A 115,343-nucleotide genomic window follows, 5' to 3' on the forward strand; every position below is an offset into this window, starting at 1 on the left:
GCTGAGTAAGCACTTTTGTGGATCACTTTGTAGTCGGCGTCTGAAGTATAAAATTAGCTAAGGGTGGATCACTTTTACTCCGTTGTTTTTAGGACAAAAGTGGATCAGTTTTCACCCGTTGTTGACACCGTCTATCACTTCGACTCCAGCAGGAGCTAATAATTGCTGTATCCAGCCTATGGAGCTTCCTCGTTCAACACACTGTGAGAAAAATGCACGCTGCTTTGCCCTCGTAAACGCAACAAAAAAGGTGTTTAGTTCTTCATCTCGTTGCGGCGTGAGACTCCACCAAGTTTGATTATCGAGTCCGTAAAATATCATGGTATGAAATTCAAGCCCTTTGCTTTTATGGACGGTCATCAGAGCAACTTGACCAATGCCCTCAAACTCATCCAGAGCTTCCGTCCAGCTACTACTATGTTCTGCACACTCTTTCAAAAGTGTGACAAACCCCCTCCAGACCCTCTCAAAATCTCTTTCTCGCTGATATGCCGGATACGATTGTCTTAGCGTGGCAGAACCGATAAATTCAAGAAGCATGCCGGCAATTGCTTCAGCCGAATCCGCTGCAGGTTGGCTACGTGCTACCTCTGCCCTTAACTGGCCGACGAACGCTTCAAGCTTAAAAAGTAATCGTTCCTGCGAGATATCACTATCGGGGTCAGGAGCCTCCAGAAACATATAGCTCTGCTGAGCGAGCGCCCAATTGTCTGGGCTTCGGTATGTCGCTCCCAAGCGAAGTAAAGGAACGAATATCTTGGTTAGCTCTTCCCCAAGCAGATCCTGTATTTGAATTTCACCAATTGACCGCGCAGCATTTCTGATCCGAAGGCCTCGAGCTGTAAAAGCAGGAGCTATCTCATCCTCCACCTGATCTGCTCGCATTCTGACAAGAATCGCAACATCATGTGCTTCAACACGCCCTGACTGCACCTCACGGCTCACCCATTCTGCGAGATAATTGTTCTCTTCATCTATGCTCCGAAATTGCCAGATTGCAGAAATATCTCCTTCGATCTCGCGAGTCCCTTGTGCCCGCGCCTGTTCTACATGGCCATCTATCCGCCGGGCTATCTCATGCTGAATACGAACCAAGTCCTCGTGTGACCGCCAGTTAGAAAGTAAGGTAATACGCCTAGCTTCAAAATCGTTTTCAAACTGGTCGAAAGCATCGTTCATGGCTCCTGCCCACCCCATGATACGCTGCTTATCATCGCCAACTGCTGTGAAAACAGAATCGCTACCATCAAATGCCGTAAGCAGCATATCGTACTGGGCATAAGTAGTATCTTGGTATTCATCAAGAAAGACTATGGGATAGGTTGCCTGTAAGGCTCGGCGGATATATGAGTTTTCTTGCAACAGCAGCTTTACAAGTCTGTTGATCATCGGGAAAGACAGAGATATCTCATCATCCCCGAAAAGTTGTTCTTGCCAGTAATTTGCTAATGCACGATTTATTTCCGAACCACTTGAGATGTCAACTGGTAGGTCTGCCAGAGGTATTGCTTTTTCTAGTTGCTGAGCGCTCACTCTGTGATAGCTATGACGCTCGATAAAATCCTCGTAATCTCTACGAAACGGAGTAACGATCTGATAGGTGCCAGGTGCATTGAAGGGCTCTGGTAACGCAGGACGGAACCGATCCAGAAGTCCTTTGGTAAAAGCATCAAAAGTCATTGAATCAAAACGCCGCGCCTGATCTTTAGGACAACGTTTCGCAACCCTCTCTGTAAGGTTACGTGCTGCATCTTTTTTAAAGCTAATTGCTAGAATTCGTTTGGGGGCCGGACAAATTCCTGTTTGAAGAAGATAGGTCGCCTTTTGTGCTAAAAACTCGGTTTTTCCAGCACCAGCGCCAGCGGTAACGAGGACGCTGATGTCATTCTGCCGTAAAGCTTCCCATGCTCGGTTCTCCAGATCCCCAACGCCCTGGGGGACCCAATCCTCCGTGCTTACGCGAGTCATTGATCTACTCCTGGCAGACGGAGCTTATCCTTAACATATTGAATAAGAGCTCTGAGCTCAGTCGGGGCGGAGGTAGCCAAAGTACCAGTTGTAATACGGGAAAATGCCGCCAAATGAGTTTCAGGCTTACTGCGGCTCAGGAAAAGATAAGGGTACCATTTAAATGCATCATCATATTCCTCGCTATACAAGGCAAGATTACCACCTGACTTTAGTGTGCTAACTTTTTTGTTCTGAATAGCCGAGGCACTACTCTGAGGTCCTTGTCCCCCTGGATTGGTAACCTGATAAGCAGTTGGGAATGCACGTAACATGGAAAAGTCGAGATCGAGAGGATATGAAAAGAAAATGCCTTCATCTCCAAACGCTCTGCACCAAGCCCCCTGTATTCCTTCATTATAAATTTGCTGGTCAGTGACCGTAGCAACATTAATTAAATTGCGATTTCCAAAATCATTGCCCACATTAGCCAGATTTTGAATGCAATCGCTCATTACTTTGGCCCCACCATGCCTACGCCCCAAATCAAGATCTAGCAATGTAGCATGTGGAATCTCAAGGTCATTAAGCAGCCGCCAGAAATGGGTTACAAAACGTCCCCCAAGTGGCACGATAGGGACGAATGACGGGTCAAGTGGCACCCCCATCTCTTCGGCTATTTTTGGAATGACTATACGTTCCGAGTCACCTTCTCCCAAAATTACAAATCGCGCAAAATAAAGTTCGGGGTAAGCCTTAACAGCAAGCCTGACGTAAACACAAGCCTCGTGTCCATTTTCTGGTAAAGTCAGTTTTCGTATCGATGAGCTTTTAGTCCCAAGATCCATACGAACATATCTGACTTCTTCGGGCTCTATGCGACTTAGAATTGCCGGTGAATGACTGGATATAAGAACTTGTGCAGATGACAGACCGCCTACCTCTCTCGCCTGCGCGATGATACGAGACAAAAAAAAGGGTGAAAGGCTGTTTTCAGGTTCCTCAATAGCTAAAATCGTTAGATGAACACGACGTAATTTATCATGCTCAAATGAACTATCCTCAGCGGGCAAAGTGAAAGCTTCCCGCTCGGTTTCAAGCGTCGCTGCGGTAAGAGCGATATGGAAAAGAGAACGTTGACCGTCACTCAGTTCGGATAACCTTCGCTCCTGACCTTCTTCATCAGGCGCAAAGGTAAATTCGGCTTTTCGAACAAGCTCTTCAAAACGATTTTCAATCAACCTTAAACGGGGTTGGCTATCGGTATCGGCTTCATGCACCTGTTGCCATCGTTGTGATAAACGCCTTAACAGAACTCTTAACGGAACTTCTTGTTCGAAATCGGTTTGGATCTGACTCGCATTTTCAGAACTTGCGCCTCTAAATGCCGTCGACCATTTTGCAGCCTGCCATAAACGTCCTTTCAGAAGAGCGGTCACCTGTGTTGTCGCATCGCGATTGGCTGGTAAATAGATTAGTTGAATAGACGAGCGCTCTACTGCTTGGACTCTAGAACAATCATCCCACTCAAAATTATCATCCAAGGCTCGTATCCAGCGAAGGTCCTCTTCAATTGCTCCCTCTGGAGTGCCGTCATCGGTCCAAATTGCTTGTAGTCTTATTCGAGCTTTGAGCGGCTCCCCCTGCGCTGATGCGGCCATCTGATTGAAGAATTCTGGAACCGCATCAAGAGGGGTGCCGTTTTGTTCTGCAAGCTCAGGAAAAGCAAGTATCGCTTCAATATACAGGCTGTCGCCAGACTGAAGCTCCTGCCGGTCAGGAAGTACGTGAAAATCCCTACGCTTTACCGTTCGCTCAGCTGGCGATGTACCAAACAACCGTGACACTGCTTGTAGCACTGCCGTTTTTCCAGAACCATTTCCTCCGACAAGCGCCGTCAGCACTTTCTCAAAATTGAGCTCGACAGCCTGATTTCCAAAACAACGAAAATTCTGTAGTCTTATCTTTTCGATTTTCATCCGTGGAAGCCTTTTTAAGAAAGTTATCGCTAGGTTAAGATTCAAAGATCCAGCCTACCTCGTAACGATGCCATCTTTATCAATGACAACCCGTTATGTACATCAAAGGCGTAACTTCGTATCACAATAAGCAGAGCCAACAGATATTTCAATCTAGTTGTCCGAAAATGATTCTAAATCACGCTCCGTAATCCTATCTTCTATCCACTCAACCACCTCGTTTTCAACCCATGCGCTTGCTCGGCCAATTAGCGTGACCGCCTTGGGAAACTTCCCTTCCGACATCAACTTATAAACCGATGAGCGGCCAAGCCCTGTCATATCCTTGACTTGTGGCAATCTAATTAATCGCATGACGTTTCTCTTGTCTTAGTTCGTCATGCGATGGCCCAGGTCTGTAATTAATTATGTGTCCGTCACCGTCTACTTACGCCGAAAGCGGCACTTACATGCAAGTTGAAGTTCCATCTGCGGCTCAGCTTTCAGGTGGAGACATAATTTCACGCTGAGCATGATTTCGGGTTCTACAAGAACTTTTTCAATTTTCTGAACTCAGAACGTACAGTCCAATTCGGAGATTCTGCTATGGCTTGTCGACGTTCAAAACGATTGAAAAAATTACTTCGCGCAGCAAGTCGGAGAGGAATCATGCCGAGTCTGATGGCGACAACGCGAGCAAATAAACCAGCCCGAGTCCTCAACCGAGGACAAGCTGGATTCATGGATGGTTGTCATCAACCTAGTTCGAATATCAGATGGGCTACGTCTAAGTAGATTCTATGCAATGTTAGAAGTGAAACCTACAGTAAAACCATAGGTTATTCTATATTCTGAATCTGCTCCCGCATCTGCTCAATCAACACCTTCAACTCAACCGCGGCGGCAGTGATATCCGCATTAATCGACTTCGAGCCCAAGGTATTCGCTTCGCGGTTAAACTCTTGCATCATAAAGTCTAAACGGCGGCCGCAGGCGCCACCTTTGCGCAGAATTTTGCGGGTTTCAACAACGTGGGCGTTTAAGCGGTCTAGCTCTTCGGCTACGTCCACTTTCTGCGCCAGCATCACCATTTCAGCTTCAAGGCGGGCTGGATCAAGCTCTACTTTCGCTTCTTCGAAGCGTGCGAACAGCTTGTCGCGCTGCCATTGCAGTACTTCTGGCATGTGGCCGCGCACGAACGTAACTTGCTCAGAAATGCCCTCTAGGCGCGTTGCAATCATGCCTTCTAGCGCCTTGCCTTCGCTGCCACGGTTGGCAATAAATTCTTGTAGGCAGGCTTCAAACGCGCTCAAAATGTCGGCTTGAATGGTGTCCATGTCTTCTTCTTGCTGGGCAACCACGCCAGGCCAGCGTAATACGTCTAACGGGTTCAGCTGGGCGCTTGAGCTTTGGTTGGCCACCCAATTAGCCGATGAAATAACGCTGCGCGCCAGCTCTTCATTTAAGCTCAGCCCGCCTTCGGCTTTTTGTTCAATGTGTAAGCGCAGGTTGCACTCCACTTTGCCGCGTTGCAGTTGCTTGCGCAGCCTGTCGCGCAAGCTGTTTTCCATAGAACGAATTTGTTCTGGCAAGCGAAAGTACGTTTCTAAAAAGCGTTGGTTTACCGAGCGCATTTCCCACGTTGCTGTGCCCCATTCGGCTTTTAGTTCGTGGCGCGCGTAGCCGGTCATTGATTGAATCATTGGTATTCCTTGTAAGCTTTATATGGTCATAGTTTAACACTGTTCGTTACGTCGTACAGTACGACTATTTCGCACACTCAATTACGTTCGCCTAAAGGCTAGGTAGATGCTCAAATAATCTTGCTTAAATTGATTATCATCTGGTGATATTTATATGGATATAGATTATACTATCGCGGCGCTGCTGAAGGCATATATGAAGGAGACTCACTGATGGCTATTTTGCACATTGGCGTAAAACCGCAATCTGAAATTCGTGCGCGCCTTATTGCTATTGCTAAAGGCGAGGTGAAGCCAACTGAAAACGAGCCAAAAGTTTGGTTTCCGTCTATTCGATCACTGGCAGAAGTGCTATCGGACCAGAACCGCGAATTATTAAAACTCATTGCTGAGAAAGAACCGCAATCACTGAAAGAATTAGCAGAAATTTCTGGACGAGCACCGAGTAATTTATCGCGTTCATTGAAAACGATGTCACATTATGGACTCGTCAAACTAGAACGACACAACCGAGGTGTTAAACCTGTAGCGGTAGCGACAGAATTTCATGTGCATTTCTGATATACTCCTGCGCTATTAATTTTTCAGATAAACCTGCTTCGAAGGAGCCAACCATGCGTCCAAGTGGTCGTACTGCCCAACAGATTCGTCCAGTAACTATTACTCGGAATTACACGCGCCACGCCGAAGGTTCGGTGCTTATTGAGTTTGGTGACACCAAAGTGTTGTGTACCGCCAGTGTGGATAAAAGTGTGCCGCGCTTTTTAAAAGGCAAAGGGCAAGGCTGGGTCACTGCTGAATACGGCATGCTGCCACGTTCTACCCATTCGCGCATGGACCGAGAAGCGGCGCGCGGCAAGCAAGGTGGCCGTACTGTTGAAATTCAGCGCTTAATTGGTCGCTCGCTGCGTGCCTGTGTCGACATGGCCGCATTGGGCGAGAACACCATCACCATCGACTGTGACGTGTTGCAAGCTGACGGCGGCACGCGTACTGCGTCAATTACTGGCGCATGTGTTGCACTGGTGGATGCGCTGAACTGGATGCGCAAGCAAGGCATTGTTAAAACCAACCCGTTGAAAGGTTTGGTGGCTGCGGTTTCTGTGGGCATGTACAACGGTCACGCAGTGGCTGATTTGGACTACCCAGAAGACTCTAAAGCGCAAACCGACATGAACGTGGTGATGACTGAAGCAGGCAAGTTTATTGAAGTGCAGGGCACCGCAGAAGGCGAACCTTTCTCAAGCGAAGACATGACCGAAATGCTGGACTTGGCCAAGCACGCCATCCGCGAGCTCATGGACTTGCAAAAGCAAGCCCTTGCATAACGAATAACGAAGCGGACGAACAGCGCAGCGCACGAATAACGAGAAACGTACTTATGAAAGCTTATCAAAAAGAATTTATTGAATTCGCCATTGAACGTGGCGTACTGAAATTTGGTGAATTTACGCTGAAGTCGGGCCGTACCAGCCCGTATTTCTTTAATGCGGGGCTGTTTAATCAAGGCTCTGACTTAGCCCGCCTTGGGCGGTTTTATGCTGCCGCGCTGCAAGACAGTGGCGTGCAGTATGACCTGCTGTTTGGCCCAGCTTACAAAGGCATTCCAATTGCCACCGCAGCGGCAATTGCCTTGTATGACACCTACCAGAAAGACGTGCCGTATTGTTTTAATCGCAAAGAGAAAAAAGACCACGGTGAAGGCGGCAACTTGGTGGGTTCACCACTGAAAGGCCGCGTGATGTTGGTTGACGATGTGATAACGGCCGGTACCGCAATTCGTGAGTCGATGGAAATTGTGCAAGCCAATGGTGCCCAGCTAGCGGGCGTATTGATTGCGCTCGACCGGCAAGAAAAAGGCCAAGGTGAGTTGAGTGCCATTCAGGAGGTTGAGCGTGACTACAATGCCACGGTTATTAGTATCGTGAAGCTCAATGACGTGATTGCTTACTTACAAAATTCAGCTGACTTTTCTGAATATTTGGACGCGGTAACTGCGTACCGCGCCCAATATGGTGTTGCATAGCTTAGTAAGCTTTAGGCTTACCAGGTTTCGGGTTGCCAAGACACGCCGATGCGCGCATCGGTTACTTGGCATTCCCCGCCCGCTTTTTGGCGCTTGGTGCTCTCGTCACCCACCACCATCAAGCGAAATTCGTTTTGTACCAAGTTAAAGCTGTCGCGTTTTTGGCACAGCAACCGCAGTGAGTCGACCATGCCGCGATTGTTTAAGAAGCGCGTGGTTGGTTGTTCTTGCACTACCCCTTCACCTTCGGCAAGCTTAATGTTGCGCACGCTGTTGTCGGTCATTTGGCCCGACGCGCCGCCCACTAAATAATGGAAGGTTGCGGCAACTGCGGTTTCGGTTTGTTGGGCACCGATACCAAAGAATACCCCGCGCTCACCCAGCACCTTAAAGTTCCCGTTCAACACATTTACGGCTAACGCTGTGCGCGTATCAATGCCCACTGCCAGTTGGGTATTGGTAGTTGCTGCAACGCGCAGCAAACGGCCGTGGCGGCCTAATTCTGCGAATTGTCCATCAAGCGTGGCCTGGCTCAATAAGCCCACGCCGCCAAGAGGGTGATAAGTGGTGCTTTCGGCATTCATGTTGCGCGGGCAGCTGTCGTCTTTATTACAGGCAAACGGCGGTGCTTCGCCGGCAATCGCGCCGGCACGTAGCGCTTCAGCACTGGTGCCGCTGGCTACCATGGACCTTGCCGTCATGGCGTTCATGGCGTCACTGGTTGCGCCCACCACCAATTTGTTGGCCCGCATTTTCAGATAAATGCTAGTCATTAAATCCGTGGGTTGGCTCAGCGGGTCTAAAAAGGCTTTACGCACTAGGTTGGGTTCGTTACCAACAATCAGTACAGCGTCTGCCCAGTCTATAATTTTTGCACCTTGCAGTGGTGCTTTGCAGAACTCAAGTTGCTGTTTATGTTGATTCGGAAATACCCGCGCTCGCTTCCAGGTGCCAAGTTCTTCTTCACGAATCTCATCCAGATCGTCGCACTTACCGGTGCGCTGCGCGGTATTTACCGCTGCGTCTATCGGCAACCAACGCACTTCTGCGCCTAAGCTGACAAAGGCACTGATAAACGGCTCAGCCGCAGTAATAGGGTCACGAGCGCCAGCAGCGGCAATGGCAATGCGCGGCATGTCATCCCCACTGCGCACTTGGTCGGCTTGCACCAACATGGCCTGCAAAATATCGCGCTTGGCGCGCACTTTGGTCAGGTTAATGCGTGCGGTGTCATGCTTGCCTTTGGGCGCTGGCATTTCTAAATGATCAACAATGAGGTTCCACTCACGCTCTGACAAGCTGTCGTACAAATGGCGTGTGGCGCGGCGGGTAAATTCTTCTTGAAAGCTTCGCTCAGGCACTACTTCAGAGCGCATGCGTTCGTACAGTATCTCTATCGCCATTTTCACATCGTCACGGGTTTCGTGGCGATGCGCTGGCCAGAGGTCATCATCAAGCATGGGCTTTACGTAGTTATCGCTTAAGTTAATGTAGCGATCGGTACGCATGCTGTCGCCGTCGAGCCAATCGGTGTCGTTACAATGGGTCCAGGCCATGCTTGAGCACAGCGCCATTTCGTCGCCCATTAAAAACAATTGGTATTCTGGCCCGCTCGCTTTGGCAGGTTCTGATTCCTGTGTTTGCGCCTGCGCTGAATTGGCAATAACGGCGCCACCCACTATGAGTGCAGCAAAAATGGAAGCTTTCATTGTTTACTCCTACAACTTAAGGCGCTCAACCTAACGGCATTAGCCGCTACAGTCAATTCTAGTTTAGTTTCATAAGTTGTATGACCTGATATACTGCTAAAGGTTTAAAGCGGAAGGAAAGTTGTATTGCGTGACCTTATAAAACACATTGTTTATATGCTTATGGTGCTGATTACAGTCGGTACCTCGATGCCTGTACAAGCGCAGTCTTCGCCTAACAGTGCCACCGACCAAGAAACCACCCTGACCTTCCGCGAGCCTGACGCAGGCCCAGTTGTTTACGCGGTACAAGAAATTCTTGAAGAAGCCTATGCGGCGCTGGGCATTACCCTGCGCTACGTTGATATGCCACGTAACCGTAGCTTGGTAGAAGCCAACAACGGGCGTATTGCAGGCGAGCTAGGCCGCTATGGCGAGCTCGATGATGCCTTCCAAAACCTCAAACGCGTTCCGTTTCCGTTATTTGCATTTGAAATTGTATTGGTGGCCGACCGCCGTAACTGCGGTTTGTGCGGGATTAACGACGTTGAAAATCTAGCGTTTATCAGCGGCATGCAAACTGTCATGCAACTGCTACAAGACAACAATTTCACCCGCCCAACGGTGCAAGCACTCGATATTCAGCAGCTGAATCTCATGTTCACCAATAACCGCGTAAATGCTGTACTGATGAATGACTTTGAGGCCCGCCAACTGGGTTATTACGACAACCCGCATCTGATTATTACGCCCATGTTGTCGCTAATTGGCTACCATTATTTGCATGATAACTATGCGCATTTAATTCCAAAGTTAAACGCAGAACTTGAACGCATGCATGCAGAAGGCCGGGTAACCACGATTTATCGTGAGCACAACGTGGCCTTTGAGCGCATGAGTCTGTTTGAACAGACCCCGTTTTATCCCACGGTTTCCGTCACTGCCGGGCTGATGCGCGATCGCACCCATGTGGACGGCAGCGGCAGTTACTGGGACTTGATGAAACGTGTGTTTGAGCCAGTTACCGATAAACTGGAATTGCATACCAACAGTTATCAAAGGGCCGTATTGGGTTTAAATGAGAACCGCTTTGACGTGTTAGTTGGCGGTACCCAAACACAGTCATCCATTAAGGGCGTCGCGTCATACACGCACTTTGATTACGACCGTGATGTGCATGCGTTTACGTTGACACAACAAGCCATGGATGAGCTGTTAACGGCACGCTTAGAACGGCCCGTTTGTTTTGTTGCAGGGTATGAGTACGACACCTTTTTTGAAGCGGGGCTCACTTACTACCGTGCCAACAACACACTCGACTGCTTTGCCATGTTGGATATGAAACGGGTGGGTGCGGTAATTACTTTTAATGACAATACGCCGGACTGGAACACCACGCCATACGTAGAACATAAGTTGCGTGAAGCCTACCCGATTCACGTCATGTTTCACGACACCCCGCGCGGTCGCGAATTGCGCGACTGGTTCGATAAACGCATGCGTGAACTGGTGCACAGCGGTGAAATTCGAGAACTATTCGACGAGACAATGCTGCAGCGTTCGTACCTTTATCGCAGTTTACCTGCCAGTCCAAACTAGCCGTTACAGCGGCTCAGCAGCAAAGTTCTGCTGACGCCACGCTTCATAACTCACCAACGCCACGGCGTTGGATAAATTCAGTGAACGGTTATTTGGCATCATGGGAATCAGCAGGCGCTGACCGGGTTCTATTTGTGCCATCACATCGGGGTCGAGCCCACTCGTTTCAGAACCAAACAACAACACATCGTCCGGTTGAAACTCAACGGAAGCGTAACTGCGCGTGCCTTTGGTGGTAATGGCATAAATTGTCCGTTCGCCCATGGCTTGCTTGAAGGCGTCAAAATTTGGATAGCGTTGCACGCGGCTTAGGTCATGATAATCCAACCCTGCACGCCGTAACTTCTTTTCTTCAAAATCAAAGCCCAATGGTTCAATTAAATGCAACACACAGCCGTTATTTGCACACAAACGAATGATGTTGCCGGTATTTGCGGGCATCACTGGATTGAACAGCGCTATATGAAACATCCAATTTCTCCATCGGTTATAAAGGGTGTATTCTATCTCATTAACACAGCGAATACAGAGCGAAATCAAGGGTAGGTATGTCGACCTCACAGCAAGCAAAACAAGAAAATTATGCGTTTTGGGTAAAGCTGGCGACGCGCGCGTCGGTGACTGTTGCGTTCGTATTAATCACTGTGAAAGCTGCAGCCTGGCTGATGACAGATTCTGCCAGTATGATGGCCTCGCTCACCGACTCCATGCTCGACAGCCTGGCCAGTTTGTTTACCTTTTTTGCTGTGCGTTATGCCATACAACCGGCCGACAACGAACACCGTTTTGGTCATGGTAAGGCCGAGTCACTTGCCGCTATGGTGCAATCTGCATTAATCACCGGTTCCGCCATGTTGTTGGTCACCCACAGCGTGCAGCAATGGATACAAGGCACACCAGTACGTCAGGCTGAAATTGGGGTATACGTGTCGCTCCTTGCCGTTGCGCTCACCTTAGCGCTTGTGATTTTGCAACGCATTGCCATACGCAAGACGGGTTCGCAGGCAATTGCCGCCGATGCACTGCACTTTTCTTCAGACTTGTTACTTAACAGCGCGGTGATTGTGGCGCTGATTTTAAGTGCCTATGGCATGCTGTGGGCCGACAGTGTGTTTGCAATATTAATAGCAATCTTCTTAGCCCAAGGTGCCATTCGTATTGGTTGGGATGCGTTTCAAAGTTTAATGGACCGCGAGTTGCCGGATGCTGAAAAGCAATTGGTGATTACCACCATAAAGGAAGTGCCGGGCGTGCGTGGCTTGCACGGGTTACGCACCCGCTCTGCTGGCCCCATGCGCTTTGTGCAAGCGCACATTGAGCTTGATGATTATTTAAACCTGCGCGAAGCACATGACATTGCCGACATGGTTGAAGTACGGGTTGCAGGTTTATTCGACCATACCGATGTGATCATTCACATGGACCCACTCTCGGTGGTGCCGCAAGAACTTCCTACTGAGACGCGTCCGGCTGAAACCAGCGCAATACCGCATCAAGAGCCGGCTGACGATAACGATCAGACTCCATAAATAGTTCGTGGCGTGCCCCATCAATGCACTTTATCTGGCTGCGTTGGTCTTGCAGACGCGCCACGAAACGCTGATGGCTATGATTATCCACCACGCTATCTGCGCCTGACTGCAACACCAATACCGGTATCTCAATTTTGTCAGCCTGCTGCTGCGCTGCGCGCATTGCTGCGAAAGCCTGTGCCAGCCAATTAAACGTTGGCCCACCCAATTGCACTTCAGGGTTTTGTTCATAGGCGTCACGAAACATTTGGTAGCGGGCTTCGCTGTGCGTCAGTTCATTTTCATCAAAAGGCACGTACCGATAGTCCGTCATACCGAAGAAATACCATGGCTTGCGCGGGCTGAATATACGGTTCAGCAGCGCTCCGCCAATCACCATAGTTTGCGCAAACCACTTGGGCTTATTACCAGTCAGCACACCCAACATGGGCGACGACAAAACGGCTTTTTCAATGCGGTGTTCATGTTGCGCTAAATATAACGCAGCAATGGCGCCTCCCATGGAGTGGGCAAGAAGGTATTGGGGCACTTTCGGGTAATAGTTGGTTACTTGCTGCACCACGGCCTCAAGATCATCGACAAAGTCTTGAAACTGGTCAATGTGACCATGATGCGGATTATTACTGAGCCTATCTGAGAAGCCTTGCCCGCGATGATCAACCACCGCAACAGCGTAATTGGACTGCGCCAATTGCCAGACTAATTCTTGGTATTTCAGTGCGGCTTCAATACGGCCAGGACAGATCAGTACCAACCCTTGCGGATGCACGGGGCGGTGCAAGTACCAATGCAATAATACGCCGTCGGGGCGCTCTAACTGATGCGACTCAACGTGGTCGCGCCAAAAGGGTTCAATTTGTTGGGTGTAAAAACGAATCCACTGCGGATCATCATCCGTGTACATCTAAGCGGGCTCCTGTTGCTCCTGCTGCAACGTGTCGATGGCCACAACTGGCAGGTGTATGGATACCTCGAGCCCTCCCTCAGGATGATTGCGCGCTGTAACCGAACCGCCAAGTACGTTTGCTGCCCTTAAGCTTAATGCCATACCTAACCCAACGCCAGCTTTGTGATGCCGCGAAGGGTCACCACGGAAGAATGGTTCAAACAATTGCACCAACTGGTTTTCTGGCACGCCGTCGCCATGGTCACGCACAATAATGGTGAAATTGGTGTCGTCGTGGCGCTCACAACTGAGCTCGATAATGCCGGCGGTATACTGCAGTGCATTGCGCACTAAGTTTTCCATGACCAGTCGCAATAATTCTTCATCGGTACCTGTCACCACCCAACCACCGTCCATAACAATTACCCGTTCGCCATGCTTGGCGTCGGCATAGGCTAAATCGGCCGCGAGTGTTTTGGCAAGAGCATGGGTATCAACCGGCTGCGGATTCATTTTCACCAAGCCATTTTCCAACCGCGACAACGACAAAATGCGTTCTATGATGGTACCGAGGCGGTCCACGTCACGGCTCATTTGCACCAAGTGCGGATTGCCATCAAGGTTATCTTCATCTTGGCTGAGCATTAACGCAACTTGCATACGGGCAAGCGGTGAGCGCAGCTCATGTGACACGTCGCTTAAGAGTCGGCGCTGGGCGTCGCGGGATACTTTTAAGTCATGCGCTGCGGTTTCTAATGCTCGGGCCAACTCACCGAGTTCATCGGTGCGGCGCGGTAAGCGTTTCAGGTGCAAATGATCAGCACCCGCGGCAATTTCGCGCGTTGCTCCAATCAAACGTTTTAAGGGTAACACCAACCAAAAACCGAGCAGTACCGCAATCAGCAACGAGCCAAACAAAAGCGTCATGGTTTGCGCTTTATCGGACTGTTTCTGCAAAACGATTTGCTGCTGGCGTTCTTCGTCGCTTAACGGACGAATGAGCAGAATACGCTGCTCGCCCAGCACGAACGGGCCGAGCAACATGCCGTTGGGCATGCGCAATTGTTCGGGCTGTTCGGCGTCGAGCTGACGCATCAGCTCGCGTCGGTGGGTATTGGCTAAGTTGGGTTCTAGCTGCAATCGGCTGGGCCCTTCTTCGGGGGTAACCGCCGCCGCAACGCGATAATTACCCGCCAGCAAACGCCCGGGGGTTAACGAACTGAAGGTAATTTGATCTGAAAGCAGCGGCGTGAGCGTTTCACGCACGTCTTCAGAAAGTGGTTCAGCTGTTTCCGGTTGTGCGTACCAAATCGCCAATAGGAAACCGCTGCTGGCCACTGCAAAAAGCAGCGCCCAAAACAGCAGCAACAGACGAAGCGTTAGCGAATGGTACCAGCGGATTTGCATGCATCCCTCAAGCTAACTGAAGTAGGCGATAACCTCGACCGCGCACGGTTTGAATACGCTCTGGATTATGATCGATCTTTTTGCGGATGTTACTAATGTGCACGTCTAAACTGCGATCAAATGGTGCTAACTGGCGGCCAAGAGCTGCCACGGAGAGCTGATCTTTGCTGACCACCTGACCTTTGCCTTGCACCAGAGAGCGCAGAATATCGAATTCAGTTGGGGTAAGTTCCAATACCTGCTCGTCACAGCGTACTTCGTTTTGCAACGGATCAACGTGGAAGCCGGCAAATTCTAGTGGTTCTGGACGTACTGAGGTATTCGGGGTGCGGCGCAATAGAGCGCGTACGCGCGCAACCAGTTCACGTGGATTAAACGGTTTTGGCAAATAGTCATCAGCGCCTAGCTCAAGACCTTGCACCCTGTCTTCGTCATCGCCACGCGCAGTTAGCATTAATACTGGTGTGCTGCGAGCTTGTTGGCGGAGGCGTTGCAACAGCTGGAAGCCGTCAATACCTGGTAACATCACGTCAAGTAGAATCAAATCAAACGAGCCGCTTAACGCGCGTTGTAAGCCAATTTCACCATCCGGCGCCAAGGTAAGTTGGTAGCCTTCTTTGGTAAGAATTTGTTCCAGCATACTGCTTAGTTCTGCGTCATCATCTACAAGTAAAAGCTTGGTCATTTGGATGTTGTCCTGCGTCATTCGTTACAGCTTATATTAGGTGGTCTTGATTATGTAAAGATCCGCTGCGGCTGCATACCCTGTTTACTGAACTTTTACTTGAAGTTAGTCACTTGAAATTAGTTACTTAGATTCGTTCAGTTTTCGGGCGAGGGTATTGCGTCCCCAACCTAATAATTCGGCTGCTTTTTGTTTATGCCCGTCGGTATGCTCTAAGGCAATATCAAGGGCTAAATGTTCAATGGTGGGTAACAGGTTATCTAAGATGTGGGTATCGCCTGCTTCGCACCGACTTTTAAGTTCGTTACGTAACAGTGTATACCATTGGGCGGAATTTGCTTGGGTATTTTTTACCTCGTCGTTTGATAAATCGTGAGGTAAATCAGCAACATCGATAGTTTGCCCCGGCGCCATAACAGTCAGCCAGCGGCACGTGTTTTCAAGTTGTCGGACGTTCCCCGGCCAAGCCGCGTTCACCAGTATCTGCTCCGCGGCAGGGGTAAGTCGCTTGGGGCTGCCGCCAAGTTCTTGCGCGGCGCTTTGTAAAAAGTGCTGCGCCAATTGCGGAATGTCTTCACGGCGCTCTGCCAACGTTGGCAGTTGCAACCGTATCACGTTCAGTCGGTGGAACAGGTCTTCACGAAAGTCGCCTTGGCTTACCCGTTGTTCAAGATGCTGGTGGGTGGCGGCAATAATACGCACATCAACTTTCACCGGCTGGTAGCTGCCTACTGGATAGAACTGCCCTTCGGCCAATACCCTGAGTAAGCGTGTCTGTACCGCTAAAGGCATGTCGCCAATTTCATCTAAGAATAAGGTGCCGCCGTGAGCTTGCTCGAAGCGGCCTTGGCGCTTTTGGGTCGCGCCGGTAAAGGCGCCTTTTTCGTGGCCAAACAGTTCTGACTCAATCAGGTCGGCAGGAATTGCCGCCATGTTCAGTGCAATAAATGGCTTCTTTGCGCGCGGGCTATGTTGGTGCAAGGCTCGGGCAACCAATTCTTTGCCGCTGCCGGATGCGCCGGTGATTAACACGGTTACGCTGGAATGCGACAAGCGGCCGATGGCGCGAAACACGTCCTGCATAGCGGGCGCATTGCCGATTATTTCTTGCACGTCGTTGGCTTGCTCAGCGGCATCAGCCGGGCTAGCTGTGTGTTCGGTTTCACGCGCGAGTGCGCGGCTTACCGTATGCACCACTTCGTCAATATCGAACGGCTTGGCCAAGTACTCGAACGCACCACCTTGAAAGGCACTTACGGCGGAGTCCAAATCGGAATGGGCGGTCATCACAATCACGGCAATCTGCGGGTAATCGTGATTCAGTTTGCGTAGCACTGCCAGGCCGTCGTCGCCCGGCATACGAATGTCTGTCAGCAACACTTTGGGTTGCGCTTCGGCCAGCGCAGCATAGAGGCTTTGGGCATCCGCGAAACTGGTGCAGCTTAACCCAGCTCGCGCCAAGGCGCGTTCCAGCACCCAACGAATCGAGCTGTCATCGTCCAGAATCCAAATCGAGTTCATGCTTTGTCACCGTTTGCTTTATCCCCGTTTGCTTTGTCACCGCAAAGGGTTTCACTATAAGGCAGGTACACGCAAAATTCGGTGTGGCCTGGTTCAGATTGCACTTCAATTTTACCGGCATGTTGGTGCACCAAGTTTTGCACAATCGACAGCCCTAAACCTGTGCCGCCAGCGCGGCCACTTACCATTGGATAAAACAAAGTGTCACGCAATGCTGCTGGAATGCCGGGGCCATTGTCCTGAATAACCACCACCGCGCACTGACGGTAGCGCTTGCCATGAATGGTCTGCTGGTGGGCGATGCGCGTGCGCACCGTGACGGTTGGCTTGCTGATATTTTCGCTCTCCAGAAGCGCATCACAAGCGTTCATCACTAAATTCAAAAACACCTGCTCCAATTGTTCAGGGGCCATAGTCAGTTCGGGCAGGCTTGGGTCGTAGTCACGTAACCACTCGATACCCGTACCGGCACCTAAACGGGCCACCTTGATCACTTGCTCAAGCAGCGCGTGCAGGTTGGCTTCTTTGCGCTGTGGCAATTGATGCGAGCCGAGCATTCTGTCCACCAAGGTGCTCAGGCGGTCAGCTTGGCGAATGATTAAGTCGGTGTACTCTTGCAAGGCGCTGTCGTTCAATTCACCAGCCAGCAATTGTGCTGCACCGCGCAAACCGCCCAGCGGATTCTTAATTTCATGAGCCAGCCCGCGCACCATACTTTGTGCAGCTTGCAGCTGTTGCTGCTGAGTTGTTTCCTGATTAATACGGCGAATTTGGTCAATTTGGCGCAGCTCAAGCAGAATACTCAAACGCCCGTCCGGTTGGCGCAGCGGCTGTGCGATAAACTCAATGGTAATGCGTTGGCTATCATGCAACACCAGCGTCACGTCGCTGTCGGAAACCGACTGCTCATCGCGTAGCGCGTGTTGTATCACCATGGGGTCAAGACTGCTGAAATGGAATAAACTGAAAAATGGCTGCAACTGAAAACGCCGCAGGCTGCCATCTAAAATAGCTTCAGCCGCAGCGTTCATATATTGAATTCGAAGTTGGTCGTCTAGCAGCACGACCGCAGTAAGCAACTGGTCAAGATGCGGTTGCACCAAGTTGGTGCAATCGCTGGGTGACGTTAGTTCGCGATCAGGCTCCGCCGCCATTGCCACCGCTACCTGCGCCTGCACCATTGATGGCGACACGCAATACAAACACGACCACGGTATCCGAGCGCGCAACTTGATTGCCTTGTGCATCAACAATACGCACATAAATACGCCGCTCGCCGCGACTAATTTCTGCCAAAGTTACCTGATTGCTATCGCTGCCACGCCATGCTGGTTGTCCGTCAACGAACAACTCATACACGTAACCTTCTGGCAGGCGTTCAGGATCAGACTGCCACAACACATCGAACTGGCCGTTGTTGGCCCGAATCGGCTGTTGCTGCTCAGGCGAAGTAATCGCTACCGAAAACTCAGTGGGAATCGCCTCAGCTTCGGCGGCACTGTCACCGCCAGTCGCTGAAACTTCAGGTTCATCCGGCTGTGTGGCCACAGCCGGCTTCGCAAACTCAGTCACCGGCGCCTGCTCAATCTCTACCTGTTCAGCGCCTTCCAGCGGCTTGTCCGTGTAGGTGATTGAGCCATCGGCATTCCGCTTCTTGTAAACTTGCGCATCGCTCGGTTCAACGTGCAACGCCGTGCCTACCAAAAAGATTAATAAAATTGCCAATAACGCCAGTGGTTTCATCGTTGCTCCAAACCTTACACGCTGTAGTACAAGTCAAACTCAATTGGGTGCGTGGTCATTTTCAACTTCATCACTTCCTGGTGCTTCAGTTTAATGTACGCATCAATCATCGCGTCAGTCATCACGCCGCCCGCAGTCAAGAACTCACGGTCTTTGTCCAACGCTTCCAACGCCATTTCTAACGAGTGACATACCGTCGGAATTTCTTTCGCTTCTTCCGCTGGCAAGTCATACAAGTCTTTGTCCATTGCATCGCCAGGGTGAATCTTGTTTTTAATACCGTCAAGACCAGCCATCAACAACGCCGCGAAACACAAGTACGGGTTTGCCGCCGGGTCAGGGAAACGCACTTCAATACGACGTGCTTTTGCACTTGCAACAACCGGAATACGAATTGACGCAGAACGGTTACGCGCCGAGTAGGCCAACATAACTGGCGCTTCATAACCTGGCACCAAACGCTTATACGAGTTGGTGGTTGGGTTACAGAACGCATTCAACGCACGTGCGTGCTTGATGATACCGCCAATGTAGTACAACGCCATTTCGCTCAAGCCACCGTATTGGTCGCCAGCAAACAGGTTCTTACCGTCTTTGCTAATCGACATATGCACGTGCATGCCTGAACCGTTATCGCCAACAATTGGCTTCGGCATAAAGGTAGCCGTCATACCGTATGAATGCGCTACGTTGTGCACAACATACTTATAAATTTGGATTTCATCCGCTTTTTTCACCAAGGTGTTAAAGCGTGTTGCCACTTCGTTTTGACCCGCAGTTGCAACTTCATGGTGATGCGCTTCAACAACTAAGCCCATGTCTTCCATAACCGTGCTCATGGTGCTACGAATGTCGTGCGCCGAGTCAACTGGTGGCACTGGGAAGTAACCGCCTTTCACACCTGGACGGTGCGCCAAGTTACCTTCTTTATATTCTTTGCCCGAGTTCCATTTCGCTTCGTCAGCTTCGATTTTGTAGAACGAGCCGCTCATATCAGTATGGAAACGCACATCGTTAAACAAGAAGAACTCTGGCTCTGGGCCGAAAAACGCCGAGTCACCAATGTTCATGCTTTGCAGATACTCTTCCGCACGACGCGCAATTGAACGCGGGTCACGGTCATAACCTTGCATGGTGTCTGGCTCAAGGATGTCACACACCACGTTCATGGTGATTTCATCCGTGAACGGGTCTAAAACCACAGAGTCACAATCCGGCATAAGCACCATGTCTGACTCGTTGATGCCTTTCCAGCCGCCGATGGAAGAACCATCAAACATTTTGCCTTCTTCGAAAAACTCTTCGTTGATTTGCGAAACCGGGATGGTCACATGCTGTTCTTTACCTTTAGTGTCGGTAAAGCGTAAATCCACGAATTTGACATCGTGTTCTTCAATGTAAGCCATAACGTCTTGTGGTGTTGCCATGTGATCCTCCGCGATCGTGCATGTACTAGGTTCAGAATGAGTATAGCAAGCATCGAATGAAGTGCTTGCTTCTTTGCACCAAATTAAAGCAAAAACGATGCCAGTATTGGATTTTGCTCATTTTTCAATGGGTTAACGTTGTTCTGGTACGGCTAGGGTGCTGTGCATTGGCTATATTTGCACCATTGTAGTGCAAATTCATGCACCACGGAAGTGCAAAGGATCTAAAAGCGTTGTTCGTGCTTCGTGCGCTACGCTGTTCGTCCGCTGCGCTCTTCGAACAGGGCGAAGCCCGGACGAACAGTGAGCGCTAGCGAACGGACGAATAACGATTAACGCTCTTTAGTAATTCGGCGGCGCAGAAGTGACGCGTACAACAACGGAATAACCACCAGCGTCAACGCCGTGGAAACCGCGATACCGAAAATCAGACTGACAGCAAGGCCATTAAAAATGGGGTCGTCGAGTATAAAAAACGCACCCATCATAGCGGCAATTGCGGTTAGGGTAATCGGCTTGGCGCGCACCACTGCAGCTTCGATCACGGCGGTATTGAGATCTTTGCCAGCAGCGACTTCTTCACGAATAAAGTCCACCAGCAAAATCGAGTTACGCACGATAATCCCTGCCAGCGCTATCATGCCGATCATTGAGGTGGCGGTGAACTGCGCTCCCAATAATGCATGGCCCGGCATGATGCCGATTAGGGTCAGTGGTATCGGCGCCATGATCACCAAGGGCGTCATGTAGCTGCCGAAGTGGCCCACCACGAGCACGTAAATCAGCAACAATCCGACCGCATAGGCGAGGCCCATGTCGCGGAATGTTTCGTAGGTGATTTGCCATTCGCCGTCCCACTTCAGCGCCGTTTGATCCCAAATATCGGGTTGCGCAATAAAGGTTTGTGGAATGTCGATCTGACCCGCGGCGTCGAACAAGCCGTAAAGCGGGCTGTCGAGTTCACCGGCCATGTCGGCGGTTACGTACACCACAGGCCGTAGGTCTTTGTGATATACCGGCTGCGCATAGGCCAGCTCTTCGCGTTCAATCAGTTCGGCAATTGGAATCGCTTCACCGGTGGTTTGGCTGGTCACCGACAGGCTTTCTAATTGCGCCAACTGCCCTTGCCAATCGGCTGGCAAGCGCAATTTTACCGGCACTGGTTGGGTTTGTCCGGGCGTTGCCAAAAAGGTGACATCCATGCCAGCCAGTGCTGTTTGTAAAACCTGCACCACTTGTCCGGCGGAAACGCCAAGTTGTGCCGCACGTTCGCGGTTGACTTGCCAAATTTCTTGGGTGGCATCAGCGACGAGGGTGCTGTCAATGTCCACCACGCCTTCTGTAGCGCGCAGCTGCGCAAGCACGTCGCGGGCACCCTGTTCGCGGGCATTGGCCGATGGGCCATAGAGCTCGGCGACAATTGGTGCCAGCACGGGCGGACCCGGTGGTACTTCAACCAGCTTCAATGATGCACCTACGGCATCCGCAATAGGTGTCAGCATGGGGCGAAGGGCCAAGGCAATTTCATGGCTGGCCCGGTCACGATCACCAAGGTCAGCAAGAGTGACTTGTATGTCGCCCATATTGGCGCCTTCACGCAAGTAATACTGACGTACTAAGCCATTGAAACCTATTGGCGATGCTGTGCCGGCGTAAATGTGGGTGGCGACAACTTCGTCCACTTCATCCAGCTTCTGTGCTAATTGCATTAATACTGCATTGGTGTCTTCTAAGGTGCTGCCCTCTGGCATATCCAGCATCAATTTAATCTCGCTTTTGTTATCAAATGGCAGCATTTTCATGACCACCGCTTGCACCACGGCCAGCCCCATCATCAAGACAATCAGGGCGATTAAGCCAAAGCCCATAAAGTAGCGACGCTTGCGGTGGGTTAGCAGTGGCTGCATGATTTTTTCAAAGAAGTTATGCAGCTTGCCGCTATGCGCTTCACCTTCGTGCTGTTCGTCTTTCAATAAATGACGGGCCAGCCACGGTGTAACGGTTAAAGCAATAATCAGCGAGAGCAACATACCCAACGAAGCATTAATCGGGATTGGGCTCATGTAAGGGCCCATTAGCCCGCTGACGAAGGCCATCGGTAGCAATGCGGCAATAACGGTGAAGGTGGCCAAAATCGTCGGCCCACCCACTTCGTCAACGGCAGCTGGAATTGCTGTTTTTAGTGACTTCCCTAAGCCGAGGTGGCGATGTATGTTTTCCACCACCACGATGGCGTCATCAACCAAAATGCCGATTGAAAATATCAGCGCAAATAACGACACGCGGTTCAGGGTAAAACCCCAAGCCCAGGATGCAAACAGTGTCATGGCCAAGGTGAGTACCACGGCACTACCAACCACCACAGCTTCACGCTTGCCCAGCGTTAACAGCACCAAGGCGACCACCGAAATGGTTGCAAAAATGAGCTTTTGAATCAGCTTGGAAGCTTTATCATCCGCGGTTTGACCGTAGTTCCGGGTCACGTCGATAGTGATCTCAGGGGGCAGCCACTGCTGCTTGAGGGTGTCTAATCGGGCTAGCACTTCTTGGGCCACCACAACAGCGTTTTCGCCAGCTTTTTTGGTCACCGCCAAGGTTACTGCCGGTTCTGCTTCTCTGCCTGCGGGACGCGACCACACATAGCGCGACGGCACCACTGCGCTGTCACTTATTTCAGCAACTTGCTCCAAGCGCACGGGCTTACCGTCAACGTTCGCAACAATCAAGTTACGCAAGGTGTAAACGCTGTCGATGAAGCTACTGGCTTGCACCGGAATTTGTTGCCCGTCTTGCAAGCGATAACCGGCCTGAGCGCTTTGGTTTTGCCCTGCAAGCGCTTGGCTTACGGCATTAAAATCGAGGCCAATACGGCTTAAGGCCGTGTTATCGAGGGTGACATTAATCTGTTCTGGCTCGGCACCAATTACGGTCACCTCACGCACGCCGCTCACATTCTGGAGCGGTTCAATTAAGGTGTCAGCGACCGACTTTAAATCAAGCCCATCTGAGGTGATGGTTAACCCAAGTATAGGAACATCGTCAATGCCACGGGCTTTAACCAGGGGCTGAGAAAAACTGGGGTGGCGTACTTGCCAGCTCGATAAACTGTCGAACAGTTCAACCAGCGCTTTTTCGCGCGGCACACCCACTTCAAACTGGACAGTTACCAGTGCCTGACCCGATTGCGATACCGAGTAAATGTGTTCAATGCCCTGCATGCGGGCAAAATGCTGCTCTAACGGGGTAGCCAGCTGCGCTTCAACTTGGCTTACATCGGCGCCGGGAAACACCACCATGACATCCGCCATGGTTACATCAATTTGCGGTTCTTCTTCACGCGGGGTGATTAATGCGGCCATGATGCCGAGCAATAGACCAAAGATAGCGAGCAGCGGGGTGAGCTGCGAGCGTTCACCCCACGCCGCAATTTTACCTGCGATGCCGAGGGGTTTGTTACTCATAGCTGATCACCTCACCCGCCTGCAAGCCACTTACGATTTCGATGTGTCCGTCTTGCTCCAAGCCCAAACGCACTGCGCGCCAGCTGTTATCTTTCATTCGTACCATGGTCAACTCACCTTGATGGTACACCGCAGCTAACGGCACTTGTACACCTTGATGCTCACCGACTTTTACTAATACTGGCTGCCATTGCCCTGGCATTAGCCCACTGTCATGGGGCAATATCAAGCGCATACGCACGGTGCTGGACTGACTGTGTACGGTTGGAAAAACTTGCTGCGAGGTTGGCTCCAAGCCATTAATACGGGCCCACTGATAGTCTTTTGCCGCTTGGGCATAGCTAGCAGGAAGGTCGACATGCAAACGCAGTTCGCTTGGGTCAAAGCCTGATAGTAACGGGGTACCAGGTTGCACTAACTCGCCCGGCTCAACCAGACGCGCGCTGACAATACCGGCATAAGGCGCTTTCACTTCAGTGTATGACAACTGCTCTTCAGCACGTTCGACGGCAGCTTCAGCCGAACGCCGTTGGGCTTTCGCATTGTCGAGCCGTGCTTTGGCGCGATCGCGCTCAGCAACCGGCACCAAGTCACGTTCAACCAGGCTGATAATACGATCATACTCTTGCTGCTCCGCAACCAAGGTGGCTTGCGCCGCAGCAACCTGCGCTTGCGCTTGGGTCAGCATTTGGTATTGCTCAACTGAGGTGATAGTCAGCAGGGTTGCGCCGGCTGACACTTCATCACCTACATCTACCAGCACACGCTCAACGCGGCCAGATACCTGCGCCGATACGGTAGCGCTATTGGTTGATTCCACCAAGCCTTGCAAGCGCAAGTATTCTGCAATCGTTGATTGCTTCAGCGACAATTCGGCGGCAGTAGCGCTTGCCACTCCAACGATACAAATAACGAGTAGATAGACCCATTTGTAGACAGACATCATCATCTCCAGACTTATCGTTGCCAAACTTCAATACGGTATTTATTGAAATTATAGAGCAAAAAATAAGTCTGTTAATGATTTATTTCGTATTTATCTAAAATAACGTTTTAAATGCCAAAGTCATCGTAACGAATGTGCTCTTGCGGAACCCCTATTGCGCGCAGCATGGATTGCGTTGCAGCTAACATAGCGGGCGGACCGCAAACGTAAACATCGAGCGATTGCACATCTTGTGTTTGAATCCAAGCTTGTGCAATTTCGTGCACAAAACCGCTCAGACCCCGCCAATGATCATCTTGCTCAGATAAAACTGGATGATATTGCAAGCGTTCTTCGCTTTGCAAAGCCATAAAATCGTCGTAATAACACAGCTCAGATTTATTACGTGCGCCGTAGAAGAACTGAATTGAACGATTTGACTGTGCCGATTCCAATTCCGCCTGGATAAGTGCACGCAATGGTGCAATACCCGCGCCACCGCCGATAAACACCTGTCGCCGCTCATTTGCCGCTTCATTGTTGAGCAAGAAATCGCCCATTGGCCCTATAGCATCTATCGTATCGCCAGTTTTCATGCTGCATAAATAGGTCGAACCGAGTCCAGGCTCACAACTGGTATTCGGTGCTGGCATTTTACGAACTGTAAACGTCAGTTCCGGTTGTCCTGGTGCGGTTGCGAACGAATAGTTTCGATGCAACACCACGGCGTCATTACCGGTTCTGCACGGGATAAGAAACTGCATAAACTGTCCCGCTTGATAGTTGAAGTCCGATTCTGTTTGAGGCAGAAACGTCAGTTCATGAATGCTCGGGGTTAATACGCGATTATGCACGAGCTTAAGTTTAATCTGACGCGCGTCGGTGGCAGCAATATCAACCTCATGACCCTTGCTGACACGATGTTGACAGCTTAAGCGCAGTCCATCATTCAGATCGGATTCCGTCAGCATGGCGCGATCGTTTTTCGTTGGGCTCGGCACTAAGCCGCGAAAACGCACTTTGCACAATCCGCACGTTCCGCCCCCGCCGCAGGCGCTAGCAATTGGCTGCTGCTGCGCTTGGTAAAATTCTAGGTAAGTTTGCTTACGCCGAGGGTTCATATCACCGCGGGCAAGGTTACGCCCTAACAAGATCAAACCTGATAAGGTAAACCAGAGTGTTACAACACCGGCACTGACAATAAGTAGATGGTTAAAATTACGCTCACCGCTGTAGTCCATAAAGTGCAACTTGAACGCCCAGTCGGCTAATAACCATGGGGTATTGCGATGTTCAATCACTGTGCCCGAAGCGGCGTCAACATAAATCCGTGTATTTAAATCGTCGCGGATATCAACGCGATACCCCGGCTCACGCCAGCCGTTAACTTCGCTGCTTCCTTCGGTAAGCGGTGTGACGCTTTCAATCGCCCCAGGGCCTGAATAGGTTGCTAGTGCCAAGCTAGCCGCCATGGCTTCTGAAGTTGACCACAGCTCACCTGTAGTTGCATTAAGATAGCTAACGCCATCATCGTGCGTCACCACGTATTGTGGAACCTCACCTACGGTACGCAAATCAACACCGCTGATACCAGAAAATTGGTTCGCTATCTGCGGCCAGTCAAGTGCCCGCGAAGAAGCTAGCGGTGCGTGACTATGGTCCATTTGGTGATATTGATGACCCGACATCTCATGATGGCCGGATAATGAAAAATAGAAGCCGCTGATTATCCACAACAACACTTGGATAATAATAATGAGGCTCGTCCACCGGTGAAGCCATTGTAAAAAGCGCATCATGCTGAACCCTCCGTGGTGGTTTTCAGTGACGGCTTAGGCTTACGCAAGGTGTAAACCAACAGTACTGCACCGGTTATTAAGAAAATAAAATTGGCAATAATAAACCCGCGCAGCAACCAACTCTCAATATCCACACGCTCTTCGTAATCCATAATGTGCAACATCCACATAATATCGAAACCACGCCAAAACGTGTGACGCTTGGTTACTAGTTCGCCGGTTGATGGCGAAAAGTAAAGGCTGGTGCTACCAAAGTCATCGAAATCGACCCGCCACACAGGCAAGTGATCAGGGTTAAGCTCACTTGGAGGGTTTTCGGTTAACCATTGCACTTGGCTTGCTGGCTGCTCACCCAATGCATAAATTTTTTCCGCAATAGCTTGTACGTCTGACTGGCTAAGCTCAACCACTGCTAAACTTTGCGCGTCAACGATCTCAGCCATACCATGATGGCTAATACGATACACAGGTTGCCACTGATGATTTAACCACTGTGATGTAAGTTGAATCTGCGACGCTTCCGGATACGCCTTTAAGACATCATTGAATGGTGCCACATGGTTCGCATGTTGAATAACAGCATCATGTTGATGAACCAAGTGATCACCGTGAATAAATGGTAACTTAAAGAAAACCATGTATGCGCCGCTGATACTCCAAACTACCATTTGTAAGCCGACAATCAACGCCAACCAGCGATGCCAAACACGCCAGCGGCTACTGGCTATTTTTACAGCCATAAAACTCTCCACAAAATTCTATAAAAAACTGCGGGAGAGCCTAAGCCCTCCCGCAATTAAACGTCCAGGGTTAGAACGTATAACGCATTTTAACGAACAACTGACGTCCCAAAAGGTTGTAAGTCATGGTATCCGTGTTCGCATCAGTCCAGCTTTGTATAAATGGAGGTTTCTTATCAAAGACGTTGTTAATACCACCCACTAAGCTCATATTTGAATTCACAAAATAAGTGCCTTGTACGTTGTGGTAGAACACACTTGGCGCATGGTCACCTACATCGCCTGGTGCCGCATTGATATCATCTGCGCCGCCAATATACTGAACGCTCCAATGTGCCTGCCAGTGGTCATGGTCGACCGTTACCGAAGCATTTGAGCGCCAGTTGGTGTAACTACCGCTGCCACCGGTGATTTTCCCAGCATATGCGATAGGTGTTCCGCCAGCGAATGGCGTCACGGTGTATTCATCTAAATAGCTAACTGTCCAGTTCATGGTTGTTGCAAAACCAGAAAGATCGGTTTTATAGAATACGGCCGCATCGACGCCCGACACTTCTTCCGTTGCTGCATTCGTTGGCTGTGCCGAGAGAAAGTCAATCTCGCCCGTTAAACTGTCCCGGGTGAACTGACTGTCATCACAGAACGGATGCAATAGGTTTTCTGAGTTGTAACATACCGATAACTTGGTTGACCCAGGAATACGCTGAATCGCGTTCTCGATGTCAATTTTGTAATAATCGACGGTGAACTGCAGATTATCTGCAAATGGCGCATCCCATACCACCCCAGCGGTAAAGGTTTTGGCATCTTCCGGTTCAAGGTTTGGATTACCGCCAACCGTTGTCAATACGGTTGAGCCTAATTGGGTGTAACCAGATGGCACGCCAGCCGCCTGGCAGTTTGCCGCTACTACTGGATCTTTTCCAGGTTGATCCCAGCCGTCGCACGGGTCAGTTGTGGTTAAGTTACCTTCAGCCACGCCACCAAATAATTCTGGAATATTCGGAACACGAAACGCTGTAGAACGCGTTGCTCGCAACTTCAATGAGTCATTTAGTTGCCAGTGCAGGCTGGCTTTATAGTTACCGTCGCTACCAAAGGTATCGTAATCACTGTAACGGTATGCCAGCTCTAAGTTAACTTCCTTAGCAAAGGCCTTATCGGATAACAACGGTAGCGCAGTTTCGACATACACCTCGTCGACGCTATAGCTGCCATCAATTGGGTCGGCCTGGTTGGTATTCATAACGCCAGCAACAACTGCTGAATCTGGATTACGCCAGCCTTTCTCTTTTCGATGCTCAATACCAAACGCAACTGGCACGTAACCAGAAGGCAATTCAAACAAATCGCCCGTAATGCTCGCTGTTATTGAGCGCTGCTCATTGCCGCCCTCGGAATCAGTACGGAACATAATATAATCAACCGCATCTTGGCCAAAGCCGCCAAAACCGAGTAAATCGAGGCATGGAATGCCTGCCTGTCCACATTGGTCAGGGTCAATAGCACGATTCAGTCGCTCCATATTGGCAATATTAGTAGCACCATCAATACCTGAAGTACGGCCGAAGTTGTAAGCAACTTCCCAGTTCCAATTCGCAGCCAGTGTGCCATTTAAGCCACCAACAAAACGCCACGTGTTCACGTCTTGGAAGAACTCACGAGGTCCAGCTTCAAGCAAGCGACGACTATCAAGACGAATCGCCTCGCCAGTCGGATTATCTGGGTGATCACTTGCATACTCAATGCCACCAACTGTTCCTGAAGTTGCTAGCTGGTTTGAGCGACGGTTGTTGTAAAGGACTTCGACAAATCCGTAGGTATCGCCTGTTAGACGATAGTCTGCAAATGTCGAGAAATTCCAGTTGGTAATTGGGTTAACTGAGTTCAGTTGAGAAAAGAAATCAAAGTTATGCTTGGCTGGGTCGTACGGTTCATAGAAATCGCTATCACCACCCGGCTCTTGATTGAAGTTGATACGGCTGCCCGCATCAGGTCCGGTCAATACTGTTGCGCGGCCGCCAATGGTGCTTGAACTACCGAAGCAACCCAGTTCGCCTGGAGAAACTTCGGCTAATGCACAACCAGCTTGCTCTTGCATATTGTAGGCATCACTTGAACGGTAGCCCACGGTACCCACAATTCGGGCACGATTCGTACTTGCACCAAATACCGTATTAATCGCTCTTTCTTCGGCATCACCGCTGTCTGTGGCACCAACGCGGGCGTCAACTGAAAAGCCTTCATAGCTTTTGCGCGTAATAATATTCACCACGCCAGCAACAGCGTCGGCACCATAAATAGCTGATGCACCATCTTTAAGTACTTCAATGCGCTCAATCATCTCAACAGGAATCATATTCAGGTCAACACTACTGTTGGCACCGGTACCGCCGTTGACAACACGGCGGCCATTAAGAAGAACCAGCGTGCGGTTAATACCTAAACCACGTAAGTTGACCTGCGCGGTTCCCCAGCCATTACTGGTCCAGTAAGCGTTGCTTTGGCCACCAGCCGCGCCTGCCGAAGCTGACATGCGCTGTAAAATAACTTCTAACGAGTTCACGCCTGAGTTCTCAAGATCTTCCGCAGTGAAAACTTGAACCGGCGCAGCACTTTCAGCTTCGGTGCGCTGCAATCGAGAACCGGTTACCGTAACGCGCTCTACTTTTTCTTCTTCAACTTGTTGTTGGGTGTCTTGAGCTATAGTTTGAGTGGGTAATAGCAACGCAGTTAGTGCAGTTGCCACACCTGATAAGGCGAATTTTTTCATAGTGTCCCCTGAATATATTTTCATTGTTATTTCGTGTGGTAGTTATTGACCAACCCTACAGCCCAACTGAGTTGTCTATACAGCTACAACATAGCTAGTTTTAGCAGGCTGTAAAGTGGAAAATCTCGCAAGTTGTCTATTTTTAAGGCTTATAGCGTGGTTGTATAGTCAACTCTGCATATGATGGATGGCAGTTTAACTTGTTATTTTCTGCGAAAATTTCGCGAGGTTGGGAGGGCATGAAAAAAAAGTTGTCGAACTATCCATTAAATAGCGATGAATAGAACCAATAAATAAGTGAATAGTTATTCACGCTAACGTTAACGTAAACTCGGTTCTGCCGAAAATCATTACGTTGTTATTGTGAAATCGGCGACTCTTTGCGAGAATTCAGCATCGAAATAACCATTTGTGAGCCTCATGTTTTTATTAATTGTCTTTGCATTTATTGCTGTAGGCATCTCGTTTATCTGCTCCATTCTTGAAGCCGCTTTACTGTCTATTACGCCAAGCTATATCGCGCAGCTTCGAGAGCAGCGCCCTAAGTTGCACGCCAAGCTGGCTAAGCTCAAACACAATATCGACCGCCCACTGGCTGCAATTTTAACGCTCAATACCGTAGCGCACACCGCCGGCGCGGCTGGTGTGGGTGCGCAAGTTGGTGTGGTGTTTGGTGACGGTTATTTGGCTGTAGCGTCTGCGGTTATGACCGTGCTTATTTTGGTACTCTCAGAAATTCTACCGAAAACCATTGGCGCGAAATTCTGGCGCCAGCTAGCACCTTTATTGCCTGGAACTTTGAATTTCCTAATCAATAGCTTGCGCCCGTTTATCTGGCTTTCTGATCAAATTACCAAACGCATTGGCGGTGAAGAAAACATTGATGTGCGCTCAGAAATTAAAGCGTTGGCAATTCTCGGGCATGAACAAAAGTTAATCGACACCGACGAGCGTCGTGTGATTGGTAATATTCTCGACTTGCACACCATTCGTGTTCGCGACGTGATGACGCCACGTACGGTATGTGAATCGGTGCGCCCCGACGAAACCATCAGCGAGTTCCTGTACCGCGCCAAAACAATGCCCTATTCACGCTTCCCGGTGATTGATGCCGACGAAGTGCCGCACGGAATTATCTTACGTAACGAGGCTTTAGAAGCGGAAACCGATAAAACCGTCAACCAATTGAGCCGCAACGTTGAAGTGGTGAGCGAAACCGTGAACGTTGAAAAGCTCATGACGCTGCTGATTCAGAAACGTCAGCACATGGCCTTGGTATTCGACGAACATGGCACATGGATGGGTTTGGTAACGCTTGAGGACATTATTGAAACCATATTGGGGCAGCCAATTATGGATGAAACAGATACGATTCCGAGTCTGCGCCGTTACGCGCAGCAGCGCTGGGACAAGCGTCTCAAGCAAGAAGAGCCCCCAGAGGACGCCCAATAAAGCGTTACCTAAGCCCTCTCTCAGGTTACTCCACGTAAAAAAGCTAGCGTGTGAGGGCCTGCACGCGTATAATACGCCGCTATTTTAACCAATGGTGGAACACCACCCGCGGTGCTCTACTTTTGGGTACACACCTCGCGTTTTTACAGGCTTTATCAATGACAATTCAAGCAACAGAACTTTCCAAGCTGCGTAATATTGCAATTATTGCGCACGTTGACCATGGCAAAACAACCCTGGTTGATACCCTTCTGCAGCAATCGGGCACGCTCGAAAGCCGCGGTGGCGCTGAAGAGCGCGTCATGGACTCCAACGATCTTGAGAAAGAGCGTGGCATTACCATTTTGGCGAAAAACACAGCGGTAAACTACAACGACTACCGTATCAACATTCTGGACACTCCAGGTCACGCCGATTTCGGCGGTGAAGTTGAGCGTGTTATGTCAATGGCTGACTCAGTATTGTTGGTTGTTGACGCGGTTGACGGCCCAATGCCACAAACCCGCTTCGTAACCCAAAAAGCGTTTTCTCACGGCTTGAAGCCAATTGTTGTTGTGAACAAAATTGACCGTCCGGGCGCACGCCCTGATTGGGTTGTTGACCAAGTATTCGATTTATTCGACAACTTAGGTGCAACTGACGAACAGCTCGACTTCCCTGTGGTTTATGCATCAGCGTTAAACGGCTGGGCGACTCTTGATTACAACAACGTAACCGACAACATGACCGCCTTGTTCGAAACCATTTTGGACAAAGTGTCACCACCTGATGCTGACCGTGACGGTGCGTTACAGATGCAAATTTCACAGCTTGATTATTCAAGCTACGTGGGCATCATCGGTATCGGTCGTATTAAGCGCGGTACCTTGAAGCTTAACCAGCAGGTCACCATTGTGGGTGCTGATGGCTCGAAACGTAACGGCAAAGTAGGCCAGATCTTTGGTTACTTGGGCCTTGACCGCATTGACACCGACCAAGCAAGTGCTGGTGACATTGTTGCGGTAACCGGCTTGGGTGAATTGAAAATTTCTGACACCGTGTGTGCCGCAGGTGCTGTAGAAGCATTGCCAGCGCTAACCGTTGACGAGCCAACCGTAACCATGACCTTCCAGGTAAACACCTCACCGTTTGCAGGTAAAGAAGGTAAGTTCGTAACTTCGCGCCAAATTCTTGAGCGCTTGCAACAAGAATTGAGGCACAACGTTGCGTTGCGCGTTGAAGAAACTGACAACCCTGATCGCTTCCGTGTTTCAGGCCGTGGTGAACTGCACTTGGGCGTGTTGATTGAAAACATGCGTCGTCAAGGTTTCGAATTAGCGGTGTCACGTCCAGAAGTAATTTTGAAAGAAGAAAACGGTGTAACGCTTGAGCCGTTTGAAAACTTGACCATTGATATCGAAGAGCAGCATCAAGGCTCAGTCATGGAAAAACTCGGCATCCGTAAAGCGGAAATGACCGACATGACCCCAGATGGTAAAGGCCGTGTGCGTATCGACTTTACCGTTCCAAGCCGTGGCTTGATTGGGTTCCAAACTGAATTTATGACGCTCACTTCAGGTTCTGGCTTAATGTATAAGACCTTTGACCATTACGGCCCGCATAAAGGCGGCAAAATTGGTCAACGTGTCAACGGTGTCTTAATTTCAAATGCCACTGGTAAAGCATTAACCTATGCACTTTTCAACTTGCAAGAACGTGGTAAGTTGATGACTGCTCACGGTGATGAAGTCTACGAAGGACAAATCATTGGCGTACATAACCGCGGTAATGACTTAACCGTGAACTGTCTGAAAGGCAAGCAGCTAACCAACGTGCGAGCTTCAGGAACGGATGATGCCTTGACCTTGTCACCGCCGATTCGCTTAACGCTTGAGCAAGCACTTGAGTTTATCGATGACGATGAGCTGGTAGAAATCACGCCGAAATCGATTCGTATTCGCAAGCGTTTACTCACTGAGAACGACCGCAAGCGCGCTGGCCGTAGCAGCAAAGAAGACTAATTTTTGCTGAGCCTTAGCTCAATCTTACGTATCAAAAAAAGAGCACCTTTTCAGGTGCTCTTTTCATATTAGTCGCTTCTATTTTTCTTTTCGCGACGTTTTTCTTTTAGCGTCTTCTGTGGTTTTTTCTTCTGCTTCTCTTTACTCATGACTACTTCCCTCATCAGTTGAGTGCGATTAAGCACCAGTGGCTTTCACTGGCACGAACAGTAACTGTGAATACCGCGCCCAAGGGCACCGAAAGCAGTGCCAAACCCATAGGGGAAAGGTAAGAAACTTTTCCTTGTGTGGGGTTGGCACTGCTTGGCTCGACCAGGGTAAAACGCAAAATGGCGGGCGTGTTATCACAGTGGGTTTGGCGAATCACCACCGACGAACCTACGCGCACGCGTAAGCTCATGTTCGAGCGGGGTAATTCGGCACGTTCTAGGCGTTGAAAAAGCTCCGCCAAGACCAAGGGATCGTGTAAAACACGATACTGCTGACATTGGAAAATACGATGGTTAAAACATTGCGATGAGTCACAATGACCCAATACACGCGCAAGCACGGCTTTTCTCCTACCGAACTAAAACACGAAAATTAAAATATGGTTTTTGGGAATACAGACATGTGCCGATTGCAGGAATGCAATCGGCTTAATTTGGAAAGGTGAGCGCGGTACTCAAAATTGAATAATCGTACTTAAACATGGTGGTCCTCTTAATCTGGAGGCAACCATAGCCCTTCGCTATCGGAAAGGCAAGCTGAATAAGCTAGGGAGAATTTTAGAGCATCTGCGGTTGCGGCAACACGAAATAAAACACTGAAAGGAAGTGTAGAACGCTGCCAACCAACACGAATAGATGCCAAATGGCATGGTGAAAGCGCAGCGATTTCCATACATAAAACACAACACCGAAGGTGTAGGCCAGGCCGCCAGCCAGGAGCAACCACAAACCGCCGGCTGCGACGTTCTCTAGCATCGGCTTAATCACGATAAGTGCCATCCAGCCTAAGCCCAGATAAAGGCTCAGCGACAGCCACTTTTTACGCTCCGCAATGGCCAGCTCAAGCACCACACCAATAATCGCGATGCCCCACACCACGCCGAGCAATGACCAGCCCCAAACACCACGCAAACTGACCAGTGCAAATGGGGTGTAAGTACCTGCTATGAGTACGTAAATGGCCGCGTGGTCCATTTGCTGGAAGAAAGCTTTAATGCGCGGCCACGGAAACGCGTGATAAAAGGTGGATGAGGTATACAGTAGAATCAGGCTGGCACCATAGATGCTGGCACTGACCACGTGGTAAGTGTCGCCATAGCTAACCGCCCACACCAACATGAACACCAAGCCAACAATGGCAGCTATCGCCCCAACACCATGGGTAAGCGCATGCGCCACTTCTTCTGCTACGCTGTAGCCTTCTGCATTACTCACAATTCATTCCTACCTATTCTTCGCCACGCTCTGGGGTGTAATGCCCCTTACTGATGTTCTCAAGCGCTTTCATAAAGTTTTCAAACTGACGCTCATTGTCGTAGTCCAAATGGTACTTGTTGTGAAACTCGAGCCGCATTTTTACGCCTTGCCCTTCAAGGTACACCGTATAACCGTCAAAATCGGTATAACCAGTAATGCCCTCTAGAGTGCGACGCCCTTCGTCGTCCGCTTTGCCGTACTCATGGATGGTTTCAAAAGCATCAAGCACGAGCCGTTGGTCAATATCATTTTTCATGGTCGACCTCCTTCCTAAGTAAGAGACTTCTACAGCATAACATCGTTTATTCGTGTATTTGTTGATCTTTCTTCAAACAAACATACATACATGCATGTTTGTTTAATTTCGATTATAATACAACCACTACTACGTAATGAGGTGACTTGTGGTTCGTCGTACAAAAGAAGATGCTTTAACAACGCGTGGAGAGCTGCTTGATGCGGCCGAGCGCTTGTTTAGTGAAAAAGGTGTGTCTAACACATCGATGAACCAAGTTGCGGAAGCCGCTGGGGTAACACGTGGTGCCATTTATCACCATTTTCAAAACAAGCTCGACTTAATCGACGCGCTGATGGAGCGCGTGCGCTTGCCCGTTGATGAAATGCGCGATGAACTGGCACAAACCTATCAAGGCGACCCAATTTCGTTGCTCCGCGCACGTTGCCTGCACATTATTGGTCAAGTACAAGATGATCCGCACACCCAAGCACTTGTGAATATATTGCTGCACAAGTGCGAATACGTCGACGATGCCTTACCGATTCATTTGCGCCATTTAGGTGGCCGTAATGCGTGTATTACGGAATGCATTTTGTTAGCTGACAAAGCTAAAACACAAGGGCTAGTGGACGAAAAATACGATTCTAAAGCGGCCGTAATTGGACTATTTAGTTTAGTCGACGGTTTGCTGTACAACTGGCTGCTTGATCAAGATTACTTTGACCTTTCCCAAACAGCCACTCAAGCTATTGATACCTACCTAGCAGGGCTAAAACCGCGCGGCGCTTAAGCTTCGTGGCGGTTAATCACCCTGGCGCAAAAACGCGCGAATCTGTTCTTCGTCCAAGTTGTTAATGGCTTGTGCGCTGGCCTGTGGACAACTTAAAAACATTGGCGCCACCCAGCTTTGTACAGCACCCATAACCACCATCAAATGGGTCATGGCACGCATGGCACCGAGCCGCCCCGGCGAAGCGCCCGCCAGCAACACATTTTTACCAACCCAGGGGTTTTGTTCTAAGCGCGTGGTCCAGTCGATGGCATTTTTTAACAGTGCTGGAATCGAACTGTTGTATTCCGGTGTCACAATGACAATTTTAGTGGCATCGGAAATTGCGGTTGCCAGTTTTTGCGTGTTAGACGGCACGCCGTTTTCTTGTTCATCGTCGCCGTTATAAATTGGCGCATCCAACTCTTCTGCGGCATACACATAACATGCGCGGCCGTCAGCTTCTGCCACATCAGCTATGCGTTGCTGCAATTTTCGATTGAGTGATTCGGTACGGCTGCTTCCTGCTAAAATAAGTACACTCACTGCGATCCCTCCTGCATGGATTCAATAAAGGCATTGGATTCTTGAATTGCGGTTTCCATTTCACGAATCAATAAGTCAACATCGTTGCTTAAACTGCGGTATTCACCGCGAATGGCATCCACAGCTTTAGCATTTAGGTTGTGCTTTAAGTACAGCACATTATCTTGCAGTTTCGACAACACGGGGTCCATGGTGGCAGCAGCACGTTCCATGCTTTGCAATAAGCTGGTGTAACGGCGCTCAGTTGCACGCAGTGAACGCTCACTTTCGCGGCGCATTGTGTCATTACTGTACAATTCCAGTTCATCTTGCCATTCATCAAACAGTGCTTGGGCAACGTCGTCAATGGCTTCAATGCGATCATAAACGCGTTCAGCCGCACTTTTGCTGCTTTCGTAGTCGTCATTGAGCGCGTTGTAGCGCGCCTCCAATTCGCCGCCATCGAACTGCAACAGCTCATCTAAACGCTGCAGAGCTGACTTAAACTCTTCCTGAGCGTCGGATTGTGCATCGCGCGCATCATCAACGCGATCAACGAGAATATCGCGTTTGTGCACGCCTACTTTTTCCATGGCACCGTAGTAAGCACTTTGACAGCCAGTAAGTACCATGGCGATTGCAAGTGCCCACACTAAGGTTAATAGCTTTCGCATAACCGCTCCTTTGCTAATTTTGCAGGCACATGCCTGAGCTCATCTGCGGTCAGTATAGCTTAATAGGGTAAAGCCGAACCATCCCAATGCCAAAATCCGCCTGAATTTTCAGCAGTTAGGTTGTGAATGACCGCTGCAATGCGTGCTGCCGACTGCTCAGGCGTATACAACTTCCCTGCTGGCAAACGTTGTTGAAATGGTTTCGATAGCTGGGTGTCGGTGGTGCCAGGATGGATTGCCGCAATGCATAACTGCTTATGGGTTCGCTTTAATTCAATTGAGGCTGTTTTAAGCAGCATATTCAATGCGGCTTTACTGGCGCGGTAGCTGTACCAACCGCCCAAGTAATTGTCGGTGGTGCTGCCAACTTTTGCGCTAAGTTGCGCCCAAACACAAGGCGCTTTATTCGGTAACACTGGCAATAGCTGTTGCAGCAGTAGAATAGGTAGTACCGCGTTAACATGAAAGGTTTGCTCTAACTGCTCGAGGTTAACGTCAGCAAGCCGTTTTTCTGGCATAAACCCGTTGGTGTGCAAGATGCCAAGCGTACTAATCACCACATCAGGTTGCTGCAATTGCGGGCGAATGGCTTGCAAGCTTTCCAAGCTGTAATCGGCCAGGGTAAACCATTGGCCGGGCTGATCGCTCATGTGCTGCCGACTTAAAGCCTGCACCGTGGCGCCCTGGTTTGCGTAATAACGCACCAGAGCCTGACCCAAACCACCGCCGGCACCAATCACTAATACCTGCATGACACGTCTCCTAAAGGGTGTTGCTGACGCAATCCTTTATTGGCTAACAAATTAGAACAAGGTATGTTGTTTACGCAATCTACAGGGTTTGGGATTATAGTGGTGGCATAGGTTGCACCAAAATGAGGATACGATGACCGACGAATCTGCGGAACAGTCAGCACAAGAGCGCTGGTTAGAGCGCGCTCGCAAGGCTTGGCGCTTTTTAAAATATTACGGCAAACGCTGCTTGGATGACCGTGTAACCATTGTTGCCGGGCATTTGACCTTTGTTAGCATGCTGGCATTGGTACCGTTGCTGGTCGTGATGTTCTCGGTATTTTCTGCGTTTCCTATGTTTGAGCAACTCAAAGAAGAGCTCGAAAAATTATTGTTTGCCAATTTACTGCCTACCTCAGGCGAAGTGATTAGCGAATACCTTGATCAGTTTGTCACCAATGTTTCGAAAATGACCACTGTTGGGGTGATTTTTGTAATTGTGGTGGCGGTGAACTTAATTAGCACCATTGATGCCACCATGAACCGCATCTGGCGTAATCACAAGCGCCGCCGCATGGTGGTGGCGCTGGCTGTATATTGGATGATTCTAACCCTTGGCCCACTGTTAATGGGCTCAGGCATGGCGGTTACGTCTTACGTGATTTCATTAACAGCAGTGGCCGAAGAATACGTGTCAGGTTTGCGCACCACGTTATTAAGCATTGTGCCCCTGCTGACCTCGTTGGTTGCCTTTATGCTGTTGTACATCATGATGCCAAACCGTATAGTGCGCGCCAAACATGCCTTTTGGGGTGCATTGCTGGCGGCAATTCTGTTTGAACTCAGCAAAAGTGGTTTTGCCGCATACGTTACGGCGTTCCCAAGTTATCAAGCCATTTATGGTGCTTTGTCGGTTATTCCAATTTTGCTACTGTGGATTTTTGTGTCTTGGAATATCGTATTACTTGGTGCCGAATTAACCGCCAGCATTGAAGAATTTTTTGACCCGCCAGAAACGGGCGAAGAACAAATAAAAGAAGGCACTGAATGAAAGCATTGATTCAACGCGTTAGCGAAGCATCGGTGACAATTGCTGGTAAGCGCGTGGGTGAAATACAGCAGGGGCTATTGGTTTTATTGGGCATTGAACGCGACGACGGTTTAGACGATGTAACCAAGCTGGCAAAGAAAGTTGCAAGCTACCGTGTGTTTGCCGATGCCGATGACAAAATGAATTTAAGCGTGCACGATATTGCCGGTGGCGTATTGGTCGTGTCGCAATTTACCTTAGCCGCGGATACTAATTCGGGGCGTCGTCCAAGCTTTTCGTCAGCCGCGCCACCAGACCAAGCAGAACCACTTTATCGTGCGTTTGTGAACGCACTGCAACAACAGGGAATAACGACCGCAACCGGCGAATTTGGTGCTGATATGGCGGTCGCGCTGGTTAACGACGGACCCGTCACCTTTATGTTGCATTCAACTAACAAGGGCTAAGCATGTATCGTGTTATCGCGCCGGAAACGCCGGAACAGTTTGCAACCTATTATGATTTACGCTGGCGTGTGCTACGCGAGCCGTTTCAGCGCCCTCGCGGCTCAGAGCAAGACGAGTATGACCAGGTAGGCATTCATCGCATGGTGGTCAACAGTGCGGGGCAAGCTGTTGCGGTAGGGCGTTTGCACTTTAACAGCCCTGATGAAGGCCAGATTCGGTTTATGGCCTCAGCGCCCGAACACCGTGGCGAAGGCCATGGTGTGGCGATTGTTTATGAATTGGAAAAAGTTGCGCGCGCAGAAGGCGCTAAACATATTGTTATTAACTCACGCGACAACACCTTAGGGTTCTATATCAAGTGCGGTTATGAAGTGGTGGAAGAAGGCGATCGCGTTAAAAACCCACAAGCAGAACACCAACTGCGTAAAACGCTGACCGAATTTAACCGTATTATTTATCGGCCCAGCTGGTGTGCTGAACTGCAAAAAACTTGGCACGAAGAAATTCCAATTTCTGAAACCATGGGCATTCGCATTACCCAATACACCGGGCGTGATTTTGAAACAACAGCCACGTTGTCGCGCAATATCAATGTGCACGGCACCATGTTTGCTGGCAGTATTTATTCGCTTGCCACCTTGACGTGCTGGGGGTTACTGCATTTACAATTGCGCGAACGGGAGCTTGAAGGCGCCGTGGTGTTAGCCGATGGGCAAATTCACTACCATAAACCGGTAAGCCGTGAACCACGCGCAGTAGCGCGCTTGTCCGCAATGACCGGTGATTTGTCGGCACTAACGATGGGGAAAAATGCACGGGTTACCCTAAAGTCACAAGTATTTGACGGAGATAAACCAGTCGCCGAATTTACCGGCCAGTTTGTTGTGCTAGCCAAAAACGAAAAATAAGAAGGACGTTAACATGAGTGATTCTTTATCCGCCCAGCAGTTGTTACGTATTCGCAGTAAACTTGAAACCATCGTGACGGAGCAAGCCGGCACTCGTCGCGCCGACCATTGCGAAGCCGCTTTGCAACGCATGCGCAGTGGTGAATATGGCTATTGCGTAGAATGCGGCGAAGAAATCTCCGCCGCACGTTTGGCCGCAAAACCTGAAGTGGCTTTATGTGTTGACTGCCAAGCATTGAAAGACGAAGAAGAGGACGCTTAAGCGTCCTCCAGCACTGCCCCTTCCTGCACTAAATTGTGCAAGCTACCTTGCTCAATCAAATCAGCTATCGCTTTGATATCCGGCGCAAAATAACGGTCTTGATCGTAAAAGCTTACTTGCGCGCGCACGCGCACATGCGCTTCTTCAATAGCCGCCGCTGCAGTTAGAGGACGACGGAAGTCGAGCGCTTGTGAAGCTTCTAATAGCTCAATAGCAACAATGTCGCGAATATTGCATGCAATGTCGGTCAACCGACGCGCCGCAAAGGTTGCCATCGACACGTGGTCTTCCTGATTTGCCGAGGTAGGTAAGCTATCCACAGACGCAGGGTGGGCTAAGGTTTTATTCTCTGAGGCAAGTGCTGCTGCGGTAACTTGCGCCAACATAAAGCCTGAATTCACACCACCGTCGTTCACCAAAAATGGTGGCAAGTTACTCAAGTGGTGATCAATAAGCAGCGCACTGCGGCGCTCAGACAACGCACCAATTTCACTGGCTGCAATGGCCAAAATATCGGCCGCCATGGCTACCGGTTCAGCGTGGAAGTTACCGCCTGAAATGATGTCGCCGTTGTCACTGAATACCAACGGGTTATCAGTCACGCCATTGGCTTCACGCACCAATATTTTGCTGGCGTGCTGCATCTGATCAAACACCGCGCCCATTACTTGTGGCTGACAACGCAGTGAGTATGGGTCTTGTACCTTTTCACAGTTTTCATGATTAGCGCCGATCTCTGAGCTGTCACCCAACAGACTACGGAAGGTTTGTGCTACAGCGATCTGACCGGGCTGTCCGCGCACCGCATGAATGCGCGCGTCGAACGGTGACCGCGAGCCCATGGCGGCTTCTACAGCCATCGCGCCAGTCACTAGGGCGGCATTAAACACCCGCTCAATTTGAAACAAGCCGTGCAGCGCTAATGCGGTGGAGGCTTGCGTGCCATTGAGCAGCGCTAAGCCCTCTTTTGGCGCTAAAGCTCCGAGCGGTTTCAACCCGGCTTTGGCCATGCCTTCTACGGCCGGATAAACTTTACCGCCAACGCGCACTTCGCCCTCGCCAAGCAGTGGCAACACCATGTGTGCAAGTGGTGCTAAATCGCCTGACGCACCAACTGAGCCTTTACTTGGCACGCAGGGGTACACTTCATGGTTAAGTAGGTTGGTAAGCGCATCGATAACTTCGCGTCGTACACCGGAGAAACCACGGCTAAGCGAGTTAATTTTCAGTAGTAGCATCAGCCGTACTACGGTATCGCTCATGAGTTCTTGTACGCCCGCGGCATGCGATAACACAATGCGTCGCTGCAAGTCTTCGAGTTTTTCTGGCGGAATACGGGTGTTTGCCAGCAAGCCAAAACCGGTATTAATGCCATACACCACTTTGCCCGTGGCAAGCACGTTCGCAACAGTTTGCTGAGAGCGGGTAATCACTGCATCGGCGTCGGTGTGCAAGCTCAACTGGTAGGGCTGGTGCCACCATTGGCGAAGTTGGCCAAGTGACAATGTACCGGGTTGTAATTCAAATGCGTTGCTCATGACTTGCCCTCCAACATTGGTAAGTCTAGACCTTGTTCGCGTGCACAGTTTTGTGCAATTTCGTAACCAGCGTCGGCATGCCGCATTACGCCAGTACCTGGGTCATTCCAAAGCACTCGGCTTAGCCGCTGGTCGGCAGCGTCTGTGCCATCGGCAACAATCACCACGCCTGAATGCTGCGAGTAGCCCATGCCAACGCCACCACCATGGTGCAAACTTACCCACGTAGCGCCGCCCGCAGTATTTAGCAGCGCGTTTAATAATGGCCAATCAGAAACTGCGTCAGAACCGTCCAACATGCTTTCGGTTTCGCGGTTCGGGCTGGCAACAGAACCCGAATCAAGGTGATCACGACCAATGACGATGGGCGCTTTAAGTTCGCCGTTTTTAACCATCTGGTTGAAGGCGCGTGCAATGCGCGCGCGGTCTTTTAAACCAATCCAGCAAATACGTGCCGGTAATCCCTGAAAGCTAATACGCTCGCGCGCCATGTCCAGCCAGTTATGCAAATGTGGGTCATCGGGAATCAGTTCTTTTACTTTGGCATCGGTTTTATAGATGTCTTCCGGGTCACCGGATAGCGCCACCCAACGAAACGGTCCAATGCCTTCACAGAACAACGGACGAATATAAGCGGGTACGAAACCTGGGAAGTCAAAGGCATTGTCGACACCCACATCTTTCGCCATTTGACGAATGTTGTTGCCATAATCCAGGGTGGCTGCGCCGCGCTCTTGCAGAGTTAACATAGCGCGCACTTGTACGGCCATCGACTCTTTTGCTGCCTGTACCGTTGCTGTTGCATCGGTTTCTTGACGTGCTTGATAATCAGCAAGGCTCCAACCTTGCGGCAGGTAGCCGTGCAGCGGGTCATGTGCTGAGGTTTGGTCGGTTACAACATCTGGGGTTACACCCCGTTTAACCAGTTCTGCAAACACATCAGCGGCGTTACCAAGTAACCCAACTGAAATGGCACGACCATCACTGCGAGCTTGCTCGAGCAATTCCAGTGCTTGGTCCAATGAGGTTGCTTTGTAATCAAGGTAGCGAGTACGTAAACGAAAATCGATGCGTGTTTCGTCCACTTCCACGGCCAACATACTGTAGCCAGCCATAGTGGCTGCTAATGGCTGCGCACCACCCATGCCGCCTAAGCCACCGGTGACAATCCAACGGCCTTTGGTGGTGCCATTGAAATGCTGGCGCGCCACCGACACAAAGGTTTCATAAGTACCCTGCACAATGCCTTGCGAGCCAATGTATATCCATGAACCCGCTGTCATTTGGCCATACATCATCAGGCCTTGCTTATCGAGCTCGTTAAAATGTTCCCAGTTTGCCCACTGTGGCACAAGGTTTGAATTTGCTATCAGTACTCGCGGCGCGTCTTCATGCGTTGGGAATACCCCCACCGGCTTACCCGACTGCACCAACAGCGTTTCGGTCGGTTTCAGGCGCTCTAATACTTCAACAATCTTGTCATAGGCTTCCCAGCTGCGCGCTGCCCGGCCAATGCCGCCGTACACAACCAATGCTTGTGGGTGCTCAGCAACTTCATCGTCGAGGTTGTTCATAAGCATGCGCTTTGCAGCTTCAATCTGCCAATTGGCAGTCGTGAGCTTGCTGCCGTGATCGGCACGAATTTTTCGACTTTTATCTAAACGAGTAAAACTCATAACCTTTTCCATCCTTACTGCTTATGGCTTAAATGTTAAATGCCCGCCCAGCACAAAGCGTGAGCCTGGGTGGGTGAGAATTGCGTAGGTCACCACGCCCGCGTCACTCCAGGTACGGCGAATAATTCGCAAACATGGTTCGGGCTTGGCTAAGTCCAGCCATTCACAAACTTGAGCGCTCGGCGTGACCGCTTCAATTTGATGACTCGCTTCGGTAAGTGGTGCCGAAGCACTTAAGTATTCATGGGGGGTAATATAGGTAAAATCTTGGCGCAAATAATCGGCAGCCACGGCTGGGTTCACATAACGCTCTTCAACCTGCACCGCCAAGTCATTTTCAAAATGGGTTATTACCGAATAAAACACCGGACTTTCGGGCTCCAGTGCCAATTGTTCGGCAATCTGTAAACTGGCTGGCACTTGTTTCAACACATGCACATGGGCAACGTAATCATGGTTACGGGCACGAATTTCGTCTGCAATATTGCGAATCGCCATGAACGAGGTTTGTGATTTAAGCGGCGCAACATAAGTGCCAGAACCCTTGCTACGAATCACTAGCCCTTCATCGGCGAGTTCTTGCAACGCGCGGCGAGCCGTCATGCGACTTACTTTAAATTGCGTTGCTAGAGCATTCTCAGAGCTTACCGGATGATTTTCCGGCCATTCCCCGGTCGCAATTTTGCTATAAAGATGCTGCTTTATTTTGGAAAATTTCATGGAAATCCTCACTGCAAGTGGCGCTGTCGAGTACTTACTGTCGAGAGTTATTAGATTGTGCTAAAGTGTAGGCATATTGAATTGTATATACAAGTAGTCGCGGGGAAATTTTTATGACAACGCCTTTACAGCGCATTCACAACGTGCGCCTCGCTACCATGACAGACGCCGGTTACGGGCTCATTGACGATGGTGTGGTGGTTTTTGATCAAAGCCAAATTCTTTACGCGGGAGCACGTAGTAAAGCGCCCGAATACCCACAGGCAGAACAGATTGATGGGTACGGTGGGTTGCTGACCCCAGGCTTGATTGATTGCCACACGCACTTAGTCTGGGCTGGCTCGCGTGCCGATGAATTTGCTCAACGTTTGCATGGTGTCAGTTATGCCGATATTGCCGCTCAAGGCGGTGGCATCGCGGCAACTGTCCGCGCAACGCGTGCAGCCACAGAGCAACAATTAGTAGCGGTGACCGAGCCGCGACTAAAAGCCCTGATGCGCGAAGGCGTAACGACCGTTGAAATAAAATCAGGCTACGGTCTTAGTCTTGCTGACGAGCGCAAACAGCTGCGTGCAGCACGGCAACTTGCGGTGCAACACCCAGTAAGCGTTGCAACCACGCTGTTAGCAGCCCATGCCGTTCCCCCCGAGTTCAAAGACCGCGCTGATGCGTACATTGATGAGGTGGTAAATTGCATCATTCCAACGCTTGCCAATGAAGGCTTAGCGGATGCTGTTGATGCATTTTGTGAATCGGTCGGGTTCAGCCCTGCACAAACAGAGCGTGTATTCCAAGCAGCAAAAGCCGCCAATCTGCCCGTTAAGTTGCATGCTGAACAATTAAGTAACCAGCACGGCAGCGCTCTTGCAGCAAGCTATCAGGCGCTTTCGTGTGATCATTTAGAGTACCTTGATGAAGCTGGCGTAAAAGCAATGGCTGCTGCAGGCACAGTGGCTGTTTTGTTACCTGGCGCGTTTTATTTCTTACGTGAAACCAAGCAGCCGCCGCTTGCGCTTTTGCGCGAACACGGTGTACCTATTGCAGTTTCGACAGATGCAAACCCAGGCACGTCGCCAATTCTAAGCCTGCAGTTAATGTTGCAGATGGCCGCAACGTTGTTCCGAATGACACCAGAAGAATGTTTGCGTGGCGTAACCGTGAACGCAGCAAAGGCCCTTGGGCTGAATGACCGCGGCCAGTTACGCGAAGGCTTACGCGCTGATTTGTGTTTATGGAATGTGGATGACCCGGCTGCGCTTACCTATCAGTTTGGAACCAATCCATTGGCGGCATGCTGGCATCAAGGTGCGCGGCGCTGAAATCCATGCAGATAAGCAAGTACTAACTCACTCAGCAATTGAGCGCACGCCATATCGCCGGCTTCACGGCCGGCCGGGTGCAAGCTCGGTGCAGCTTCGGCCAAATGCAGATAGCGGGTGCGCGGCAGACTCGCGAGTTTCTCGACCAAGCTATAAGCATTTGCCACCGGTAATCCATTGAAGTTTATCGCACTAGCAGGAACACCGTGCAGCGCGTCTACGTCAATTTCAACGCCTAGTGGTACGTGCCAAGCTTCGGCTTTTGCCGCCGTTGCCTCAAGCTCTAGAGTCCAATCAGTGCAATAGAGTTCGTGCACGCTGCGATAGGTAAACTCTGCATCAACCAGTTGCTTTAAACTTTCGGCGTTATTTTTCCCTTCATGCAAGCCCACCACGTGATAGTGCGCCAAGGCGCCATCCATATAGGCATAGCTAAAGCCGTTTCCGCTATGGCGACCTTCGCGAGCACGAAAATCAGCATGTGGGTCAAGATTCACCGCTCCAACCGGTTCGCCGGATGCTTGTTGCAAAGCAGTAAGCAACGGGTATGCATTGTTATGCCCGCCACCAATAAGTATCACATCAAAACCGCCTTCAAACAGCGGCAATAGAACTTGACTAACACGCTGGTCTAAACGTTCACAAAGCTCGCGTAGCAGCGCTAACTCGCCGCTGTCCGTGTTACGAAGTGCGTCGCCCTGCTGTTGCAAATCATCGCACTGCACCTGGCCTACCATCAACAATTCATGGTCAGCAATCATCGGATTCGATTGCAACGCCAATAACCCTTTTAGAGCGGCAGAAAACGCATGTTCAGCGCCGCCACGGCCTAAGTTTGCACGTGGCCCAATGGATTCGGGCACGCCGACGATGGCAATGCGTTGACCATTTTCCCACGCCTGCTGGATAGCCTGATGATAGGCATGAACATCAGCAATTTCAGGTAGGCAATTAACGGTTTGACCGAGGCGAACCTCGCCGCTACGTGGTGTTACCCACGCAGCGGAATCTATCGGAGTTAGAAACATAACAGGTTATTCAATATCAAGCGGCTCTGGGGAAATAATGATACCAGTACTGTCCGCATACAAATGGTCTTCGGGTAGGAAGGTTACACCGCCAAAGTTTACCGCAAGGTCCGCTTCACCGACGCCGTCGTTGGCTGCACCAACCGGAATTGAAGCAATCGCCATAACGCCCAAATCGAGCTCGTCGATCGCATCAACGTCACGCACGGCGCCGTAACAAATGATGCCTTCCCAGTCGTTTTCAAACGCTAAGTCAGCTACCGCAATATCAACCAACGCACGACGGGTTGAACCGCCACCATCGATTAACAATACTTTGCCGGTACCTTGCTGCTGCACCACTTCTTCAATGATGCCTTTGTCTTCGAAGCACTTCACGGTGACTAACTGACCGCCGAACGAAACCCGACCGCCGTAATGAATGAACATAGGTTCAACCACATCGACCATGTCAGGGTATAAGTCGCAAAGTTCTGACGTGTTGTATTCCATTGCCGTACTCCATACTGTGACTTAACGTCTTGAATGTTAAGCCACAGTATAGCCCCTTATGCGCAACTGCAAAAGCGACGCGGAGCAAGCGATTACAAAATAAACCGACTTAGGTCTTCGTCTTGTGCAAGTTCGCCTAAATAACGGTCCACATAGGCGCCGTCAATTTCTATCTGTTGGCCTTGTAAGTCACTGGCATTAAATGAAATTTCTTCCATCAGTCGTTCAAGCACTGTGTGTAAACGACGCGCACCAATGTTTTCGGTGGTTTCATTTACCTGAAACGCTATTTCTGCAATTCGTTCAATTCCGTCACGGGTAAAATCTACGCCAACCCCTTCAGTGTCCATTAACGCCTTATATTGGGTGGTCAATGACGCATTCGGTTCGGTCAGAATGCGCACGAAGTCGCCGCTGGTTAGCGCTTGAAGTTCGACGCGTATCGGCAATCGCCCTTGCAATTCCGGAATCAAATCAGAAGGCTTTGACATCTGAAATGCGCCCGAAGCAATAAACAAGATATGGTCGGTTTTTACCATGCCGTGCTTGGTTGAAACTGTGGTGCCTTCAACCAATGGCAGCAAGTCACGTTGCACACCTTCGCGCGATACATCAGGGCCTGACACATCGCCACGCTTACAAATTTTGTCAATTTCATCCAGGAACACGATGCCGTTTTGCTCAACCGAATGCAGCGCTTGTTCCTTGATGTCTTCTGGGTTCAGCATTTTGCCCGCTTCTTCTTCAATCAAGTGCTTAAATGCATCTTTGATTTTCATTTTCTTCGGTTTCGATTTGCCGCTACCGAGGTTCTGGAACATGCTCTGTAATTGCGAGGTCATTTCTTCCATGCCCGGCGGCGCCATAATCTCCACACCCATTTGGGCGGCACTAATTTCTATTTCAATTTCTTTGTCGTCCAACTGCCCTTCGCGCAGTTTCTTGCGAAACACTTGGCGGGTATTCGACTGTTCACGCGGCTGATCCTGCTCGTCTGCCCAACCCGCTTTCTGAGCGGGTGGTAACAAGGCATCCAAAATACGTTCTTCGGCTGCATCTTCGGCACGATGACGTACTTTTTGCATCATTTGCTCACGAGTTTGCTTTACCGCGGTGTCGGTCAGATCACGAATTATCGACTCAATTTCTTTACCAACATAGCCAACTTCTGTGAATTTCGTGGCTTCTACTTTAATGAATGGCGCGTTTGCTAGTTTCGCTAGGCGGCGTGCGATTTCCGTTTTACCCACACCAGTCGGGCCAATCATCAAGATGTTTTTTGGCGTTACTTCCTGGCGTAACTCATCATTCAATTGCATTCTGCGCCAGCGATTGCGCAATGCAACAGCAACGGCTTTTTTGGCATCGTTCTGGCCAATAATGTGGCGATTCAGTTCATCAACAATTTCACGGGGGGTCATATCAGACATTGCTTACTGACTCCTGTTCTTCAATAGTTTGGAAACTGTTGGTGTAGACACAAATGTCACCTGCAATGGTCAGGGCTTTTTCAACAATCTCACGTGCGCTTAAATCGGTGTTTTCCAGTAAAGCCGTTGCCGCTGACTGGGCATACGGGCCACCCGAGCCAATCGCGATCAGGTCGTGCTCAGGCTGCACCACGTCGCCATTACCGGTAATAATTAGGGAAGTGTGTTTATCTGCCACGGCTAATAACGCCTCAAGCCGACGCAAAGCGCGGTCAGTGCGCCAGTCTTTGGCTAATTCGACCGCAGCACGCATTAAGTTGCCTTGGTGTGCTTCAAGTTTCTTTTCAAAGCGTTCGAATAAGGTGAAGGCATCCGCAGTACCACCGGCAAACCCGGCCAATACTTGGTTGTTATATAGGCGTCGCACCTTGCGTGCATTGCCTTTCATGACAGTGTTGCCAAGTGAAACTTGGCCATCGCCACCGATGACAACTTTGTCACCGCGACGGACAGATACGATAGTAGTCACAAATACGTCCTCTTGGTTGCTATGCTCCAGTTATGAGGCCGTATTTGTGAAATTCAATGGGGGCAGGGTTAATTCCAGTTCCAAATTTGGCAACCATGAATGTTGCCGCGCTCAAGCTTATGGCGATCGCGCTCGGCTTCGCGTTTGGTTACATAGGGGCCTAATACGACACGGTGCCAGACGCCGTTACCGCCATCAGTAGTGCGAATTAATGACTCAAGCCCAATCATGGCAATCATTGCACGCATTTGTTCCGCATCACTTAAGTTACGGAACGAGCCGCACTGCATCAGTTTAGGCGGACCAATTTCGCGCTCAGGCACATCCACAATCACTTCCTGATTTTCCAGCACGTCTGGGTATTGGTAACGCTCTTCTGGCATATCGGGTATGGGTTTAATTTCTTGCTGCAGCTGCTTTTCTGGCACATCCGTGACGACTGGCGCCGGATCAGTTTGATTGGATTTACCGGAAATAGTCACCAGAAACCAAACAAACCCTGCAACCAAAGCTACAGCCAACAGCACAACCCACCACGATACTGCGGGCTTTGCGGCTTTCTTGCTCTGTTTTTTAGGCGGTGTACGTTTTGGTGGACGTTTCCGATTTGCGTAATCCATGCTTACATCTTCTCGAGCGTTGGAATGCCTAATAAATCAAGACCTTGGCGCAATGTCTTCGCGGTAAGTGCAGCGAGCTTCAAGCGGCTTTGGCGTAAGTGTTCATCTTCGGTTTGCAGAATCGGGCACGCTTCGTAAAAGCTTGAGAACGCGCCAGCAACATCATACAGGTAACCACACAAAAAGTGTGGCATGGCTTTATCGGACACGTTATGTATCACTTCGTTAAAGCGCACAAGAATATTCGCCAGCGCGATTTCACGCTCGTCATTCAAACTAAATTCACCGCTGATATTATCTGGGTTTACCCCAGCTTTACCAAAAATACTGTTCACACGTGTAAACGCATAGAGCAGATAAGGCGCGGTGTTGCCTTCAAAGCTGAGCATGGTGTCCCAGTCAAAAATGTAATCACTGGTGCGGTTCTTAGATAGGTCAGCATACTTCACTGAGCTAATACCAACCACCTTTGCCACATGGGCCTGCTCTTCGGCACTCAGTGATGTGTTCTTACGTTGCACTTGTTCCAGCGCGCGTTTTTCTGCTTCATCGAGTAAGTCGGCAAGCTTGGTTACGCCGCCGTCACGGCTCTTGTACGGCCGCCCGTCTTTGCCCATCACCGTGCCAAAACCATAATGGTCCATTTGCAAATCTTCACGGGCAAAGCCTGCTTTTTTGGCGAGCGTGAAAATCTGCTGGAAATGCAACCCTTGACGCTGATCGACAAAGTAAATCAAATGGTCGCCTTTAAGTACGTTCTGGCGATAACGCACTGCGGCTAAATCGGTCGTGGCATACAAATAACCACCGCCAGACTTTTGCACGATAACCGGCAATGACTCACCATCTTTATTCTTAAATTCATCTAAAAATACGCACTGTGCACCTTGATCTTCAACCAAGAGGCCTTGTGTCTTTAAGTCTTCAACCACTTGCGCTAAGTCATCGTTATAAGCGCTCTCGGCCATAACATCTGCACGTGTCAGTTTCACTCCAAGGCGATCGTACACTTCCTGACAATGGCTCAGGGACACATCAATAAACTGTTGCCATAGCGCCCGGCACTTCGGTTCGCCGGATTGCAGCGCAACCACAAGCTCACGCGCTCGCTTTGCAAACTCTTCGCTTTCATCAAAACGTTTTTTTGCGGCTTTATAGAAGGTTTCTAAGTTACTCAACTCCATGTCCAGTTCGGCATTGTCGAGTTCTTCCATATGCGCCAGCAACATACCAAACTGCGTACCCCAGTCACCCACGTGATTCTGGCGAATCACCTTGTGGCCAAGCAGTTCTTTAACGCGGGCAACCGCATCGCCAATAATGGCTGAGCGCAAATGGCCCACGTGCATTTCTTTGGCAAGGTTGGGTGACGAATAGTCGATAACCACAGTTTGAGTTTCGGCAGCTGGCTGCACGCCCACATGGGCATCGGTGTAGGCATGTTCAAGCTGATCAATCAGCTGTTGCTGACTGATCGTGAAATTGATAAAGCCCGGCCCGGCAATTTCTGTTTTGGCCACAAGGCTGTTTGCAGGCAACGCACCGATTAACGCTTCTGCCAACGCGCGTGGATTCATTTTGGCGGGCTTAGCCAGCATTAACGCGAGGTTGGTGGCAAAATCGCCATGGCTTTTATCGCGGGGGCGGTCTAGCTGAATCCGAGCGTGCACGTCATTCGGCAACGTGCCTTGTTGTTGCAGGGTGGCCACGGCGGTGGCAAGTAAGGATTCCAGCTGTTCTTTCATTGAGTTTTAAACCTTAAAGCGATATTAGCTATTGGATACTAGTAAGGGCGCTGCAGTCATTTTAGCTAATATCTGATAGCTAACGGCTGATAGCGCATTTGCTCGTTATTTTATCTGTTTTTTCGGACTAACTGAAGTCTTGTGGGTCGATGTCTAGCGACCAACGTACTTTTCGTAACTCCGGTAGCTTTTCTAAGTGGGGCAATACGTAGCGCAATAATTGCGCGCGTAAGCCGCGTTGCTCGGTTTGTAGCAGCAATTGATAACGGTAGCGCCCGGCGCGACGTTCCATCACCGCAGGTATTGGGCCGAGTACAATCACATCATCACGCACAGGAAATAGCTTTGCAATGCTTTCTAAAGCGGCAATAACCGCTTCGCTATTATTTGCTTCAGCGCGAAATAAAGCATGCTGACTGAATGGCGGCAAGTGCGTTAGTTGCCGCTCCCGCAATGCCGTTTCTGCAAAGTGGCTGTAGCCGTTGTTAATCAAATCTTGAATCAATTCATGTTCAGGGTGGTGCGTTTGCAGCACGACAGTACCCGGTTTACTTGCACGCCCAGCACGGCCCGCAACTTGAGTGAACATTTGTCCGAGTCGCTCCGCCGCACGAAAATCAGCACTGTAAAGCGCCCCATCGACATCAAGTAACGCGGCCAAGGTGACATCAGGAAAGTGGTGCCCTTTGGCCAGCATCTGGGTGCCCACCAAAATCGGATATTTATTATCCCGCGCGTCTTCCAGGTGCTGTTGCAAGCTTCCTTTCTTGCGGGTGCTGTCGCGGTCGATACGCAATACTGGATAGTCAGGAAACTTCTCGTGCAGGGTTTGTTCCAACTGCTCGGTGCCAACACCGCGACCAATGAGCTGGGTCGAACCGCAGTCATGGCACTGTCTTGGAATTGGCTGCTGCGCGCCGCAATGATGACATTGTAATTGGCGCTTGCCTTGATGCACCGTGTAATAAGCATCACAGCGTCGACACTGCGCCAACCAACCGCATTCATGACACAACAGAGCGGGCGCAAAACCGCGCCGATTTAAAAACAATAAAACCTGCTGACCGGCCTTGAGATGCTCACCCATCAGTTGAATCAATGGCTGTGACAGCCCCGCTTTTAGCGGCAGATTTTTAATATCCATCAGCACATGCTTGGCGGCGATTGCTTGCCCAGCGCGCTGGCTCAATTGCAGGTGCGCATAACGCTTATTCAATGCATTATTCAGGCTTTCTAGCGACGGCGTAGCTGTACCTAAAATTACTGGCACTTGTTCTTCATGACCGCGCATTACAGCAATGTCTCTGGCGTGATAGCGAAAGCCATCTTGCTGCTTAAGCGAGCCATCATGCTCTTCATCGACAATAATCATGCCCAACGCTTTGCAGGGTGTGAATATTGCCGAACGCGTACCAATAATAATGGCCGCACTGCCAGCGCGCGCATCAAGCCATGCGTCAAGGCGTTCGCGATCGCTCAGGGCCGAGTGCAACATCACTACAGGCACTGCAAATCGCTTTTGGAAGCGACGCAATGTTTGTGGCGTCAGACCAATTTCCGGCACCAACACCAACACTTGTTTGCCGCGGCGCAGAACGTCTGCCATGGCTTGCAAATAAACTTCGGTTTTTCCGCTGCCGGTTACCCCTTGCAGTAAATACGTTTGCGCCTGCTTGGCCGCGCCGATTGCTGCCACTGCAAGCGCTTGCTCAGGGTTCAACTGCAACGGTTCAGCTGCAATTTCAAACTGCCAACTTTGTGCTGCAGCGGGAATGTGCTCAACCGCTTCAACCCAGCCTTTTTCTTGCAGCGCTTTGAGTGCCGACGGCGAGTACTCTTGCATGCGAATATCGCGACTCAGCAATGCGCTTTGTTGCAATGCCGCCAACAAACGCTGTTGCTGCACCGCGCGTTTTAAATCATTCAGCGCAACTGCAGCACCCTGCTCTGTGACTTGGTAACGGGTTGTGGCTTGGTAACTGGCGCGCTCGCCTTGGCGTAACAATACGGGTAAGGCATTTTGAATCACGTCGCCCAAGGAGTGATGATAATAGTCAGACGCCCAATTCAAGAGTTGCCACATGGGTGCCGGCCATACGGCATGCTCATCGATAACTTCAATAACGGCTTTGCGCTGGTAGCTATCATCAGGCGCACTGGCCTCACCCACGCAAACGCCAACCAGCTCACGTTTGCCAAACGGCACACGCACACGAGCCCCCACCGCAGGTAGGGTCTCACTGTCATAGTCAAAGAGGCGCGGCAATGGAACGGGCAGCGCGATTTGGATAATAAATGCCATGCGCCAGAGTTTACCGCGTTAATCGCTGATCGTTAATCGTTAATCGTTATTCGTTATTGGTTACTAACGAAGAACGGCGTTAATCCTTCATATAATTTTTGGGTAACGCGATGCGGGCGGCGCCAGAAGCTACTGCGGCTTCCGCTACTGCGCGTGAAACGCGCGTACGCAAACGCGGGTCAAGTGGTTTTGGGATGATGTATTCAGTGCCAAATTCCAGTTTATCGACGCCTGCAGCTTTCAAAACCGCCTCTGGAACAGGTTCTTTTGCCAAGGTGCGAATTGCTTCAACAGCGGCAAGTTTCATCTCGTCGTTAATGGCTTTTGCACGAACATCCAGCGCACCGCGGAAAATAAACGGGAAGCACAATACGTTATTCACTTGGTTTGGATAATCTGAACGGCCGGTTGCCATGATTAAATCGTCGCGTACCGCCAGGGCAAGCTCTGGTTTAATTTCCGGATCAGGGTTCGAGCAGGCGAAAACAATTGGCTTCGCGGCCATCAGTTTTAACGCATCTGGTGACAACAGGTTAGGCCCCGACACACCAACAAACACATCGGCTTCTGTGATCACTTCTTCAAGTGTGCGCTTATCGGTGTTGTTGGCAAATAATGCTTTGTATTCGTTCAGGTCTTCCCGGCGAGTATGAATCACGCCTTTGGAATCCAGCATATAAATATGTTCGCGTTGCGCACCGCATTTAATCAGCAATTCCATGCATGCAATTGCCGCAGCGCCAGCACCTAGACAAACGATTTGAGCTTTGCGTAAATCTTTGCCCTGAATCTCCAACGCATTCAAAAGGCCAGCCGCAGTTACGATGGCAGTACCATGTTGATCGTCATGGAAAATTGGCACTTCGCAACGCTCAATCAGCGCTTGTTCAATTTCAAAACATTCAGGGGCTTTAATGTCTTCGAGGTTTACACCCCCGAAACTGTCCGCAATGTTGGCCACGGTATTAATAAAGTCTTGGGTAGTGCGATGGGTTACTTCGATATCAATCGAATCAAGCCCCGCAAAGCGCTTAAACAGTAACGCCTTGCCTTCCATAACGGGCTTGGAGGCCATGGGGCCGAGATTACCTAATCCGAGTATCGCCGTACCGTTAGAGATAACCGCGACCATATTGCCTTTAGCGGTGTACTTATAAACATCGTCAGGGTTTTCGGCAATGGCTCGAACCGGCTCAGCTACGCCCGGACTATACGCTAACGCCAAGTCTTTGCTGGTTTCAGCTGGCTTGGTCAATTCAATACTGATTTTTCCAGGGGTTGGATACGCGTGATAATCCAAAGCTTGCTTGCGAAAGTCGGTCATAATATGAGCATACCTATTTTAGATATAGAGAAAACAGGAATAGAGAAAATAACGTCTATGAATACTCCACATTGTAGAGGGAATCCACTCAATAAGACATCTTACCTGATAATAGCTTATTAAAAGCTTTGAAGATTTTGGATTGTATAAATTGACACCATCGGTTTTTTCAATGAAACCGCTGGCTAGAGGGAAAGTTGGAAATAAAAAAGGCGCCTTCTGGCGCCTTTCTTGTAAATCTGTGCAGAAACGTCTGAATTAAGACTCTTTCTTGCCACCCAACACTGCGAAACGCTTGTTGAATTTTTCGATACGACCGCCAGTATCCATAATACGCTGCTTACCAGTGTAGAATGGGTGACACTCTGAACATACGTCCAAGTGCAACTCGCCGCCTTTGGTTGAATTGGTCACAAAAGAATGACCACAAGAGCATGATACGCTCAGCTCAACATATTCTGGATGAATACCTGCTTTCATGGGATTACCTCGTTAGGCTGCATCGCCATCCGATCTATTGCCGGATACCATACAAATTGTGTTTAAAAAATGCGTTGCTTTATTAATCAACGCAGCAAATTAGGGCGCGAATTATAAGCGCCAAGGGCTTTAAGATCAAGAGCGTTGATCGTTATTCGTGCGCTTCGCTGTTCGTCCGTTCGGCTGCGCCTCACTATTCGTTAATCATTTACGAACAGCGCGAAGCGCGCACGAACAGCGAAGCGCACGAAACACGAACAACGAATTATGTATTTTTATTCTTGTTTTATGAATTTATATGCACTATTATTCAGCCAAGTTATTTCTTAAATGGTTGAGTGAGTTTTTTAGTGGAGCACAGCAATACAATACCGTGTGCAGTATTTGGCGCAAGTGGCTACAGTGGCGTTGAGCTAGTGTGGCTGCTGCATAACCATCCACAATTCACACTTATCCATGCATTTTCTTCTAGCGCACGTGAAGAAGCAGAGCCTATTGCTAGTTTGTATCCCCAGTTAACGGGACAGCTTGATGTCATTCTGCAACCTTGGCACTCGGATTTGCTGAGCCAACTCGCTCAGCAAGTTCGAGTGGTTTTTTTAGCGCTGCCCCATGAAGCAAGCGCACAGCTTGCCCCCCAATTAATTAAAGCTGGATTGGTTGTATTTGATCTTTCCGGTGCTTTTCGCTTAAACGATAACGCTGTGCATGAACAGGCCTACGGCTTTAAGCGCGCACCCGACACGCCCAAACATATACCTTATGGTTTAGCGGAATGGACTCAGTTGCAGGGCTCCGAACAGCTCATTGCGGTGCCCGGCTGCTACCCAACGGTTGCCGCACTTGCGTTAAAACCGGTGATGGAATTTATCCAAGGTACGCCCATTGTGAATGCCGTTAGTGGGGTTTCGGGTGCCGGACGAAAAGCCGCGGCTCACACCAGTTTTTGTGAGGTGAGTCTGGCTGCCTACGCCGTTGCACAACACCGGCATCAACCTGAAATTGCACAAAGCATTGGGAGTGATGTGCTATTCGTGCCCCATCTAGGCAATTTTAAGCGGGGTATTTTAGCCACCATTTATGCACAGTTAGCAACCGATGTAACCGAGCAGATGGTTGAGCAAGCTTTGCGAACCGCCTATGCGGCGCATCCGCTCGTGCGCCTACGGCAGCAACCACCGGCTATTAATGACGTTGTGGGCACCGCATTTTGTGACATTCATGCCGTTGTTCATGGCCAGCAGCTTATTCTGTGCGCCGCTATTGATAACTTGCTCAAAGGCGCCGCAGCACAGGCGGTTCAGCTGGCCAACAATTATTTTAAATTACCAGCAACCTTAGGCCTGACCTCGCGCGGGGGTGTGGTATGAACACGCTCGTGCTCAAACTAGGTGGGCGTGTGCTGCAAAACGCGAAGAATCTTTCGGCATTGCTCAGCACAGTGCAGCAACTTGCCCAATTGCGCCCGCTGGTACTGGTGCACGGTGGTGGCGACCAAGTTGAACAGTTGTTGCTGCAGTTGGGGCATACCAGCTTAAAAGTTGACGGACAACGCATCACACCTGCTGCGCAGATGCCAATTGTTGCGGGTGTTCTGGCGGGTGATATTAACTCGCAGTTGGTTTCGCTTGCACAACAGCACCAATTGAGTGCGGTAGGCCTTACCTTAGCCGACGGACAATCTGTACGCTGTGATATTGATAGTAGCCGCGGTGCGGTCGGCGTGCCCTACCCAAACAATGCGACATTGCTGACGCTGCTATTAGCTCATAACTATGTACCCATTTTGAGTTCTATCGGCGTATCGGCTGACGGCCAGCGCCTTAACGTCAATGCAGACCTTGCTGCAGCTGCTGTCGCACAATTGCTGGACGCTGACTTAGTGTTACTCACCGATGTACCCGGAATTTTGGATAAACACGGTGCGCTCATTAACAGTATCTCTATCGATCAAGCCGACGCACTGATTGCCGACGGCACAGTGCGCGATGGCATGCTGGTCAAACTCAACGCTGCGGTTCAAGCCGCGCAAGCATCGCGACGAAGCATCGCGGTGGCCGGCTGGCAAAATGCCAAAGCGCTAACCCGATTGGCACAGGGTAAAGCAGCCGGAACCCGCATCCACCTCTAAGTAGCCGCTGATTACCATTTTCTTTTATTAGGTTATTAAACAGATGAACGATTTACTTCAATTGCAGGATCTTAATCCGCAACAAGCTACAGATTTATTGCAGCGGGCGCAGTCTATGAAACAACGTCCAGCCGCTTGGTCTACTTATTTGCAAGGCAAAAGTATTGCCCTGCTGTTCGAAAAGCCATCGCTACGCACTCGCGCCAGCTTTGCTGCAGGCATTAATCGGCTTGGCGGCCACAGTATTTATCTTGATGCCCAGCATTTGATTGGCGAACGCGAGCCCGCGAGTGACGTTGGTGCGAACCTAGCGCTGTGGCATGACGCCATTGTGGCGCGGGTTTATTCGCAAGACACACTGACAGAGTTGGCGCAGGCTTCGAATAAACCTGTGATTAACGCACTGAGTGATCGCTGTCACCCTTGCCAGGCTTTAGCTGACTTGCTCACCCTGCAAGAGCAATTTGACGACTTAAGCAAGGTGCATTTAACTTACATTGGTGATGGTAACAATGTGTGCCAGGCCTTAATAGCCGGCGCTGCGCTAGTGGGTATGTCACTGCAGGTTGTAACGCCGCCGGGTTATGAGCCGGATGCCGAGAAATTGCAGGCAGCACAGCAATTAGCGCAACAAACGGGGGCGCAGATCACGGTGTTGCATAACTTAGCCGAATTGCAACCAACCGATGCCATTTACACCGATACCTGGTTCTCCATGGGGCAAACGCGAGACAACAATGCGGTGATGCATGACTTTGCGCCCTATCAAGTGAACAACGATTTAATGCAACGCCTTGGTGCTAAATTCTTTATGCATTGCTTGCCGGCTTCGCGTGGGCGGGAAGTTACCACTGAAGTGATTGATGGTGCCGGTAGCTTAGTGCTGCACCAAGCAGAAAATAGGCTACACGCCCAAAACGCTATTTTAGTTACTTTATTTGAAGGAGATCACGCATGAGTAAGTCGGTTAACAAAGTTGTTTTAGCTTACTCAGGTGGCTTGGACACCTCAGCTATCGTGCCGTGGCTGAAAGAAAATTACGACTGTGAAGTGGTTGCGTTTGTGGCGGATGTCGGCCAAGGCGATGATGAACTGATTGGGGTTGAAGAAAAAGCCATAGCCTCGGGCGCCAGCAGTTGCCATATCGTTGACTTGAAAGATAAGTTTGCCCGCGAGGTAATTTACCCAACGCTAAAAACCGGCGCAATTTATGAGGGGCAATACCTACTAGGAACAGCGCTAGCACGCCCTATTATTGCTGAAGCTCAAGTTGCGGTAGCCCGTCAAGTGGGTGCTGATGCACTGGCACATGGCTGTACCGGTAAGGGTAACGATCAAGTTCGCTTCGAGTCTGCCTTTGCTGCCTTAGCCCCTGAACTTACGGTGATAGCCCCATGGCGCGAATGGCACATGCGCTCACGCCCGCAACTCTTGGCTTATTTGGCCGAGCGCAATATTCCTTGCAGTGCATCGGCGACCAAAATTTACAGTCGCGATGCCAACCTTTGGCATATTTCTACCGAAGGCGGTGAATTGGAAGACCCATGGAACGAGCCAACCGAACAGGTATGGACGTGGACCGTTGCACCTGAGCAAGCACCAGACCAGGCGGAATACCTCAAACTTTCTTTTGTACGAGGCGAGTTGACCCTAATTAATGATAAGCCGTTTGAGCCGGTTGACGCTATTTTGCACCTAAACCAGATAGCTGGCGCGCATGGTGTCGGTCGATTAGATATGGTGGAAAATCGTTTGGTTGGCATGAAGTCGCGGGGCTGTTATGAAACGCCTGCCGGTGAAGTGCTCTATGCAGCCTTGCAAGGTTTAGAAAGCTTGGTGCTTGATCGCACCACGCAAGATTATCGCATTCGTTTAGGCAATGAGTTCGCCCAACTGATGTATGACGGTCGCTGGTTTACACCGCTCAAAGACATCATGCTGGCTGCTGCAACCAAAGCTGCCGAACCTCTGACTGGTGACATTGTGGTGAAGCTTTACAAAGGGTGCGTTACTGTCACTCAAAAGCGCTCACCAAACAGTCTATACTCCAATGCATTCGCAACTTTTGACGAAGATGACGTGTACAACCAGCAACATGCTGAAGGCTTTATTCGCCTCTACAGCTTGGCCAGCCGCATCCGTGCTTTGCATGCGCATACTGACGGCGGCAAGGAGTAAACCATGAGTTTATGGGGTGGACGGTTCAGTCAGCCGAGCGCTGCTGAATTTAAACAATTTAACGACTCACTGCGGTTCGACTATGTGCTGGCGCCGTTTGATATTCAGGCGTCAAAAGCTTGGGCCGGCGCGCTACAAACTGCCGGGCTCATTTCAACGGAGGAAAACCAACAGTTGCAGCAAGCCCTGAGCGCGTTGGCCAAGGCCGTTGCTGCGGAACCGGAATTACCGTTGCAAACAGACGCGGAAGACATTCACAGCTGGGTAGAATCACAACTGATTGCAAGCATAGGTACTACAGCCAAAAAGCTGCATACCGGACGCAGTCGCAACGATCTTGTGGCAACCGATTTACGCCTGTTCTGTAAACAGTTTGCTGAGCACCTGATCAAGGCAAATTTGGCCGCCATTGAAAACTTGCTCATCTTTGCTGAGCAGCATACGGATGCCATGTTACCCGGGTACACCCATCTACAGCGGGCACAGCCGATTGTGGCGGGACACTGGGCCATGGCCTACGTCAGCATGTTTCAGCGTGATGTGAGTCGGCTGCGTGAAGCAGTGCGCCGCATGGATGTTAGCCCTCTGGGCAGTGGGGCGTTAGCGGGTACTACCGCAGCGATTAATCGCGAAACCCTCGCCCATGAACTCGGGTTTCGGTATGCCAGTGAAAACAGCCTCGACGGGGTGTCGGATCGTGACTTCGTGCTCGACCTCTTGAACGCTGCCAGCACTGGTATGATTCATTTATCACGCCTGGCTGAAGACGTTATTTTTTATTGCTCCGGTGAATCTGGCTGCTTCAGCATGAGTGATCGCATCAGTAGCGGCTCATCGTTGATGCCGCAAAAGAAAAACCCCGACTTGTTTGAGTTGCTGCGCGGTAAAACAGGCCGTGTACTCGGCCATCAACATGCCATGCAAGTAACCCTAAAAGGCCTGCCGCTGGCCTATAACAAAGACATGCAAGAAGACAAAGAGGGCCTATTTGATGCCCTGCACAGTTACTTGCAATGCCTGCAAATGCTCGCATTCGCGGTGCCAGAACTCACCGTGAACCGTGAGCATGCTGCACTGCAGGCAGCTTTGGGCTACAGCAACGCCACCGAATTGGCCGATTACTTGGTTAGCAAGGGCGTTGCTTTTCGCGACGCACATCATATGACCGGTACCTTGGTGGTGAACGCGCAACAACTTGGTATCGCCCTGGAGCAGCTTACGCTGGAGCAGTTTCAACAGGTGTGCCCGGCTATCGATGCGGACGTGTATGCCAGCTTGGATTTGCAGTATGGATTAAATCAACGCCAAGCCATGGGCGGCACGGCACCTAAGGCCGTAAAAGTTGCCGTAAAGCACGCGCAAGACTGGTTGCACGCGGCCGAAGCCGCCAGTAAACATGTACGCCAAGCGCGTTTAAGTGATGCAGATAAAATTTGCGAACTGATTGCGTACTGGGCTGATCAAGGCGAAAACCTGCCGCGTGATAAAGCCGATGTGCTGCAAGCTATTCAAAGTTTTGCCGTGGCCGAAATCAATGACGAGGTAGTCGGCTGTGCGGCATTGTATGTGTACAGCACTGGCTTGGCTGAAATTCGCAGTCTTGGCTTATTTAAGAATGCTCAAGGCAAAGGTTTAGGCGCTGAACTGGTGGCATTTTTGCTTTGGAAAGCACGTGAACTGGGCATTGCCCGGACTATTGTACTGACCCGGGTACCGGAGTTTTTTGGCAAATTGAACTTCCGCATTACGCTGAAAGAAAAGCTGCCCGAGAAAGTCATGAAGGACTGTGAATTGTGCCCACGTAAGGACAACTGCGACGAAACGGCACTGGAATATCTGCTGTAGGGTTTCCTACAGCAGTGTTTTACTTATTCGGCCTCGTCGAACTCAGCGTCGTCTGGAATCGGCAGGCCACGGCGCGTTAACTCTTCGCGCACGGCTTTGGGGATTTTGTTGGGGTTGTCTTTACGCAAGTCATCATCGGTTGGCAGCGGCTGCCCGGTGAACGCATGCAAAAAAGCTTCACAAAGCAATTCGCTATTGGTTGCATGGCGTAAGTTTTTAATTTGCCGACGGGTGCGCTCGTCGGTCAGCACCTTAAGCACGCGTGTTGGAATCGACACGGTTATTTTTTTCACGTGCTCACTTTTTTTACCGTGTTCCACATACGGGTAGATGTAATCGCCGTCCCATTCCATACTGCGCCCCTTTACTTGCTAAGTGTTGCTGCGTAACTAAAAAACCCTGCACAATGTGGTGAATTGTACTGCCGAATTTGGCGCAGTCAACTTTATACGCATAGCTGTCTATACGTCTTTTTGTGCTAACCTTGCGTAATGGCGCTTTATTGGCACAAAAACGCACCGTATAATCAACCTATTAATTACGTTTCTTACAGGAGAACGCACGCGCATCATGACGGTTGAGGTTCAAGTTACCCCAGAGCAAATCCAAGCCGTGGCCGATACGGTTCAGGTTCACAAATTTGGTGGCAGCAGCTTGGCTGATGCTTATTGTTACCGTCGTGTGGCACGTATCGTTACCGAATATGCCGGCGCCAGCGATCTGGTCGTAGTTTCGGCAGCGGGTGACACCACCAACCGTATTCTTGCGATTATTGACGCGAAAGCAGACGACAAGGGTGTTGCTGAGGTTCTGCTAAAACAACTCGAAAAGTATCAGCAAGGCCTGATTCATGAACTGCTCAACGGTGACGTGCAAGCGCGTGTGTTGCAACAATCGCAAGCCGACTTTAAGCGTTGGTACGCGTGGTTAAACGATCAGGAAGAAATTAAACGTCGCCCAGAATTGCTCTCGTATGGCGAATTATGGAGTGCACGTTTATTATCCGCGTTGCTCGAGCAGCAAGGCGTAACTGCAGACTACATTGATGCCCGCACGTTTTTAGTTGCCGATGACGCCCCTGAACCACACATTCGCGTTGACGTATCCCGCGCCGGTTTACTCAACCGCATTGCGCCACACCCTGGCACACGCTTCATTGTTACTGGTTTCATTTGTGCCGACCCTGACGGTAATTCACTTATTCTAGGCCGCAACGGCAGTGACTACTCCGCCACCCTGGTTGGCAGCCTGATTGACTCGAAGCAAGTGACCATTTGGAAAGACGTTGCCGGCGTTTACTCCGCTGACCCACGTAAAGTTGAACGGGTGGTCAGCTTACCAACCATTGATTGGCAAGAAGCCGAAGAACTGGCGCGCTTGGGTAGCCCCGTTTTACACCCGCGAACCTTCCAACCGGTTAACCGCGAGCGCATGGTAATTGCCGTGCGCTCCAGTTTGAAAGTCGAAAATCAGCAAACACGCATTGGCCAATACGAAGACTCCGAGCCGAAAGGCAAAGTACTCACATCACTTGCGGATGTGGTGCTGTTTCGGGTCGATTTGGGTGATCCACAATTGGTTGAGCAGTTTGAGAACCTCGAGCTAACGCCGTTGATCAGCTGGAATGAAGTCGCCCAGCACCACGCCTACTATGCCTACCACCAAAACCATTTAGAATTTATGGAGCGGTGGCTGGAGCAAGTCGATAAAGCGGACCATGTGGTGCAAATGGCAGGGTACTCGATGATTGCGCTGGTTGGCGCACGCATTCAGGAAACCGACCAATACGGAACCTTTAAAACCGAACTGAGCGCGCAGAATTTACGCCGCTTGGCTTTTTCGCCCGACAGCAACTCGGTTATTGCGATTTTGGAGCAAAAGCTCGATAACCGCTTATTGAACCGTTTACACAGTCAGCTCTTTAATTATCGCCGTAGCTTGGGCGTGTTGGTGGTTGGCCGCGGTAACATTGGTAGCGCTTGGCTTTCGCTGTACCGTCGCTTACGTGAGCGGATTAACGAGCAAATGGACGTGCGCATTATTGGCATCTTGAACTCAACCCGTATGTGGCTCGACTACAACGGCGTTGAATTGGATGACTGGGAGGCCAGTTTTGATAAATTTGCACGCCCGTATGAGCTAAGCCAACTGATTCCAGAGCTACCGAACGCGCCGTATGATGAGTTGGTGATGCTTGATTTAACCGACTCCGTTGGGGTTGCTCAGCTGTATCCGAGCTTCTTTGCCAACGGATTACATATTATCAGCGCCAACAAACGCGCAGGTGCATCCGGTGAATCGCAATATCAGGAAATACGCACTATCCAGCGCGAGTACGAACGCGAGTGGTATTACAACACCACGGTAGGCGCCGGTTTGCCGTTAAATTATGCGTTGAATGACTTGCGCAACTCAGGCGACACCATTCGCAGTATTTCCGGTATTTTCTCGGGCACCATGAGTTGGCTGTTTGAAAACTTTAACGCTGACGTAAAATTCAGTGACTTGGTGCGCGAAGCGAAAATGCGAGGCTTAAGCGAACCTGATCCGCGTGAAGATTTAACCTGCCAGGATATTGTGCGTAAGTTGCTTATTTTGGCACGCGAAATTGGCTTAAAGCTGGACTGGAAAGACATTGACGTTGAGAGTCTGCTGCCCGAGCAGCTTGAAGATATTCCGCTGGAGCAGTTTATGCAGCGCTTGCCTGAACTCGATGACGCCATGCATCACTTGTATCTGGATGCACAGCAAACCGGCAAAGTGCCGCGGTTGCTCGCCAGTTTCGCAGTGCAAGAGAATGATCAGGTGCGCGCTCGGGTTGGTATCGAATATATCCCAGAAGGCGATATGCTCGCCAACCTGATTCCAGGTGAGAATATTTTTGTCATTTATACCGATTGGTATCACGAAATGCCACTGGTTATTAGCGGCCCTGGTGCAGGTAAAGAAGTGACCGCAGGCGGTGTGCAATCTGACTTGAACCAGTTGCTGAGTCGCCTCAGCAACCGGCATCAAGGTTAATTACGCACGGGCTTCCAACGCTTAGAATATGGAATCGTCTTCGGAGAAAATATCCTTTGAAGACGATTTTTCGTCTGCGTATTCAGTCGGTGCGGTACCCGGCAAGAAGTACTCAAAACGCGTGGTGTAATCACTCTTACGACTCAGCTTGCCGGTTTCTAAATCAATGCGTGCCATGACCAAACCTGGCGGCACTTGAAACGGCTCAATGGTGGCATCTTCAAGCGCGGTTTCCATGTAATTTATCCACATTGGCAATGCCGTTTTTGCGCCGCCTTCCGCGCCGCTGATTGGCTGTTCGCTGCTATCCAGATTTTCATTCATGGTGGTGCTACCCAGCGCGCGTTCTAAGTTATCAAACCCGACCCACGCTGTTGTCACCAAGCCACTAACGAACCCTGAGAACCAGGTATCTTTACTGTCGTTGGTGGTACCGGTTTTGCCAACAATGTTGCGACCCGCTAAATCAATAATGGGTTTCGAGCGTTGAATACGCCAGGCGGTGCCGTTCCAACCGGTGCGATGCTGCCAGCTACCGCCGCCCCACACTGCTGAGTTCATGGCTTGGGTTACTAAGTATGCATTTTGCTCCGTGATCACCTGTGGCGCTTGCACCACTTCACGTTCCTCATTTTCACACAATACGCAGGCAACGGCTGGGCGAGCGGTGTAAACCACCTGCTCATTGTTATCCACAATGCGTTCAATAAAGTACGGATTGACCAAATAGCCGCCGTTGGCAAAGACCGCATACCCACGCGCAACTTCAAGCGGCGTCATGGACGCAGAACCAAGCGACAAGGATTCATTGCGTGGCAGTTCATCAATCGCAAAGCCAAATCGGGTGAGGTATTCAACGGTGGTATCAATGCCTAATGAGCGCATTAAACGCACAGAAACCACGTTCTTCGATTTCGCCAGCGCTTGGCGCACGCGTATCGGCCCTTCATAAACATCCGGCGAGTTGCGGGGGCGCCAAGCGATACCGCTCCCCGGGTTCCATTGGTTAATTGGCGCGTCATTCACCAAGGTAGCCAACGTGAAGCCATTTTCTAAGGCTGCCGAATAGATAAACGGCTTAATATTTGAACCGGCTTGGCGTTCCGCTTGAATGGCACGGTTGTATTGGCTAATGGAAAAACTGTACCCACCAACAGCCGCAGCAATGCTGCCATCCTGCGGGCGCAGTGAAATAATTGCACCGCTGGGTTCAGGTACTTGCGCCAAGCGTAAGCCGTTCTCGGTAGCACGTACACGAATCAACTGACCGGGCGCCAACACTTCAGTGGCGGTGCTCGGCGCCGCACCTTGACGATCCGCATGCATATACGGGCGAGCCCAAGCAATGCCTTGCCACGGCAACTCACGCGGGCTGCCACTGGCAGTTAACACCAACGCAGCGCGTTCGGTAACACCCAGAACAACTGCAGGCACGGTTAAACCAACAGCTTCTTGCTGGCGCAGAAAGTCGCGAATGGCTTCATGTTCCCACGCGCTTTCTTCAGGCTGCCACAACACTTGCTCAGCACCTCGATAGCCGTGGCGCTCATCGTATTCATGTAAATTAAGTTGCACCGCGCGCTGCGCCGCACGTTGTTGTTTGGCATTAACCGTGGTGAAAACTTTAAAGCCACCGTTATAGGTTGCGTCTTCGCCGTAGCGAGAAACCATGTCAGCGCGCACCATTTCCGCCAAATAAGGGGCACTCATGGTTACTTCCGCGCCATGCAACCGGGTGTCGATTGGCTCAGCCAACGCATCACGGTATTCCTGCTGGTTGATAACACGCTCAGCCAACATACGCCCTAACACCACGGCGCGGCGCTCACGTGCTCGCTCTGGATTCGAAATCGGGTTCATGGTGGAAGGCGCTTTCGGTAAGCCAGCAATCATCGCCATTTGCGCCAAGCTTAAGTCGGCAACATCCTTACCATAGTAAACTTGCGCAGCCGCACCAACACCGTGGGCACGGTGTCCGAAGGTAATTTTATTCAAATACAACTCAAGAATTTCGTCTTTGGTCAGTTCTTTTTCCATGCGCAGCGAAATAAAAGCTTCTTTTATTTTTCGCGTCCAGGTTTGATCAAAGCTCAGATAAAAGTTTCGCGCTAACTGCTGAGTAATGGTGCTACCGCCGCCTTGAATTTCGCCAGAACTCACCATTAAAAAGAAAGCACGCGCCACCCCAATGGGGTCAATGCCGAAGTGATCGTAGAAGCGCTGATCTTCGGTGGCTAAGAAAGCATTGATTAACGGCTGGGGTATTTCTTCTAATTGCAGCGGAATTCGACGAATTTCACCGAACTGGGCAATGAGCTCACCGTCCGATGAATACACTTGCATAGGGGTTTGCAGGCGCACTTCTTTTAGCTCGGCAACACTCGGAAGTTCGTCTTCCCAATAAAGGTACAAGCCAGCAACGATTATCGTCCCGAAAATAGCTAGCGCTACGGATACTCCAAGCACCCACTTAAAAATTTTCAATGAAAACCCCTTTTTTTCCTTTCGACTATACTGTTTTACAGGTTGCGCATTTTACGCTCATATTATAGAAAGATAAGGTAAGAAACGTAATGTTTATTTAGAAAGTGCAAAGAACTTTGCACAATGCTTACCTTTCTGCTTAATATGAGGTTCGGCATAGAACAATTTTAATAATATAATGCCGTACAAATCGGTCCACTTCAGGGGAGCATTATGGGGCTATTTGGTCTGGGAAAAAAGCCAGGTCTTGGAATTGATATTGCTTCGGATGCAGTCAAAGCCGTTGAGCTGATGCCCAGCGGGGATACTTACGACATTACACATGTGGCGGAAGCATCATTACCGAAGAATTTAATTACCGATGACGAGATTACCGATATCGAGAAACTTGCTAAGACAATTACGCAGGTGCGTAAGCGTATGGGCAGCACCCGTGTAGCTGTAGCAGCGGTATCTGGTAACCAAGCAATTTCAAAACAAGTACCGATGAGCCTCGACCTTGATGATGAAGCCATCGCGGAAAAAATTGAAAGTGAGGCCGAAGCACTTATTCCCTTCCCCATTAATGAAGTGCGTTACGACTTTGAAAGCTTAGGCGAACACCAAACCTTGCCGGGCCAGCAACGCGTACTGGTTACCGCAACGCGCACCATAAGCGTTGATAGCCGCGTACAAGCACTTGAAGGTGCCGGCTATAAAGTTGGCATTATGGATGTAGATAATCAGGCTATAGCCCGAGCCTGCGGCCATTTGCTGCCGCACATGCATCCCGAAATTCTAGAAAGTAAGTTACCGTATTTAATTCTCGATATTAGCACCAGTGCCATTCAGATTGTGGTTATCCATCACGGCGAGGTTGCCTTTAACCGCTTCCAGTCAGGTGGTTTAGCGCAACTACTTACTGCGCTTGACGAGGACGGCAGTATCGACCATGGCGAAATCATGGCGAAGTTGCGGTCCGGCGATATCGACGATTTCCCATCACTGATTATTCAAGACTTTTTAAGTAACTTGTGGAACCAAGTAAGTCGCGGTGTGCAGATGTACCAAAGCAATGCGGCGGATAAAGGCTTTTCTGCAATTCTCTTAATCAACACCGGTGCCATGCTGCCGATGGTTGCTGAAGCACTGAGCGATCAAGTTGAGTATCCGGTACATGCGCTAAATCCGTTTGAGCATTTTATTTTACCAAGCAAACTGTCGCACCTTCAAAATCACGGCCCTCGCTTTGTTGAAGCGATTGGCCTGGCGCTTCGGAGTTTCGCAACATGGCACATGTAAACCTACTCCCATGGCGCGAAACGGCGCGTCAACGCGCAAAAACGCGATTCGGCATTCATGTCGGTATTGCCATAGGCATTGCAGGCGTATTATTCGGCGCCGCTTACATGGTGATTGGCGACTATAAAAGCTACCAACAACGTCGAAACGGCTTTTTGCAGTCACAAATTCAGGTGTTAGATAGCCAAATTGCTGAAATCAGCAACATCAACAAGAAAAAACAAGAAATCTTAAACCGCATTAAATTGATTCAGTCTTTGCATGAAGACCGTAACACCGCAATTACCATTTTTAATGAGTTAACCGAACGCACTCCTGATGGCGTTTATCTGCACTCACTCGAAAAGCGTGATCTGCAACTGATCGTCAGTGGTCGCAGTATTTCAAATAACCGTGTGTCTGAATTTTTACGTGACTTGAAAAACTCACCGGTATTTGAAAACCCAGAATTGCGCAGTGTTACCTCAGCAACGATGAACAGTCGTAACCGCAGCGGTTCACGAGAAGCAAATTCCGATTACGATGCATTTTCTTTGGTGGTTACGATTGTGCCACCAACAACCACGGAGGCGGAGAAATAACATGAGTATGGACAGCCTACGTGAACTAGATATTAACGAGCTGCCGTTCTGGCCGCGCCCGTTTCGAATGGCGATACTTGCAATCATTACTGTTGCCGTATTGGGCTTGAGCTATCACTTTATTTTGGCGGACGAATGGGCCAATTATAAACGTGAGGTGGCACGCGAAACGCAGCTTAAGCAAGATTACCAAACCAAGTACCAAACGGCGGTTAACTTGCCGCTATACCGTGAGCAGCTAGCACGCCTGAATAGCGACCTTGAAACGCTTTTAAACATGCTGCCCAATGATGACGAAACGCCGAAGTTACTTGACGACATCAGCTTAATTGGCACGCGCAGCGGGCTGCGTTTTGATCGCATTGAATGGCTTAACCCGCAGCCGCGAGAATTCTATACAGCACTACCGATGCGGATTGAATTGCGCGGCGCCTACCATCAAATAGGTGATTTCGTCGGGCAAATGTCTGGGCTTGATCGCATTATCAGCGTTAAAAACTTCAAAATGCAGTTACAAGATGATGAAGGTACTTTGAGCCTGTCAGTGAATGCCGAAACCTATCGTCAACAAACATTGAGGGCACAACCATGATGCGTTTTATGCTCTCAATTGCTGCACTAAGTTTGTTGGCGGGTTGCGCGCCAACCGGTCATCAAGACCTGGAGCAATTCACTGCCGAGGTACAGCAGCGCGCGAAGCCGGGTATTAGCCCGCCACCCGAGCTGCCATTACTAGAACGTATTGAATATACCGGTGCTGACATTCGTAACCCATTTCAGCCAACGCCATTGCGTGGCGATGCAGCGCAGGCTACGGGGCAAAATTGTCCGCAGCCAACTCTAGGGTCACCCCGCGGTGGTTTAGAGGGCGTCGCGCTTGATCAGCTTGCTTTAAGCGGCACCATGCGCTCGGGCAATGGTCAATTAATTGCCTTGTTAGTTTCAAACGAAGGCAAACTTTTCCGGGTAGAACGTGGTGATTTTGTCGGACTCGACAACGGCCGCATCACCTCTATTACTCCACAACAAATTTCGATTCGTGAATGGCTAGCTACCGGCGATGGCTGCTGGCAACAACGTGACGTATCGCTAACCTTGCTGAACTCGCAAAGGAGCTCGAACTAATGAAGCACTTAATCCGTACCCTATGTCTCCTGCTCTTGATGCCGCTAACGGTATCTGCCAACGAGCTCTTACGGGTTGAGCAGATTGCGTTAAATAAAGATCGCTTCAACTTAGAAGCGCACTTTTCGAAACGTGTCGAGTCACCCGTTGTCCGTCGCAATAATGACGCCAATTTGCATGAGTTCTTGTTATTAGGCACCCGTGCCAACATGCCTGATGGCCGTTTAAACTTGAGCGAACACCCACTCCTAGATTACGTTGAAATTGAGCAACAACGTGAAGACTTGCTCGTTCGCGTACACACCAAGAAGCCATTGGAAAACCTGATGAGCCGCTTTGGTGAAGTTATGGTGATGGTGTTTGTTGCCAGTAAAGACGATACGACGCAGACAGCAGCCGCCAAGCCCGCTGCCAGTAAGCCTGCGGCGCCAAAACAAGAGCCAGCGAAACCTGCTCCGGCCAAAGCTGATACGGTTGCCGAAACCAAGCCCGAGCCAGCTCCGGAGAAAGCCAAAAGCGAGCCGACTAAACGTGCCGAAGTTCGCACGGACAGCCAGCAAGTTTCAGACAAAACAGCGGTAACAAACATTAATTTCTTCCGCTTACCTAATGATGTCGGTCAATTAAGCATTGCCTTGAATAAAGACAACGTTGAACATGAAGCGCGTGTGAAAGGTAACGACCTAGAACTGATTCTGTATGATACGCAGTTGCCTGAAGATCTCCTCTATGTGCTTGATGTCAGCCAATTTGCGACACCGGTTGCATACGTTGAAACCTTCCGTGAAGGGCGCCACAGCCGGATTAAAATTGCCGGTAAACGCAAGTTCAAGCATCAGCTTGAGCAAATTGATGGCTACCTGCGACTCAACCTTGCGGAAGCTCCGCAGGTTGATGCTGCCGAAGCTCAAGCGCAATCAAGCCAGAAGCCAATTTCGTTAAACTTCCAAGATGTTCCTGTGCGCCAGCTGCTGCAAATTTTGGCGGATGAAAACAACCTCAACCTAGTCGCCAGTGAGTCCGTAACCGGCAATATCACGTTACGCCTTGAGAATGTGCCATGGGAGCGCGCGCTTGAAACTATCTTGCGCGTTAAAGGCCTGGATAAGCGTTACGACGACAATATTTTGATTGTCGCGCCAGCCTCAGAACTGGCCCAGCGTGAAGCCGAGCAGCTAGAAAGCCAGCAGCGCATGCAAGACCTGACGCCACTGGAAAGCTCATACATTCAAATTAATTACGCCAAAGCTGACGAAATTGCGCAGATTCTGCGTACCGATAGTTCTGATTTACTGTCAACGCGCGGTGCTGTAACCGTTGATGAGCGTACCAACACGCTGTTAGTACGTGATACGCCGGAGCAAATTGCAACCGTCAAAGCGATGGTCGCCGTGCTTGATGTGCCAGTTAAGCAAGTTATTATTGAAGCGCGTATGGTTACTGTGCGTGACAATATTAGTGACGAGCTGGGTATTCTTTGGGGCATCAGCGAACCTGAGCTGGACACGTCCACACCGCCGCCATGGGGTACAGGAACCAACGTAACCGGTGACTTCAACGTGAACCTACCGATTGCCTCACCAGCTGCAACCATTGGTTTCCAAGTCGCAAAACTGGCCGATGGCCGCCTGCTTGACCTTGAGCTGTCTGCTTTGGAGCGCGAGAACAAAGGTGAAATTATTGCCAGCCCGCGCATCACCACAGCGAATCAGAAAGAGGCCTACATCGAACAAGGTACAGAAATTCCATATGTGGAAAGTGCCTCGTCGGGTGCTACCTCAGTGCAGTTCAAAAAGGCTGTATTAGGCTTGAAAGTAACGCCACAAATCACCCCAGACAATCGCGTTATTTTGGACTTAGTCATCACCCAAAATACTCGTGGTGAAACGGTTAGCACACCAACCGGTCCGGCTGTTTCAATTGATACGCAAGAAATTGGCACGCAGGTATTGGTTGAAAATGGCGAAACCATCGTGCTTGGTGGTATTTACCAACAGCAAATTTTGAATGATATTTCAAAAGTACCGTTGCTTGGCGACATTCCGTACGTTGGGGTATTGTTCCGCACCGATAGTCAGGTGAACGAAAAACGTGAATTGTTGATATTCGTGACACCAAGAATTGTAACGAATAATCCGTAAACCTTGCTTATATAGCTGTGACTTGCGATAATCGCGCATCTTTTTGGTTGGGTAAAGGAAGGTCTTGAGACACTCCGGATTCCGTGAGTCACAGCTAGTTAAATAAGTGAAGTAACACATCAATATGGCTGAAAAACGTAACATTTTCTTAGTTGGCCCTATGGGGGCCGGCAAAAGCACAATAGGGCGGCAACTTGCCCGCCAACTCCACCTCGAATTTTTTGACTCTGACACGGAAATAGAACGCCGTACCGGTGCAGATATCGCCTGGGTTTTTGAGTTAGAAGGCGAAGAAGGTTTCCGCGCACGCGAAGAAAAAGTTATTGAAGAGCTGACCGAAAACACCGGTATCGTGCTCGCAACAGGTGGTGGCTCTATCTTAAGCAAAGAAAGCCGCAACCGATTATCGGCACGTGGTGTTGTAGTTTATCTGCAAACCACTATCGATAAGCAACTTGCTCGCACCCAGCGCGACAAACGTCGGCCTTTAATCGCTGAAGCTGAGAACCCGCGTGAAGTGCTTGAAGAGCTGGCTGACGAGCGCAATGCACTGTACGAAGAAATTGCAGACATTATTGTTCGTACAGATGAACAAAGCACGAAAGTTGTCATTGACCAAATTATCGAGAAAGTGGGTATATAAACATCACGTTTATTGTAAACCGGAGGCGCTCATGCAGGAAACCACACAGCAGATCATCGTGGGTTTGGATGAGCGCAGCTATCCGATTGATATCGGCGCCGGTTTATTAGCGCGCACGCCGCTTTTTGACAACCTACCGAAACAACTACTCATTGTAACCAACACCGTTGTGGGGCCTTTGTACGAAGCTCAGGTTCGCGCACAACTCTTTGCACACGACGTTGTAACACACACCATTGACGATGGCGAAGGCGCCAAAAGCCTCGATAATTTCGGGGCGATTATCGATACGCTTATTGCCCACAATTTTAATCGCGACTGTGCGATTATCGCTTTAGGCGGTGGTGTAGTTGGCGATTTAGCCGGATTCGTTGCGGCTACTTATCAGCGCGGTGTAAATTTTTACCAAATACCCACCACCTTACTCGCACAAGTTGACTCATCGGTAGGCGGAAAAACAGCCATCAACCATCCCGGCGGTAAGAACCTTGTTGGTGCCTTTTATCAACCGCAAGGCGTACTTATCGATACCCAGTGCTTGAGTACCCTTAACGATCGCGATTATGCCTGTGGCCTTGCTGAAGTGGTCAAATACGGCATCATTGCCGACGCTGACTTCTTTGCCTGGCTAGAAGCCCACCAGCATAACTTGAATCAGCGTGACTCTGCGGCATTAACCTACGCCATTCGGCGCAGCTGCGAAATCAAAGCTGAAGTTGTTGCGGCCGACGAGCGCGAACAATCGGTGCGGGCCTTATTAAACTTAGGGCATACCTTTGGCCATGCAATTGAAGCGGCCCACTACGAATCGTGGAAACACGGTGAAGCCGTTGCCGCAGGTACCATGATAGCTGCAACCTTAATGCACCAGCTGGGTGAGCTTACCGCCACAGAATTAACCCGTATTGAAACGCTGCTTAATGGACTCAAGCTGCCCGTACGGGCGCCGAAAATGCCACTGGAACGGTGGCAGACGTTTATGCAACGTGATAAAAAAGTAAAAGGTGGCACACTGCGTTTTGTGCTGCCTACCGCCATTGGCGCAGCTTGTTTGCGGCCCATTTCCGATTGGCAAGCCATTGGCGCAGCCATTGCTGCAATGAGTCATGCTGACGCACGTAGCCCCTTGTAAAATGAGCACGCATCATGAGTAAGCAACGCGCCTTCCTAAAATGGGCTGGCGGTAAATACAACCTCATCGAACCGATTACCGCTGTGTTGCCTGAAGGCAACAAGCTGATTGAGCCTTTTGTCGGTGCGGGCTCGGTATTCTTAAATACCAATTACCCCAGTTACTTACTGAATGATGTAAACCCGGATTTAATCACTCTATTCAAAACCGTGAAGCGCCGGCCCATGCGCTTTATCGAAGACGCACGCAAACTGTTCTCTACGGCCAATAATACGCCCGAGGCCTATTACGCGTTGCGTAAGCAGTTTAACGCCACTACCGATGGCTATGAACGCTCGTTATTGTTCCTGTATTTAAACCGCCATGGTTACAATGGGCTCTGCCGCTATAATTTATCAGGCCAATTCAACGTGCCGTTCGGACAATACCTACGCCCCTATTTTCCACGCGCTGAAATCGAGTTCTTTGCCGAGAAAGCGCAACGCGCAACCTTTACCTGCATGAGTTTTGAAAAAGTATTTCGACGGGCTCGCAAAGGCGACGTGGTGTATTGCGATCCGCCCTATGCGCCACTGAGCTTGACGGCTAATTTCACCAGCTATTCCAGCGGCGGCTTTAGCATTGCTCATCAAACCGAGTTGGCGCGCCGCGCTGAACAGACAGCGCGTAAGCGCGGCATACCGGTACTAATCAGTAATCACGACACTGACTTTACCCGTTTACTGTACAAGAAGGCGCAGTTGGAAACCTTGCAGGTATCGCGATTTATTAGCCCAAAAGGCGAAAGCCGTGGCAAAGTTGCCGAACTGCTGGCTTTGTACCAATATGACAACCGCGCCAATGTGGTCGTGCTTAATCCCCAACTTCGGAAGCGTGCACAATGAACTGGCAACTAAAAACCTTTGCTGCGTTGAACACCAATGAACTGTATACGCTACTGCAGCGCCGTGAACAGGTGTTTGTGGTGGAGCAAGCTTGCCCGTATCTTGATGCGGACGGTGCCGATACCCAAGCCCTGCATCTTTGGGCCGATAGTGACCACGAGGCTGTGATTGCCTACGCACGGATATTTCTTGGCCAGGGTGGTGATGCATACAGCCGTATAGGCCGTGTGTTAACAGTTCAATCGGTACGGCGCACGGGCATTGGCCGTGAGTTAATGCAGCGCGCAATTGATATCTGCCGCGAGTACACGCCGGAGCTGCCAATTCGTCTCGGCGCGCAAGTCTATTTGCGCGCGTTTTATGAAAGCTTTGGTTTTGTTGCAATCAGTGCCGAATACCTAGAGGACGACATCCCCCATATTGATATGGAATTGCGCCCGTGAGCGAAGCACTTGCCGATAGCTTGCTATACGGCTTGGTGGTGTTGGACGAGTCAACAACCAATGCCCAACGCGAGGCCGTTCTTCGCCAAGGCATTCCCTTGTGTGAAGTCGCGCAATGTACCCATAGGTTTCACCTTGAGCTAAGCGCTGCTGGTTTGCAGTTGCGTTGGCTTGAACACCCCAAAATGCTGCCGCTGCAGATTGATTTTCAAACCGGTAAACATGCCTTTCGAGCCGCACAGGCGCGTATAAAAGACGAAGCCATTGCCCGCGCTTGTGGTTTGCAGAAAATAAAGCAACCACACATTCTTGATGGTACCGCGGGACTTGGCCGCGACGCCCTTGTGCTGGCGCAGCTTGGCGCCCGTGTTGGTCTTAATGAGCGTCACCCCGTTGTAGCTTTGTTGCTGCAAGATGGACTGCGTCGTTTACATCAAAGCGCCCAAGAATGGCAACAGCGGCTATACTTTGCGGGTACAGATTGCTTTTCAGCAGTCTCCGCAGATGTTTATGACGTGATTTATTTGGACCCAATGTATCCAAAGGGTGATCGCAAAGCCAAAGCGGCCGTAAAAAAAGACATGCAAATGTTTCAACAACTTGTAGGTAGCGACACTGACGCTGATGCGTTGTTAGCCGCAGCAATGCGCATGGCAATTCATCGCGTTGTTGTCAAACGCCCACAACACGCCGATTTTTTGGCCGGGGTGAAACCCGATGCCCAAGTGATCAGTAAAAAACATCGATTCGACATTTATTTTCCGGAGCAACATAATGATTAAAACTAATGACCGTATTCCCGCTGGCACACTCACTGCACTTGGTGAAGTGGGTATGCAGCAATTCAACCCAGCTGAACTTTTTGACAAGGGCACGCACATTTTGTTTGCTGTACCTGGTGCCTTTACCCCAACTTGTTCAGAAAAACACTTACCTGGTTTCGTTGAACACGCAGCCGAACTGAAAAAACACGGCGTACAAACCATTGCCTGTGTTGCCGTAAATGACGCTTTTGTGATGAAAGCTTGGGGCAAAGCGCTGAATGTTGGCGATAGCGTGATGTTATTGTCTGACGGCGATGCTTCGTACCATCGTGAACTCGGTTTGATTAAAGAAACTGGTAGCTTTGGTGGCACCCGTGCTGAGCGTTACGCTATGGTGATTACCGATGGCGTTATCACGCATCTGTTTGTGGAAGATGAAAAATCCTACGGCGTTAGCAGCGCTGAACATGTGTTAGAAGCATTGAAAAAAGGCTAAGCACATTCATGGCTGACTCAAGCACACTGGACGTGATTGTGATTGGGGCCGGCGCTGCCGGCCTCCATTGTGCAGCCACAGCCGCCAAGCGAGGCAAGCGCGTACTGGTGTTAGATCACGCCAAACAGGCCGGTAAGAAAATACTTATCTCCGGCGGTGGCCGCTGTAACTTCACCAACATGTACGCCAGTGCTGAAAACTTCTTGTCTGAAAACCCCCACTTTTGTAAGTCTGCACTAAGCCGTTATACCCAATGGGACTTTATTGGGTTGGTAAATGACTATGGCATTGCTTACCACGAAAAAACGCTTGGCCAACTTTTCTGTGACCACAGCGCCAAAGATATTGTGGCGATGCTCATGGCGGAATGCAGTAAATATGGCGCCAAAGTTCAGTTGCGTACTGAAGTGCAGCGCGTGGAGGCAACCGCTGATGGTTATGTGGTGCATACCTCTAGCGGTATGTTGCAAGCCAGCAAACTGGTTGTCGCCTGCGGTGGGTTGTCCATGCCCAAACTCGGCGCCACGCCGCTGGGCTACCAAATCGCTGAACAGTTTGGCCATCGCATTGTGCCAGTGCGTGCGGGTCTTGTGCCTTTTACCCTGCATGAAGCCGATAAAGAACGTTATGCTGAGCTGTCTGGCCTAGCCGTTGATGTGGTGGCTGAAAACGAGCGCGCCAGCTTTAAAGAAGCCTTATTGTTCACGCATCGCGGCGTATCCGGCCCTTCCATGCTACAAATTTCATCGTATTGGTTTCCCGGTGAAACGGTTTCCGTGAACCTGCTACCCGATGAAGACTGCTTTGCACGCTTAAATGAACTGCGCCAAAGTAGACCGCGCATGAGCCTGCGCAGCGTGATTCAAGAATGGTTCCCAAAACGCCTTGCGTTAACACTATGCGACCAATACCAGTGGCCTGATAAGAACCTAGCCGACTGCACCAACAGCCTGTTGCAGCGCGTTGCCGACACGCTGCATGCATGGCAGCTTAAGCCGAATGGCACCGAGGGCTATCGCACCGCTGAAGTTACTCTTGGCGGTGTAGACACCAATCAGGTGAGTTCAAAAACCATGGAAAGCCGATTGCAGCCTGGCTTGTTTTTTATCGGTGAAGTCATTGACGTGACTGGCTGGTTGGGCGGCTACAATTTCCAATGGGCCTGGAGCAGCGGCTGGGTTTGCGGCGAAAGCGTTTAGTTGCCACCTAATCAATCGTTCTGCAACAGATCGCTGACGCCATTAGCCCACAACCGAGCGGCTTGGGCTGATGGATGAAAACCATCGGCGGCCATATACTCGGCTGCAAATGGTAAATCGAGCGCTAAATAATCACAATCGTGGCGCTGACAGTGGTGCTTCAACTCAGTATCAAGCTCCCGCGCTTGGCGCCCAATAAACCACCGCAACGGCTGCGGCAGGGCCGGAAATTTGTGCATGGGTGGCAGCGCGGTAAAGACAATGCGTTGCGCTTGAAACTCCATTCGCAATAATTGTGTTAGCGCGCTTAGGTCATTCTGCCATTTCGCCAGCGCCGTGCGGCGGGTAACATCATTCACCCCCGCCGATACCAACACAACATCAAACTTAACTCCACCGGCGTGTTGCTCCGCTAACTGGCATACACCTTCGCAGGTTAGGCTTGATTGCGCCCATAATTCCCATGAAACGCGATACGTTTCGGCTAAGCGCTGTACCAGTTGACCCGTTACAGCTTCCGCTTGCGTTGCGCACCCAACACCAGCGGCAGCCGAATCCCCCAGCACTAAAAGCCGCAATGATTTACCTGCCCCCATAACGCCCGCGCGCTTACCGCTGGCCTCGGGCAGTCGCACCGTTGTGCGCCGCACGCGCTTGCCCTGCCAGAGCAGTATTGGCGCAAGTACTAGCATGAGCAGCTTTTTCATCATCTCCTCTATTGAGCTTTCTGTTTTACCAAGCTTTCTGCCACAACAGCTTTTAACTCATCGTATTCCACGTAGCCCGGAATTGTGCGGCCGCCAACCATAATTGCTGGCGTTCCGCGCAATTGAAAGTCAGTAAATACGCGGTAATTACGCTCAATAATAGTCGGCGTAGCATTGGCGCTATTCAACTGTGAACGGGTACCCGTTTTACGGGCAATTTGTTCCAGTGACGTGCCAGTATGCAAACCATTCTTCGCATACAGCAATTCATGCACATCGGCGAACTGAGCAGGCTGGTTTTGCCATACATTTAAGGCGAAATTGGCTGGGTTTAGCTTGCCGCCTTGCACATTTTGCTGACGCAATGGCACCAGCACATTAACCACTTTTACCTGTGGAAATTCTGCAATTAACTTCTGCAAATGTGGTTCTAAGCGTTTGCAAAACGGGCAATCGTAATCGGTGAACACTATAATACTCAACTCTGCGTTTTCGGCACCGAACCATGGGTGCGCATCGTCGTTATCGAATAACCACTTGCCATGCTCGCGCTGTGCGTTAAGCGTCGATTTTTTGCTGGCAATGTACTGCTCAAGGCTTGCCAAGACACTTGGGATTACTTCCGGATTTTCAGCCAGAAGTTCGCTGATTTGTTTCAGTTGTTGCGCTTGCTGATCGCCTTGTTGGGCGTTTGCTTGAACGCTGAATACCATCATAACGGTGAATACTGTGCTTAAAAGGTACTTCATAACTTCTCCAATTAATGTGTGAGCCGCGCCCACCAAAGGCGCAACCACAAGCCTACCGGCGTTGATGCGCCGGTGGTGTAAGAAACAATTTCGCCGTTGGCAATAATCGCAACCGTTGGGGTTGCCGTTACTTGCCAGCGACGCGCAAGTTCGCCCGTATTATCGTTTACGGTGACGAACTGATAGTCGTGTTCGCGCAAAAAATGTTTGACTCGTTCATCGGTTCCAGAGCGGATAGCAACGGTGACCACCTGATGGCTTTCTGACAACCAATTGATTGACGGCGAAACCCAATCACAAATAGGGCACCAGGTAGCCCAGAAGTAGACCAACACTGGCTGCTCATGGCTAAGCGCAACAATATCGGTTTGCTGTTGCTCTAAAGTCACTAGGGTAAACGCATCAATTGGGCCTGATGGTAACCCACGACTGCGCCAGCTATCTACCGCGTAGCTTATTGCGATAAACAAGACTAAATAAATCAGAACCGACTTGATAATCTTCATTCGCGAGCCTGCTCAATGGCCGACAATACCGCATTATCGGTCAGTATGACCGGAAGCGGAATGCCTTGCGGAGCGCCCGGCCCATAAACTTGATTGAACGGTACGCCATAACGCCCGTAACTGTGCAGATAATCGGTAATGGCCTGATTTGGGCGGGTCCAATCGCCTTGCATCAACACCACGTTATCAGCACGTAACGCGCTGGCTACAGGGTCTTGCAGCAGTACGCCTATTTTATTGGCTTGGCAGGTCACGCACCAATCAGCAGTTACATCAACAAACACAACCTGCCCTTGTGCCACGGCTGAAGCAATTGCACTTGGCTTCAACGGTTGCCAGGGATGCTGCTCAAGCTCCTTAGGGCTGCTGGTCCAGCTGCTTGCGACCAGGCCTACACCGCTTAAGAGCAACGCTGTGGCAAGGCTTATAAGCACGCCTTTACCACCATGGCGGCGATACGCTAACCAAAATGCAAATGCGACGAAGCTGATTAGCAGCGCTACGAATACCGCGCGAGTTAAATGGTTGGCAAGCAAACTTACTAACCACGCCGTCGTGAGCAGCAGTAAAGCAGCAAATACTCGATTAACCCATTGCAGCCACGGCCCTGGTTTTGGCAGTTTTTGTGCAAGCCCCGGCCACACTGCGACCACCAACCACGGCAGCGCCATACCGACACCCAAGGTGATAAAAATAAGCAGTAATTGTACATTTGAAGCGGCTAACGCAAAGGCTACGGCAGTACCTAAAAATGGTGCCGTACAGGGTGTAGCTAATAGCGTTGCAAACATACCTTGTACAAAATGGCCTGTTGTTGACTGGTTGCCACGCGCCGCAACCCATTGCTGCATGCCATGCGGCAATTGCAGTGTCCATAAGCCGCTAACTGATAATGCAAAAAGGCCAATCACCAGCGCCATGCCACCAATAAAATATGGATTCTGGAACTGAATGCCCCAACCAATCGCATGACCACCCAGCTTAAGCGCCATAATCATTAACGCCAGCAATACAAACGATGTGATAATGCCCAGCGCTGATGCAACAAACTGGCGGCGAATTTGACCACGTGCTCTGTCAGAGCCAATCAGCCCCTGCATTTTTAAGCCCAAAACCGGAAGCACGCAGGGCATAATATTCAGAATCAGGCCGCCTAGTAAGGCCAGCGGCAACATATACCAGAAACTGGTTGATACAGCGGGATCAGAAATTGTCCCGGCCGTCGCAACTGCCGTTTGCTCGCCACGTACAAGCTCATCAGCAACAGTCACTTGCAGCGTTTCACCAGACAAGTTCGGCTGCTCCAACCAATGTGAAATAGCAAAGTGTGCGGTAAGACGGTTGCCATCGTGCTGCTGATACACCTGCTCAATCGTTAAATCGGTTAACTCTTGTTGCAAACTATCTACAAAAATACGCGGTTGTTGCCAGCCCTCAGCGTTTTCAACCGTCACCGATAGTTGCTGTTTGCTTGCTGACCAAATCAACTGCTCTACCTGCAGTAACGGGTGATCACGATGGGGTAGTCTGCTCTGCGCCTGTTCCAACAGGAACATGGCATCCATATCCGTGCGCAGCTCACTTGGCGTAAAGTTAAGTGCAATTGGGTAGTCCGAAATGACACAAATGTTAGTGCAACTTGCCAAGGTTAGCGTGCCTTGTAAAGACACCCGTTGCTGCCAATTTTGCACTTCAATTTGCAGTGGGAAGCTCACATCGCCTTGATAACCCACGGTCTCAATACCCTGCACGCTAAAACGCTCAGGCACAGGAAAGCGCCAATTCACTGCAGCAATATTTTCTGACTCAACTTGCCAGGCCAGTTCTGGTGGCACGCCACCTTCACCGGGGGTTCGCCAATAAGTTTTCCAGTCGTCCGCTAATTTCACTTGCAACAATGCGTCAACCGTCAGGGCTTCAGCATCGATTTTACCTGGCACAACAAGGCGCACTTGCACCGGCTGATGCGATTCAAGTTGCTGCCAGTCGGTTGCCACTTGCGCCTGCGCTGAGCTACTTAGCAGCAGGAGCAAGGTGACAAGCTGCCAAATGACTAAATGTGGTTTCATAAATTTATCTCATGTATTCGATTACTTCACTGCCACAAGCTATGGCAGCACAACGTATGCACTACGTGTTGCGTTATTCGTTGAATACACAAAAAACAAGGTGGGAGCGACATCGCCGCCGCGCGGGGGGTGTTTGAATAGACGTTTTTGTGACTAGGCCGATGCTAACAAGGATTAGAAAGCCGACAAAGAGTGATGTGGCCGCCGCGCTGTCAAGAATATTTAGGTGCGCTTGCTGCAGCAGCTGCGATGAGCTTTCACATTCAGCTAAGATTGTTCCAGCTTCAGTTTGATGCTGACTGTGCTGTGCTTGTGGGCACTGTGTTGGCACCCAGGTACTTTGCTGCCCCCAACATAAGAACAGCACGCAAAATACCGCCACTAAGGCGGTATAAGCACGTTTTCTGTCAGCTTGACTGCGTTGCATCGTTACTCGTTTTATTCGTTATGCGTTCAGCTGGCACCCATACCACCGTCAACACGGTATTGGCACCCAGTTATGAAAGTACTTTCATCAGACGCCAAAAACAGAACTAAGTTCGCGACGTCGATAGGTTCACCATAATGCTGCATTGGGATGATTTGTTCAAACTGGTTTTGTACTTCTTTACCATGTCCGGGATTCATAGTTTCTTCAATGGCACGCATCATGCGTGTATGAATGGGCGATGGATGCACAGAGTTCACCCGAACGCCAAATGGAGCAACTTCAACGGCCGCTGATTTGGTTAAGCCAACCACCGCATGTTTGGATGCCACATACGGGCTCATATTGGCAAAGCCGTCTAGCCCTGCAACGGATGACATATTAATCACGCTACCTGACTTGGCCTTGATTAAATGCGGGAGCACGTATTTCATGCCGAGAAAAACACCGCGTAAGTTCACGGCAATTACGCGATCAAAATGACTGGTTTCTTGCTCGTGAGTTGGGACGGGTTTGCATTCAATGCCAGCATTATTGACAAACACATCAATTGCACCAAAATGGTGCAAAGCAGCATCAACATATTTCTTGGTGCTGTCTTCATTGGACACATCCGCGGCTACACTAAACACGCGCTCCGGATGCCCTAAATGCTGTTCAGCTTGCTCAAGATCGGTTTCTTTTAAGTCCACCAACACCACTTTTGCGCCCTCGCGCAGAAACAGTGCGGCCGTGGCAAGACCTATGCCTGCCGCACCACCTGTAATAACAGCTACTTTATCTTCAAGACGGGGCATCACACACCTCCAATTAACTCATGAGTGTGCGATCAACTATAGGTTATATTTTGAACTGTTTTATGATCTGGCGTAAGTTTTTTACTGACCCCAACGCCTACCAAAGCAATGCAACGATACCCAGCACAATAAATACAGCGGCCGCAACGTATCGTGCCAAGTCTAATGGCAGCTTCTGCATTAATTTACCGCCCAGCAATACAATCGGCACATTGGCAAGCATCATGCCGACAGTTGTACCCATAGTAACCGCTACAACACTGCTGTATTGCGCACCAAGCACGATAGTTGCCACTTGCGTTTTGTCACCAATTTCCGCCACAAAAAATAGGATGGTGGTGGCAATAAACGCGCCATATTTGCGCACTTCGTTGTGTTCATCGTTGTCCGGCTTATCAGGAATTAGCACCCACAAGCCCACAGCAATAAAACATGCTGCAACAATATAGGTAGCGATATTTTCAGGGAGTACGCCAACAATCCAGCTGCCAAACCAAGCTGATATAAAATGGTTCAGCACGGTAGCCACAAAGATACCCGCAATAATCGACCACTTATGCCTATACCGAGCGGCTAAAAATAGACTGAGCAGTTGCGTTTTATCACCTATTTCAGCCAGCGCCACGGTGAGCGTTGAGGTAAGAAATGCGTCCAAATCGGGCTCCTCATTAAAGTAGGCGCGCATTTTATCGGCAATCACCTCAATCAGCAACAAAGCGTCAAAGTTAGCTTTGCTATCTCTTTACAAACCAGATGGGAATAATCTGCGTTGTCGCAGCGTTATCGAGGTGTCACTACGACATAACGGAGGAATCATTATGAAAAACGTATTTAAATTTAACGTAATTGCTTTATCACTTGCTCTCACTTCAGGTGCTGCTTTCGCACAAGAGGCATCAGTAAACGCTAACGCCTCTGTTGCAGCACAACAATCGGTTTCGGCCAATGCAGAAAATGACCAAGATGACGCCTCTCTCGACACAATGAACAGCGTCCAGTCCGAGGTTGATGGCACAGTTAGTTCTGCAATTGATGTGACGCAAGGCGTTACCGGTAGCGTTAGCGCAACCGTCAATGACACCGTGGATTCAACTGTATCTGGCGCCATCGAAACAGCCTCTGAAGCTGCGGTAACGGATAGTGTGAATGGCACCATCAACGACACCATAAATAGCTCAGTGGAGTCGACTGTTGATGCAACCGTTCGCAATACCATTCGCGGCAACATTGGTAACTAATCCAGTCTGATTGGCGTTGATAACGTGGGGCTAGCTGTGTGGCTAGCTCCACATTTTTCGAGGAGGAAGCACCATGAAAACGACATCGCTTATTTTTGGTTGCACCGTGGTAAGTTTGCTGCCAAACCTTGTGAGCGCTGATGAACAACGATTCAGCTGGCAGGGTAAGTTGGAAGCGGGCTACGTTTACGACAGCAATGTGACCGTGCGTGAACTTGACGCCACCACCAATAAATCCGACCAAGCAGCTCTGCTGGACGGGAGCCTTTCATTAAAGTGGAACCCGTGGGCAAATTTGCAGGTGAATGCCGGGGTAAACCATAGTGAAACCCTATATCGCGACCAAGATGAATTTGATTTGGCCATTACCACCGTGCATGGCGATTTATCGTATGACTTTCGTGCATTCACGGTTGGGTTAAGTCGCCACGACGCACAAGCGGATCTGGCTAATCAAGCATTTATGGATTACCAGCAAGACGCATTCTATTTATCCCGTTTATGGGGAGCGCGCTGGTATACTCGATTCGCGCTGCAAGACGTTGATAAAACCTTTGCCCAGGTACCGGAACGTAACGCCACCGCACGAGCCTACACCGGCGACATCTACTGGTTTACGCCCTCGGCTGAAAGTTATATTTTGGTGGGTTATACCTATCACGACGAAACTTCCGTTGATCCTGAGCTAAGTTATCAGGAACCGCAGTACCGCCTGACTTGGCAAACACAAACATCGGGTTGGGGTGGCGCGCATCGCTGGCAACTGGCCTTGCAGTGGCAGCAACGCGATTATGCCGCGCCCATGCAACTGTTGGATGGCGAAGCGCGTGAAGAACAGCGCTTCAGTGTACGCGGTCAATGGGATATTCCGCTTGCTGCAGCCGTAACGTTAACGCCGACTCTTGAATATGTTGATAACCAGTCAAACTTTGACGCCGTTGACTATGATGAGACGCGTGCGGGCGTTCGGCTTGGATTTAAGTTTTAAGGCACCTGAATCAATTTGGCGCCAATAGGCCGAACCCAAACACGGAATCACGTCCTTTCCCACCCAAATCTACCACCCGCTGCTGAAGCAAATCACGCACTTCAGTAGCGGTTGCGGTGGACTGCTCAAACCACAAACAAGCAGCTGCTGCCGCAACAACGGGTGCCGCCATGGACGTTCCTGTTTCATATCCAACGTTGCCGTCGCGCCTTGCAGTGCTTACCTGCACGCCTCGGGCAGTAAACTCAACATAGTCACCTTGATTTGCCCACCGGTAAATCTGCCCTTGCGCATCCGCGGCGGTTACCGCAATTACATCATCATAGGCAGCTGGGTAATTCGCCGGTGCGGCGGGGCCATTATTACCAACCGCGGCAACCAGCAAAACATTGCGTTCAGAGACTCGCTTTACGGCTTGCTCCAATAACGCATTAGCGGGCCCAGTGAGGGACAAATTAATCACTTTGACATGCTGTTCCGTAAGCCAATTCATTGCTTCCAACAACGGCAACAAAGCTGCACCTTGCTGCATAGCATTATGCCGATGAAAAATTGCCGCGCTATAAAGCTTAGCGTTAGGAACAAGGCTTACATAGTCTTCATGCGTTCCGATTAGAAGCCCAGCAACTGCTGTGCCATGGGCAGTTGGCTGCGCAACATCTGCTTGAAGAAAGCTTTTCTGCACAATGGCCTGCTGCGCAAATGCCGGGTGGGAGGTATCTATCGCCGTATCAATCATGCCGATTGTCAGCGGCGTTTCACACCATTGTCGCTGCGCAAATTTCACACTCGAAGTTCCGGAATCGTTGCTTTGTGCATCGTAAACAAAATGGCGTACTAACGATGCCGCAGCAGCTTTGGAAAATTTACTTCGCAGCAACGCTTCATCATTCAATTCGGCGGGTACCTTAAAGCGCAGCACCGTAACATCCAATGCCCCCAATGTTTGCTTGGCAAGTACCTGCGCATCTATCTGCTGCAGCGCCTGTTCGGCTTCCGCAGATGCCGCAATCAGCCATTCCCGCTCAAGTACACGGTTGCCATTGGCCAGTGTCACTTCTGTAAATAGCTCCTGCTGGTTCGAGTCCAGCACCGCTAAGCGCTCGGTAACGTCGGGTAGCACAGTGACTGCGGTTGTGTTGATGCCTTGGGTAAGACGTTGCGCTGACTCAGGAACCTGATCTTGCACCCTTTGTTGAACGCGGTTTTGTACTTCATCACGCACCGTTTGGGTGGTGCGTTGAATATCTTGCAGCGCAGGCTGTATCGTATTATCAATGACTTGCGCGTAACCAATGGTGGGTAAAACCAATGTTAATAATGCCAATTGCAGTAATCGCGGCGTGACATTTTGTGCTAGCTTTATAGTCATAACGTTGTACCTCGTGCAGAAGAACCGATGTGTACTCGGTTAACGGTTCCCAGCAAAAAAAATTCCATACCCATGGAATAAATCATACGTGCCGTTCGTTACCAAGGTAGCACAGGATGAATTTTCTCTGTTTTAGCTAACGCAACTTGGGAATAACGATGACAGCAACACAAGTTAAACAACAGCTTAGCTCACTACTGCCAGCATTGCGGCGTTTTGCTTTATCGCTGTGCGGTAACCTTGCCGATGCTGATGACTTACTTCAGTCCACCGTCGAGCGCTTGCTAACACGGCCAATACCGGACGACGTTGAGCTTCTTGCTTGGGCTTTTAGAGTATGCCGCAACGCTTGGATTGATGAACATCGCGCACGTAAAGTTCGTGAAAATGCGACGCAGCGTGAAGAATTGCAGCAAACGACCAGCCCAGACGATACCCAACGGGTGCATGATCAGATGGAGTTGCATGAAATAGATGCAGCATTAGCTGGACTGCCTGATGATCAGCGCGCTGCATTGGCACTCGTCGCAATTCAGGGCCTGAGTTATCGTCAAGCCGCTGACATTCTTGATGTGCCAACGGGAACGGTCATGAGCCGGCTGGCCCGCGCCCGCATTAAACTCGTTGAACTCTTGCAGCAGCCAAGCTCTTCATCGAGCGATAACAGTTCAAAGGGAGCACCTTATGTTCATTGATGACGTTAAATTATCAGCTTTTCTCGACAATGAACTTGAACCCAATGAGGCTGAAGCCATTCGACAGCAGCTGGAGCACGACGATGCTTTGGCAGAACGTTTGTCCGCATTAGCAATGGTTGATTTACAGGTTGGCGAGCGCTTAGACGCTCAGCTGCAACAACCAATTCCAGCACGTATTTATGCGTTGCTTGAGGAACCTGCAGAAGCTACCAACGTCGTTTCAATGGGGCGTTGGCAACAGCTTCGCAATGCGTTGAAGGACCACGTAGCTATCGCCGCTGGCGTCGCGTTAATTGTCGGTTTCGGAGTCGGACAGTGGTTGCCTGGCTCCGTGCCCTCTGCCGTCAATCATGACGTGTCGTTAGCGCTTGAAACGCAACCAAGTGGCATGCCGTATCAGCTTGATGCGGATACCACACTAACGGCACAACTCACCTTTAAGGACGCGCAAGGCGATTACTGCCGCCAATATCAGCTTGCCCGGGCCGAGCAAACCACCGTGGCCATACAGTGTCGTCGCAGTGAGGAATGGCACGAAGTTGCCAGTGTCAGTATGGTCACGCAAGCAAACAACGCCACATATCAAACGGCGTCAGGGCAACACGTACTTGACCCGTTACTTGACCAAATGATGCGCTCGGCGCCATTAACGCCGGCGCAGGAAAAAGAAAAACTTATGGCGGCTTGGAAAGACTAAAAAGCTGCATAAAAACGAAGGAGAACGACCATGAAAACACTGAATGTTATGTTGTTCACAGTATTGGCTCTGGTAATTTCTGGCTGCAGTTCACAGCCCGACTATCGCAAAGCAGAAGGCTCGGGCTACGGCTACCAAGAGACTAAAATTTCCGATACACAATATCGTGTCAGCTTCAAAGCGCGCGGTACCGACAAAACCAAAGCCATGGATTATGCGTTACTCCGCGCTGCTGAAGTGACGTTAGAAAATGGGTATGACTGGTTTGTGGTAACACACCGCGAAACGCTTGTTGATCGTGAACGGGTGCAACCAGACACCAGCTTAGGCTATACCAGCTCACGCGATATGGTCACCCGCTGTGGCTTAGTGACATGCACCACCACCAGTTATCCGCGCACCAGCATGAGTGCCGGTGTACACATTGGTGGTAATGAATCGAGCGAAATTCAAAGCATTTTAGAAGTTAAGCTCGGCAAAGGCATGCGCCCGGATACCGACTACAGCTTTAGCGCGCAGGAAGTAAAAGAGAACCTTAGCCCTAAAGAATAAGTCGGCAACGCAATATACCCCTAGAGAGGGATCTCGGGGGTACTCCATCAGCACAAGGTTAATTTATAAACGTAGTGCGTATACTGCATGCATCACATATCGATTTTGATCTGCATCAGGAAAACGTTATGACGAACATGACCTCACACATTCATTGTCAAAATTGCAGCATGGCAGCGCTATGTTTGCCGTATCAACTCGACCAAGAGGGCATGGCGCGCTTAGATACGATTATTCAGCGTCACAAGCCGTTGCAAAAGCGTGACATCTTAGTTAACGCAGGTGCGCCATTAAAGTTCCTGTATGCCGTACGTAGCGGTTCGTTGAAGTCGTACACTATCGACGACAATGGCGTTGAACAAATCATCGACTTTCACCTTCCCGGCGACCTCATTGGTTTTGACGCATTAGCCAACAGCGAACACCGCAGTTACACGCAAGCGCTAGAAACAGCGATGCTGTGTGAGATTCCAATCAGCGCATTGGATGACCTTGCTGAACAAATGCCCGGTCTGCGTCGGCAAATGTGGCGCTTAATGAGTGGCGAAATATTTTCCAGCAAACAATTGCTGGGCACACTCAACAATCGTTCCGCGCAGCAACGTCTTGCACAATTCCTCGTTACCTTAGCTGACCGCTTCAAGGAACGCGGATTATCAAACCGTTCGTACCGCTTAACCATGACCCGTGCCGATATCGGCAATTATTTAGGGCTCTCGGTTGAAACCATTAGCCGTATCTTGTCGGCGCTGCAGCTCGAAGGTGTCATTGACGTACAAAACAAATTAGTTAATGTGCTTGAACCAAGCCGTTTGCGCGAACTGGCTCAATAATTGAGCCAGATTCGCTAATCTGCGTCACTTACTGACAACCGCCACAGCAATGTCCGTTACCATGCCCTTTGCTGGCTTGTTCTTGCTGTTTAAACAATACGGCGTTTTCTAGTGCGATGTGCTGATGCAGGTCGCTAACAAACTCGTTAATGCCTTCATACAGCATAATCCAACTGCCACAAGCGCCACGCGGTGCGTTGCATTGATTGGTCAATTCCAATAACTGTGCAACCATCTGCTCATGTTGGTCGTGCTCTTCTTCCATAACCGCTATTGGGCCCTTTGGAAAAATGTCACCGGCCAACATTGGGAACAGAATTTGTTCTTCTTTCATCATGTGACTTTCTAATTCTTGATACATTGCTTGCAAATGCTCGGCCAACCCAGCTGGGCATTCGTCATGATCGTTGTGTACGTCTTCAATTTTACGAGCCAGATTAATCAGATTTGGTAACTGAGCACGATGTTTTTCGTGAAAATGCTCAATAACAAACTCGGTCAGTGCTTTCTTTGGCATTGCCTGATAAACCGCCAATGCTTCATCATGAATAGTATGGGTGGTCATGGTCACTCTCCTAAAATGGGTGATATAAATAGCTTGAACACCTCGTAACTACTGCAAATTAGATGCCAAAACTACCCACTTTGATTTATATCGAGTTTTTGGTCGGGATGGTAAATTAAACCCATATTTAATCGGGTCATTAGGCCCTAAAGGGTTGTTTATACCATGCAAGATGTCACGTTACTCGAAACGCTTATTGCTGATTTAGTGACCGATTTGCCGGCTGTAATTCGGCTGGAAAAGTTGGTTAAAACACTGCGTGCCCATTTTAACTGTGGCGCTGTGGTTATTCTGAAACACGATCAAGACATGCTGCGACCGATTGCGAGCACGGGGCTGCGACGTGAGGCCTTGGGGCGGCGATTCTTGGTACAGCAACACCCACGTTTGGCACGCATTCTAAGCAATCGCGAAACTGTTCGCTTTGAGCCGGACAGTGCGCTTCCCGATCCCTATGATGGCCTTATTGAAGATAGTCCTGACGGCCACCTTGCCGTGCATGACTGCATGGGAATTAGTTTACATATTGAGGGCAAGATATGGGGCGTGCTAACACTGGATGCTCTAGACCCTGGTACCTTTGATGCGCAAACCATGCAAGCTTTGCAACGGGCTAGCTTACTGGTTGAAGCTGCTATTCGTATGGGCTTAATCGAACAGAACATTCGTGCGCTTCGCAACAATCGTCGCGATAGTGAGTATTCACTGACAAGCAATGGCACCGACAGCCAAGATATTATCGGTCACAGTGCAGCGCTGACAGCCGTGCTGCAAGAACTAGACGTTGTAGCCGGCTCTGATCTACCCGTTTTATTACTTGGCGAAACGGGTGTTGGTAAAGAACTTTTCGCACGCCAACTGCACCGCTTGTCGCCACGCAGTAGCAAACCTATGGTGTATGTGAATTGCGCCGCACTGCCCGAAACACTCGCGGAAAGCGAATTGTTTGGTCATACCCGAGGCGCATATTCTGGTGCTACAGGTGAGCGCGCGGGAAGATTTGACAGTGCGGATGGTGGCACTATTTTCCTTGATGAAGTGGGTGAGTTACCACTGTCCATTCAAGCAAAGCTACTGCGCGTATTGCAGAACGGAGAAATTCAACGACTGGGCAGTGATAAATCACACACGGTAAATGTTCGTATCGTCGCCGCGACCAACCGCGATTTGAAACAACAAATTAAGTCCGGCGATTTCCGCGCAGATTTGTATCACCGCTTATCTGTTTATCCGTTACCGATTCCGCCGCTGCGTGACCGGCAAGATGATATTGCCGTGCTGGCCGGCCACTTTTTAGAGCTCAACCGAGCCCGTCTTGGCGTGCGAGCGCTGCGTTTATCAGCCGCAGCCGAACAGGCCTTGCACCGCTATGACTGGCCTGGTAACGTCCGCGAACTCGAGCACACTATCAGTCGTGCTGCCATAAAAGCGCTAAGTTTAGGAGCTCGGCGGGATGATATCGTCAGCATTGAAGCCGAGCTGCTCGACTTACCAAACGCAGTGGTCCAGACCGTTTCAACTCAAGACTTGCCTTTACCACGCGTGACAGGAACACTTGAGGCAGGTTCGCTGAACCTGAAAAATGCGATTCAAACGGTGCAACGTGAACTCATTCAGCAAGCACTTGAGCAAACAGACTATAAATGGACGCAAGCAGCTCGTATACTGGACCTTGACCCGAGTAACTTGCATAAACTCGCAGGTCGCTTAGGGCTCAAGTAAATGTCTCCACTGTTGGCATAACTTTCAAGCGAGCTGAATCTGGCATGACTGTAATCCTGCGCATCATTATATGGCGCACTATCGCTATTTTATCATTGCTTCTGGGGTTTATTGGGCTACTGTTGCCGATAATGCCTACGGTGCCGTTTTTACTGGTAGCCGCTTGGGCTGGCGGCAAAGGCTGGCCGGTATTGGAGCAAAAACTGCTGGAACACCCCAAGTACGGCCCTCAGATTATCGCCTGGCGTGAATACGGTGTGGTGAAGCGGCAACCCAAAGTGATTGCCAGCATTATGATGGCTGGCAGTTCTATCATGCTGACTTTCAGCCCTGTGCACATCGCCTTAAAACTTGGCGTTATTGGCACGATGGCAACGGTTGCGGTATGGCTATGGCTGCGCCCAGAAGCTGCACCCACAAAACCACCCGCAACCGAATCGAACGATTAGCCCGGACGCCCGTCTGGTCGTGGGGTAATTAAGATAGGCAAATACACCACAACATAAATCAAATACGCCAGAATCCACGCGGCGGCACTAAACATAAACCATGACATGCTGAATTCAGGCACCAGCCAGGTTAATAGAACCCGCGAAAGTGCCGCAACGGCCACCAACAAAAACGCCAATGACATAATTGCTTTCGGCTGCAGCGGTCGCCCACTGTGCCCTAAGGATACGCGGGCAATCATCGCCAAAATCATATTGCCCATCGCACCGGCGGTAATCGCATGCAGCGCAATGGAGTTGCTGATATTAAAGCCCAGTTCGCGCAGCGCGAATAGCGCCAAACCCAATGGAATAAACCAATACGCGATATGCAACGACCACAGCAGCGGAACGCGCAGCGTAATCCAAATGCGCCAGCGCAAACAGCGAACACCCAAAGCAACTGCGCTGATGGCGTAAATCGCGGCCATGACGACGTCAGGTAATTGCGCACTGAACAACGTGATATTCAAAATGAAGACTAACCACAGGCTGCCCAAGCCAATTCGGTCAAGCCATACGATAGGCTCAGCTTTGGTGGTCATGGTGCCATTGGCGGTAAACATTGGAATAACGCGGCCACCAACAATTGCCATCAATAACGCCAACAGCCAAACGGCATTCTGACTACCGAGCTGTTGAATATCAAAGCGCTCGCTAACCAAACCGTAGTGCATCAAAGCATTACAAAAGGTCAGTAGAAATAACACCGGTACGAAAAACAGATTGCGCTGTTGCTTTACTTTTATCAGTGGCACCGCGAGTAAAATCGCAGACAGAGGCAGAAACAGTAAATCAATGCCCGCAACCAGCCAAGCTGGTAGATTGGCCCCAAACAGAAATGCCAAGCGCCCCAATAACCACACCGTGGTAAGAATACCCAACGCGCGACCATGGGTGGCGCGCATACCTGTCCAGTTCTGCACCGCGGTTAACAAGAAGCCCACTACGATGGCGGCGACAAAGCCAAAGATCATCTCGTGTGCATGCCAGACCAACACATTGCCGTACACTGGCAGCGAAATGGTACCTGCTAGTGCTAGAATCCAGAGCAACATGGCAATGGCGCTAAAGCTGGCACCGAGCAAAAACATGGGGCGAAAGGCTTGGCGTAGTAGCGGCCACATTTTTTGTTCGACCTGAAGATCGGTAATTTGTAGCATGATGAATCCTTTTTAGTCGAGCTGTTGAACCAAGCCAGCTAATGCCAGCCAATAGCCGTTGCTATCGTTCTTTTCGAGTTTTTGTGGTTGATTTCCCGTAGTATTGGCACGGAACTTTTCCAACCAATCAAAAGTTCCGGTCAGCTGCGGGCTTAGTCGCACTACGTCAACCAGTCCGGCCATATTGGGCAACTGGTTAATCAGGTTGTAGCGGCTTCCCGACTGGGTTTGGATGCCGTTCAAAATAAACACCTGTTGCCCTTCTTGGCTCTCCACCGGGCGCCCTTCCGGATAGTTGATACACACCAATTCACACTGGTCTTTGGGGCGATTTTCAGAACGTGCGGTGAAACACCGCCCGGACCACGCAAGCGGCATATGCCCCAGGGCAAATACTTCCACTTCAAAGCAGTCGCGCACATCGTGCACCATCGGCTGCTGAAGCAGCTTCGCCAGCCATTCACGCGACAGCTCGACTGGCATCACCCAACGGCTCATTCCTAAACTCATTAATTTTCGCAGTGTATGGTGGTTGTAGCAGTTAATTGCAGGCCCTGCAACGAAGGGTAATTTTTGCTCCTGCAAATATGGAATCGCGCCCACGTCATTAGCTTCAACCAGAAAATCGCCATTGTCACAATATTTGCGCAGCTCACGTAACTCAGATGGCGCCTCTAACAGGGTCATAGTCGACAGACACACTTGTTTACCCGCCTCACGCAACATATGGGCTATCGCCATATAATCTTCAAACTTCAGTTCACGGCGTTTGCTGCATACGGTTTCGCCGAGGTAAACAATATCTACCGCTGAGTCTGCGGCTTGCTTATAGAAGTTTTCGACCACTTGTTTCGGCCAAAAATATTGAATTGCTCCTAGAGAAAATTTCATAGTTACTTCCATTTCCGGTGGTAGGCACCTAAAGTTGTTTGACTGCCTTCTGAAAGTCCTGCTAGCACGTGATCCCATTGGTGCTGGACCGCAAACTGTTCGCTATCCGCCATTACTGCGTCGATCGCTTGGCGCCAGACTTGGGTTATCTGCGCGACATACGCAGGGCTGCGTTGCCGCCCTTCAATTTTAAGCGAGGCAATTCCCTCTTTATAAAGCTCAGGGAGCAAGCTCAAGGTATTCAAGCTGGTCGGCTCTTCCAGCGCATGATAGGTATCGTCGCCAACTTTGAAGCGCCCTTTGCAAAGGGTTGGGTACCCAGCCGTTTCATTGGGCGCAAACCGATCAATTAAAATATTGTTTAGGCGTGACTCTAAAGTGCCGTCGTCGGCTTCATCCCAACGTACGTATTTTGCTGGCGAGCAGGCGCCCGCAGTGTTGGGTGATTCACCCGTCATGTACGAACTTAAATAGCAGCGCCCCTCTGCCATAATGCATAGGCTACCGAATGCAAAAACTTCCAATTGCATTTCGCTGGTACGCGCAATGGCGCGTACTTGGTTCATCGATAATACCCGCGGCAACACCACCCGGCTTACGCCAAACTGTTTATAAAACTCAATGGCCGCAGCATTGGTTGCAGACGCCTGCACGGACAAGTGCAACTCTACTTTTGGATAACGTTCAGCGGCATAAGCTAGAACGGCCATGTCGGCTAAAATCAGCACATCTGCGCCCGCCTTAACCGCCATGTCTACCGCTCTGCGCCAGGTTTCAAACGTATCGACATGGGCAAAGGTATTGATTGCAACGTGTAGCTTTTTGCCATGCTGATGCACATAGCGTGCAGCTTCGGTTAAACCGGCTTGATCAAGATTTAAGCCCGCGAAATGGCGCGCGTTGGTTTCATCTTTTAAGCCCACGTACACGGCGTCGGCACCATGTTCAATTGCTGCTTTGAGGGCTGGCATACTGCCAGCAGGGCACAGAAGTTCCATAATTATTGATCCCGTCGATAAACATGCATTCGTAATGAGCATTATAATAGGTTGAAAAATTTCCGGGACATTTATGGACGGCAACTTATGGTTATCCCCAAAGTAGTAGATCACTGGCCACGCGTTATTTCAGGGTTACAACGCATCGGCTCAGCAGCACCTAAACCGCTTTTAGAACATATACTTAGTGGAATGCTGAACCATGTTCTTGATGCCGAGCTGCGGCGCCATAAACTAGACTTCTTGCAGCAACAATGGGTACGTATTGAAGTGCCAGACCTCGCATTAGTATTTTCGGTAACCGTGATTGGTTCTGAGCATCGCGCGCGCCTACGCGCTTCCATGCAACCACAGCACGCCAGCGTAACCATGCGCGGTAATAGTGCGTCGCTGCTACTTATGATGAGCGGTCAGGTGGACCCTGACACCTTGTTTTTCCGCCGCAAGCTGCTGATAAAGGGCGATACCGAATTAGGGCTTGAAGTGAAAAATCTACTCGACACCATTGAACTGGAAGGGCGCTTACCTGCACCGATATATCGTGCCACCCAACAAACGGCAGCACTTATTTTGGCGAAACCTGAATTGCGTTAAGCGATGTGATCAGCCGCCAATTAACTCGTCCTTATACCCCTTCAGGTGTATCAATTTTCTGATCTGCATCATATAAACTGCGCTTAGAAATTCACAGGTAAGGGGTTTTCCCCCAGGGTGTCAGCATGACCAATAACGCAAACCAGATTGTTTGGAGCCAAGCGCTCATCGACAAGTACAACATCAATGGACCACGCTATACGTCTTATCCGACAGCGTTGGCACTGCACAATAAGTTTCCATTGAGTACCATGGAGCAAACGCTCGCTAACGCCCCTGACGAATTGAGCTTATACATTCACTTACCGTTCTGCATTAAGCTTTGCTATTACTGTGGTTGTAATAAAGTTATCACCCGCCACCAGCACAAAGCCGACATTTATTTGGACTATTTAGCCAAAGAGATGGCAATGTACAAAGCGCTACTGGGCAACCGTAAATTTGAATCGGTGCACATGGGCGGTGGTACACCAACATTCTTGAGTGAAACGCAGTTATCGCGTTTGATGGCTTTATTACACGAACATTTTAGTTTCACGGATAACACGGAATGGTCTATCGAAATTGACCCACGTAGCTGCAGTGATGATAAATTACGTCATTTGCGCAAGCTCGGTTTTGACCGCGTTAGTTATGGTGTGCAAGACTTCGACGCCAAAGTACAGATTGCGATCAACCGGGTGCAAGACACCGACATGATCAAGCACCAAATCGCCTTAAGCAAAGAGCTTGGTTTTCGCTCAATCAACCTTGATTTGATTTACGGCTTACCCTATCAGCGGCCGGAAACTTTTGCGGCGTCAATTGATCAGGTCATTGAATTAAACCCTGACCGCGTCTCGCTATTTAGTTATGCGCATTTGCCTTCGCGTTTTGCGGGACAGCGTAAAATTGATGAGTCAAGCTTACCAACCGCGCCGATTAAACTTGAATTACTGCAGTTAGGCATTACCAAGTTTACCGCGGCCGGCTATCAGTTTATTGGTATGGACCACTTTGCGAAAACTGACGATACCTTAGCGCAAGCCCAGCAACGCGGTGAGTTACAACGTAACTTCCAAGGCTATACCACATCGGGTCAAGATGCCTTGTTAGGTATTGGCGCATCGTCGATTAGCCAAATTGATGGGGTGTTGTGGCAAAACGTGAAAGAGTTGCCTTCTTATTACAAAGCTATCAATAGCGACACCCTGCCGATTGTGAAAGGTTTTGAATTGAATGCTGATGATAAATTGCGTGCGGCGTTAATTTCGCAAGTAATCTGTCATTTCGATTTAGACATTCAGGAATTTGCCAACAGCTGGAACATTGAGGATTTTTGGGACTACTTTGCCGATGCCAAGCGCAAACTGGAACCATTTATCGAAGATGGCTTGGTTGAGCTTGATGCCAACCAATTGCGCGTCACGACCCTTGGTCGGCTTTGGGTGCGCAGTATCTGTGCTTGCTTTGATGCGTATCTTGACGATTCAGCCACTGCACCGCGTTACTCCAAAGTGGTGTAACGCGGCGCCAGCAATCTTAACTTGCTTGCTTGAGCGCATTGGCTTGCGCTCGAGCACCAGCAATACTGGTGTCTTGTTGCTTGCGATGATAATGCCGCGCTGCATGCTCTTGGCGACGCCCTGAGCTAAACGCTGACACCCGCTTCAAATAGCCAATCACGCGCGTACCGTAGTCAATATCGGTAGAGCCACATGCTGAGCACTCGCAAAGCGTGCGCTTATCAATTTTTTCACAGGCGTTACAAATGGTGATTTTTACATTAATGCAGAAATAATTGCAGCCGGTGGTTGCGGCAATATTGAGCATCGACAAGTAGCCGTCTGTTGTCAGCTTTTCATCTAAATTCAAATGCAACGCTGAGCCGCCATCTAGAAACTCAATGAGCTCGTCGCCGTGCATGATGAACTTGTCCAGCGAGTTGGTCGCATCATCTTCCACCACATAGAAATACGAGTTATAACAGTCGCGTGGCACAAAATAGCCGTCTTCACGATCCCACTTCGCATTTTTAACACCGAGGTTTTCCGCGGGGACAAATTCAGTGTTAAACATGTAGCCATATTCTTGCTTCGCGCGTTTGTTCGCGTCATAAATGACTTTTAAATGGCGTTGCACAAACTCAATGTAGTCGCGATTATTACTGGCAACCAAGCCTTGCGATTCGGCAGCTTCGACCATGCCATTAATACCAATCGTCAAAAACTGTTTATCCAGTGAGATAAACCCAGCATCGTAAACGGTGAGCAGCCCCGCGGCTTTGTAGTCTTCCATAATCTTCCGGTACGCCACTTGGTACTTCTGGATTTTCTCAATTTCTGTTTCCAGATCACGACCATCCTGAACCAGTCGATTCATATTAATGGTAATGACGTTGATTGACCCGGTCGCCACCCCACCCGCACCAAGCGTGTAGGAAAACGTATTATCACTAATCTCACTGCGCAGGCGGCAACAGGAAGCCAGTGAATCAGCATTTGGTGACAGGTAAACAAAGAATGAGTTGCCATCAGCAAGTTCGTGCGCAATATGGCGTGCAAACTCCTGATCTTTGCATTGCCCTTGGTCAGTCAACATCGCCACCGTTACCACTGGAAACGTTAAAATGGTTTTCTTGCGCTCTTCGTTAAACCAATGCAAGAAGAAGTCTTGCAGTTTACTAACTGACGCCCAGCTGCTCTTACTAAAGTCGGGGAACACAAAGTCACCGAACATGCTTTCAAAGTAATGCTGGTCGTATATCGAAATATTCCAAAACACACTTTGATAGCCACGCGCAGCCGCAGGTTGATTTAACGCATAAACGACATGTTGTAGGTGGTTTGCAATCTCATGGGGGTGTGTTTCAAGGTAATTATCACCGTAGTCACGACGCGCAAAATGATCAAAATACGCAAGAAATTCTACCGTGGCCACCGCACCAGCAAACTGTGAACTTACCGCAAATACAAAATTGACAAAGGTGCCACAGAAGCTTTCCAAGTGTTTAGGTGCTTTCGACTCGCCGCCAAGTTTAGTTAAGCCGTCACGCAAAAATGGGTACATGGTTACGGACACGCAATAGGGCTTTAAGCTGGTTTCGTCATGCACATAAATTTCATGATCTTCAATTTGGCGAATGTATTCTTGCCCCAGTTCCGAGCCAAATAATTCGCTGATTTTGGTGCTCACTTGCTTGCGGTTAACTTGCACAAAAAAGTCTTTCATTAACTCCGCTTCTAAGGTCGCAATGTTCTTTTGGGTAACATTCGCATTGGCGTCCATCTTCGAGCCATCAGCAGCATTTTGCGCTGATAAATAGTGTTTGATGAAATCCATTTTTGCGTCAACTTGTTCTGGGTTTAAGCGCAACATGGCTACTCTCCTTATTTATATTTGTAATGATCCGGTTAACTTGCAAGGAACCGGCAGTTCAGCAATTGCTGGGTGCGTAAGTCATAAAATTTTTGATTGGTGCTTGAGCTATCAAGCCCGCCTAAACTGGCCACCCAGGGGCCGGTTTTGAGGTAGGTCAAATGTTGTTTAATCTGCAGCGACACATCGTCGTAACCCGTGTATAAACAGGTTTGTAGTCCAGCATTTCGTGCTTGCTGTAATCGCGCAATTAACGTTTCAGGCTGCCATTCGCCGCCTAAAAACAGCACACAAGTAATTAAGTTTCGGTATTGCGCCAAGCGCGCAGCAAAATAGTCAGCGGTCAGCTGCTCGCCGCTGCCAACGGGCCAGCTATCGACACTGTGGCAACCTTTGCATCCAACTGGGCATCCGGTGATGGTGTAAGCTAGAGAGACCTCTCCAGGCACCTCCTGAAACACCACTTGTTCTGCGCTGTATCGCAACATGAAACACCTATATATTGTGTACGTATTTATATATATGTCTATATATTGTGTTTTGATGCTATCAGCATAGACGCGGCATAACTTGCTGCATTGATCTGGATCAATAAAAACTACCCCCAATGGGTATACCCCTTAGATTCCTTTCAGTTACCTCTTTAGCTCAATTTTTAATGGCGCAAGCCCATGCGATTCTATACGCGGGTAATTTCTACCAAGGCGGTTTAAATGACTGCGCAAGAGATGGGTTGATTTAACCCACAAGGATTAAATTTCCGTGCTATTTCAGCTAAATACAAAGTGGCACGGAGCTTGCTATAAGGATCAACGTGCGCGCTAGTCACATCTGACCCAGTGCAAACTTGATTAAAGGGAGAATCAACAATGCAACAACATCAACAGCCGGAGGTGCCAAATGGCCGGTTATAAAAAATTATGGTGGATACTGATAGCCATTTTGGCCATCACCTTTGGTGTCCTCGGATACTTCGGTAAAGAAGTTTACCGTGTCGCTCCGCCGATTCCTGATCAAGTCATGACCGAATCAGGTCACGTTTTGATGACGGAAGAGTCGATTCTTGACGGGCAAACCGCCTGGCAATCAGTCGGTGGCATGCAATTGGGCTCTATTTGGGGTCATGGCGCATACCAAGCACCTGACTGGACAGCCGATTGGTTGCACCGCGAATTAGTGGCTTGGTTAGAAATAACCGCCCAAAAAAATTACGGACAAAGCTATGAAAGCCTAACCGCAGCACAACAAAACTCGCTACAGTTCGAGCTGAAACAAGCTTACCGTCACCCAGCTTATGACGCCGCAACGGACACCTTGGTTGTCGGTGATGTGCGTGCACAAGCTATTGCGGAAACTGCGGATTACTACAAACGTCTTTTCAGTGATGACTTGTCGTTAAAAAGCACGCGTGAAAACTATGCAATGAAAGAAAACACATTGCCAAGCTTAGAGCGCCGCGAAGTGATGACTCAGTTCTTTTTCTGGACTGCATGGTCAGCCGCAACCGAGCGTCCTGATAGCGATGTGACCTATACCAACAACTGGCCGCATGAGCCGTTAATTGACAACAAGCCAAGTGCCGAGAATTTGATTTGGTCTTTAGTGTCAATCATCCTGCTTATTGCCGGTGTCGGTGGCTTGATTTGGGCTTGGGCCTTCTTACGTGATCACGACGAAGAAGAAACGGAAGCGCCGAAAAAAGATCCAATCAGCTTGGTAAATCTAACCCCGTCACAAAAAGCACTGGGGAAGTACCTGTTCTTGGTCATGGCGCTATTTATCGTACAGATATTCTTAGGCGGCTTCACTGCGCATTACACCGTTGAAGGCCAAGAGTTCTACGGTATTAACGTGTCGCAGTGGTTCCCCTATTCTTTAGTACGCACCTGGCACATACAGGCGGCGCTCTTCTGGATTGCAACCGGCTTCTTAGCGGCGGGATTATTCTTAGCACCGATTATTAACGGTGGTAAAGACCCGAAATTCCAAAAGCTTGGGGTTGATATCCTGTTCTGGGCTCTGGTTGTGGTTGTTGCCGGTTCGTTTATTGGTAACTACTTGGCCATTGCGCAAATCATGCCTGAGCACCTCAGCTTCTGGCTGGGTCACCAAGGCTATGAATACGTCGATTTAGGGCGTTTGTGGCAAATTGGTAAGTTCCTTGGCATCGTATTCTGGCTCGGTTTGATGCTACGCGGCGTTGTTGGCGCGTTCAAACAGCCTGGCGACAAGAACTTGTTAGCGCTACTAACCGCTTCTGTGGTTGCAATTGGCTTGTTCTACGGTGCTGGCTTCTTCTACGGCGAACGCACTCACTTATCCGTGATGGAATACTGGCGCTGGTGGATCGTTCACCTGTGGGTTGAAGGCTTCTTTGAAGTGTTTGCAACTGCAGCGTTAGCGTTCATCTTTAATAGCATGGGCCTTGTGTCTCGCCGTATGGCAACTGCTGCAGCATTGGCCTCAGCGTCACTGTTCATGTTAGGCGGCGTACCTGGTACCTTCCACCACTTGTACTTCTCAGGTACCACAACACCAATCATGGCTGTTGGCGCAACGTTCTCTGCGCTTGAAGTAGTGCCATTGGTAGTACTAGGTTATGAAGCATGGGAAAACTGGAGCTTGCAACGTCGCGCCGAGTGGATGCAACGTATCAAGTGGCCACTACTGTGCTTTGTTGCTGTAGCATTCTGGAACTTCTTAGGTGCTGGCGTATTGGGCTTCATGATCAACCCACCAATCGCGCTGTATTACATCCAAGGCCTGAATACCACACCAACCCACGCTCACGCGGCATTGTTTGGGGTGTATGGCTTCTTAGCAATCGGTTTCGTACTGTTAATCTTGCGCTACATTCGTCCGAACTTCGCGTTTAACGACAAGATTATGAAAACTGGTTTCTGGTGGTTGAATATCGGCTTGTGCTTGATGTTATTCACCAGCTTGTTACCTATTGGTTTCATCCAGTTCTACGCCTCGGCTACTGAAGGTTTGTGGTACGCACGTAGCGAAGCGTTTATGCAGCAACCATTACTGCAAAGCTTACGCTGGATTCGTACTGTCGGTGACGTCGTATTCATTATTGGCGGACTCGCTGTTGCCTATCAGGTTGTTATTGGCCTGTTTGGTAAGCAGCAAGAAGCTGAAATTGACGCTGAACCCGTAACAGTCAAAAGCTAGGTAGTTTGAAGTAACACAATTTGTGTTGTTGACCGTGGTTACCACGGCAGTGTTAGCCCGAGACCTCCCAACCGTCTCGGGCTTTTTTTATCTTTTATGCAATGACGTAAACAACCGTGCCACCAATCAACCAAACTGCACTGAGCACACAAAGGCCAGCCATAATTTTGTCACTCAGCGATGACTCGCTATGGTCATGATCGTGGTGATCGTGCTCACTGGCTTGTTGTGCCTGACGCCAGAAAACAATCATCACCGCGCTAAGTGCAAGAAAGATTAGGTTCAAAACAAACCCATAATTTAGCTGAAAGTGTTCCTGTTCCGCTGGCGAAGTCCATTGTGATGCATCAGGTAGCAAGTCAAATGCAACCAGGCCGTAGTGCATCACCAATGACGCTGCAACCAGGCATACGAATAGCATCATGGCAATGTACAGCGCCATTTTCCAGCCGTAGTAGCGTGCATTTATTTTCAATACAGGAAGTACAATCAAATCAGAAAATATAAATGCCATGACCCCAGCAAAAGCTACACCCTCACCAAATAACACTGCCGCCAATGGAATGTTCCCCATAGAACCAATAAAGGTAAAGAATGCAGCGATTGGCCCTACCACCGCTTGCTGCAACAGTGACCAAAAACCCGGTTCACCGGCACTGCCAACGCCAACAAAAAGCCACTCGAAAAACGCACTCGGTACGAACGCCGAAATTACACCGGCGACGGTAAAGCCGATAAGAATGTCCTGCCAAACCATTTGCCATTCCATGACATATTTTTGGCCGACTTGCTGCCACGTTTCTTTGCTTAATAAATCAGATAAGGTGCTTTCATGCTGATGCTCGTCTTCGCTGTCTTCGTGACGCGCTTGCTTAATAAGCTTATGTGGATTGGTTAACGTAATAAATAACCACACAAACAGAATCAGCAGCAGCCCGCCAACATACTCGCCAACCACAAACTGCCAGCCTAGAAAAATAGAGATAACAAACCCCAGCTCTATCACTAAGTTTGTTGATGCAAGCATAAACGCCATAGAAGCACTGAAAGCCGCGCCCTTATTAAAGAGCGCGCGGGTAGTCGAAAGTGCAGCAAAACTGCAGGAACTGGAAATGAATCCGAAAAACGTACCTAAGGAAACCGATTTAAGGTTGTTACTGCCCATTGCTTGGCGCATTCGTCGCTTGGTGATTAGCACTTGAATTAAGCTACTTATCAAATAACCTAATACAAAGGCCCATAATGCCATCCAGAAAAAACCAAGGCTGGTATACGCAGATTCTCCCCAAGCGGTTATAAATTCTGTCATTAATTCTCCTTAAGCCGTCAATCTGAGTTCAAAGTATAGCAGTGCACCAAAACCTTTGAGCGAATCATAAAATTCCTGATTCGCACCCAAACGTATTTGGCGTTAAACTATACAGCTACCTGCAACAACGCTCAGTATAGGTGTTATGAATAAATTTTCGATTGTTACACGCATCGGTATTGCCCTAAGCGCTATGGTCGCGTTGACGATACTGACGCTGCTTGCATCATATTGGCTATCAGAAAAGGCTGACCACGATGCTTTGGCGATTAATGTTGCTGGTTCATTACGCTATCAAGCTTACCAATACAGCTGGCATGCCATGCACGACCCAGAAAATGCGGCGACTGTGGCAACTGCGCTCAATGAAAGTTGGAATCACCACGTTTTTAATCGTTTCAAAATTGAAGATAACGAACTAACCGATTTGTACACCGAATCGATGGCAAGCTGGCAAGCATTTCAGCAACAAGTTGCAGCGGGCGAAATCTCCTCGGAACAACTGGTTGCAGCAATCGGCCCACAAATTGATCAAATTAACGAATTCGTTACTGCAATTCAGCAAGATGCTGAACAGCGCATTCGCTCCATTCGCTCTATTCAAGTGTTGTCTCTATTTGCCAGTATTGGCCTGGCCTTAGTTATTTTCTACTGGCTGCGCACGCGCGTTCGCTACCCGCTGGAAGTGCTCACACAAGCTGCTCGCCGAATTGGCCAAGGTGATTTTACCGCGCGCGTGAAGCACCCGATGAAAGATGAGCTCGGTGTACTTGCCGGTACCCTAAACAAAATGAATGAAGCTATCGGTTTTATGTACGGCAACCTTGAAAAGCGTGTCGACGAGCAAACACAAGCTATTCAGAAGTCGAATATTCGACTGCAATTCTTATACGATACCGCACGCACCATCATCGAACACTCACCGGGGTATCATGACTTTACCGCGATTGTAAACGGCCTGAAACGGGCCTCTGAAGTGGATGATATTGAACTGTGTTTAATCACAGAAGCGGGCAACAAGCCGTATTTACAGGTGCAACCCATTGGCGCGCCCATTGACCCCTGTGAAGGCGTAGACTGCAGTCAGTGCGTCAATGCTGGTGGTGGTGTGTCGGTCATGGATGGTTTGCGCATTTATCGCTTCCCAATCGATCGTGAAGATCATAATTACGGGGTACTTGTTGCGCGCTGCCCAATTAGCGAACAACTCAGTGACTGGCAACAGCAGCTCATTCAGTCGGTTGCCGACCAGCTTGCTGTGGCATTAAGTTTGAAACAAGAAGAAGAGCAAGTGCGACGTTTGGCGCTGATTCAGGAACGCACAGTGATTGCACGCGAACTCCATGATTCATTAGCTCAAGCGCTGTCCTATTTGAAAATTCAGGTCACTCGATTAAACAAAGCCATTGAGAAAGACAACCGAGAAGTTATCGAAGACGTCTCAAAAGAACTGAAAGAAGGTTTGAACGCAGCATACCGTCAATTACGCGAATTACTTACAACCTTCCGTTTAAAAGTGGATGGTGCAGGTATGTTGCATGCACTGCAAACCACCATAAAACAATTTAACGACCAATCAGACATTGCGTTTCGCTTAGACTATCAGTTAGAAAGCACGCCATTGGTACCTCACGAAGAAATTCATTTGCTGCAGATCATTCGTGAAGCTTGTCAGAATGCTATTCATCATAGTCAAGGTACCGATGTGGTCGTGAAACTGGCGCAGGACGAAAATAATGGCATTCACCTAAGCATTGAAGATAACGGTGTTGGTATTCCAGAAAACGCAGAAAAGTTGAATCACTATGGTTTGGCGATCATGCAGGAGCGTAGTCGTCATTTGGGTGGTGCTATTTCCATTCAACGCCGCGCCGTAGGTGGTACAGGGGTGTATTTCGAATTCGCACCGCAGTACATATTAGAACGCCAAGACGCTCCAACAACGGCTTAAGGGTTATAGAACTCAGCTTTATTACGCAGGTACATGTAAGCCACCAACGCTACGCATGCCACGTAGAATAATGCGAATACGAATAGCGCGTAAGCTGGGGTTGCCGTGGTGCTATTTACGTACCACAGCGCCGGAATATACGCTGCACCAGCGCTAGCTACCGCAGTTAACCAACGCAGCGCCAGCGGCAACTGCTCCAGCGGTAACACCACGCTAACACTGCGAAAAATTGCACTACTGGCTGCTCCTGTTGCAATAAAAATAACCAAGAACACCAACAGGTACCCCAGAAACCACTGTTCTGGAAGTGGGCTGTGCGTCGCTTTATAAGTGATGACACCAGCCACCACGCTGCTTATCGCCAACACCACGGCACACCAAAGGGTTACCTTTGAGCCTCCGAACAAATCAGCTAACCAACCACCAAATGGGCGCGCCAAAACCCCCAGCAACGGGCCAATCCATGCGTACGTTAATGCGCTTGGGGTATAAGTTGCGCTGAAGTTTTGCAGGCTTAATGGAAAGGTAATGGTGAACCCAATAAAAGAACCAAACGCCATCACGTACAGTAAGGTCATGACCCACGTATGTTTATTACGCAAAATGGCGCGGTAATGGGTACGGTCGGTAATGGTGCCGAAAGGCTTCGCTGGATCATCTTGGGTACGGCGAGCCACTTGCCAAACAATACTCGCAAGGGCAATCGCCGCGATAATAATCCAGCCCATGTTTGCTAACCATAGCGACGCGCCTGGCGCAATAACGCCAACAATGTCGCCACTGCCATGCGTTGAAACCCAAGGCGTTCCAGCGAGCGCGCCGAATAAATTTATACTCGATAGAAACGGTAATGCCGCTTGCGCGATAACAATACCAATACCGGCAATGCCAGCATTAACCGCGAGGGTCCAACCAAGGCCAGTTTTATCGATTTTGTCATTGCGGGTAAACGCAATAAATTGCGCACCACCAAAGCCACAAGCTACCGCTAACCACTGCAACGCCGAATAGCTCAATGGCGGGTGCATCAGTAGCCACACCATGGCGAATGCGGGAATCAAAAGAGCGGCTGTGCTGAGATAAATAAATCGCGACTGCATAGCGCGCTCACCCAGCCAGAAAAACACAAAATGCCACGCCGTTGCACTAAGCCCAGATAGAGCCAGCAAGCGATATAGCTGTGCGAAGTCAAAGCCAGCATCAACTGAAAACAACTGTACCACGAGCACACTCAAGCTCATCCACAGCGTCATACCAACAATCAAATTGATTGCTGTTGGTTTGTCGACTGTTGATGACGCTCTTACTGTATTCACGCGCTGCTCCATAAAATTTTCCAATGTGTAAACTATGCGTGATCTCGCGCAGTACAACAATTCAGCGGGAGTGATAACCAGCAGGGCATAAGGGGCACGTAAAACTACCCCTTTTGGGTTAGATTGCGCTAACCTATACTTTGTCATGGAACAATGTGTAACAATACTGACCCAACGCAACAAAGTTGATGCAAACAAGGAGCACGTCATGTCTGACACCGCCGCTAGCATAATGCTTGTGGATGACCATCCACTGCTACGCAAGGGTTTGAAACAATTAATCTCGCTTGAAGATGGCCTGGAAGTCGTTGCTGAGTGCAGCAATGGTGCAGATGCCCTTGTTAGAGCAGAAGAGCTGGACCCAGACCTGATTATTCTCGACCTTAATATGCAAGGCATGGATGGCTTAGAAACATTGAAGCGCATGCGCGACAATGGCGTAACCTCACGCATTGTCATGCTGACCGTGTCCGATGCTGATGAAGACGTGGTTACCGCTATCACCAATGGCGCTGATGGCTATTTGTTGAAGGACATGGATCCTGAGTTATTGCTTGAACAGATTCAACGCGCCGTAGATGGGAAAATGGTTTTAAGTGAAGCCATTACCGAAGTGTTAGCAACTGCATTACGCCGCCCTTCAGCACCCACGGCCAGCAAACTGGACGGATTAACAAACCGTGAGCGAGAAATCTTAGAACTTATCGCCAAGGGCATGAGCAACAAGGTTATTGCCCGTGAGCTGGATATATCCGACGGCACGGTAAAAGTGCATGTGAAGCACCTACTTAAAAAACTCGGCTTACGTTCACGCGTAGAAGCCGCTGTATGGATGGTCAATCAAGACACTTAAGTATTGTTGACCAACATCAAAGCATTGCCTAAATAAACAGCCCACACTCGTGGGCTGTTTTGTTTCTGGTAAGGGTATTGCGATGCAATTGGGTGCTGCCATTACAAAAGCTCTGCGCGATTTCGGCGTAAACGAGCTTTTTGGAATTCCTGGGGACTTTATTCTGCCTCTGTTACAACAGTTGCAACAACAACCGGATGCTCTACCGTTTTACTACCTAACCCACGAGCCAGCTGTTGTTTATGCCGCCGATGCGGCTGCTCGATGCGCGAACCGCCCAGCCGCTGTTGCGCTGACCTATGGGGCCGGCGCACTAAATGGCGTCAATGCCGTAGCCCAAGCCTACGAAGAATATGTGCCGCTCGTTATTTTTGCCGGTTACCCAAGCCGTAACGAAGTAGCTTCCGGCTTGCAGATTCATCATCAAGCCAAAACCATCGATTCTCAGCGCCGCATCTATACTGAAATCACCTGTTTGCAAGTACGCCTCGATAATGCTGAAACAGCGACACAAGTGCTGTACGAGGCACTGCAAACCTGCAAAGAACAATCCCGTCCTGTGCTCATTGAAGTGCCTCGCGATGCGGTTGATTTGGATATTGTGCCGCGGGCATCGTATGCGGCCGCTGCTAAAGTGCCTGTGAGCGTTCACGAAGATGATTATCAACGGCTTGTTGTCGCGCTGAGCACGGCCCGCCGGCCCGTAATTCTAAGTGGTGTCAATGTCCGGCGAAGCGGCGCTCAACACGCTGTTGAGTGTTTGGCCGAGCAGTTTAATATTCCCCTGGTAACATCACTACTAGGGCGTGCCAGCATTAACCCGAACCATTCGTGCTATGGCGGTGTATTTTGTGGAGCTACCGACACCCTGGCTTACCAGTTACTTAACAATGCCGATGTGATCATTGCCTTAGGCGTAATTTACACAGACAGTAATTTTAGTGCTCATCGCTCGTTAATCAGCTCCCCGCATTTTTATCGCATCGATTTTCCTGAGCAGTCGTTGAAGAGCTGGTGCAGTCGACTTGCCAGTGAACCATTACCGCTATTTGAAACACGAAGCTTAAACCAACCCGAACTGCAGCCGGATACAACATTTTCTACTGATGCCGTGGTACAAGAAATACATCGACAACTGTCGCAGCAATCCACGATCGTTCCCATTGTCAGTGACGTGGGTGATTGCTTATTTGCGTCATTACGAGCTTCACCAACAGACTTTTTAGCACCGGCATACTATGCGTCTATGGGCTACTCGATACCGGCTGCTCTTGGCGTTTACGTCACCACCCAACGACGGCCTGTGGTTCTTGTCGGCGACGGCGCTTTTCTAATGACCGGGCTTGAGCTTGGCCAATGCCTGCGTTATGGCTGCCTACCTATCATCGTACTGATAAACAATCAGCGATGGGACATGATTGAAGCCTTCGCGCCAAAGTTAAACTGCACCAAACTGCATCACTGGCAGTACACCAGTATTGCCACAAGTATGGGTATTGAAAGCGTTCGCGTGCATGACCACCCAAGCTTTGCTAAGGCATTTGCTAAGGCTTGGGCGGAACCAGACCAAGCGCACCTCATCGATGTTTGGATGCCAGAGAAAAGCCGTTCCGCAAAGCTGTCTAAATTTGCCGAAACCTTGACCTCGATCAATAAAACCAACTCAATCGAGGTATAAACTACCCAGCCATTTTTAAGCACGATTAACCCAGTCAAAGGTTTTATGCAGTCACACCCACCTGAATTACTAAGCCCTGCAGGCAGCTTAAAAGCCATGCGGCTCGCTTTTGCTTATGGCGCCGATGCTGTCTACGCTGGGCAGCCACGCTATAGCTTGCGCGTACGTAACAATGAATTTGATCTGCCACGTCTGGCGCAAGGTATTGCTGAAGCACATGCCTTAGGTAAAAAATTCTATGTCGTTGTAAATATTGCGCCGCATAATTCGAAGTTGGTTACCTTTGTGGACGATATGGCGCCAGTCATTGCATTAAAACCTGATGCATTGATTGTGTCCGACCCCGGAATTGTGATGCTGTTGCGCGAACATTATCCCAGCCAAGCGCTGCATCTAAGTGTGCAAGCGAACACCGTCAACTGGGCTGCGGTAAAGTTCTGGCAACAGCAGGGCATTGAACGCATCATTGTGTCGCGTGAGTTGGAAGTACGCGAAATTGCTGAAATTCGGCAAAAATGCCCCGATATGGAAATTGAAGTGTTTGTACATGGCGCCTTATGCATGGCTTATTCAGGCCGATGCCTGTTGTCCGGCTACTTCAATAAGCGCGACCCAAACCAAGGTGCTTGCACGAACTCGTGTCGCTGGCCTTATCAGGTGCACGACGCAGAAGAAGACGCGGTGGGCCAATTTAATCCGATTGATACCCCTGTGCTATTAACTGAACCGCAGCGCCCCGGTGAGTACATGCTGATGGACGAGGATCTGCACGGTACTTACATCATGAACTCCAAAGACTTGCGTGGTATTGAGCATGTGGATTCGCTCACCAAGATGGGCGTGCATTCATTGAAAATTGAAGGCCGTACCAAGTCACCTTATTACGTTGCGCGTACTGCACAAATTTACCGTCAGGCAATTGATGATGCCGCGGCAGGCAAGCCGTTTAACCGTGACTTATTAGCCGAGCTAGACGGCATGGCCAACCGTGGCTTTACTGAAGGCTTTTTACGCCGCCATGTACCCAGCGAAACCCAGAATTACGCCACCAGCCATAGCCAAGGTGAGCAATTACTGGTTGGCGAAATACTTGATTCCGATGGCGCCAACGCTACGGTTGACGTTAAAAATGCCTTCGCTATCGGCGATACATTAATTCTGATGAAGCCCTCAGGCAACATAACCTTCAAGCTAGGCGCCATGGTAGATGCCAATCAACACGTACTTGAGCGTGCCGCTGGTGCTGGTCGCCAAGTTGGGGTGCGCCTACCCACAGCACTCAATGCAGAAGAAGCGCAGTTCAGCATGTTGATTAAAGTGGCCGACGTGAAACCACAACAAACCATTCCGGTCGTCGAGGTGACTAATGCCTGTAGTCATTGATAGCGATTGCATTAATTGCGATATGTGCGTGCCTGAATGCCCGAATGATGCCATTGCCATGGGAAAACAGCACTATGTGGTCGATGTGGATAAATGCACGGAATGCGAAGGTTTCTACGACCAACCCGCTTGCATTCCGGTATGTCCAATAGAGTGCATGACACTGGTACCCGACGCTTAGCGGGCAAGACAAGCACTCAGGTGCTTGTACCAGAATTCGGTTGGCTGCTGCATGGTGCGACGGCCAACGCTTATTTCACATACACATTGACCGTTTTTATTGGCCCGGGGCAGTGGTAATACGATAATGCCGTGCGCATTCGCGTACTCGGTGATGGCTTGCAGCAGCACCTCTTCATCACGGTCGATATGCAGGTGAAACATGGCACCTTGTGGCTCGCTTGGGTTCACAGTCACACCGTCAACACTGCCAAGTAACGGCCCCAACTCGCGGGCATAAGTAACAGCGTCATCAATAGCAGCTAAGTTATCGTCAATTCCCTTCTCCGCAGCCAAAATGTACGGATACATCGAAATTAAATTTCCTCCAGCACGACGACTCCATACCTTGGCTTCAGCAATAAACGCTTCTGTCCCAGCCAGTATCGCTCCGGCAATGCCGCCGATATCTTTGTATAAACTCACATACACGGAATCCGCCAGGTCACAAACTTCCGCTAAACTGCGCTGATAATAGGCGGGGCAATGCCATAACCGCGCGCCGTCAATATGCACAGCGATGCCACGCTCCTTCGCCCACTGCGATTGCGCTTTTAAATCAGACCATTGCGGCAATTGCCCGCCGATTTCACGCATCGGCAGCTCGAGTACGATGGCCGCCAATTGTTGCGCTTCTATTTGCTGCAAATCGCTGAGCGTCGGCACCTGCTCCGGCTGACCGAAAAGGTGCCCTTTTAACCCCCAAAGCTGCTGATAGCCATCGTGTTCATGCAAAACTAAATGCGAGCTTGGGTGCAAGCCCACGTGATTATTTTGACGCGCAAGCGCATGAATTTTTAGGGCCAGGGGCTGTGCTAACGTGCCGCTTGGCAAAAACAATGCGGCTGGCTTACCCAACAATGCAGCAAGCTTCGCTTCAAAATCCTCGATTAATACACCGTTCCCGTACACGTCGGGCTCAGCAACCCCTTCAGCTCTGTCCGCAAGCTGCCGCAAAACAGCCGCCATAGACTCCGGCGGATGGCGCAAAATGGAATACTGTGCTCGACGTGCTGCTTGTTGGTAGGCTTGGCGTAGGTTGTTCATCATGGTGTCACTTCGTTGCAAAAATAGTGTTCTATTAAAACCATTTTCATCGGAAAAATCTATTACGTTGGTCGTTTTTATTTACTTTGACTAAACTTCTAAAGCGCGTAGGGTAAGACTATGACCATCATCCAACTGATGATGCTAACGAATTGATACGAGGAGTATTTATGAGTGACAATGCAGGCAAATGCCCCGTCATCCACGGTGGCAATACTGCCACGGGAAAATCAAACATGGATTGGTGGCCGAATGCTTTAAATCTCGACATTCTGCACCAGCACGATCGTAAAACGAACCCTCTCGACCCTGATTTCAACTATGCTGAAGCGTTGAAGCAACTAGACGTTGAAGCCTTAAAGCGCGACGTAAAAGCACTGATGACCGATAGCCAAGAATGGTGGCCGGCCGATTGGGGTCACTACGGTGGCCTAATGATTCGTATGGCCTGGCACGCTGCCGGCTCATACCGTATTGCCGATGGTCGCGGTGGCGGCGGAACAGGAAACCAACGTTTTGCGCCACTAAACTCGTGGCCTGACAACGTAAACTTAGATAAAGCGCGTCGCTTGTTGTGGCCAATTAAGAAAAAGTACGGCAGCAAGATTAGCTGGGCCGATCTCATTATTTTAGCGGGCACCATGGCGTATGAATCGATGGGCTTACCTGCTTATGGTTTCGCCTTTGGTCGCGATGATATCTGGCACCCAGAAAAGGATATTTACTGGGGTTCGGAAACCGAATGGCTGGGTAAAACACGGTATGAAAAAGACGACAGCGAAACATTGGAAAATCCTTTAGCAGCCGTACAGATGGGCTTAATTTACGTTAACCCTGAAGGTGTTGACGGCAATCCCGACCCACTGCGTACCGCACAAGACATCCGTGAAACATTCTTGCGTATGGCCATGAACGATGAAGAAACCGTTGCCCTAACAGCGGGTGGCCACACGGTTGGTAAATGTCATGGTAACGGCAAAGCGGAAAACCTCGGCCCCGAGCCTGAAGCTGCCGATGTACACGAACAAGGCCTTGGTTGGAACAACACCATAACACGCGGTATTGGGCGTGATACGGTAACCAGCGGTATTGAAGGTGCTTGGACCACAAATCCTACACAATGGGATAATGGCTATTTCTACTTGCTCTTCACATATGAATGGGAGCTTAAAAAGAGCCCAGCCGGGGCATGGCAGTGGGAACCAATTAACATCAAGGAAGAAGACAAACCTGTTGATGTGGAAGACCCATCAATTCGCCGTAATCCGATTATGACCGATGCCGACATGGCCATGAAAATGGACCCAGAGTATCGCAAGATTTCTGAGCGTTTTTACAATGACCCTGAATATTTCTCAGAAGTATTCGCTCGCGCTTGGTACAAGTTAACGCACCGTGATATGGGGCCTTTAGCACGCTATTTGGGCCCAGATGTGCCAAGCGAAGAACTGATTTGGCAAGACCCGATACCGGCCGGTAACACCGATTACGATGTGGCTGCAGTGAAAGCAAAAATTGCCGACTCGGGTTTGTCACTTGCTGAACTTGCCGCAACCGCATGGGACAGTGCGCGCACTTTCCGCGGTTCAGATCTTCGTGGCGGCGCCAATGGTGCGCGTATTCGCCTTGCGCCACAGAAAGACTGGCAAGGGAATGAACCAGAGCGTTTGGCAAAAGTGCTGAGCAAGCTCGAACCCATTGCTAAGGCTACTGGTGCTAGCGTTGCAGACGTGATTGTTCTTGGCGGTAACTATGCCATTGAACAGGCCGCGAAGAATGCTGGCATTGATGTCGAGGTGCCCTTTGCACCAGGCCGTGGTGATGCTACAGATGAGCAAACTGAAGTGGAGTCCTTTGAGCCGCTTGAGCCGATTCATGATGGTTTCCGCAACTGGGTCAAGAAAGATTACACGGTACAACCGGAAGAGCTGTTGCTTGACCGTGCCCAGCTACTGGGCCTGACTGCGCCAGAAATGACCGTGCTAATGGGCGGCCTACGTGTACTTGGCACCAACTACGGTGGTAGCAAACACGGTGTATTCACTGATCGTGTTGGAAGTTTAACCAATGACTTCTTTGTCACCCTAACTGATATGGCCTACACGTGGCAGCCAACTGGTAAAAACAGTTATGCCCTGAACGATCGCAAAACGGGCGCAACCAAATACACCGCAACACGCGTTGATCTGGTATTTGGTTCGAATTCAATTTTGCGCTCGTACGCTGAGCTCTATGCCCAGGATGATTCGCAAGAGAAGTTTGTGAGAGATTTCGTGAAGGCATGGACCAAAGTGATGAACGCTGACCGCTTTGACTTAAATTAATCAGCGGCTGTGTTGAACAAAGCCTGGCTCTGTTTGAGTCAGGCTTTTTTATTCACTCGGTTCGTAGCTGCGCTGCTGGCATAACACCCGCAACCAATCCAAAGCTGGCTGTCCTGCTTTTGAGCGCGGATAGGCTAAACCGATGGTTCGCTGCAGGTTAATGCCTTTAATTGGCCGCAGTACCACATCTTGACGATCATGAAGCACCTCAAAGTCAGGCACTAAGGCCGCTCCAATACCCGCCGAAACCAAACCGAGTGCATATTCAATGGTGTGGATGTCAGCCCGGATATCCGGCTGAATTCCGTTACGGATAAGCTCTGGATAAAATTGAGACCAAGCGTCGCATGGTGTGCGTTTAATCAACGCCAAGCCGTCAAAATCCTCCAGTTGCAAGCTCTGCTTCAGTGCCAATGGGTGCCCTGCGGGCAAGGCGATCAAAAAACAGTCGGTCCATATTGGTAAAAATTGTTCGCCTGCTTTTAGCATTTTGGGTGTGATGATGCGCGCATCAGCATCATCGTCAGGCTCCACCAAGTGCAACTCCAGCCCCTCAACACCAGCACTGAATTCGCGTAGCAATTGGCTCATCCGCTCCACCCCCAAGGCACGAATTAACCCCAGCCGAAACTGTACCCGCGCCACACTATGGCGAAACGATGCTTTTAAGGATTGCATTTGACTCAGCAAACGTCCGGCATGGCCATACAGTCGCTCACCATCTTCGGTGGGGGTCACTCCACGTGACTGGCGCACGAACAGTGTTGTACCCAACTCAT

The 115,343-nt window shown here is 49.9% G+C and carries 103 protein-coding genes (1 of these 103 running past the window's edge); 48 read left to right on the forward strand and 55 right to left on the reverse strand.

Features of this window, described 5'->3' with window-relative positions:
- Window positions 1–111: 111 nt before the first annotated feature.
- The 4 genes from EGC76_RS08680 to EGC76_RS08695 all read right to left on the reverse strand — a co-directional run bounded on the left by EGC76_RS08680 (window position 112) and on the right by EGC76_RS08695 (window position 5,608).
- Window positions 112–1,968: a UvrD-helicase domain-containing protein gene (locus EGC76_RS08680; protein ID WP_128352602.1), complete on the reverse strand. Its 1,857-nt coding sequence runs from the start codon at window positions 1,966–1,968 to the stop codon at window positions 112–114.
- Window positions 1,965–3,926, reverse strand: a complete 1,962-nt coding sequence (locus EGC76_RS08685; RefSeq protein WP_128352603.1) for an ATP-dependent nuclease — start codon at window positions 3,924–3,926, stop codon at window positions 1,965–1,967. The genes EGC76_RS08680 and EGC76_RS08685 overlap by 4 nt, the downstream gene beginning before the upstream one ends.
- A 153-nt stretch (window positions 3,927–4,079) precedes the next feature.
- Window positions 4,080–4,280 (reverse strand): helix-turn-helix transcriptional regulator, encoded by a 201-nt coding sequence (locus EGC76_RS08690; protein WP_128352604.1) that lies wholly within the window; start codon window positions 4,278–4,280, stop codon window positions 4,080–4,082.
- Between the two features lie 464 nt (window positions 4,281–4,744).
- Window positions 4,745–5,608 carry a YicC/YloC family endoribonuclease gene (locus EGC76_RS08695; RefSeq protein ID WP_128352605.1) on the reverse strand — a complete coding sequence of 288 codons (864 nt, stop codon included), beginning with the start codon at window positions 5,606–5,608 and terminating at the stop codon, window positions 4,745–4,747.
- Between the two features lie 213 nt (window positions 5,609–5,821).
- Here EGC76_RS08695 and EGC76_RS08700 point away from each other — a divergent pair, with 213 nt between their 5' ends.
- The 3 genes from EGC76_RS08700 to pyrE are packed head-to-tail and all read left to right on the forward strand — an operon-like array spanning window position 5,822 to window position 7,634.
- Window positions 5,822–6,169 (forward strand): HVO_A0114 family putative DNA-binding protein, encoded by a 348-nt coding sequence (locus EGC76_RS08700; RefSeq protein ID WP_128352606.1) that lies wholly within the window; start codon window positions 5,822–5,824, stop codon window positions 6,167–6,169.
- A 53-nt stretch (window positions 6,170–6,222) separates the two neighbouring features.
- On the forward strand, window positions 6,223–6,936 hold the full coding sequence (rph, locus tag EGC76_RS08705) for a ribonuclease PH (RefSeq protein ID WP_128352607.1): 714 nt from the start codon (window positions 6,223–6,225) through the stop codon (window positions 6,934–6,936).
- Window positions 6,937–6,989: 53 nt separating this feature from the next.
- Entirely contained in the window at window positions 6,990–7,634 is a 645-nt protein-coding gene (gene pyrE / locus EGC76_RS08710) for an orotate phosphoribosyltransferase (protein ID WP_128352608.1), read from the forward strand.
- Between the two features lie 17 nt (window positions 7,635–7,651).
- Here pyrE and EGC76_RS08715 read toward each other — a convergent pair whose 3' ends face one another.
- Window positions 7,652–9,343: a type 1 glutamine amidotransferase family protein gene (locus EGC76_RS08715; protein WP_128352609.1), complete on the reverse strand. Its 1,692-nt coding sequence runs from the start codon at window positions 9,341–9,343 to the stop codon at window positions 7,652–7,654.
- Between the two features lie 126 nt (window positions 9,344–9,469).
- Between EGC76_RS08715 and EGC76_RS08720 the strand changes: the two genes are divergently transcribed.
- A complete protein-coding gene (locus tag EGC76_RS08720; protein WP_128352610.1) occupies window positions 9,470–10,921 on the forward strand; it encodes a type 2 periplasmic-binding domain-containing protein in 1,452 nt (483 codons plus the stop codon).
- Between the two features lie 3 nt (window positions 10,922–10,924).
- On the opposite strand, the gene EGC76_RS08725 is transcribed toward EGC76_RS08720, so the two are convergent.
- Entirely contained in the window at window positions 10,925–11,392 is a 468-nt protein-coding gene (locus EGC76_RS08725) for a tRNA (cytidine(34)-2'-O)-methyltransferase (RefSeq protein ID WP_128352611.1), read from the reverse strand.
- A gap of 77 nt (window positions 11,393–11,469) precedes the next feature.
- Between EGC76_RS08725 and fieF the strand changes: the two genes are divergently transcribed.
- A complete protein-coding gene (gene fieF / locus EGC76_RS08730) occupies window positions 11,470–12,450 on the forward strand; it encodes a cation efflux pump FieF (protein WP_128352612.1) in 981 nt (326 codons plus the stop codon).
- Here fieF and EGC76_RS08735 read toward each other — a convergent pair.
- The 12 genes from EGC76_RS08735 to EGC76_RS08790 all read right to left on the reverse strand — a co-directional run bounded on the left by EGC76_RS08735 (window position 12,374) and on the right by EGC76_RS08790 (window position 29,820).
- Window positions 12,374–13,357 (reverse strand): alpha/beta fold hydrolase, encoded by a 984-nt coding sequence (locus tag EGC76_RS08735; protein ID WP_128352613.1) that lies wholly within the window; start codon window positions 13,355–13,357, stop codon window positions 12,374–12,376. The genes fieF and EGC76_RS08735 overlap by 77 nt on opposite strands.
- Window positions 13,358–14,746 carry a sensor histidine kinase gene (locus EGC76_RS08740; protein ID WP_128352614.1) on the reverse strand — a complete coding sequence of 463 codons (1,389 nt, stop codon included), beginning with the start codon at window positions 14,744–14,746 and terminating at the stop codon, window positions 13,358–13,360.
- 7 nt (window positions 14,747–14,753) lie between these two features.
- A complete protein-coding gene (locus EGC76_RS08745; RefSeq protein WP_128352615.1) occupies window positions 14,754–15,431 on the reverse strand; it encodes a response regulator transcription factor in 678 nt (225 codons plus the stop codon).
- 123 nt (window positions 15,432–15,554) lie between these two features.
- Window positions 15,555–16,952 (reverse strand): nitrogen regulation protein NR(I), encoded by a 1,398-nt coding sequence (gene ntrC, locus EGC76_RS08750; protein WP_128352616.1) that lies wholly within the window; start codon window positions 16,950–16,952, stop codon window positions 15,555–15,557.
- Window positions 16,949–18,145: a nitrogen regulation protein NR(II) gene (gene glnL / locus EGC76_RS08755; protein WP_246013942.1), complete on the reverse strand. Its 1,197-nt coding sequence runs from the start codon at window positions 18,143–18,145 to the stop codon at window positions 16,949–16,951. The genes ntrC and glnL overlap by 4 nt, the downstream gene beginning before the upstream one ends.
- Window positions 18,090–18,695 carry a DUF4124 domain-containing protein gene (locus EGC76_RS08760; RefSeq protein ID WP_128352618.1) on the reverse strand — a complete coding sequence of 202 codons (606 nt, stop codon included), beginning with the start codon at window positions 18,693–18,695 and terminating at the stop codon, window positions 18,090–18,092. Before EGC76_RS08760 ends, glnL begins: the two co-directional genes overlap by 56 nt.
- Before the next feature lie 14 nt (window positions 18,696–18,709).
- The gene (glnA, locus tag EGC76_RS08765; RefSeq protein WP_220445678.1) at window positions 18,710–20,122 is read right to left on the reverse strand and encodes a glutamate--ammonia ligase; all 1,413 of its coding nucleotides are present in this window, start codon (window positions 20,120–20,122) and stop codon (window positions 18,710–18,712) included.
- A gap of 332 nt (window positions 20,123–20,454) precedes the next feature.
- A complete protein-coding gene (locus EGC76_RS08770) occupies window positions 20,455–23,583 on the reverse strand; it encodes an efflux RND transporter permease subunit (protein WP_128352619.1) in 3,129 nt (1,042 codons plus the stop codon).
- The gene (locus EGC76_RS08775) at window positions 23,576–24,526 is read right to left on the reverse strand and encodes an efflux RND transporter periplasmic adaptor subunit (RefSeq protein ID WP_164876824.1); all 951 of its coding nucleotides are present in this window, start codon (window positions 24,524–24,526) and stop codon (window positions 23,576–23,578) included. The genes EGC76_RS08770 and EGC76_RS08775 overlap by 8 nt, the downstream gene beginning before the upstream one ends.
- Window positions 24,527–24,636: 110 nt before the next feature.
- The gene (locus EGC76_RS08780) at window positions 24,637–26,307 is read right to left on the reverse strand and encodes a PepSY domain-containing protein (RefSeq protein ID WP_128352621.1); all 1,671 of its coding nucleotides are present in this window, start codon (window positions 26,305–26,307) and stop codon (window positions 24,637–24,639) included.
- Window positions 26,304–27,047 (reverse strand): PepSY domain-containing protein, encoded by a 744-nt coding sequence (locus EGC76_RS08785; RefSeq protein ID WP_128352622.1) that lies wholly within the window; start codon window positions 27,045–27,047, stop codon window positions 26,304–26,306. The genes EGC76_RS08780 and EGC76_RS08785 overlap by 4 nt, the downstream gene beginning before the upstream one ends.
- A 70-nt stretch (window positions 27,048–27,117) precedes the next feature.
- Window positions 27,118–29,820 carry a TonB-dependent receptor gene (locus EGC76_RS08790; protein ID WP_128352623.1) on the reverse strand — a complete coding sequence of 901 codons (2,703 nt, stop codon included), beginning with the start codon at window positions 29,818–29,820 and terminating at the stop codon, window positions 27,118–27,120.
- A 420-nt stretch (window positions 29,821–30,240) separates the two neighbouring features.
- Between EGC76_RS08790 and EGC76_RS08795 the strand changes: the two genes are divergently transcribed.
- Both EGC76_RS08795 and typA read left to right on the forward strand, forming a co-directional pair.
- Window positions 30,241–31,272, forward strand: a complete 1,032-nt coding sequence (locus tag EGC76_RS08795) for a CNNM domain-containing protein (protein WP_128352624.1) — start codon at window positions 30,241–30,243, stop codon at window positions 31,270–31,272.
- A gap of 158 nt (window positions 31,273–31,430) precedes the next feature.
- Window positions 31,431–33,272 (forward strand): translational GTPase TypA, encoded by a 1,842-nt coding sequence (gene typA, locus EGC76_RS08800; protein ID WP_181950956.1) that lies wholly within the window; start codon window positions 31,431–31,433, stop codon window positions 33,270–33,272.
- Window positions 33,273–33,435: 163 nt separating this feature from the next.
- Here the strand turns inward: typA and EGC76_RS08805 are convergent, their stop codons facing one another.
- The 3 genes from EGC76_RS08805 to EGC76_RS08815 all read right to left on the reverse strand — a co-directional run bounded on the left by EGC76_RS08805 (window position 33,436) and on the right by EGC76_RS08815 (window position 34,994).
- Window positions 33,436–33,822 carry a GreA/GreB family elongation factor gene (locus tag EGC76_RS08805; protein ID WP_128352625.1) on the reverse strand — a complete coding sequence of 129 codons (387 nt, stop codon included), beginning with the start codon at window positions 33,820–33,822 and terminating at the stop codon, window positions 33,436–33,438.
- A 217-nt stretch (window positions 33,823–34,039) separates the two neighbouring features.
- Window positions 34,040–34,696 carry a PAQR family membrane homeostasis protein TrhA gene (gene trhA, locus EGC76_RS08810; RefSeq protein ID WP_128352626.1) on the reverse strand — a complete coding sequence of 219 codons (657 nt, stop codon included), beginning with the start codon at window positions 34,694–34,696 and terminating at the stop codon, window positions 34,040–34,042.
- Between the two features lie 13 nt (window positions 34,697–34,709).
- Window positions 34,710–34,994 (reverse strand): DUF3081 family protein, encoded by a 285-nt coding sequence (locus EGC76_RS08815; protein WP_128352627.1) that lies wholly within the window; start codon window positions 34,992–34,994, stop codon window positions 34,710–34,712.
- Between the two features lie 148 nt (window positions 34,995–35,142).
- On the opposite strand from EGC76_RS08815, the gene EGC76_RS08820 reads away from it, so the two are divergent.
- Window positions 35,143–35,766, forward strand: a complete 624-nt coding sequence (locus tag EGC76_RS08820) for a TetR family transcriptional regulator (RefSeq protein ID WP_128352628.1) — start codon at window positions 35,143–35,145, stop codon at window positions 35,764–35,766.
- 12 nt (window positions 35,767–35,778) lie between these two features.
- On the opposite strand, the gene EGC76_RS08825 is transcribed toward EGC76_RS08820, so the two are convergent.
- From EGC76_RS08825 to EGC76_RS08835, 3 genes are read right to left on the reverse strand one after another with little or no spacing between them, the layout of a single operon-like run.
- Window positions 35,779–36,291 (reverse strand): NADPH-dependent FMN reductase, encoded by a 513-nt coding sequence (locus tag EGC76_RS08825; RefSeq protein ID WP_128352629.1) that lies wholly within the window; start codon window positions 36,289–36,291, stop codon window positions 35,779–35,781.
- The gene (locus tag EGC76_RS08830) at window positions 36,288–36,944 is read right to left on the reverse strand and encodes a DUF2959 domain-containing protein (protein WP_128352630.1); all 657 of its coding nucleotides are present in this window, start codon (window positions 36,942–36,944) and stop codon (window positions 36,288–36,290) included. Before EGC76_RS08830 ends, EGC76_RS08825 begins: the two co-directional genes overlap by 4 nt.
- 59 nt (window positions 36,945–37,003) lie before the next feature.
- Window positions 37,004–37,696 (reverse strand): SDR family NAD(P)-dependent oxidoreductase, encoded by a 693-nt coding sequence (locus EGC76_RS08835; RefSeq protein WP_128352631.1) that lies wholly within the window; start codon window positions 37,694–37,696, stop codon window positions 37,004–37,006.
- Window positions 37,697–37,829: 133 nt separating this feature from the next.
- On the opposite strand from EGC76_RS08835, the gene EGC76_RS08840 reads away from it, so the two are divergent.
- The 4 genes from EGC76_RS08840 to EGC76_RS08855 are packed head-to-tail and all read left to right on the forward strand — an operon-like array spanning window position 37,830 to window position 40,342.
- Window positions 37,830–38,726 carry a virulence factor BrkB family protein gene (locus EGC76_RS08840; RefSeq protein WP_128352632.1) on the forward strand — a complete coding sequence of 299 codons (897 nt, stop codon included), beginning with the start codon at window positions 37,830–37,832 and terminating at the stop codon, window positions 38,724–38,726.
- Window positions 38,723–39,172, forward strand: a complete 450-nt coding sequence (dtd, locus tag EGC76_RS08845; protein WP_128352633.1) for a D-aminoacyl-tRNA deacylase — start codon at window positions 38,723–38,725, stop codon at window positions 39,170–39,172. The genes EGC76_RS08840 and dtd overlap by 4 nt, the downstream gene beginning before the upstream one ends.
- 2 nt (window positions 39,173–39,174) lie before the next feature.
- Window positions 39,175–40,080, forward strand: a complete 906-nt coding sequence (locus EGC76_RS08850; protein ID WP_128352634.1) for a bifunctional GNAT family N-acetyltransferase/hotdog fold thioesterase — start codon at window positions 39,175–39,177, stop codon at window positions 40,078–40,080.
- A 13-nt stretch (window positions 40,081–40,093) separates the two neighbouring features.
- On the forward strand, window positions 40,094–40,342 hold the full coding sequence (locus tag EGC76_RS08855) for a TraR/DksA family transcriptional regulator (protein ID WP_128352635.1): 249 nt from the start codon (window positions 40,094–40,096) through the stop codon (window positions 40,340–40,342).
- On the opposite strand, the gene hutH is transcribed toward EGC76_RS08855, so the two are convergent.
- From hutH to hutC, 3 genes are read right to left on the reverse strand one after another with little or no spacing between them, the layout of a single operon-like run.
- Entirely contained in the window at window positions 40,339–41,880 is a 1,542-nt protein-coding gene (gene hutH / locus EGC76_RS08860; RefSeq protein WP_128352636.1) for a histidine ammonia-lyase, read from the reverse strand. The two genes, EGC76_RS08855 and hutH, sit on opposite strands and share 4 nt — an antisense overlap.
- Window positions 41,877–43,556: a urocanate hydratase gene (gene hutU, locus EGC76_RS08865; RefSeq protein WP_128352637.1), complete on the reverse strand. Its 1,680-nt coding sequence runs from the start codon at window positions 43,554–43,556 to the stop codon at window positions 41,877–41,879. Before hutU ends, hutH begins: the two co-directional genes overlap by 4 nt.
- A 21-nt stretch (window positions 43,557–43,577) precedes the next feature.
- Window positions 43,578–44,276, reverse strand: a complete 699-nt coding sequence (gene hutC, locus EGC76_RS08870; RefSeq protein ID WP_128352638.1) for a histidine utilization transcriptional repressor HutC — start codon at window positions 44,274–44,276, stop codon at window positions 43,578–43,580.
- A gap of 113 nt (window positions 44,277–44,389) precedes the next feature.
- On the opposite strand from hutC, the gene hutI reads away from it, so the two are divergent.
- Window positions 44,390–45,595 (forward strand): imidazolonepropionase, encoded by a 1,206-nt coding sequence (hutI, locus tag EGC76_RS08875; RefSeq protein WP_128352639.1) that lies wholly within the window; start codon window positions 44,390–44,392, stop codon window positions 45,593–45,595.
- Here the strand turns inward: hutI and EGC76_RS08880 are convergent.
- From EGC76_RS08880 to rpmE, 9 genes are all read right to left on the reverse strand, one after another.
- A complete protein-coding gene (locus EGC76_RS08880) occupies window positions 45,577–46,623 on the reverse strand; it encodes a formimidoylglutamase (RefSeq protein ID WP_128352640.1) in 1,047 nt (348 codons plus the stop codon). The two genes, hutI and EGC76_RS08880, sit on opposite strands and share 19 nt — an antisense overlap.
- Before the next feature lie 6 nt (window positions 46,624–46,629).
- Window positions 46,630–47,115, reverse strand: a complete 486-nt coding sequence (rraA, locus tag EGC76_RS08885; protein WP_128352641.1) for a ribonuclease E activity regulator RraA — start codon at window positions 47,113–47,115, stop codon at window positions 46,630–46,632.
- Window positions 47,116–47,207: 92 nt separating this feature from the next.
- Entirely contained in the window at window positions 47,208–48,545 is a 1,338-nt protein-coding gene (hslU, locus tag EGC76_RS08890) for an ATP-dependent protease ATPase subunit HslU (RefSeq protein ID WP_128352642.1), read from the reverse strand.
- Entirely contained in the window at window positions 48,538–49,074 is a 537-nt protein-coding gene (hslV, locus tag EGC76_RS08895) for an ATP-dependent protease subunit HslV (protein WP_128352643.1), read from the reverse strand. Before hslV ends, hslU begins: the two co-directional genes overlap by 8 nt.
- 68 nt (window positions 49,075–49,142) lie before the next feature.
- Entirely contained in the window at window positions 49,143–49,694 is a 552-nt protein-coding gene (locus tag EGC76_RS08900) for an SPOR domain-containing protein (RefSeq protein WP_128352644.1), read from the reverse strand.
- Between the two features lie 2 nt (window positions 49,695–49,696).
- Window positions 49,697–51,439 carry an arginine--tRNA ligase gene (gene argS / locus EGC76_RS08905; protein ID WP_128352645.1) on the reverse strand — a complete coding sequence of 581 codons (1,743 nt, stop codon included), beginning with the start codon at window positions 51,437–51,439 and terminating at the stop codon, window positions 49,697–49,699.
- Between the two features lie 127 nt (window positions 51,440–51,566).
- Window positions 51,567–53,741, reverse strand: coding sequence for a primosomal protein N' (gene priA, locus EGC76_RS08910; RefSeq protein ID WP_128352646.1), 2,175 nt, complete (start codon window positions 53,739–53,741; stop codon window positions 51,567–51,569).
- Between the two features lie 79 nt (window positions 53,742–53,820).
- Window positions 53,821–55,065 (reverse strand): malic enzyme-like NAD(P)-binding protein, encoded by a 1,245-nt coding sequence (locus tag EGC76_RS08915; RefSeq protein ID WP_128352647.1) that lies wholly within the window; start codon window positions 55,063–55,065, stop codon window positions 53,821–53,823.
- A 258-nt stretch (window positions 55,066–55,323) separates the two neighbouring features.
- On the reverse strand, window positions 55,324–55,545 hold the full coding sequence (gene rpmE, locus EGC76_RS08920; protein ID WP_128352648.1) for a 50S ribosomal protein L31: 222 nt from the start codon (window positions 55,543–55,545) through the stop codon (window positions 55,324–55,326).
- Between the two features lie 338 nt (window positions 55,546–55,883).
- Between rpmE and argC the strand changes: the two genes are divergently transcribed.
- Genes argC through argH form a run of 5 tightly spaced genes read left to right on the forward strand, consistent with a single transcriptional unit; the run spans window position 55,884 to window position 61,699 of the window.
- Window positions 55,884–56,915: an N-acetyl-gamma-glutamyl-phosphate reductase gene (gene argC / locus EGC76_RS08925; RefSeq protein ID WP_246013943.1), complete on the forward strand. Its 1,032-nt coding sequence runs from the start codon at window positions 55,884–55,886 to the stop codon at window positions 56,913–56,915.
- Window positions 56,912–57,676 carry an acetylglutamate kinase gene (gene argB / locus EGC76_RS08930; RefSeq protein WP_128352649.1) on the forward strand — a complete coding sequence of 255 codons (765 nt, stop codon included), beginning with the start codon at window positions 56,912–56,914 and terminating at the stop codon, window positions 57,674–57,676. The genes argC and argB overlap by 4 nt, the downstream gene beginning before the upstream one ends.
- A gap of 43 nt (window positions 57,677–57,719) precedes the next feature.
- Entirely contained in the window at window positions 57,720–58,634 is a 915-nt protein-coding gene (gene argF / locus EGC76_RS08935; protein WP_128352650.1) for an ornithine carbamoyltransferase, read from the forward strand.
- Window positions 58,631–59,854 (forward strand): argininosuccinate synthase, encoded by a 1,224-nt coding sequence (locus tag EGC76_RS08940; protein ID WP_128352651.1) that lies wholly within the window; start codon window positions 58,631–58,633, stop codon window positions 59,852–59,854. Before argF ends, EGC76_RS08940 begins: the two co-directional genes overlap by 4 nt.
- Before the next feature lie 3 nt (window positions 59,855–59,857).
- The gene (gene argH / locus EGC76_RS08945; RefSeq protein ID WP_128352652.1) at window positions 59,858–61,699 is read left to right on the forward strand and encodes an argininosuccinate lyase; all 1,842 of its coding nucleotides are present in this window, start codon (window positions 59,858–59,860) and stop codon (window positions 61,697–61,699) included.
- 23 nt (window positions 61,700–61,722) lie between these two features.
- On the opposite strand, the gene metJ is transcribed toward argH, so the two are convergent.
- Window positions 61,723–62,052 carry a met regulon transcriptional regulator MetJ gene (metJ, locus tag EGC76_RS08950; RefSeq protein ID WP_128352653.1) on the reverse strand — a complete coding sequence of 110 codons (330 nt, stop codon included), beginning with the start codon at window positions 62,050–62,052 and terminating at the stop codon, window positions 61,723–61,725.
- A gap of 217 nt (window positions 62,053–62,269) precedes the next feature.
- On the opposite strand from metJ, the gene metL reads away from it, so the two are divergent.
- Window positions 62,270–64,720 (forward strand): bifunctional aspartate kinase/homoserine dehydrogenase II, encoded by a 2,451-nt coding sequence (gene metL / locus EGC76_RS08955; protein WP_128352654.1) that lies wholly within the window; start codon window positions 62,270–62,272, stop codon window positions 64,718–64,720.
- 21 nt (window positions 64,721–64,741) lie between these two features.
- Here metL and EGC76_RS08960 read toward each other — a convergent pair whose 3' ends face one another.
- Window positions 64,742–67,204 carry a penicillin-binding protein 1A gene (locus tag EGC76_RS08960; RefSeq protein WP_181950957.1) on the reverse strand — a complete coding sequence of 821 codons (2,463 nt, stop codon included), beginning with the start codon at window positions 67,202–67,204 and terminating at the stop codon, window positions 64,742–64,744.
- Between the two features lie 213 nt (window positions 67,205–67,417).
- Between EGC76_RS08960 and pilM the strand changes: the two genes are divergently transcribed.
- The 12 genes from pilM to EGC76_RS09020 all read left to right on the forward strand — a co-directional run bounded on the left by pilM (window position 67,418) and on the right by EGC76_RS09020 (window position 77,893).
- Complete coding sequence (pilM, locus tag EGC76_RS08965) at window positions 67,418–68,485, forward strand: type IV pilus biogenesis protein PilM (RefSeq protein WP_128352655.1); 1,068 nt, start codon at window positions 67,418–67,420, stop codon at window positions 68,483–68,485.
- Window positions 68,473–69,066: a PilN domain-containing protein gene (locus tag EGC76_RS08970; protein WP_128352656.1), complete on the forward strand. Its 594-nt coding sequence runs from the start codon at window positions 68,473–68,475 to the stop codon at window positions 69,064–69,066. The genes pilM and EGC76_RS08970 overlap by 13 nt, the downstream gene beginning before the upstream one ends.
- Before the next feature lies 1 nt (window position 69,067).
- Window positions 69,068–69,658: a type IV pilus inner membrane component PilO gene (locus EGC76_RS08975; protein WP_164876825.1), complete on the forward strand. Its 591-nt coding sequence runs from the start codon at window positions 69,068–69,070 to the stop codon at window positions 69,656–69,658.
- Window positions 69,655–70,191, forward strand: a complete 537-nt coding sequence (locus tag EGC76_RS08980; RefSeq protein WP_128352658.1) for a pilus assembly protein PilP — start codon at window positions 69,655–69,657, stop codon at window positions 70,189–70,191. The genes EGC76_RS08975 and EGC76_RS08980 overlap by 4 nt, the downstream gene beginning before the upstream one ends.
- Window positions 70,191–72,332, forward strand: coding sequence for a type IV pilus secretin PilQ (locus EGC76_RS08985; protein WP_246013944.1), 2,142 nt, complete (start codon window positions 70,191–70,193; stop codon window positions 72,330–72,332). The genes EGC76_RS08980 and EGC76_RS08985 overlap by 1 nt, the downstream gene beginning before the upstream one ends.
- Before the next feature lie 124 nt (window positions 72,333–72,456).
- Window positions 72,457–72,975, forward strand: coding sequence for a shikimate kinase AroK (gene aroK, locus EGC76_RS08990; RefSeq protein WP_128352659.1), 519 nt, complete (start codon window positions 72,457–72,459; stop codon window positions 72,973–72,975).
- Window positions 72,976–73,006: 31 nt separating this feature from the next.
- A complete protein-coding gene (gene aroB / locus EGC76_RS08995) occupies window positions 73,007–74,107 on the forward strand; it encodes a 3-dehydroquinate synthase (protein ID WP_128352660.1) in 1,101 nt (366 codons plus the stop codon).
- A gap of 14 nt (window positions 74,108–74,121) precedes the next feature.
- Complete coding sequence (locus EGC76_RS09000; protein WP_128352661.1) at window positions 74,122–74,991, forward strand: Dam family site-specific DNA-(adenine-N6)-methyltransferase; 870 nt, start codon at window positions 74,122–74,124, stop codon at window positions 74,989–74,991.
- Window positions 74,988–75,434 carry a GNAT family N-acetyltransferase gene (locus tag EGC76_RS09005; protein WP_128352662.1) on the forward strand — a complete coding sequence of 149 codons (447 nt, stop codon included), beginning with the start codon at window positions 74,988–74,990 and terminating at the stop codon, window positions 75,432–75,434. The genes EGC76_RS09000 and EGC76_RS09005 overlap by 4 nt, the downstream gene beginning before the upstream one ends.
- Complete coding sequence (locus EGC76_RS09010) at window positions 75,431–76,216, forward strand: class I SAM-dependent methyltransferase (protein WP_246013945.1); 786 nt, start codon at window positions 75,431–75,433, stop codon at window positions 76,214–76,216. The genes EGC76_RS09005 and EGC76_RS09010 overlap by 4 nt, the downstream gene beginning before the upstream one ends.
- Complete coding sequence (locus tag EGC76_RS09015) at window positions 76,209–76,694, forward strand: peroxiredoxin (RefSeq protein ID WP_128352663.1); 486 nt, start codon at window positions 76,209–76,211, stop codon at window positions 76,692–76,694. Before EGC76_RS09010 ends, EGC76_RS09015 begins: the two co-directional genes overlap by 8 nt.
- An 8-nt stretch (window positions 76,695–76,702) precedes the next feature.
- Window positions 76,703–77,893 (forward strand): BaiN/RdsA family NAD(P)/FAD-dependent oxidoreductase, encoded by a 1,191-nt coding sequence (locus EGC76_RS09020; protein ID WP_128352664.1) that lies wholly within the window; start codon window positions 76,703–76,705, stop codon window positions 77,891–77,893.
- A gap of 11 nt (window positions 77,894–77,904) precedes the next feature.
- On the opposite strand, the gene EGC76_RS09025 is transcribed toward EGC76_RS09020, so the two are convergent.
- From EGC76_RS09025 to EGC76_RS09050, 6 genes are all read right to left on the reverse strand, one after another.
- A complete protein-coding gene (locus EGC76_RS09025) occupies window positions 77,905–78,600 on the reverse strand; it encodes an SGNH/GDSL hydrolase family protein (protein WP_220445679.1) in 696 nt (231 codons plus the stop codon).
- 8 nt (window positions 78,601–78,608) lie between these two features.
- Entirely contained in the window at window positions 78,609–79,349 is a 741-nt protein-coding gene (locus tag EGC76_RS09030) for a DsbA family protein (protein WP_128352666.1), read from the reverse strand.
- An 11-nt stretch (window positions 79,350–79,360) separates the two neighbouring features.
- Window positions 79,361–79,855 carry a protein disulfide oxidoreductase gene (locus EGC76_RS09035; protein ID WP_128352667.1) on the reverse strand — a complete coding sequence of 165 codons (495 nt, stop codon included), beginning with the start codon at window positions 79,853–79,855 and terminating at the stop codon, window positions 79,361–79,363.
- Entirely contained in the window at window positions 79,852–81,924 is a 2,073-nt protein-coding gene (locus EGC76_RS09040) for a protein-disulfide reductase DsbD family protein (protein WP_128352668.1), read from the reverse strand. The genes EGC76_RS09035 and EGC76_RS09040 overlap by 4 nt, the downstream gene beginning before the upstream one ends.
- A 453-nt stretch (window positions 81,925–82,377) precedes the next feature.
- A complete protein-coding gene (locus EGC76_RS09045; RefSeq protein WP_128352669.1) occupies window positions 82,378–83,148 on the reverse strand; it encodes an SDR family NAD(P)-dependent oxidoreductase in 771 nt (256 codons plus the stop codon).
- 97 nt (window positions 83,149–83,245) lie between these two features.
- Window positions 83,246–83,803, reverse strand: a complete 558-nt coding sequence (locus tag EGC76_RS09050) for a TMEM165/GDT1 family protein (RefSeq protein ID WP_128352670.1) — start codon at window positions 83,801–83,803, stop codon at window positions 83,246–83,248.
- Between the two features lie 163 nt (window positions 83,804–83,966).
- Here EGC76_RS09050 and EGC76_RS09055 point away from each other — a divergent pair, with 163 nt between their 5' ends.
- Both EGC76_RS09055 and EGC76_RS09060 read left to right on the forward strand, forming a co-directional pair.
- The gene (locus EGC76_RS09055) at window positions 83,967–84,386 is read left to right on the forward strand and encodes a hypothetical protein (protein WP_128352671.1); all 420 of its coding nucleotides are present in this window, start codon (window positions 83,967–83,969) and stop codon (window positions 84,384–84,386) included.
- 73 nt (window positions 84,387–84,459) lie between these two features.
- The gene (locus EGC76_RS09060; RefSeq protein WP_128352672.1) at window positions 84,460–85,374 is read left to right on the forward strand and encodes a surface lipoprotein assembly modifier; all 915 of its coding nucleotides are present in this window, start codon (window positions 84,460–84,462) and stop codon (window positions 85,372–85,374) included.
- 10 nt (window positions 85,375–85,384) lie between these two features.
- Here the strand turns inward: EGC76_RS09060 and EGC76_RS09065 are convergent, their stop codons facing one another.
- Entirely contained in the window at window positions 85,385–86,746 is a 1,362-nt protein-coding gene (locus tag EGC76_RS09065) for a S8 family serine peptidase (RefSeq protein WP_128352673.1), read from the reverse strand.
- A gap of 158 nt (window positions 86,747–86,904) precedes the next feature.
- Here EGC76_RS09065 and EGC76_RS09070 point away from each other — a divergent pair, with 158 nt between their 5' ends.
- The 4 genes from EGC76_RS09070 (at window position 86,905) to fnr (ending at window position 89,526) form a co-directional block, all read left to right on the forward strand.
- Window positions 86,905–87,441: an RNA polymerase sigma factor gene (locus EGC76_RS09070; protein WP_128352674.1), complete on the forward strand. Its 537-nt coding sequence runs from the start codon at window positions 86,905–86,907 to the stop codon at window positions 87,439–87,441.
- The gene (locus tag EGC76_RS09075; RefSeq protein ID WP_128352675.1) at window positions 87,431–88,141 is read left to right on the forward strand and encodes an anti-sigma factor; all 711 of its coding nucleotides are present in this window, start codon (window positions 87,431–87,433) and stop codon (window positions 88,139–88,141) included. Before EGC76_RS09070 ends, EGC76_RS09075 begins: the two co-directional genes overlap by 11 nt.
- Before the next feature lie 30 nt (window positions 88,142–88,171).
- On the forward strand, window positions 88,172–88,693 hold the full coding sequence (locus EGC76_RS09080; protein WP_128352676.1) for a CC0125/CC1285 family lipoprotein: 522 nt from the start codon (window positions 88,172–88,174) through the stop codon (window positions 88,691–88,693).
- A 128-nt stretch (window positions 88,694–88,821) separates the two neighbouring features.
- Window positions 88,822–89,526, forward strand: coding sequence for a fumarate/nitrate reduction transcriptional regulator Fnr (gene fnr, locus EGC76_RS09085; protein ID WP_246013946.1), 705 nt, complete (start codon window positions 88,822–88,824; stop codon window positions 89,524–89,526).
- 28 nt (window positions 89,527–89,554) lie between these two features.
- Here fnr and EGC76_RS09090 read toward each other — a convergent pair whose 3' ends face one another.
- Window positions 89,555–90,091, reverse strand: a complete 537-nt coding sequence (locus tag EGC76_RS09090; protein WP_246013947.1) for a hemerythrin domain-containing protein — start codon at window positions 90,089–90,091, stop codon at window positions 89,555–89,557.
- Window positions 90,092–90,256: 165 nt separating this feature from the next.
- Between EGC76_RS09090 and norR the strand changes: the two genes are divergently transcribed.
- Together norR and EGC76_RS09100 are read left to right on the forward strand one after the other, a co-directional pair.
- A complete protein-coding gene (gene norR / locus EGC76_RS09095; protein ID WP_128352677.1) occupies window positions 90,257–91,813 on the forward strand; it encodes a nitric oxide reductase transcriptional regulator NorR in 1,557 nt (518 codons plus the stop codon).
- Window positions 91,814–91,857: 44 nt separating this feature from the next.
- Window positions 91,858–92,262: a YbaN family protein gene (locus tag EGC76_RS09100; RefSeq protein ID WP_128352678.1), complete on the forward strand. Its 405-nt coding sequence runs from the start codon at window positions 91,858–91,860 to the stop codon at window positions 92,260–92,262.
- Here EGC76_RS09100 and EGC76_RS09105 read toward each other — a convergent pair.
- From EGC76_RS09105 to ubiU, 3 genes are read right to left on the reverse strand one after another with little or no spacing between them, the layout of a single operon-like run.
- Window positions 92,259–93,464, reverse strand: a complete 1,206-nt coding sequence (locus tag EGC76_RS09105; RefSeq protein WP_128352679.1) for an NnrS family protein — start codon at window positions 93,462–93,464, stop codon at window positions 92,259–92,261. The genes EGC76_RS09100 and EGC76_RS09105 overlap by 4 nt on opposite strands.
- Window positions 93,465–93,476: 12 nt before the next feature.
- Window positions 93,477–94,355 carry a U32 family peptidase gene (locus tag EGC76_RS09110; protein ID WP_128352680.1) on the reverse strand — a complete coding sequence of 293 codons (879 nt, stop codon included), beginning with the start codon at window positions 94,353–94,355 and terminating at the stop codon, window positions 93,477–93,479.
- A 2-nt stretch (window positions 94,356–94,357) separates the two neighbouring features.
- Complete coding sequence (gene ubiU, locus EGC76_RS09115; RefSeq protein WP_128352681.1) at window positions 94,358–95,353, reverse strand: ubiquinone anaerobic biosynthesis protein UbiU; 996 nt, start codon at window positions 95,351–95,353, stop codon at window positions 94,358–94,360.
- An 87-nt stretch (window positions 95,354–95,440) separates the two neighbouring features.
- Between ubiU and ubiT the strand changes: the two genes are divergently transcribed.
- Together ubiT and hemN are read left to right on the forward strand one after the other, a co-directional pair.
- Window positions 95,441–95,947: a ubiquinone anaerobic biosynthesis accessory factor UbiT gene (gene ubiT / locus EGC76_RS09120; RefSeq protein WP_128352682.1), complete on the forward strand. Its 507-nt coding sequence runs from the start codon at window positions 95,441–95,443 to the stop codon at window positions 95,945–95,947.
- 125 nt (window positions 95,948–96,072) lie between these two features.
- Complete coding sequence (gene hemN / locus EGC76_RS09125; protein WP_128352683.1) at window positions 96,073–97,452, forward strand: oxygen-independent coproporphyrinogen III oxidase; 1,380 nt, start codon at window positions 96,073–96,075, stop codon at window positions 97,450–97,452.
- Window positions 97,453–97,468: 16 nt separating this feature from the next.
- Here the strand turns inward: hemN and nrdD are convergent, their stop codons facing one another.
- Both nrdD and nrdG read right to left on the reverse strand, forming a co-directional pair.
- On the reverse strand, window positions 97,469–99,304 hold the full coding sequence (gene nrdD, locus EGC76_RS09130; RefSeq protein WP_128352684.1) for an anaerobic ribonucleoside-triphosphate reductase: 1,836 nt from the start codon (window positions 99,302–99,304) through the stop codon (window positions 97,469–97,471).
- Between the two features lie 35 nt (window positions 99,305–99,339).
- Complete coding sequence (gene nrdG / locus EGC76_RS09135) at window positions 99,340–99,792, reverse strand: anaerobic ribonucleoside-triphosphate reductase activating protein (protein ID WP_128352685.1); 453 nt, start codon at window positions 99,790–99,792, stop codon at window positions 99,340–99,342.
- A gap of 412 nt (window positions 99,793–100,204) precedes the next feature.
- On the opposite strand from nrdG, the gene EGC76_RS09140 reads away from it, so the two are divergent.
- Window positions 100,205–102,484 (forward strand): nitric-oxide reductase large subunit, encoded by a 2,280-nt coding sequence (locus EGC76_RS09140; protein ID WP_128352686.1) that lies wholly within the window; start codon window positions 100,205–100,207, stop codon window positions 102,482–102,484.
- A gap of 94 nt (window positions 102,485–102,578) precedes the next feature.
- Here EGC76_RS09140 and EGC76_RS09145 read toward each other — a convergent pair whose 3' ends face one another.
- Window positions 102,579–103,793, reverse strand: coding sequence for a permease (locus EGC76_RS09145; protein ID WP_128352687.1), 1,215 nt, complete (start codon window positions 103,791–103,793; stop codon window positions 102,579–102,581).
- 145 nt (window positions 103,794–103,938) lie between these two features.
- Here EGC76_RS09145 and EGC76_RS09150 point away from each other — a divergent pair, with 145 nt between their 5' ends.
- Window positions 103,939–105,744 (forward strand): ATP-binding protein, encoded by a 1,806-nt coding sequence (locus EGC76_RS09150; protein ID WP_128352688.1) that lies wholly within the window; start codon window positions 103,939–103,941, stop codon window positions 105,742–105,744.
- On the opposite strand, the gene EGC76_RS09155 is transcribed toward EGC76_RS09150, so the two are convergent.
- Window positions 105,741–107,060, reverse strand: coding sequence for an MFS transporter (locus EGC76_RS09155; protein WP_128352689.1), 1,320 nt, complete (start codon window positions 107,058–107,060; stop codon window positions 105,741–105,743). The two genes, EGC76_RS09150 and EGC76_RS09155, sit on opposite strands and share 4 nt — an antisense overlap.
- A 208-nt stretch (window positions 107,061–107,268) precedes the next feature.
- Between EGC76_RS09155 and narL the strand changes: the two genes are divergently transcribed.
- The 4 genes from narL (at window position 107,269) to EGC76_RS09175 (ending at window position 111,155) form a co-directional block, all read left to right on the forward strand.
- On the forward strand, window positions 107,269–107,913 hold the full coding sequence (gene narL, locus EGC76_RS09160; protein ID WP_128352690.1) for a two-component system response regulator NarL: 645 nt from the start codon (window positions 107,269–107,271) through the stop codon (window positions 107,911–107,913).
- A gap of 82 nt (window positions 107,914–107,995) precedes the next feature.
- A complete protein-coding gene (locus tag EGC76_RS09165) occupies window positions 107,996–109,591 on the forward strand; it encodes a thiamine pyrophosphate-binding protein (protein ID WP_128352691.1) in 1,596 nt (531 codons plus the stop codon).
- A 45-nt stretch (window positions 109,592–109,636) separates the two neighbouring features.
- Window positions 109,637–110,974 carry a prephenate-dependent tRNA uridine(34) hydroxylase TrhP gene (gene trhP / locus EGC76_RS09170; protein WP_128352692.1) on the forward strand — a complete coding sequence of 446 codons (1,338 nt, stop codon included), beginning with the start codon at window positions 109,637–109,639 and terminating at the stop codon, window positions 110,972–110,974.
- Window positions 110,958–111,155 carry a YfhL family 4Fe-4S dicluster ferredoxin gene (locus tag EGC76_RS09175; protein ID WP_128352693.1) on the forward strand — a complete coding sequence of 66 codons (198 nt, stop codon included), beginning with the start codon at window positions 110,958–110,960 and terminating at the stop codon, window positions 111,153–111,155. Before trhP ends, EGC76_RS09175 begins: the two co-directional genes overlap by 17 nt.
- On the opposite strand, the gene EGC76_RS09180 is transcribed toward EGC76_RS09175, so the two are convergent.
- Complete coding sequence (locus EGC76_RS09180) at window positions 111,152–112,243, reverse strand: threonine aldolase family protein (RefSeq protein WP_128352694.1); 1,092 nt, start codon at window positions 112,241–112,243, stop codon at window positions 111,152–111,154. The genes EGC76_RS09175 and EGC76_RS09180 overlap by 4 nt on opposite strands.
- A 167-nt stretch (window positions 112,244–112,410) precedes the next feature.
- Between EGC76_RS09180 and katG the strand changes: the two genes are divergently transcribed.
- Window positions 112,411–114,564, forward strand: a complete 2,154-nt coding sequence (katG, locus tag EGC76_RS09185; RefSeq protein WP_128352695.1) for a catalase/peroxidase HPI — start codon at window positions 112,411–112,413, stop codon at window positions 114,562–114,564.
- Window positions 114,565–114,612: 48 nt separating this feature from the next.
- Here the strand turns inward: katG and EGC76_RS09190 are convergent, their stop codons facing one another.
- Window positions 114,613–115,343: the 3' portion of a LysR family transcriptional regulator gene (locus tag EGC76_RS09190; protein ID WP_128352696.1), read on the reverse strand. 121 nt of this gene lie beyond the right edge of the window; 731 of the gene's 852 nt are visible here — the last part of the coding sequence; its start codon lies off the right edge, out of view — the gene reads right to left on this strand; the stop codon is at window positions 114,613–114,615.

The sequence above is a fragment of the Pseudidiomarina gelatinasegens genome, from assembly GCF_004025325.1.
GTDB lineage: Bacteria > Pseudomonadota > Gammaproteobacteria > Enterobacterales > Alteromonadaceae > Pseudidiomarina > Pseudidiomarina gelatinasegens.

What these genes read in the sequence shown, in the direction of transcription:
- EGC76_RS08680 (WP_128352602.1), bottom strand. Translation starts at nt 1,968, where the DNA reads ATGACTCGCGTAAGCACGGAGGATTGGGTCCCCCAGGGCGTTGGGGAT.
- EGC76_RS08685 (WP_128352603.1), bottom strand. Translation starts at nt 3,926, where the DNA reads ATGAAAATCGAAAAGATAAGACTACAGAATTTTCGTTGTTTTGGAAAT.
- EGC76_RS08690 (WP_128352604.1), bottom strand. Translation starts at nt 4,280, where the DNA reads ATGCGATTAATTAGATTGCCACAAGTCAAGGATATGACAGGGCTTGGC.
- EGC76_RS08695 (WP_128352605.1), bottom strand. Translation starts at nt 5,608, where the DNA reads ATGATTCAATCAATGACCGGCTACGCGCGCCACGAACTAAAAGCCGAA.
- EGC76_RS08700 (WP_128352606.1), top strand. Translation starts at nt 5,822, where the DNA reads ATGGCTATTTTGCACATTGGCGTAAAACCGCAATCTGAAATTCGTGCG.
- rph (WP_128352607.1), top strand. Translation starts at nt 6,223, where the DNA reads ATGCGTCCAAGTGGTCGTACTGCCCAACAGATTCGTCCAGTAACTATT.
- pyrE (WP_128352608.1), top strand. Translation starts at nt 6,990, where the DNA reads ATGAAAGCTTATCAAAAAGAATTTATTGAATTCGCCATTGAACGTGGC.
- EGC76_RS08715 (WP_128352609.1), bottom strand. Translation starts at nt 9,343, where the DNA reads ATGAAAGCTTCCATTTTTGCTGCACTCATAGTGGGTGGCGCCGTTATT.
- EGC76_RS08725 (WP_128352611.1), bottom strand. Translation starts at nt 11,392, where the DNA reads ATGTTTCATATAGCGCTGTTCAATCCAGTGATGCCCGCAAATACCGGC.
- fieF (WP_128352612.1), top strand. Translation starts at nt 11,470, where the DNA reads ATGTCGACCTCACAGCAAGCAAAACAAGAAAATTATGCGTTTTGGGTA.
- EGC76_RS08735 (WP_128352613.1), bottom strand. Translation starts at nt 13,357, where the DNA reads ATGTACACGGATGATGATCCGCAGTGGATTCGTTTTTACACCCAACAA.
- EGC76_RS08740 (WP_128352614.1), bottom strand. Translation starts at nt 14,746, where the DNA reads ATGCAAATCCGCTGGTACCATTCGCTAACGCTTCGTCTGTTGCTGCTG.
- EGC76_RS08745 (WP_128352615.1), bottom strand. Translation starts at nt 15,431, where the DNA reads ATGACCAAGCTTTTACTTGTAGATGATGACGCAGAACTAAGCAGTATG.
- ntrC (WP_128352616.1), bottom strand. Translation starts at nt 16,952, where the DNA reads ATGAACTCGATTTGGATTCTGGACGATGACAGCTCGATTCGTTGGGTG.
- EGC76_RS08760 (WP_128352618.1), bottom strand. Translation starts at nt 18,695, where the DNA reads ATGAAACCACTGGCGTTATTGGCAATTTTATTAATCTTTTTGGTAGGC.
- glnA (WP_220445678.1), bottom strand. Translation starts at nt 20,122, where the DNA reads ATGGCAACACCACAAGACGTTATGGCTTACATTGAAGAACACGATGTC.
- EGC76_RS08770 (WP_128352619.1), bottom strand. Translation starts at nt 23,583, where the DNA reads ATGAGTAACAAACCCCTCGGCATCGCAGGTAAAATTGCGGCGTGGGGT.
- EGC76_RS08775 (WP_164876824.1), bottom strand. Translation starts at nt 24,526, where the DNA reads ATGTCTGTCTACAAATGGGTCTATCTACTCGTTATTTGTATCGTTGGA.
- EGC76_RS08780 (WP_128352621.1), bottom strand. Translation starts at nt 26,307, where the DNA reads ATGATGCGCTTTTTACAATGGCTTCACCGGTGGACGAGCCTCATTATT.
- EGC76_RS08785 (WP_128352622.1), bottom strand. Translation starts at nt 27,047, where the DNA reads ATGGCTGTAAAAATAGCCAGTAGCCGCTGGCGTGTTTGGCATCGCTGG.
- EGC76_RS08790 (WP_128352623.1), bottom strand. Translation starts at nt 29,820, where the DNA reads ATGAAAAAATTCGCCTTATCAGGTGTGGCAACTGCACTAACTGCGTTG.
- EGC76_RS08795 (WP_128352624.1), top strand. Translation starts at nt 30,241, where the DNA reads ATGTTTTTATTAATTGTCTTTGCATTTATTGCTGTAGGCATCTCGTTT.
- typA (WP_181950956.1), top strand. Translation starts at nt 31,431, where the DNA reads ATGACAATTCAAGCAACAGAACTTTCCAAGCTGCGTAATATTGCAATT.
- EGC76_RS08815 (WP_128352627.1), bottom strand. Translation starts at nt 34,994, where the DNA reads ATGAAAAATGATATTGACCAACGGCTCGTGCTTGATGCTTTTGAAACC.
- EGC76_RS08830 (WP_128352630.1), bottom strand. Translation starts at nt 36,944, where the DNA reads ATGCGAAAGCTATTAACCTTAGTGTGGGCACTTGCAATCGCCATGGTA.
- EGC76_RS08835 (WP_128352631.1), bottom strand. Translation starts at nt 37,696, where the DNA reads ATGCAGGTATTAGTGATTGGTGCCGGCGGTGGTTTGGGTCAGGCTCTG.
- EGC76_RS08840 (WP_128352632.1), top strand. Translation starts at nt 37,830, where the DNA reads ATGACCGACGAATCTGCGGAACAGTCAGCACAAGAGCGCTGGTTAGAG.
- dtd (WP_128352633.1), top strand. Translation starts at nt 38,723, where the DNA reads ATGAAAGCATTGATTCAACGCGTTAGCGAAGCATCGGTGACAATTGCT.
- EGC76_RS08850 (WP_128352634.1), top strand. Translation starts at nt 39,175, where the DNA reads ATGTATCGTGTTATCGCGCCGGAAACGCCGGAACAGTTTGCAACCTAT.
- EGC76_RS08855 (WP_128352635.1), top strand. Translation starts at nt 40,094, where the DNA reads ATGAGTGATTCTTTATCCGCCCAGCAGTTGTTACGTATTCGCAGTAAA.
- hutH (WP_128352636.1), bottom strand. Translation starts at nt 41,880, where the DNA reads ATGAGCAACGCATTTGAATTACAACCCGGTACATTGTCACTTGGCCAA.
- hutU (WP_128352637.1), bottom strand. Translation starts at nt 43,556, where the DNA reads ATGAGTTTTACTCGTTTAGATAAAAGTCGAAAAATTCGTGCCGATCAC.
- hutC (WP_128352638.1), bottom strand. Translation starts at nt 44,276, where the DNA reads ATGAAATTTTCCAAAATAAAGCAGCATCTTTATAGCAAAATTGCGACC.
- hutI (WP_128352639.1), top strand. Translation starts at nt 44,390, where the DNA reads ATGACAACGCCTTTACAGCGCATTCACAACGTGCGCCTCGCTACCATG.
- EGC76_RS08880 (WP_128352640.1), bottom strand. Translation starts at nt 46,623, where the DNA reads ATGTTTCTAACTCCGATAGATTCCGCTGCGTGGGTAACACCACGTAGC.
- rraA (WP_128352641.1), bottom strand. Translation starts at nt 47,115, where the DNA reads ATGGAATACAACACGTCAGAACTTTGCGACTTATACCCTGACATGGTC.
- hslU (WP_128352642.1), bottom strand. Translation starts at nt 48,545, where the DNA reads ATGTCTGATATGACCCCCCGTGAAATTGTTGATGAACTGAATCGCCAC.
- EGC76_RS08900 (WP_128352644.1), bottom strand. Translation starts at nt 49,694, where the DNA reads ATGGATTACGCAAATCGGAAACGTCCACCAAAACGTACACCGCCTAAA.
- argS (WP_128352645.1), bottom strand. Translation starts at nt 51,439, where the DNA reads ATGAAAGAACAGCTGGAATCCTTACTTGCCACCGCCGTGGCCACCCTG.
- priA (WP_128352646.1), bottom strand. Translation starts at nt 53,741, where the DNA reads ATGGCATTTATTATCCAAATCGCGCTGCCCGTTCCATTGCCGCGCCTC.
- EGC76_RS08915 (WP_128352647.1), bottom strand. Translation starts at nt 55,065, where the DNA reads ATGACCGACTTTCGCAAGCAAGCTTTGGATTATCACGCGTATCCAACC.
- rpmE (WP_128352648.1), bottom strand. Translation starts at nt 55,545, where the DNA reads ATGAAAGCAGGTATTCATCCAGAATATGTTGAGCTGAGCGTATCATGC.
- argB (WP_128352649.1), top strand. Translation starts at nt 56,912, where the DNA reads ATGAACACGCTCGTGCTCAAACTAGGTGGGCGTGTGCTGCAAAACGCG.
- argF (WP_128352650.1), top strand. Translation starts at nt 57,720, where the DNA reads ATGAACGATTTACTTCAATTGCAGGATCTTAATCCGCAACAAGCTACA.
- EGC76_RS08940 (WP_128352651.1), top strand. Translation starts at nt 58,631, where the DNA reads ATGAGTAAGTCGGTTAACAAAGTTGTTTTAGCTTACTCAGGTGGCTTG.
- argH (WP_128352652.1), top strand. Translation starts at nt 59,858, where the DNA reads ATGAGTTTATGGGGTGGACGGTTCAGTCAGCCGAGCGCTGCTGAATTT.
- metJ (WP_128352653.1), bottom strand. Translation starts at nt 62,052, where the DNA reads ATGGAATGGGACGGCGATTACATCTACCCGTATGTGGAACACGGTAAA.
- metL (WP_128352654.1), top strand. Translation starts at nt 62,270, where the DNA reads ATGACGGTTGAGGTTCAAGTTACCCCAGAGCAAATCCAAGCCGTGGCC.
- pilM (WP_128352655.1), top strand. Translation starts at nt 67,418, where the DNA reads ATGGGGCTATTTGGTCTGGGAAAAAAGCCAGGTCTTGGAATTGATATT.
- EGC76_RS08970 (WP_128352656.1), top strand. Translation starts at nt 68,473, where the DNA reads ATGGCACATGTAAACCTACTCCCATGGCGCGAAACGGCGCGTCAACGC.
- EGC76_RS08975 (WP_164876825.1), top strand. Translation starts at nt 69,068, where the DNA reads ATGAGTATGGACAGCCTACGTGAACTAGATATTAACGAGCTGCCGTTC.
- EGC76_RS08980 (WP_128352658.1), top strand. Translation starts at nt 69,655, where the DNA reads ATGATGCGTTTTATGCTCTCAATTGCTGCACTAAGTTTGTTGGCGGGT.
- EGC76_RS08985 (WP_246013944.1), top strand. Translation starts at nt 70,191, where the DNA reads ATGAAGCACTTAATCCGTACCCTATGTCTCCTGCTCTTGATGCCGCTA.
- aroK (WP_128352659.1), top strand. Translation starts at nt 72,457, where the DNA reads ATGGCTGAAAAACGTAACATTTTCTTAGTTGGCCCTATGGGGGCCGGC.
- aroB (WP_128352660.1), top strand. Translation starts at nt 73,007, where the DNA reads ATGCAGGAAACCACACAGCAGATCATCGTGGGTTTGGATGAGCGCAGC.
- EGC76_RS09000 (WP_128352661.1), top strand. Translation starts at nt 74,122, where the DNA reads ATGAGTAAGCAACGCGCCTTCCTAAAATGGGCTGGCGGTAAATACAAC.
- EGC76_RS09005 (WP_128352662.1), top strand. Translation starts at nt 74,988, where the DNA reads ATGAACTGGCAACTAAAAACCTTTGCTGCGTTGAACACCAATGAACTG.
- EGC76_RS09015 (WP_128352663.1), top strand. Translation starts at nt 76,209, where the DNA reads ATGATTAAAACTAATGACCGTATTCCCGCTGGCACACTCACTGCACTT.
- EGC76_RS09020 (WP_128352664.1), top strand. Translation starts at nt 76,703, where the DNA reads ATGGCTGACTCAAGCACACTGGACGTGATTGTGATTGGGGCCGGCGCT.
- EGC76_RS09025 (WP_220445679.1), bottom strand. Translation starts at nt 78,600, where the DNA reads ATGAAAAAGCTGCTCATGCTAGTACTTGCGCCAATACTGCTCTGGCAG.
- EGC76_RS09030 (WP_128352666.1), bottom strand. Translation starts at nt 79,349, where the DNA reads ATGAAGTACCTTTTAAGCACAGTATTCACCGTTATGATGGTATTCAGC.
- EGC76_RS09035 (WP_128352667.1), bottom strand. Translation starts at nt 79,855, where the DNA reads ATGAAGATTATCAAGTCGGTTCTGATTTATTTAGTCTTGTTTATCGCA.
- EGC76_RS09040 (WP_128352668.1), bottom strand. Translation starts at nt 81,924, where the DNA reads ATGAAACCACATTTAGTCATTTGGCAGCTTGTCACCTTGCTCCTGCTG.
- EGC76_RS09045 (WP_128352669.1), bottom strand. Translation starts at nt 83,148, where the DNA reads ATGCCCCGTCTTGAAGATAAAGTAGCTGTTATTACAGGTGGTGCGGCA.
- EGC76_RS09055 (WP_128352671.1), top strand. Translation starts at nt 83,967, where the DNA reads ATGAAAAACGTATTTAAATTTAACGTAATTGCTTTATCACTTGCTCTC.
- EGC76_RS09060 (WP_128352672.1), top strand. Translation starts at nt 84,460, where the DNA reads ATGAAAACGACATCGCTTATTTTTGGTTGCACCGTGGTAAGTTTGCTG.
- EGC76_RS09065 (WP_128352673.1), bottom strand. Translation starts at nt 86,746, where the DNA reads ATGACTATAAAGCTAGCACAAAATGTCACGCCGCGATTACTGCAATTG.
- EGC76_RS09070 (WP_128352674.1), top strand. Translation starts at nt 86,905, where the DNA reads ATGACAGCAACACAAGTTAAACAACAGCTTAGCTCACTACTGCCAGCA.
- EGC76_RS09075 (WP_128352675.1), top strand. Translation starts at nt 87,431, where the DNA reads ATGTTCATTGATGACGTTAAATTATCAGCTTTTCTCGACAATGAACTT.
- EGC76_RS09080 (WP_128352676.1), top strand. Translation starts at nt 88,172, where the DNA reads ATGAAAACACTGAATGTTATGTTGTTCACAGTATTGGCTCTGGTAATT.
- fnr (WP_246013946.1), top strand. Translation starts at nt 88,822, where the DNA reads ATGACGAACATGACCTCACACATTCATTGTCAAAATTGCAGCATGGCA.
- EGC76_RS09090 (WP_246013947.1), bottom strand. Translation starts at nt 90,091, where the DNA reads ATGACCACCCATACTATTCATGATGAAGCATTGGCGGTTTATCAGGCA.
- norR (WP_128352677.1), top strand. Translation starts at nt 90,257, where the DNA reads ATGCAAGATGTCACGTTACTCGAAACGCTTATTGCTGATTTAGTGACC.
- EGC76_RS09100 (WP_128352678.1), top strand. Translation starts at nt 91,858, where the DNA reads ATGACTGTAATCCTGCGCATCATTATATGGCGCACTATCGCTATTTTA.
- EGC76_RS09105 (WP_128352679.1), bottom strand. Translation starts at nt 93,464, where the DNA reads ATGCTACAAATTACCGATCTTCAGGTCGAACAAAAAATGTGGCCGCTA.
- EGC76_RS09110 (WP_128352680.1), bottom strand. Translation starts at nt 94,355, where the DNA reads ATGAAATTTTCTCTAGGAGCAATTCAATATTTTTGGCCGAAACAAGTG.
- ubiU (WP_128352681.1), bottom strand. Translation starts at nt 95,353, where the DNA reads ATGGAACTTCTGTGCCCTGCTGGCAGTATGCCAGCCCTCAAAGCAGCA.
- ubiT (WP_128352682.1), top strand. Translation starts at nt 95,441, where the DNA reads ATGGTTATCCCCAAAGTAGTAGATCACTGGCCACGCGTTATTTCAGGG.
- hemN (WP_128352683.1), top strand. Translation starts at nt 96,073, where the DNA reads ATGACCAATAACGCAAACCAGATTGTTTGGAGCCAAGCGCTCATCGAC.
- nrdD (WP_128352684.1), bottom strand. Translation starts at nt 99,304, where the DNA reads ATGTTGCGCTTAAACCCAGAACAAGTTGACGCAAAAATGGATTTCATC.
- nrdG (WP_128352685.1), bottom strand. Translation starts at nt 99,792, where the DNA reads ATGTTGCGATACAGCGCAGAACAAGTGGTGTTTCAGGAGGTGCCTGGA.
- EGC76_RS09140 (WP_128352686.1), top strand. Translation starts at nt 100,205, where the DNA reads ATGGCCGGTTATAAAAAATTATGGTGGATACTGATAGCCATTTTGGCC.
- EGC76_RS09145 (WP_128352687.1), bottom strand. Translation starts at nt 103,793, where the DNA reads ATGACAGAATTTATAACCGCTTGGGGAGAATCTGCGTATACCAGCCTT.
- EGC76_RS09150 (WP_128352688.1), top strand. Translation starts at nt 103,939, where the DNA reads ATGAATAAATTTTCGATTGTTACACGCATCGGTATTGCCCTAAGCGCT.
- narL (WP_128352690.1), top strand. Translation starts at nt 107,269, where the DNA reads ATGTCTGACACCGCCGCTAGCATAATGCTTGTGGATGACCATCCACTG.
- EGC76_RS09165 (WP_128352691.1), top strand. Translation starts at nt 107,996, where the DNA reads ATGCAATTGGGTGCTGCCATTACAAAAGCTCTGCGCGATTTCGGCGTA.
- trhP (WP_128352692.1), top strand. Translation starts at nt 109,637, where the DNA reads ATGCAGTCACACCCACCTGAATTACTAAGCCCTGCAGGCAGCTTAAAA.
- EGC76_RS09175 (WP_128352693.1), top strand. Translation starts at nt 110,958, where the DNA reads ATGCCTGTAGTCATTGATAGCGATTGCATTAATTGCGATATGTGCGTG.
- EGC76_RS09180 (WP_128352694.1), bottom strand. Translation starts at nt 112,243, where the DNA reads ATGATGAACAACCTACGCCAAGCCTACCAACAAGCAGCACGTCGAGCA.
- katG (WP_128352695.1), top strand. Translation starts at nt 112,411, where the DNA reads ATGAGTGACAATGCAGGCAAATGCCCCGTCATCCACGGTGGCAATACT.